This window comes from Pararhizobium sp. IMCC3301 (assembly GCF_030758315.1).
Lineage (GTDB): Bacteria > Pseudomonadota > Alphaproteobacteria > Rhizobiales.
Genome location: NZ_CP132336.1, coordinates 4142942 through 4258284, shown reverse-complemented (window position 1 = coordinate 4258284; position 115343 = coordinate 4142942). Strand labels below are relative to the sequence as shown.

The 115343-nt window shown below is 55.8% G+C and carries 87 protein-coding genes, 1 pseudogene and 1 riboswitch (2 of these 89 running past the window's edge); of the genes and pseudogenes, 36 read left to right on the top strand and 52 right to left on the bottom strand.

Translation table 11 applies throughout. From position 1 onward, the window contains the following. Positions 1 to 43 carry the 5' end (the start) of a bifunctional proline dehydrogenase/L-glutamate gamma-semialdehyde dehydrogenase PutA gene (putA, locus tag RAL88_RS20215; protein ID WP_306265969.1) on the bottom strand. Its footprint begins 3521 nt before the window's first position, so only the first 43 of its 3564 coding nucleotides appear in the window; the start codon lies at positions 41 to 43; its stop codon lies off the left edge, out of view. Positions 44 to 212: 169 nt separating this feature from the next. On the opposite strand from putA, the gene RAL88_RS20210 reads away from it, so the two are divergent. Then, a complete protein-coding gene (locus tag RAL88_RS20210; RefSeq protein WP_306265968.1) occupies positions 213 to 686 on the top strand; it encodes an Lrp/AsnC ligand binding domain-containing protein in 474 nt (157 codons plus the stop codon). Here RAL88_RS20210 and RAL88_RS20205 read toward each other — a convergent pair. The 7 genes and pseudogenes from RAL88_RS20205 to RAL88_RS21760 form a co-directional block, all read right to left on the bottom strand. Further along, positions 683 to 1321, bottom strand: a complete 639-nt coding sequence (locus RAL88_RS20205; protein ID WP_306265966.1) for an aldolase — start codon at positions 1319 to 1321, stop codon at positions 683 to 685. The two genes, RAL88_RS20210 and RAL88_RS20205, sit on opposite strands and share 4 nt — an antisense overlap. Next, a complete protein-coding gene (otnK, locus tag RAL88_RS20200; protein WP_306265964.1) occupies positions 1318 to 2592 on the bottom strand; it encodes a 3-oxo-tetronate kinase in 1275 nt (424 codons plus the stop codon). The genes RAL88_RS20205 and otnK overlap by 4 nt, the downstream gene beginning before the upstream one ends. After that, positions 2589 to 3404: an N-acyl homoserine lactonase family protein gene (locus RAL88_RS20195; RefSeq protein ID WP_306265963.1), complete on the bottom strand. Its 816-nt coding sequence runs from the start codon at positions 3402 to 3404 to the stop codon at positions 2589 to 2591. The genes otnK and RAL88_RS20195 overlap by 4 nt, the downstream gene beginning before the upstream one ends. A gap of 9 nt (positions 3405 to 3413) precedes the next feature. Further along, a complete protein-coding gene (locus RAL88_RS20190) occupies positions 3414 to 4091 on the bottom strand; it encodes a GntR family transcriptional regulator (protein ID WP_306265961.1) in 678 nt (225 codons plus the stop codon). Beyond that, on the bottom strand, positions 4088 to 5140 hold the full coding sequence (locus RAL88_RS20185; RefSeq protein ID WP_306265959.1) for a Gfo/Idh/MocA family protein: 1053 nt from the start codon (positions 5138 to 5140) through the stop codon (positions 4088 to 4090). The genes RAL88_RS20190 and RAL88_RS20185 overlap by 4 nt, the downstream gene beginning before the upstream one ends. Positions 5141 to 5143: 3 nt before the next feature. Continuing rightward, the gene (locus RAL88_RS20180) at positions 5144 to 6280 is read right to left on the bottom strand and encodes an isocitrate/isopropylmalate dehydrogenase family protein (protein ID WP_306265957.1); all 1137 of its coding nucleotides are present in this window, start codon (positions 6278 to 6280) and stop codon (positions 5144 to 5146) included. 247 nt (positions 6281 to 6527) lie between these two features. Continuing rightward, positions 6528 to 6905: pseudogene (locus RAL88_RS21760) on the bottom strand (transposase); the annotation flags it as partial. A gap of 142 nt (positions 6906 to 7047) precedes the next feature. On the opposite strand from RAL88_RS21760, the gene RAL88_RS20170 reads away from it, so the two are divergent. The 3 genes from RAL88_RS20170 (at position 7048) to RAL88_RS20160 (ending at position 9166) form a co-directional block, all read left to right on the top strand. Continuing rightward, positions 7048 to 7710, top strand: coding sequence for a DUF1007 family protein (locus tag RAL88_RS20170; protein WP_306265953.1), 663 nt, complete (start codon positions 7048 to 7050; stop codon positions 7708 to 7710). After that, the gene (locus tag RAL88_RS20165) at positions 7701 to 8717 is read left to right on the top strand and encodes a nickel/cobalt transporter (protein ID WP_306265952.1); all 1017 of its coding nucleotides are present in this window, start codon (positions 7701 to 7703) and stop codon (positions 8715 to 8717) included. Before RAL88_RS20170 ends, RAL88_RS20165 begins: the two co-directional genes overlap by 10 nt. Before the next feature lie 167 nt (positions 8718 to 8884). Then, positions 8885 to 9166, top strand: coding sequence for an HD domain-containing phosphohydrolase (locus RAL88_RS20160; RefSeq protein WP_371932197.1), 282 nt, complete (start codon positions 8885 to 8887; stop codon positions 9164 to 9166). Positions 9167 to 9433: 267 nt separating this feature from the next. On the opposite strand, the gene RAL88_RS20155 is transcribed toward RAL88_RS20160, so the two are convergent. Continuing rightward, entirely contained in the window at positions 9434 to 9565 is a 132-nt protein-coding gene (locus RAL88_RS20155) for a hypothetical protein (RefSeq protein WP_306265949.1), read from the bottom strand. A 106-nt stretch (positions 9566 to 9671) separates the two neighbouring features. Then, a complete protein-coding gene (locus RAL88_RS20150) occupies positions 9672 to 9971 on the bottom strand; it encodes a hypothetical protein (RefSeq protein WP_306265320.1) in 300 nt (99 codons plus the stop codon). 82 nt (positions 9972 to 10053) lie between these two features. Here RAL88_RS20150 and RAL88_RS20145 point away from each other — a divergent pair, with 82 nt between their 5' ends. The 7 genes from RAL88_RS20145 to RAL88_RS20115 all read left to right on the top strand — a co-directional run bounded on the left by RAL88_RS20145 (position 10054) and on the right by RAL88_RS20115 (position 17699). Further along, positions 10054 to 11439, top strand: coding sequence for a transposase (locus RAL88_RS20145; protein ID WP_306265319.1), 1386 nt, complete (start codon positions 10054 to 10056; stop codon positions 11437 to 11439). Between the two features lie 509 nt (positions 11440 to 11948). Next, complete coding sequence (locus tag RAL88_RS20140; RefSeq protein WP_306265948.1) at positions 11949 to 13043, top strand: TRAP transporter substrate-binding protein; 1095 nt, start codon at positions 11949 to 11951, stop codon at positions 13041 to 13043. Positions 13044 to 13122: 79 nt separating this feature from the next. Continuing rightward, complete coding sequence (locus tag RAL88_RS20135; protein WP_306265946.1) at positions 13123 to 13695, top strand: TRAP transporter small permease subunit; 573 nt, start codon at positions 13123 to 13125, stop codon at positions 13693 to 13695. Positions 13696 to 13722: 27 nt separating this feature from the next. Continuing rightward, positions 13723 to 15087 (top strand): TRAP transporter large permease subunit, encoded by a 1365-nt coding sequence (locus tag RAL88_RS20130; protein WP_306265945.1) that lies wholly within the window; start codon positions 13723 to 13725, stop codon positions 15085 to 15087. Beyond that, the gene (locus tag RAL88_RS20125; protein ID WP_306265943.1) at positions 15084 to 16424 is read left to right on the top strand and encodes an amidase; all 1341 of its coding nucleotides are present in this window, start codon (positions 15084 to 15086) and stop codon (positions 16422 to 16424) included. Before RAL88_RS20130 ends, RAL88_RS20125 begins: the two co-directional genes overlap by 4 nt. Positions 16425 to 16446: 22 nt before the next feature. Beyond that, positions 16447 to 16647 carry a hypothetical protein gene (locus RAL88_RS20120; protein ID WP_306265941.1) on the top strand — a complete coding sequence of 67 codons (201 nt, stop codon included), beginning with the start codon at positions 16447 to 16449 and terminating at the stop codon, positions 16645 to 16647. Positions 16648 to 16766: 119 nt separating this feature from the next. Further along, entirely contained in the window at positions 16767 to 17699 is a 933-nt protein-coding gene (locus RAL88_RS20115) for an AEC family transporter (RefSeq protein ID WP_306265940.1), read from the top strand. 19 nt (positions 17700 to 17718) lie between these two features. Here the strand turns inward: RAL88_RS20115 and fdhF are convergent, their stop codons facing one another. Together fdhF and RAL88_RS20105 are read right to left on the bottom strand one after the other, a co-directional pair. Beyond that, positions 17719 to 20490: a formate dehydrogenase subunit alpha gene (gene fdhF, locus RAL88_RS20110; RefSeq protein ID WP_306265939.1), complete on the bottom strand. Its 2772-nt coding sequence runs from the start codon at positions 20488 to 20490 to the stop codon at positions 17719 to 17721. Beyond that, the gene (locus RAL88_RS20105) at positions 20487 to 22223 is read right to left on the bottom strand and encodes an NAD(P)H-dependent oxidoreductase subunit E (RefSeq protein WP_306265937.1); all 1737 of its coding nucleotides are present in this window, start codon (positions 22221 to 22223) and stop codon (positions 20487 to 20489) included. Before RAL88_RS20105 ends, fdhF begins: the two co-directional genes overlap by 4 nt. A gap of 261 nt (positions 22224 to 22484) precedes the next feature. Between RAL88_RS20105 and recQ the strand changes: the two genes are divergently transcribed. Both recQ and RAL88_RS20095 read left to right on the top strand, forming a co-directional pair. Next, positions 22485 to 24269 (top strand): DNA helicase RecQ, encoded by a 1785-nt coding sequence (recQ, locus tag RAL88_RS20100; protein ID WP_306265934.1) that lies wholly within the window; start codon positions 22485 to 22487, stop codon positions 24267 to 24269. A gap of 230 nt (positions 24270 to 24499) precedes the next feature. After that, a complete protein-coding gene (locus RAL88_RS20095; RefSeq protein ID WP_306265932.1) occupies positions 24500 to 25285 on the top strand; it encodes a thioredoxin family protein in 786 nt (261 codons plus the stop codon). Positions 25286 to 25291: 6 nt separating this feature from the next. On the opposite strand, the gene rsgA is transcribed toward RAL88_RS20095, so the two are convergent. Then, positions 25292 to 26353, bottom strand: a complete 1062-nt coding sequence (gene rsgA, locus RAL88_RS20090) for a ribosome small subunit-dependent GTPase A (protein ID WP_306265930.1) — start codon at positions 26351 to 26353, stop codon at positions 25292 to 25294. Positions 26354 to 26452: 99 nt separating this feature from the next. Beyond that, positions 26453 to 28132, bottom strand: coding sequence for an electron transfer flavoprotein-ubiquinone oxidoreductase (locus RAL88_RS20085; protein ID WP_306265929.1), 1680 nt, complete (start codon positions 28130 to 28132; stop codon positions 26453 to 26455). A 229-nt stretch (positions 28133 to 28361) separates the two neighbouring features. Here RAL88_RS20085 and RAL88_RS20080 point away from each other — a divergent pair, with 229 nt between their 5' ends. The 4 genes from RAL88_RS20080 to RAL88_RS20065 all read left to right on the top strand — a co-directional run bounded on the left by RAL88_RS20080 (position 28362) and on the right by RAL88_RS20065 (position 31805). Next, complete coding sequence (locus RAL88_RS20080) at positions 28362 to 29186, top strand: uracil-DNA glycosylase family protein (RefSeq protein WP_306265928.1); 825 nt, start codon at positions 28362 to 28364, stop codon at positions 29184 to 29186. Between the two features lie 15 nt (positions 29187 to 29201). After that, positions 29202 to 29759 (top strand): molybdenum cofactor biosynthesis protein B, encoded by a 558-nt coding sequence (moaB, locus tag RAL88_RS20075; protein WP_306265926.1) that lies wholly within the window; start codon positions 29202 to 29204, stop codon positions 29757 to 29759. Positions 29760 to 29839: 80 nt separating this feature from the next. Then, on the top strand, positions 29840 to 30976 hold the full coding sequence (locus RAL88_RS20070) for a PA0069 family radical SAM protein (RefSeq protein WP_306265925.1): 1137 nt from the start codon (positions 29840 to 29842) through the stop codon (positions 30974 to 30976). Between the two features lie 154 nt (positions 30977 to 31130). Continuing rightward, a complete protein-coding gene (locus RAL88_RS20065) occupies positions 31131 to 31805 on the top strand; it encodes a ribonuclease HII (protein ID WP_306265924.1) in 675 nt (224 codons plus the stop codon). Positions 31806 to 31872: 67 nt separating this feature from the next. Here RAL88_RS20065 and RAL88_RS20060 read toward each other — a convergent pair whose 3' ends face one another. From RAL88_RS20060 to RAL88_RS20025, 8 genes are all read right to left on the bottom strand, one after another. Continuing rightward, entirely contained in the window at positions 31873 to 32355 is a 483-nt protein-coding gene (locus tag RAL88_RS20060) for a F0F1 ATP synthase subunit B (RefSeq protein WP_306265922.1), read from the bottom strand. Positions 32356 to 32366: 11 nt separating this feature from the next. Continuing rightward, positions 32367 to 32897 carry a F0F1 ATP synthase subunit B gene (locus RAL88_RS20055; protein WP_306265920.1) on the bottom strand — a complete coding sequence of 177 codons (531 nt, stop codon included), beginning with the start codon at positions 32895 to 32897 and terminating at the stop codon, positions 32367 to 32369. A 62-nt stretch (positions 32898 to 32959) separates the two neighbouring features. Then, positions 32960 to 33184, bottom strand: a complete 225-nt coding sequence (locus tag RAL88_RS20050; RefSeq protein WP_306265918.1) for a F0F1 ATP synthase subunit C — start codon at positions 33182 to 33184, stop codon at positions 32960 to 32962. A gap of 68 nt (positions 33185 to 33252) precedes the next feature. Continuing rightward, entirely contained in the window at positions 33253 to 34005 is a 753-nt protein-coding gene (locus RAL88_RS20045) for a F0F1 ATP synthase subunit A (protein WP_306265916.1), read from the bottom strand. Positions 34006 to 34050: 45 nt separating this feature from the next. Continuing rightward, on the bottom strand, positions 34051 to 34410 hold the full coding sequence (locus RAL88_RS20040) for an AtpZ/AtpI family protein (RefSeq protein ID WP_306265914.1): 360 nt from the start codon (positions 34408 to 34410) through the stop codon (positions 34051 to 34053). 315 nt (positions 34411 to 34725) lie between these two features. Further along, positions 34726 to 38193, bottom strand: a complete 3468-nt coding sequence (gene smc / locus RAL88_RS20035; RefSeq protein ID WP_306265912.1) for a chromosome segregation protein SMC — start codon at positions 38191 to 38193, stop codon at positions 34726 to 34728. Between the two features lie 105 nt (positions 38194 to 38298). Then, positions 38299 to 38943: a DsbA family protein gene (locus RAL88_RS20030; protein WP_306265910.1), complete on the bottom strand. Its 645-nt coding sequence runs from the start codon at positions 38941 to 38943 to the stop codon at positions 38299 to 38301. 121 nt (positions 38944 to 39064) lie between these two features. After that, the gene (locus tag RAL88_RS20025) at positions 39065 to 39613 is read right to left on the bottom strand and encodes a DUF721 domain-containing protein (RefSeq protein WP_306265908.1); all 549 of its coding nucleotides are present in this window, start codon (positions 39611 to 39613) and stop codon (positions 39065 to 39067) included. Between the two features lie 27 nt (positions 39614 to 39640). On the opposite strand from RAL88_RS20025, the gene mutY reads away from it, so the two are divergent. Beyond that, positions 39641 to 40747 carry an A/G-specific adenine glycosylase gene (gene mutY / locus RAL88_RS20020; RefSeq protein WP_306265906.1) on the top strand — a complete coding sequence of 369 codons (1107 nt, stop codon included), beginning with the start codon at positions 39641 to 39643 and terminating at the stop codon, positions 40745 to 40747. Positions 40748 to 40798: 51 nt separating this feature from the next. Continuing rightward, on the top strand, positions 40799 to 42061 hold the full coding sequence (locus tag RAL88_RS20015; RefSeq protein ID WP_306265904.1) for an MFS transporter: 1263 nt from the start codon (positions 40799 to 40801) through the stop codon (positions 42059 to 42061). Between the two features lie 41 nt (positions 42062 to 42102). Here the strand turns inward: RAL88_RS20015 and RAL88_RS20010 are convergent, their stop codons facing one another. Beyond that, positions 42103 to 42933, bottom strand: coding sequence for a helix-turn-helix domain-containing protein (locus RAL88_RS20010; RefSeq protein WP_306265902.1), 831 nt, complete (start codon positions 42931 to 42933; stop codon positions 42103 to 42105). A gap of 96 nt (positions 42934 to 43029) precedes the next feature. On the opposite strand from RAL88_RS20010, the gene RAL88_RS20005 reads away from it, so the two are divergent. After that, positions 43030 to 44304 (top strand): MFS transporter, encoded by a 1275-nt coding sequence (locus RAL88_RS20005; protein WP_306265900.1) that lies wholly within the window; start codon positions 43030 to 43032, stop codon positions 44302 to 44304. A gap of 33 nt (positions 44305 to 44337) precedes the next feature. Here the strand turns inward: RAL88_RS20005 and RAL88_RS20000 are convergent, their stop codons facing one another. Both RAL88_RS20000 and RAL88_RS19995 read right to left on the bottom strand, forming a co-directional pair. After that, positions 44338 to 45363 (bottom strand): NAD(P)/FAD-dependent oxidoreductase, encoded by a 1026-nt coding sequence (locus tag RAL88_RS20000; RefSeq protein ID WP_306265898.1) that lies wholly within the window; start codon positions 45361 to 45363, stop codon positions 44338 to 44340. An 86-nt stretch (positions 45364 to 45449) separates the two neighbouring features. Then, positions 45450 to 45770 (bottom strand): 2Fe-2S iron-sulfur cluster-binding protein, encoded by a 321-nt coding sequence (locus RAL88_RS19995; RefSeq protein WP_306265896.1) that lies wholly within the window; start codon positions 45768 to 45770, stop codon positions 45450 to 45452. 927 nt (positions 45771 to 46697) lie between these two features. Between RAL88_RS19995 and RAL88_RS19990 the strand changes: the two genes are divergently transcribed. Then, complete coding sequence (locus RAL88_RS19990) at positions 46698 to 52304, top strand: hypothetical protein (RefSeq protein ID WP_306265895.1); 5607 nt, start codon at positions 46698 to 46700, stop codon at positions 52302 to 52304. Positions 52305 to 52526: 222 nt separating this feature from the next. On the opposite strand, the gene RAL88_RS19985 is transcribed toward RAL88_RS19990, so the two are convergent. Genes RAL88_RS19985 through RAL88_RS19975 form a run of 3 tightly spaced genes read right to left on the bottom strand, consistent with a single transcriptional unit; the run spans position 52527 to position 56961 of the window. Further along, positions 52527 to 55640, bottom strand: a complete 3114-nt coding sequence (locus tag RAL88_RS19985) for an efflux RND transporter permease subunit (protein ID WP_306265893.1) — start codon at positions 55638 to 55640, stop codon at positions 52527 to 52529. Then, positions 55637 to 56836, bottom strand: a complete 1200-nt coding sequence (locus RAL88_RS19980; protein ID WP_306265892.1) for an efflux RND transporter periplasmic adaptor subunit — start codon at positions 56834 to 56836, stop codon at positions 55637 to 55639. The genes RAL88_RS19985 and RAL88_RS19980 overlap by 4 nt, the downstream gene beginning before the upstream one ends. Beyond that, entirely contained in the window at positions 56833 to 56961 is a 129-nt protein-coding gene (locus tag RAL88_RS19975) for a hypothetical protein (protein WP_306265890.1), read from the bottom strand. Before RAL88_RS19975 ends, RAL88_RS19980 begins: the two co-directional genes overlap by 4 nt. Before the next feature lie 217 nt (positions 56962 to 57178). On the opposite strand from RAL88_RS19975, the gene RAL88_RS19970 reads away from it, so the two are divergent. Further along, positions 57179 to 57664: a MarR family winged helix-turn-helix transcriptional regulator gene (locus RAL88_RS19970; protein WP_306265888.1), complete on the top strand. Its 486-nt coding sequence runs from the start codon at positions 57179 to 57181 to the stop codon at positions 57662 to 57664. Between the two features lie 91 nt (positions 57665 to 57755). On the opposite strand, the gene RAL88_RS19965 is transcribed toward RAL88_RS19970, so the two are convergent. The 4 genes from RAL88_RS19965 to RAL88_RS19950 all read right to left on the bottom strand — a co-directional run bounded on the left by RAL88_RS19965 (position 57756) and on the right by RAL88_RS19950 (position 62340). Further along, on the bottom strand, positions 57756 to 58409 hold the full coding sequence (locus RAL88_RS19965) for an ABC-type transport auxiliary lipoprotein family protein (RefSeq protein WP_306265886.1): 654 nt from the start codon (positions 58407 to 58409) through the stop codon (positions 57756 to 57758). Positions 58410 to 58536: 127 nt separating this feature from the next. Next, complete coding sequence (locus RAL88_RS19960; protein ID WP_306265884.1) at positions 58537 to 59937, bottom strand: MlaD family protein; 1401 nt, start codon at positions 59935 to 59937, stop codon at positions 58537 to 58539. Between the two features lie 135 nt (positions 59938 to 60072). Continuing rightward, complete coding sequence (locus RAL88_RS19955) at positions 60073 to 60903, bottom strand: ABC transporter ATP-binding protein (RefSeq protein ID WP_306265882.1); 831 nt, start codon at positions 60901 to 60903, stop codon at positions 60073 to 60075. 288 nt (positions 60904 to 61191) lie between these two features. Next, complete coding sequence (locus tag RAL88_RS19950; RefSeq protein WP_306265880.1) at positions 61192 to 62340, bottom strand: ABC transporter permease; 1149 nt, start codon at positions 62338 to 62340, stop codon at positions 61192 to 61194. Between the two features lie 299 nt (positions 62341 to 62639). Between RAL88_RS19950 and dgcN the strand changes: the two genes are divergently transcribed. Both dgcN and dgcA read left to right on the top strand, forming a co-directional pair. Further along, a complete protein-coding gene (dgcN, locus tag RAL88_RS19945) occupies positions 62640 to 63650 on the top strand; it encodes an N-acetyltransferase DgcN (RefSeq protein WP_306265878.1) in 1011 nt (336 codons plus the stop codon). After that, positions 63647 to 64630, top strand: coding sequence for an N-acetyl-D-Glu racemase DgcA (gene dgcA, locus RAL88_RS19940; RefSeq protein ID WP_306265877.1), 984 nt, complete (start codon positions 63647 to 63649; stop codon positions 64628 to 64630). The genes dgcN and dgcA overlap by 4 nt, the downstream gene beginning before the upstream one ends. Here the strand turns inward: dgcA and RAL88_RS19935 are convergent. After that, positions 64619 to 65821 (bottom strand): MFS transporter, encoded by a 1203-nt coding sequence (locus RAL88_RS19935; RefSeq protein WP_306265874.1) that lies wholly within the window; start codon positions 65819 to 65821, stop codon positions 64619 to 64621. The genes dgcA and RAL88_RS19935 overlap by 12 nt on opposite strands. A 151-nt stretch (positions 65822 to 65972) precedes the next feature. Here RAL88_RS19935 and RAL88_RS19930 point away from each other — a divergent pair, with 151 nt between their 5' ends. Further along, positions 65973 to 66911, top strand: coding sequence for a hypothetical protein (locus RAL88_RS19930; RefSeq protein ID WP_306265873.1), 939 nt, complete (start codon positions 65973 to 65975; stop codon positions 66909 to 66911). A gap of 375 nt (positions 66912 to 67286) precedes the next feature. Then, positions 67287 to 69926, top strand: coding sequence for an EAL domain-containing protein (locus RAL88_RS19925; RefSeq protein WP_306265872.1), 2640 nt, complete (start codon positions 67287 to 67289; stop codon positions 69924 to 69926). Between the two features lie 141 nt (positions 69927 to 70067). Here the strand turns inward: RAL88_RS19925 and RAL88_RS19920 are convergent, their stop codons facing one another. Further along, positions 70068 to 71066, bottom strand: a complete 999-nt coding sequence (locus tag RAL88_RS19920; protein ID WP_306265870.1) for a threonine/serine dehydratase — start codon at positions 71064 to 71066, stop codon at positions 70068 to 70070. A 160-nt stretch (positions 71067 to 71226) separates the two neighbouring features. On the opposite strand from RAL88_RS19920, the gene RAL88_RS19915 reads away from it, so the two are divergent. Next, positions 71227 to 72006: an SDR family oxidoreductase gene (locus tag RAL88_RS19915; protein WP_306265869.1), complete on the top strand. Its 780-nt coding sequence runs from the start codon at positions 71227 to 71229 to the stop codon at positions 72004 to 72006. A gap of 78 nt (positions 72007 to 72084) precedes the next feature. On the opposite strand, the gene RAL88_RS19910 is transcribed toward RAL88_RS19915, so the two are convergent. The 5 genes from RAL88_RS19910 to RAL88_RS19890 form a co-directional block, all read right to left on the bottom strand. Next, positions 72085 to 73182, bottom strand: a complete 1098-nt coding sequence (locus RAL88_RS19910) for a TRAP transporter substrate-binding protein (protein ID WP_306265868.1) — start codon at positions 73180 to 73182, stop codon at positions 72085 to 72087. 17 nt (positions 73183 to 73199) lie between these two features. Beyond that, positions 73200 to 74015, bottom strand: a complete 816-nt coding sequence (gene thiD, locus RAL88_RS19905; RefSeq protein WP_306265867.1) for a bifunctional hydroxymethylpyrimidine kinase/phosphomethylpyrimidine kinase — start codon at positions 74013 to 74015, stop codon at positions 73200 to 73202. Further along, a complete protein-coding gene (gene thiE / locus RAL88_RS19900; RefSeq protein WP_306265865.1) occupies positions 74015 to 74662 on the bottom strand; it encodes a thiamine phosphate synthase in 648 nt (215 codons plus the stop codon). Before thiE ends, thiD begins: the two co-directional genes overlap by 1 nt. Beyond that, positions 74659 to 75402 carry a hydroxyethylthiazole kinase gene (locus RAL88_RS19895; protein ID WP_306265863.1) on the bottom strand — a complete coding sequence of 248 codons (744 nt, stop codon included), beginning with the start codon at positions 75400 to 75402 and terminating at the stop codon, positions 74659 to 74661. Before RAL88_RS19895 ends, thiE begins: the two co-directional genes overlap by 4 nt. Continuing rightward, positions 75393 to 75505: riboswitch (TPP riboswitch) on the bottom strand. Its footprint overlaps the gene before it by 10 nt. 132 nt (positions 75506 to 75637) lie before the next feature. Continuing rightward, positions 75638 to 77950 (bottom strand): xanthine dehydrogenase family protein molybdopterin-binding subunit, encoded by a 2313-nt coding sequence (locus RAL88_RS19890; RefSeq protein ID WP_306265862.1) that lies wholly within the window; start codon positions 77948 to 77950, stop codon positions 75638 to 75640. 95 nt (positions 77951 to 78045) lie between these two features. Between RAL88_RS19890 and RAL88_RS19885 the strand changes: the two genes are divergently transcribed. Further along, positions 78046 to 78285, top strand: coding sequence for a hypothetical protein (locus RAL88_RS19885; RefSeq protein ID WP_306265861.1), 240 nt, complete (start codon positions 78046 to 78048; stop codon positions 78283 to 78285). Between the two features lie 57 nt (positions 78286 to 78342). Beyond that, a complete protein-coding gene (locus RAL88_RS19880) occupies positions 78343 to 79320 on the top strand; it encodes a DMT family transporter (protein ID WP_306265859.1) in 978 nt (325 codons plus the stop codon). A gap of 34 nt (positions 79321 to 79354) precedes the next feature. Here the strand turns inward: RAL88_RS19880 and RAL88_RS19875 are convergent, their stop codons facing one another. The 4 genes from RAL88_RS19875 to RAL88_RS19860 form a co-directional block, all read right to left on the bottom strand. Next, positions 79355 to 80557, bottom strand: a complete 1203-nt coding sequence (locus RAL88_RS19875; protein WP_306265857.1) for a TolC family protein — start codon at positions 80555 to 80557, stop codon at positions 79355 to 79357. A gap of 185 nt (positions 80558 to 80742) precedes the next feature. Then, positions 80743 to 82062, bottom strand: coding sequence for an HlyD family type I secretion periplasmic adaptor subunit (locus RAL88_RS19870; protein WP_306265856.1), 1320 nt, complete (start codon positions 82060 to 82062; stop codon positions 80743 to 80745). 39 nt (positions 82063 to 82101) lie between these two features. Beyond that, positions 82102 to 84303, bottom strand: a complete 2202-nt coding sequence (locus RAL88_RS19865) for a peptidase domain-containing ABC transporter (protein ID WP_306265854.1) — start codon at positions 84301 to 84303, stop codon at positions 82102 to 82104. Beyond that, entirely contained in the window at positions 84300 to 86048 is a 1749-nt protein-coding gene (locus tag RAL88_RS19860; RefSeq protein WP_306265853.1) for an ATP-binding cassette domain-containing protein, read from the bottom strand. Before RAL88_RS19860 ends, RAL88_RS19865 begins: the two co-directional genes overlap by 4 nt. 265 nt (positions 86049 to 86313) lie before the next feature. Here RAL88_RS19860 and RAL88_RS19855 point away from each other — a divergent pair, with 265 nt between their 5' ends. After that, positions 86314 to 98025: a cadherin-like domain-containing protein gene (locus RAL88_RS19855; protein WP_306265851.1), complete on the top strand. Its 11712-nt coding sequence runs from the start codon at positions 86314 to 86316 to the stop codon at positions 98023 to 98025. A 55-nt stretch (positions 98026 to 98080) separates the two neighbouring features. On the opposite strand, the gene RAL88_RS19850 is transcribed toward RAL88_RS19855, so the two are convergent. After that, complete coding sequence (locus tag RAL88_RS19850) at positions 98081 to 99670, bottom strand: 2-isopropylmalate synthase (protein ID WP_306269771.1); 1590 nt, start codon at positions 99668 to 99670, stop codon at positions 98081 to 98083. A gap of 412 nt (positions 99671 to 100082) precedes the next feature. On the opposite strand from RAL88_RS19850, the gene RAL88_RS19845 reads away from it, so the two are divergent. From RAL88_RS19845 to RAL88_RS19830, 4 genes are all read left to right on the top strand, one after another. After that, a complete protein-coding gene (locus RAL88_RS19845; RefSeq protein ID WP_306265850.1) occupies positions 100083 to 100739 on the top strand; it encodes an ABC transporter ATP-binding protein in 657 nt (218 codons plus the stop codon). After that, positions 100736 to 103228: an ABC transporter permease gene (locus RAL88_RS19840; RefSeq protein ID WP_306265847.1), complete on the top strand. Its 2493-nt coding sequence runs from the start codon at positions 100736 to 100738 to the stop codon at positions 103226 to 103228. Before RAL88_RS19845 ends, RAL88_RS19840 begins: the two co-directional genes overlap by 4 nt. Continuing rightward, positions 103218 to 104381: a lipocalin-like domain-containing protein gene (locus tag RAL88_RS19835; protein ID WP_306265845.1), complete on the top strand. Its 1164-nt coding sequence runs from the start codon at positions 103218 to 103220 to the stop codon at positions 104379 to 104381. Before RAL88_RS19840 ends, RAL88_RS19835 begins: the two co-directional genes overlap by 11 nt. Before the next feature lie 181 nt (positions 104382 to 104562). Beyond that, positions 104563 to 105714: a DNA cytosine methyltransferase gene (locus RAL88_RS19830; RefSeq protein ID WP_306265844.1), complete on the top strand. Its 1152-nt coding sequence runs from the start codon at positions 104563 to 104565 to the stop codon at positions 105712 to 105714. Between the two features lies 1 nt (position 105715). On the opposite strand, the gene RAL88_RS19825 is transcribed toward RAL88_RS19830, so the two are convergent. The 4 genes from RAL88_RS19825 to RAL88_RS19810 form a co-directional block, all read right to left on the bottom strand. Continuing rightward, entirely contained in the window at positions 105716 to 108328 is a 2613-nt protein-coding gene (locus RAL88_RS19825; RefSeq protein ID WP_306265843.1) for a hypothetical protein, read from the bottom strand. A gap of 47 nt (positions 108329 to 108375) precedes the next feature. After that, on the bottom strand, positions 108376 to 109152 hold the full coding sequence (locus tag RAL88_RS19820; RefSeq protein WP_306265842.1) for a hypothetical protein: 777 nt from the start codon (positions 109150 to 109152) through the stop codon (positions 108376 to 108378). Positions 109153 to 109159: 7 nt separating this feature from the next. Next, on the bottom strand, positions 109160 to 109984 hold the full coding sequence (locus RAL88_RS19815) for a hypothetical protein (protein ID WP_306265840.1): 825 nt from the start codon (positions 109982 to 109984) through the stop codon (positions 109160 to 109162). 401 nt (positions 109985 to 110385) lie between these two features. After that, a complete protein-coding gene (locus tag RAL88_RS19810; RefSeq protein WP_306265838.1) occupies positions 110386 to 110928 on the bottom strand; it encodes a flavodoxin domain-containing protein in 543 nt (180 codons plus the stop codon). Between the two features lie 270 nt (positions 110929 to 111198). On the opposite strand from RAL88_RS19810, the gene RAL88_RS19805 reads away from it, so the two are divergent. Further along, entirely contained in the window at positions 111199 to 111864 is a 666-nt protein-coding gene (locus RAL88_RS19805) for an FAD-binding oxidoreductase (protein WP_306265836.1), read from the top strand. A 94-nt stretch (positions 111865 to 111958) separates the two neighbouring features. After that, positions 111959 to 113116 carry an alkene reductase gene (locus tag RAL88_RS19800; protein ID WP_306265834.1) on the top strand — a complete coding sequence of 386 codons (1158 nt, stop codon included), beginning with the start codon at positions 111959 to 111961 and terminating at the stop codon, positions 113114 to 113116. A gap of 99 nt (positions 113117 to 113215) precedes the next feature. Here the strand turns inward: RAL88_RS19800 and pcaD are convergent, their stop codons facing one another. From pcaD to RAL88_RS19780, 4 genes are all read right to left on the bottom strand, one after another. Further along, positions 113216 to 114022 carry a 3-oxoadipate enol-lactonase gene (gene pcaD, locus RAL88_RS19795; protein ID WP_306265832.1) on the bottom strand — a complete coding sequence of 269 codons (807 nt, stop codon included), beginning with the start codon at positions 114020 to 114022 and terminating at the stop codon, positions 113216 to 113218. Positions 114023 to 114095: 73 nt separating this feature from the next. Beyond that, positions 114096 to 114947: a universal stress protein gene (locus RAL88_RS19790; protein WP_306265830.1), complete on the bottom strand. Its 852-nt coding sequence runs from the start codon at positions 114945 to 114947 to the stop codon at positions 114096 to 114098. A gap of 34 nt (positions 114948 to 114981) precedes the next feature. Beyond that, positions 114982 to 115305, bottom strand: a complete 324-nt coding sequence (locus tag RAL88_RS19785) for a TraR/DksA family transcriptional regulator (RefSeq protein WP_306265828.1) — start codon at positions 115303 to 115305, stop codon at positions 114982 to 114984. Between the two features lie 17 nt (positions 115306 to 115322). Beyond that, positions 115323 to 115343 carry the end of a universal stress protein gene (locus tag RAL88_RS19780; RefSeq protein ID WP_306265826.1) on the bottom strand. It continues 390 nt past the right edge of the window, so 21 of the gene's 411 nt are visible here — the last part of the coding sequence; its start codon lies beyond the right edge, outside the window — the gene reads right to left on this strand; the stop codon is at positions 115323 to 115325.

Below are 115343 nucleotides of genomic sequence, written 5' to 3'. Positions count from 1 at the left end.
TCAAGCGGGAGAGATCTTCAGCGATGGCATCAGGAGTGGGCATCTGTCGGTCCAATATTTCAAGGTCACATCCGGGTGTGTAGCATGCCCGAGAAGGACACATGACCCGATCAGGTGTATATTATCCGTCTCCTGCTATATTGTTCTCTCTTTTTTGCATGAGTGGAGCTAGTATGTCCTGATAAAAGACGTTTACACAGGAAAATTTCCTTATGACGGACAAAACGCATGGAACGGATGGTCTTGACGCTTTTGACGAAAAGATTCTCAAAGTGCTGGCGCAGAACGGCCGCATCACGGTGACAGAATTGGCCGAGACCATCGGTCTGTCAAAATCGCCCTGCCAGGTGCGGCTGAAACGGCTGGAATCGGAAGGCTATATTCTGGGCTACCGTGCCGTCCTGAATGCGCAGAAGCTCGACCGCGCCCATATCGCCTTTGTGGAAGTCAAGCTGAAAGACACCCGTGAGGCTGCGCTCAGGGCCTTCAATACGGCGGCCCGGTCGGTTGTGGAAATTGAAGAATGTCACATGATTGCAGGCAGTTTCGACTATCTGCTGAAAGTGCGCACCAAGCATATTTCCGACTACCGCCGGGTTCTGGGAGAAACCATTTCCGGCCTGCCGCATGTGGCCCATACCAGCACCCATGTGGCGATGGAATCTGTCAAGGATCGCGGCGCTTAACGGCCCAGGCTGATGGCATCGAGTTCGGCCAATTCCGGATCAGTCAGAAAATTCAGATCCATGCCACGGGTCAAAAGGAAAATCCGCGCGGCTTCTTCCAGTTCCTCCATGGCAAACACACTGTCGCGAATGGATTGTGCCCCAACTACAGGGCCATGGTTGCGGATGATGATACCGGAATGTTTTGCCGCCAGCTTTTCAATTTCCGGTCCAAGCGACTTGTCTCCGGGGCGTTTGTACGGCGCAGCTGCGACCGGGCCGACGCGCATGTGAACATAGGGCGTTATGGCCGGCACCATATTGGTTTCATCCACCTCTTTCAGACATGACAGGCAGACACAATAGGTCGAATGCAGATGGGTGATGGCTTTGGTATCGGGCCGTCCGCGATACATGGCAAGATGGAGAAAATCCTCCTTAGTGGGCTTGTCACCTGATACATGGCGACCGTCATCATCGAGTTTTGACAGGGTTTCAGCCTGCAGAAACCCGAAGCTTGAATTTGTCGGTGTCATCAGGAAGCCGCCGGCTTCCAAACGGCATGACAGATTGCCGCTTGATCCGGGTGTCAGGCCGCGCTCGAACATCGAGCGGGCAAGCAGCACCATTTCATCACGCTGAGCCGATTCGTTCATTGCTGCAATACTTCCAGAGCCTGTTCAAAGAAGGTTTCATCGCCAAAATTGCCCGATTTTAGCGCAAGCGCAATGTCGAATTTTCCGGTTCTGGCAAAGGTCCAGGGCACACCGGGCGCGATTTCCTTGCCAATCCGCAACTGATCGACGGCCAGCGCCTTTGTCACCGCACCTGAGCTTTCGCCCCCGGCGACGACGAAACGGCGGTGACCGGTCTGCAAAGCGGTCTGGGCCAGTTCCGCAAGCGCGTCTTCAACGAGTTGTCCTGCCTTGTCCCGGCCCAATTGAGATTGCGCCTGCTTCACTTCATCCGGCTCGGCTGTGGCGTAAATCATTTTGGCGCTGCCGGGCGGCTGTGAGCCAAGCCAGTGTTTTGCCTGTTGCAGAGCCGCCCCGTCTTTCGCCAGGTCCAGAGGGTTGAGTTGCAGGGCGGCATGGCTGGCTGCAAAACGGGCAACCTGTCTGCGGGTCATGGCCGAACAGCTGCCACTCAGAATCAGCGGCGTATTGTCGATTGGAGCATTGTCATCTGTCTGGCGACGGCTGCCGGTGGCGCCGGACAGCGCGCGCACCAAAGGCAGGGCAATCGCGCTGCCGCCAGTAATCAGCTTCAACGAGGCGATAGCAGCGCCCAGCACATTCAAATCATCATCATTGATGGCGTCCAGAATGATGTGCTGGCAGCCGTCATTCTTGAGCTGCCGCAACTGCTCCTGAACCTCAGCGATACCGCTGGATACAGTGCGCCGGTTGACAAGGCCGACAGGTTTCGTCACCTGCGGTGCCAACAGCCGCAGCAGGCTGGAATCGGTCATTGGTGTCAGCGGATGGTTGCGCATCGGGCTGTCGCTCAACAAGTCCTCGCCCACAAACATGTGGCCCTGAAAGACGGTGCGGCCGTTTTCCGGAAAGGACGGGCAATACACGGTCTGGTCACAGTTCAACTGCGCCATCATCGCTTCTGCCACCGGGCCGATATTGCCCGTCGCGGTGGAATCGAAGGTCGAGCAATATTTCCAGAAAAACGTGCCGGCACCGATTGCCTGAAGCCAGTCGAGCGCTGCCTGGGCCTCGGTAACCGCCTGCTTCACCGGTTCGGTTCTGATTTTAAGCGCGACCACCTCGCAATCCGCATCTGATACCGGATCGCCTTTGGGTACGCCTATGCGCAAGGACACCGACAGGCCGGCGCGTGCCATCAGTGCGGCAAGATCGGTGGCGCCGGTAAAATCATCTGCCACTGCGCCTAGCAGGACTGGTCTGTCACTCATAAAATTCCGCCTTTTGGAGCCACATGCAGTGCGACAATGCTGTCATCGCCGGAATGAACCGGCTGGTAGATTGAACGCACTATCGGATCATGCCCCGGTATAATGTGGCTGTCGCTTTCTGCAAGCTGCTTAAGTGTCTGAAATCCGGTCAGCATATCCTCAACGTCTACAACAATCGGAAAGGGTTTTCCAAGGCGGTAATTCTCATAATAATGGCTCGCATCCGAAGCAAGCACGACCCATCCGCGCGCGGTTTTCACGCGCACACATTGCAATCCGCGGCTGTGCCCGCCAATGAGATGGGTTTCCACGCCCTCGGCAATGGTTTTGCTGCCGGACGAGAAATGCACGCGGCCTGCAAAAAGCGCCCTCACCATGTCGCAGATATGTTCGCCGGTGAATGGCGCGCGCAGATGATCGTGGCACATGCATGGCCCGGTTGCATAACTCATTTCCAGGGCCTGAACATGAAGATCGGCATTTGGAAAGGCTTTCAGTGACCCGGCATGATCATAATGCAGATGCGTGAGGATGATTGTGTCGATTGCTTCGGGAGAAATCCCGAACTGGCGCAACTTTTCGGCTGGATGGATTTGTATTTCCCGGCATCTGGCAACGCCTTCTTCGGTGTCATATCCGGTGTCGACCAGAATAACCCGCGATCTCTGGCGCGATTCTTGCCGCAACACCCAGACGTAATAATCCATCTCATGGGGCAGATCATGATGCGGATCGGCAATAAACGAATCGGCGCGGGTGCGATTGCCGCGTTCGGCATATTTCAGCGCAAAAATCTCCCACAGATCACTCACATAGGTCTCCTATAAATGGTTGAGATTGTGATGGGTGATGAGGTCGACCAGCATGTTCTTGGCATTTTCCCGGTGGTCTCGATGCAGCTTGCGCGCCGCCTCCCAGTCGCCCGCTGCCAGATAGTCAACCAGACGCCGGTGATCTTCATTGGAGCGCACTGGTCTTGGTCGCAGAGTTAGCGTCGCCATGCGGGCGCGGTGCACCTGATCCCAGAATGTGGCGACCATTCGCGACAGGCGCTGATTGCCGGCGAGCCGCACCAGAGCCATGTGAAAGGCCTCATCGGCTTTGGCCCAGGCCACCAGATCGTCGGTGTCCAGTGCCGTTTCCATGGCGCTGACATGGGACATCAGCAAATCGCGGCCACTGTCGGACAAGCCGGCACGCGCCAGCCTTTCAGCAGCATAAGGTTCCAGCTCGGTCAGAAGTTCATAAATATCCTGCATATCCTCGATGGAAATCGGCAAGATGGTAATGCCGTGGCGCGGGCGGATACTTAAAAACCCTTCGCTTTCGAGTTGAAGTGCCGCCTCGCGCACCGGTGTCCGGCTCATCCCGAGCATGTCGGCCAACTCGGTTTCCAGATAGGAGGCGGACGGTTTCAGCGCATTGTCCATCAACAGGCTCTTCAATCTCTGATAGGCCTGCCGGGTTCGCGTGTCGGTTTTTCGCGCCGCCTTTGTCACTGCCTGTCCCTCACCTCGTTCAGCGCCAATCTTTCGCCTTCATGCGACGACCGGTAAATCAGGTCCTGGATTGCCAGATTTTTGAGATAGTCCGAGGCGGTGTTTTCCAGCGGCGCTGCGCTGGATAAATGATCCAGCACATGGCGCTGAAACAGGTAGACGCAATCGCCGCCAAAATCCCGGTCTTCGAAAGAATAGGGATGTTGCTGCCAGATGTCGCTGCCAAAATCACGTATCTCGATGATCCCATCACCGGACAGAAGCAAGCTGGCGCTGGTGCCTTCGATCAGGAATTCGCCCATCGTCAGCCGCCGGTTTCTGGCGGCATGGTCAAGGGCGCGGTTGCCGTCAAATGTAATGCGGGCGCCGTCGGGCATCTGGAAGGTGAAGCTACCGCTGTCTTCACCGGCGATCGCCGGATTGGTGCGAAATAGATCCGCACTGAGTGCCACCGGTTCGCCAAACAGAAAGCGAAACACATCAACCCAGTGGATGCCGGTTTCGCGGATGAGAAATTGTTTCATATCTCTGAAATAGGGTTGCCGCCTCAGATAGGCGTCAGGACCTGCCCCGTCTCCCGGACGAAAGCAGAACCGGGCCTGAATGACACGACCGAGCCGTCCCGCCTGCAACAATTGCCGGATTTCGCGATACCATGGCTGAAAACGGAAATTCTCGTGAACGATCAGCAGCGTAGAGCTGTCTTTTGCAGCCTCTGCCAGGGCCTGCGCCTGTGGCAACGAATCGCAAAACGGCTTCTGGCAGATTACCGCGCAGACCTGTCCGAGGACCGGCCGGATCAACTCCAGATGAGTAGATGGCGGTGTGGCAACATCCAGTATGTCGACCGAGCCAGCCGTTAGCATGTCTTCGACCGTGTCGTACACGTCCAGCTCCGGCGCATCGCGTCGGGCCTCGGCGCGGCGTTGCGGATCGGTCTCGGCCAAAGCCACCAGCGATGCGTTCTGAAGCCGCCGCCAGGCATTCAAATGAAACTTTGCAAAGTAGCCATAGCCGACCATTCCGACACGAAAAGCAGGCTCTGCCATCAGTCAGGCAACCTTGTCGGAGTAGCTGTCAGACCCCGCCAGCCGTTGTATCGCTGCAATCACCGCATCAGCACAGTCCAAGGTGGATGATGTTCCGCCAAGATCACCTGTGAGATTGCACTTTGCCACCACGTTTTCACCAACTGCAGCATCGATCAGACGGGCGGCCTGCGCCAGCGCTGTATCATCATGTTCAACGGCGAGCCATTCCAGCATCATGGCAGCTGATAGAATCATCGCCAGAGGATTGGCGATGCCCTGGCCGGCGATATCGGGCGCGGTCCCGTGGCAAGGCTGAAACACAGCAGAATCATCACCGATATCAGCGGACGGCGCCAGTCCCAGCGTGCCCATGATGCCTGCCCCCAGATCGGACAGAATGTCGCCGAACATGTTTTCTGTTACCAGCACGTCAAATTCCCAGGGCCTCTGCACCATCCACATGGCCATGGCATCGACATAGGCGGCATCGGCGTCAATATCGGGAAATGCCTTGGCACGTTCCAGAAAGATTGTGCGGAAGAACCAGAAAGCGCGGAACACATTGGCTTTATCAACGCAGGTGACGCGGCCCTTGCGGCCCCGTTTTTCGGCGCGCTGCGTTGCCAGGCGAAAGGCGAAATCAAACAGTTTTTCGCTGATTTTTCTGGTAATCCGCAAGGTTTCCGTTGCTTCACTGTCGCCATGAATCTGGCCTTCATGCATATGCGCAAACAGGCCTTCGGTGGATTCTCTGATGAGGACGAAATCAATTTGTTCCGCACGCGGATCAGACAGCGGTGTGGATTGGCCCGGATAGACCCGCACCGGCCGCACCCCGGCATACAGGCCCAGTTCAAACCGCAAATCAATCTGTGGCGTGATCTCGGTGCCGTCGGGTTTGCGGATCGAGGGCAGCCCCATGGCTGACAGGAGCACCGCATCTGCGGCGCGGGCTGCATCAATCGAGGCTTTGGGCAGCGCTTCACCGGTTTCGCTGAAATGAGTGGCGCCTGCAGGAAGATGGATGAACTCAAACGAAAAACCACCCAGCAGGCCTGCAGTGTTTTCCAGAAGCTTCAGGGTTGGAGCCATGATCTCCGGGCCGATGCCGTCACCATCGAAAACCGCGATGGTGTAAACATTCGAATTCTGAACCATATTTTTTCCTGCTTCTGCCATCGCGATTGCACCGTCATTCAGCCGCTCTTCCGCAGAGCCGATTGATGATAGAACCCGTGGCTTTTTTCCTGCCATACAGGCTCAACAAGTATCCGGGGCGTTGACGCTGACTGAATTTAATGCATACATTAATTAATGCGCACGCGCAAGCTTTGCCGTCGGGCTCAGGAGGCAACGTTGAAACTGTGGTAATGTGTTCCAGAAGGGGGGAACCTGGCTTAGTGTCTTCTGTGGTTTTGCCGCTTTGGCTATCAATGACCCCGGCACCTGGGCATGGCTCCTTGCCATCAAACTCTCGCGCCATTTGCACGAGCGCGAAGTTCAGTACTGAAAGCGTGCCGTCATTGCGCCAGCGGTAGAAATAGCCCCCCACAGTGGAGACCGGCGGAACGTCTTTTGGCAACATGCGCCAAGCAATCCCGCCGCCTGCGGTGTACATGATCGCATTCAAAACAACGCGCATATCGGTTGTTCGGCGGCGGCTTCCTGGACGTGCGGGTGGCACAAAAGGGCGGACAATAGCCCGTTCGGCATCCGTCAAATCGCTTGGATAGCGGTTGGAACTGCGGTTCTGCTCAGCACGGGTGATATCAGTCCATAGCATCGTGGCCTCCATCGAATCTTTGACAATCCGACGGAATCACATCCTACTGAGTCCCATTCCTGCCATTATGAAATTGGAAACAGAATCCTGGTCTGACGGCTGGTACAGATGCAACGATTTTTGATTTTAGGTGGTGGGTGACATGGAAAGCGGAAGAATTGCCCGGTATTGGCTGATCTTCGTGTCGATTTTGGTTTCGGCATTTGTCCCTGTTCAATCGGCTCTTGCTCATCCGCATGAATTTGTCGAAATGAAAGTGGCGGTGCACTTCGACAAGGCTGGCAAGGCATCGTCCGTTAAATATTCATGGCTGTTTGATGAATTTTTCTCTGCGTATCTCATTGAACCGGCCGACACAGACGGCGATGGCAAACCGGAACAGGAAGGGCTTGATGCCTTGTTCATCGAGATTCTGGGGAATATCGAGGAAATCAATTATTTCACCAAGTTTGAGAAGGACAGTCTGGACGTCGAATTTGGCAAACCGAAGCCGCTTGTGGCCTCAATGAAAAAGCGCCAATTGTATCTGGAGTTCGAGCTTCCGTTTAAAATGGCACTCGATCTGCAAACCGGAAATCTCGAATATGCGATTTATGACGATGAATTCTACATTGCGATGAATCATTCCACCGATGCAGATGCGGTAAAACTCGTTGGCGCACCGATGGGGTGCGAGTGGACTCTTTTGCCGCCCAATCCCAGTGAAGACGTAGCTGCCTTTGCAAAATCTCTCGACAAAACCGAGTCTGGTGGCTCGGGCCTTGGCGCAAATTTTGCCGAGCGGGTGACGATCAAATGCACATAATCAAAAACCGGACGGCGTTCATCTTGATGGTGATTGTGCCGGCTCTTGTGATCGCCGTTTTGATTTCCCAGGGGCCGGTGCGGGCAGCCTATGGCGATCTGATATTCTGGATTTACGATCAGCAACGGGCCTTTCATAAGATGATGACCGGTTCGCTCAGCGCGCTGGCAGACAATATAGGTGTTTCTACAACTCTGACGGTTGTTTCGGGCAGTTTCCTATATGGTGTATTTCATGCCGCCGGACCGGGCCACGGCAAGGTGGTTCTGTCGACCTATCTCGTAACCCGGCCTGAACGCATTCCGCGAAGCGTGATGATGGCGGTGTCGGCGGCCTTCTTGCAGGGCGCAGTGGCGATCACCCTCGTTTATGGGCTCTATTTCCTTTTCGGGATGGTCGGCCGGGATACGCGTGTTGTTGTGCTTTGGAGTGAGCGGCTCAGCTATTTACTGATAATCTCCCTTGGCGCCTGGCTGTTGTGGCGCGCATTAAGCGGGCTCGCCAATTTGAGACGCCGTAAACAAGCGCATGCCGGTGAATCACTATCCACTGCCCAGGCCCATGATCATGATCATGATCATGAACATACATACCATCAGGGGCATGACTCCTGCTCGCAGTGCGGTCACGCTCATTTGCCAACCAACGAACAGCTTTCCGCCGCGTCGGATATGCGCACAATTCTCGCCGTTATTTTTTCGATCGGAATTCGGCCGTGTTCAGGCTCGGTATTGGTTTTGATATTTGCGAAATTTGCCGGGATACCCCTTGCCGGAATATTGTCAGTTGCAGCAATATCTCTGGGCACGGCCATTACGGTGGCAGGCCTTGCCTTGTTCACGGTTCAAATGCGTAAAATGGCATTGAAAACTGTCGGATCACGGTTTGATCAACTGTCCTATGCGAGCCATTTTATCACCTGTGCCGCAGGAGCGTTCCTCGTACTCGTGGGATACGGATTGTTTGTGGGATCCTATTCCGCACCGGTTCGCTCACTGGGGGTTTGATACAACGCCGCAACCCGCTTGTGGAACGCGCAGCTTCGGTAGAGGCAATTTGTCTGGCGAACACTCTGCATTTCCCAAATGGTAAGCAGAGCATAATTTGATCGAACGTTTGGCGATTCGCGGGGTTAAACAGATACTGAGGATGACTAAGACTTCAGCCCCACAAACTGAAGGGCAGGGAAATCAGTAAGTTGGCGCAAATTCTGACCGTCTGCGACATTTTCGGTGCCCTTGCGGAAAAGCGTTCGTATAGAAAACCGCAAACGCCGGAGCAGGCCATTCAGATTTTGATGGGCATGGCCCAATTCGGAAAAGTCAATTATGGTGTGCTATGTACGCTTGCCCGCGCCGTCGGTGTCGAAAATTCAGACAAGCGGTCAGGCGCACCCGTGTCGTCGGAGCATTCCCTGATGGTCAGTCGTGCCTCAACCTGGCCGCTGCTCGTTTGAGGCATATCGTGGCCGGCAAATGGGCCACACGAAGGTACATGGACACTACCATGATCCCGGCACTTGCACACGGTTCGCTGCCTACAAGTTCGCTTGCTTCCTGAACCAGGGCATAGTTCTTCAAGGCCAGGGTTCCATCGCTGCGGCAATTGTAGAAATAACCATGGACGGTCGATACAGGCGGGGAATTCTTGGCAACATCCGCCATGGAATGCCGCCACCGGCCATTTAGGGAATGGCGTTCAGCACCTCGCGAATATCACTGGCTCATGGGTAGCCTCCCGGGCGAGATGCTGGAACAAGTGGTGCGACCACTTCCCATTCAGCATCGGTCAGATCGCTTGGATAGCGGGCAAACTTGCGGTTATATTTGGCCAGGGTGATATCATTCCAGAGCATCGCGGTCTCCATCGAATCTTCATCGATCCGATGGAATCACATCCCTCTGTTATCACTTGATAACTTTTAAATCAGGCTCTTAGCTCGACTTTGTACGTTTTTGTGGTCAGGTCCAGAGCCAGAAGATGCCCTCGTTCGCTATGAACTCGAGCGCCTCGTCGAGGGGTATGACGACGCCGCCGATGTCATCGACATCCTCCCATTTGCGCCGGTGTGACCAGTATCCGAGCCGGACTTCGTTGCCGTTGCCGGTCGGCTTCAGCCGGGCAATCGGCGCCTCCGTCTCCAGCAGGTAGAGATGGTAGGCACCCTTGTCTTTGTAAAAACCGACGCCACCACCATTGGCGTCGTCGAAGGCTTCGATGCGAACGGCGATTTCGTCATGCTGCATGTGCCGATCATACATAGGAACACCTCAGGGCACGTGATTCACTTTGCCGCAGGTTTGCCTGCTTGCATGGTCAGCGACAAGGGATTCGAAACATGGGATGAAACATCATGCCCCCTTCTTGCCGCCGTCTCCGGGCGATCCCGTTCCCCAGATCCTGCGCGATTGGCTGCAGGCGCTGCGCCCGTGCTTCACGGCGCCCAGTTGGGAGCACATGCTCGTCCTGGTCATGGGGGCCGTGCTGGCCCCGGGCAAGCGCACCGTCAGCGCCTGCCTGCGGATGACCGGGCGCGCCGAGGCGAAAAACTTTTCGAGCTACCATCAGCTCCTTAACCGCGCCCGCTGGGAGTCTCGCGATATGTCTCGGCGCCTGCTGGCCATGATCATCGACCGCCTCGTGCCGGAGGGTCCCGTGGTCATCGGGATGGACGATACAATCGAGCGCCGATGGGGGCGCAAAATCACTGCGCGCGGCATCTATCGCGATCCTGTCCGCTCCAGCCATGGCCACTTCGTCAAAGCCAGCGGGCTGCGCTGGTTGAGCTTCATGGTGCTGACGCCGGTCCCTTGGGCAGGTGTTGTGAAGGCCCTCCCGGTGCTCACCCTGTTGGCCCCCTCGGAGCGCTCCGACCACCAGCGCGGACGCAGGCACAAGCTGCTGACCGACTGGGCCCGCCAAGGGGCGCTCCAGCTCTGTCGCTGGATGCCAGAGCGCGACATCGTCTTCGTGGGCGATAGCGGCTTCGCTGTCCATGAACTGGCGTACGCCATCGGCGGCCGAGCAACCCTCATCAGCCGACTGCGGCTCGACGCCAATCTCTACGCGGCCCCTCCAAAACGTGACGGCCACACCCTCGGACGCCCGGCGCAGAAGGGGCCACCCTTGCCCAAGCTGAAAACGCTGCTTTCAAACCCGACCACGCCCTGGAAAAGGATCACCGCGTCCTCCTGGTATGGGCGCAAGCACCATAAGGCACTCGAAATTACCTCGAGCACCGCATTGTGGTACCGACCTGGTACGCCGCCCAAGCCAATTCGCTGGGTCCTCGTCAGGGATCCTGACGGCCGGCGCGCTCCGCAAGCTTTCTTCAGCACCGATACAACGCTCGATCCTGCCGACATCATCGCCCTGTTCGTCCGCCGCTGGCAGGTCGAGGTCACCTTCGCCGAAACCCGCGCCCATCTTGGCGTCGAAACCCAACGGCAATGGTCCGACAAAGCTATCGCCCGCACCACGCCGGCGCTGCTTGGTCTCTACAGCCTTATCTCTTTGTGGGCGTGCGATCTGTTGTCCAAGTCGAGCATTCCTTATGCCGCAGCCTGGTATCGTAAGACCCATCTCACCTTCACCGATGCCATCGGCGCCGTAAGGCTCGCCTTATGGGTCGGAGACATTTATCAACACTCCCCGCCGCACCGGGAAAGACACAAAATCCCTCCCGACCGTCTCGTGCGTATGGCAGAGGCTCTCTGCTTCGCCGCATAATGTACAAAGTCGAGCTTAGTCATTGTGATAATGGACAGCAATTCTCGTTCTATCGTATGATAGTTCAAAGGCAGCGTAGTTTCGGTCAACAGAGCCGCTGCCATCTGCATTGAATGCAACCGGGGTGAAACTTTCTAGCAGAACAAATCAAAAGTCTTGGAGGAAACAGTCTGGGAGGACTCCATCAACAAGCTCACGACATTGGCCTGAACAACCATCAGTGTTTTCGGCCTTATGGCAGCGCCGGCGAAGGCGAATAAGTCAACATGAAGGTGGTATTTCCTATCCCTCGTCACAGCCTCTGATTGGCCCGGCTGGGGTGGTCGTGGCCGAACCTGGGGGTGGCTGAATTTGCGGAATGTCGGCGTCAAAGCTTTCGAATGTCATGATCAATCATCTGTGTTGTCGTTGACGCTTTAGCAATAATCTGGCCACACTAGAGTGAGCCGTCCAACACGAAGATCGAATTGAAACGGCAAGAAACAGTCTTAATTTCCGTGGGAGGAAACATGTCAAACGCACTTAATCGCAGAAAATTTCTGCGCGGTTCAGCCATCGCTGGTGCCGCAGTTCTCGCAACACCGGCAATCGCTCAGAATGCCACCACGACATTGAAGATGCAGGCTGCCTGGGGGGGCGGTATCTTCCTTGAAAACGCCCAATCCTATGTCGACCGGGTTCATGCCATGGCCGGCAGTGCACTGAAGATCGACCTGCTTTCCGTCGATTCCGTTGTCAAGACAAGCCAGATGCAGGACGCTGTCCACCGCGGTGTTCTCGACGCGGCACACTACGTGCCAGCCTATTGGTACTCCAAATCCAAGACTGCCTCGCTCTTTGGCACCGGCCCCTGCTTCGGCTGGTCCAGTCAGGAAGTGCTGGGCTGGGTCTATTATGGTGGCGGACAGGAATTGTTCGATGAATTGATGGGCTCGCTTGACCTCAACATCGTCTCGTTCTTCAACTCGCCCATGCCGGCCCAGCCACTCGGCTGGTTCAAGGAAGAGATCAAGAGCGTCGACCAGATGAAGGGCCTGAAATACCGCACCGTCGGTCTGGCTGCCGACGTTCTTCTGGAAATGGGCATGTCCGTGGTTCAGCTTCCCGGCGGTGAAATCCAGCCGGCGATGAAATCCGGTCTGATCGATGCTGCGGAATTCAACAACCCGACCTCCGACCGCGATTTCGGCATGCAGGACGTGTCGAAATTCTACCACCTGGCCTCGTTCCACCAGAGCCAGGAATTCTTCGAAGTTACCTTTAACAAGAAGAAATATGAGGCACTGCCGGCCGAGCTTCAGGCTATTCTGCGATACGCGTCCGAGGCCGAGAACTCCAATTTCTATTGGAACAACACCAAGCGTTATGCTGACGATCTCAACACCTTGCGGGACGAACAGGGTGTCAATGTTTTCCGCACGCCGGACGACATAATGGCGGCTCAACTTGCTGCCTGGGATGTGGTCGTCGACAGGATCTCGGGCGAGGATGCGTTCTTCGCGAAGGTGATCGACAGCCAGAAAGCCTATGCCAAGAATGTCATGGGCTATCTCAATCTGAACCAGCCCGACTACAAGCTGGCCTACAACCATTATTTCGGTTGATTCCGAATTGATCTGAAGTCATCGCCTGGTGGCCCGCGAAGGGCCGCCAGGCATGGTTCTGTCTAGCGGAGGCCGCGCAATGGTCAAATTCGTTCATGCAATTGAAGGCTTGAGCCTTTGGGTGGGTCGCGCCTTCGGCTGGTGCATCCTGCTGCTGACGCTGTCGATATCCTATGAAGTATTTGTGCGTTATGTGCTGAACGCGCCGACGGTCTGGGCCTTCGATATGATGGTGCAAATGTATGGTGCCCTATTCCTGATGTCCGGCGCCTATGCGCTGGCCCAGGACACCCATGTCCGCGCCGATGTGCTCTACCGGTTGTTCCCGGTACGGATTCAGGCGGCGCTGGATTTTGTGCTGTATTTCCTGTTCTTCTTCCCCGGCATTATCGCCTTGTTCTGGTTTGGCTGGGAGATCGCGGCCGACAGCTGGCGGTATCAGGAAGTTAGCTGGAACAGCCCGGCCCGCATTCAGATCTATTTTTTCAAGACATTGATTCCGGTCGCCGGCGGATTGCTGCTGTTGCAGGGCAGCGCCGAAGTCATGCGCTGCGTCCTGGCGATCAGGTACGGCCGCTGGCTCGACCGGCTCGAGGACGTGCGCGAAACCGAGGACATGCTCATGCACATGTCCGAAGTCAAACGTCCCTGATTCAGCTGAACACCTAGGAAATTTTGAATGTCAAATCCTGAAGTCGCACTGTTCATGCTGGGCCTGTTTATTGTCCTGGTGCTGTTGGGTTTTCCGATCGCTTTCACGCTTTTGGCCATGGGCGTGGGCTTCGGCTACTACGCCTATTATCAGGGCGGCGCGGAAACTTTTGCCGATATCTTCAACAACAATATTTTCTATCTGTTGAATCAGAACACCTATTCGGTGATGGAAAACCCGACACTTGTGGCCATCCCGTTATTCCTGTTCATGGGATATGTCGTTGAGCGGGCTAACATCATCGACAAGCTGTTCTTTTCCCTCTACATGGCAGCCCGCAACCTGCCCGGTTCACTGGCCGTTGCCGCGCTTCTGACCTGCGCGATCTTTTCTACCGCGTCGGGCATTGTCGGCGCCGTGGTCACCTTAATGGGCCTGTTGGCATTTCCCGCCATGGCCAACGCCAACTACAACAAGAGCTTTGCATCAGGCGTGATTTGCGCCGGCGGCACGCTGGGCATCCTGATTCCGCCATCGATCATGCTGATCGTCTATGCAGCGATCGCCGATCTGTCACCGCTCAGACTCTATGCGGCGGCGGTGTTTCCCGGATTGCTTCTTGCGGGGCTTTACATCGTTTACGTGATTGCCCGGGTCTGGATCACGCCTTCGCTGGCGCCCAAACCGGATCTGAAGGATGTGCCGCCTCCACGCGAGATCTATCGCGATCTGCTGGTTTCCTTTGTGCCATTGACAGTTCTGATCGGGCTGGTGCTGGGCTCGATTCTCGGTGGACTGGCAACGCCCGCGGAAGCTGCAGCCATGGGCGCTCTCGGCGGGCTCGTTCTGGCTATGCTTTACCGGTCTCTGACCTGGCAAAAGCTCAAGGAAAGCGTGTTCCTGACGGCCAAGGCGACCGCCATGGTGTGCTGGTTATTTGTCGGCTCATGGACGTTTGCTTCGGTGTTTTCCTATCTGGGCGGCCATGATCTGATCTCCGATTGGGTTGTCGGCATGGACCTGGCTCCCTGGCAGTTCCTGGTGCTGGCGCAAATTATCATCTTCCTTCTTGGATGGCCGCTGGAATGGTCGGAAATCCTGATCATCTTCGTTCCGATTTTCCTGCCGATGCTCGATACGTTCGGTGTCAATCCTTATTTCTTCGCCATGCTTGTGGCGCTCAACCTGCAGACCTCATTCCTTACTCCGCCGATGGCGATGTCGGCCTATTATCTCAAGGGCGTGCTAAAAAATCAGATCGAGCTGATGGAAATATTCAAGGGCATCATGCCCTATCTCAGCATCGTCATCCTGACCATGGTGCTGCTCTATCAATTCAAGGGAATCGCTCTTTGGCTGCCTGACTATCTGTTCGGCGTCTACGTCCCATGAATGAGGGTCCATCGTCACTCAGCGCCGTCGACACCGCCCGCCAGATCAGGGAGGGCCGTCTCAGTTCGGTCGATCTGGTCAAATCCTGCCTGGCCCGGATCGCTCAGACCGATCCCACAATACAGGCATGGGCACATTTGGACCCGGACCAGGCGCTGAGCCAGGCTGCCGAGATGGACCGTATTCGCCGTGCCGGGCTAAGCTTGGGAGCGCTGCATGGCGTACCGGTCGGGCTCAAGGACATTATCGACACGTCCGACATGCCAACACAGCTCGGCAGTCCGGCATTCGAAGCTCGTCAGCCTGATCGGGATGCCGCGATCGTTGACCGGCTGCGCGACGCCGGAGCGGTCATCATGGGCAAGACGGTGACAACCGAATTCGCCTTCCTCAATCCGAGCCGCACCCGCAACCCGCATGATCCGGCGCGAACCCCAGGCGGATCTTCCAGTGGTTCAGCGGCCGCCGTTGCCGCCCATCATGTACCGCTCGCCATAGGCACCCAGACCAATGGGTCGGTCATCCGGCCGGCGTCGTTTTGCGGCGTATACGGCTTCAAGCCAAGCCGGGGCGTCATTTCCCGACGCGGCGTGTTGCAGACCTCGGTCTCGCTTGATCAGGTCGGCGTCTTCGCCCGCACACTGCCCGACGCTGCGCTCCTGGCTGAGGCGCTGGCTGGCCATGATTCCATCGATCCGGCGAGCCTGCCGCGGCCCCGCCCGGCGATGACCAAGGGGGTCGCAGAGGAGGTTCCGGTTGAGCCGGACCTGGCATTTTTCGAACTGCCGTTTCATGACCGGCTGACCACCGACGGCCGTGAAGGACTTGATACAGTCATTGATGCGCTTGGCGAACGGGTGCTCAGGCTGCGTCCCGCTGATGCGATGGCCAATCTGGTCGCCGTGCAGGCTACCATTCACGAATTTGAACTCTGCCTCCATTTGGCGGAGACTTTCGATGCGCATTGGGACAAAGTCAGCCCGTTGCTGCAAGGCGTTGTCGCGCGCGGCCGCAAAATCAGCCAGGACCAGTATCAGGACGCACTCGGGGTCAAAGCTTCGGCTGAAGTTTTTTTCGCCGACTTTTTTACCGAGTTCGACGCCATCATCGCGCCCTGCGCCACCGGCGAAGCGCCAGCGATTGACGATGGCACCGGAGATCCGATATTCTGCACCCTGTGGACGCTTGCAGGTCTGCCGTCGCTGAGCCTGCCGCTTCTTGTGGGCGAGAACCAAATGCCGATTGGCGTGCAACTGATCGGACCGGCCGAAAAAGACGATCGGCTGCTCAGATCCGCCACCTGGCTGCAAGCCAAACTTGCGGCCGACGCCGCGTAACACGAATGCTGGAGACAAGATCATGTCCTATACGGTCAAACTGATTATGGGCTTTATCGGCACCGCTCTGCTGGTGACTTTTGTGGTGGGACTTTCGCATAGCATCTCGACCGGTTTCGCAGGGTTCTGGGGCGGCTTTCCGTTCATGGTGATCACCATTGTGGTGCTGTCATTGGCGATTTATGATTTCTGGGATGAATGCGTGCGCCGGAAAACCAATTGAGCGCCAGGCCTAAGATGTGCTGCCGGACGGTTCTGCCCATTCTCAGAAATCACCGCCCAAACCGAGGCGATGGTTGACACCAAAAGTGTAAAACTGTTTCACCGGCTTGAAAGCGCGCAATGATCACCTTTTTTGGCATACTTGAGCTGACGCTGCCGTTTTTTGCTGTGGTCGGCCTTGGCTACGGCGCCGCCCGCACCAAGGTGATCGATCCGAAAAGCGCAGGATCAATCAATGTATTTGTGTTCTACTTCGCCATGCCCGCCCTCGTTATCGGGGCTTTGGCGCGCCAGGAGATCAGTGCCATTCTGGACTGGCGGTTTCTTGGTGCCTGGCTTGCCGGAACGCTGATATTATTTGCTCTTGGAATGGTGCTCTCCAGAGTGTTGTTCAACGCCTCGCGCAAGGAAATGGCGCTGTTCGGCCAGGGCTCGGCAATCGCGAATATCGGCTTTCTGGCAATCCCGATTGTCGGAGCCACATTCGGCCCCGAAGGCGTTCGCCTGTCCGCCGCGGCTCTGATTATCGATCTGATGATCATGATCCCATTATCGATCATGATTATTGAATCGGCGGGCGGCGGCACGCCCGCGGCCTCGGTCAGACGCGCCCTCACCGGTGCCATACGCAATCCGTTTGCGGTCGCTATTCTGGTCGGCGTCGCCTTGTCGGCCAGCGGCATCGGATTGCCGGGAGCTGCCGGAACCTTCAGCAATTTTCTCGGCGGCGCTGCTGCGCCCACGGCCCTGTTTGCGCTTGGCATGTCGCTGTCACAACGCAGCGTCGGCGAGGATCTGGCTTCGGTTGCTGTCCTCAGTGTGTTGAAATTGCTGGTCCATCCGGCAGTGGCTGCGGTGATGCTGTATCTGCTGGGTCTGCCGCCGGCCATCATTGTAATCGGAACCGTGATCGCTGCCATGCCGGTGGCGCAGAATGTCTATGTCCTGTCTGAACATTATGGCGTCATGGTGCGGCGCAGTTCAGCTGCGATACTGATTTCCACCATCGCTGCCGTTTTCACGATTACCGTGTTGCTGTATCTGCTGGCCTGATTGCCCTGCAAGAAGGGCTTCATTCCGCTGCTTCCTGAACCACCGCTTCTACCCTGACCGCGCAGAATTTGAATTCCGGAATTTTGCCGATTGGATCCAATTGCGGGTTGGTCAGAGCATTGGCTGGTGCCTCGGCGTAACAGAACGGAATAAACACCAGACCTTGCGGCAATTCCCAGTCTTCACGCAGTTTCAGCCTGATGCTGCCTCTGCGCGTCGTCACCTGCACCATGTTTCCAGGTGTCAGTGCCATGCGGCGGATATCGCTGCCATTCATGCTGACAACAGCTTCAGGCTCAAGGGCGTCCAGAATTTTTGAGCGGCGGGTCATCGAGCCGGTGTGCCAGTGTTCCAGAAGCCGGCCCGTGGTCAGCACCATCGGATAGGTGTCGTCCGGCAATTCATCCGGCGGCACCAGATCAGCCGGCACGATCCGTGCCCTGCCGCTGGCGGTGGGGAACCTGTCGCTAAATACAATGTCCTGGCCGGCTTCATCGGGCGCTTCACAGGGATAGGTCACACTGCCTTCGGTCTGTAGGCGATCCCAGGTGATGTTGTTCAGCGATGGCATGATCTGCGCCATTTCCGCAAACACCTCACTGACCGACTTGTAGTTCCAGCCGAGGCCCAGCGCATTTGCCAGATCCACGATGATGTTCCAGTCCTGCCGCGCTTCTCCCGGAGGTGTCACGGCAGGGCGGCCGATCTGAACCTGGCGGTTGGTGTTGGTGAAAGTGCCTTCCTTTTCAGCGTGGGCGCTGGCCGGGAATATGACATCTGCAAACCAGGCGGTTTCAGTGAGGAAAATATCCTGCACAACCATATGTTCGAGCATTGCCAGAGCGGAGCGCGTATGATGCTGGTCAGGATCGGACATGGCCGGATTTTCGCCCATCACATACATGCCCTTGATGCCGTCTGCGTGGATATCATTGACGATTTCCACCACGGTGAGGCCGCGTTCTGCGCTCAGCTCAGTGCCCCAGAACTGTTGCATCCGGGCTCTGGTTTCGGCATTTTCCACGGAAATATAATCCGGGTAGAACATCGGAATCAGCCCGGCATCGGACGCGCCCTGAACATTGTTCTGCCCGCGCAATGGATGCAGACCGGTTCCGGGGCGGCCGATCTGGCCGGTCAGCAGCGCCAGCGCGATCAGGCATCTGGCGTTGTCGGTGCCGTGGACGTGCTGGGAAATTCCCATGCCCCAGAAAATGATTGAGCGCGGTGAGGTTGCATAGGCCCGCGCCGTTTCGCGGATGTCTTCGGCAGAAATTCCGCAAATTTCCTGCATGTTTTCAGGGCTGTATTCACTGATGCGGGCCCGCAATTCATCAAACCCTTCGGTCATCGACTGCACATATTGCCGGTCGTAGAGATCTTCCTCGATAATCACATGCAGCATTGCGTTCAGCAGCGCCACATCTCGGCCCGGCTTGAAGGCAAGGTGCTTCCAGGCCAGACGGCTCATCTCATTGCGGCGCGGATCCATGATGACAAGCTTCGCGCCGCGCTTTGCCGCTGCCTTGAAATAGGTGGCGGCAACCGGGTGATTGACTGTCGGCCGGGCCCCGATAATGATGATGCAATCCGCTTCATTGGCGGCGTTGAACGGTGCGGAGACCGCGCCCGAGCCGACCCCTTCCAGCAGGGCGGCAACTGAGGAGGCGTGGCAAAGCCGTGTGCAATGGTCAACATTATTGGTGCCAAATCCGGTGCGGACCAGCTTTTGCACCAGATAGGCTTCTTCATTTGAGCCTTTTGCAGAGCCAAATCCGCAGGTTGCGTCGGCACCGTCGCGGTTGAGAATATCGCGAAAGCCCGTGGCCGCCTTTTCAAGCGCCTCATCCCAGCTCGCCGGGCGGAAAAAGGCGTCGATCTGATCCGGTGCGATCTGCAAATCGACATGTTTGGGGGCGTCCTCACGGCGGATCAAAGGCTGGGTCAGACGCCCGTCATGATGGATGTAATCATAGCCGAAGCGGCCCTTGACGCACAGGCGGCTTTCATTGGCCGGCCCGTCGCGCCCGTCGACATGCAAAATCAAATTGTCCTTGACGTGAACATCGGTCTGGCAGCCGACGCCGCAGAATGGACACAGGGTTTCCACAGTGGTGTCGGCATATTCGGTGCGCACACCATCTGAATTGACCAGGCTTTTCTCGATCAACGCCCCCGTTGGGCAAATCTGAACGCACTCGCCGCAAGCGACACAGGTGCTGTCGCCCATGGGATCGTCGAAATCAAAAACGATCTGAGAGCCATGGCCGCGATAGGCCATGCCGATGACGTCATTGCTCTGCACTTCCCGGCAAGCGCGCACACAAAGATTGCAATTGATACAGGCATCAAGATTGACGTGAATGGCACTGTGGCTGATATCGCGCGGCACGTCCTTCAGCTTCGGCATGCGGCCCGCTTCAGCGCCGACCGCGTCGGTCCATTTCCAGAAAACGGACTCCGGGTCGGGATGGACCTCGCGCGATGGCTGATCGGCGGCCAGCAGCTCAAACACCAGCTTGCGGGACTTTTGCGCCCGCGCGGTGGCGGTGTTGACGACCATGCCCTCATTCGGAGCGCGCACACAGGAGGCGGCAAGCGTGCGTTCACCTTCGACCTCGACCATGCAGGCGCGGCAATTACCGTCTGAACGGTAGCCCTTCTGCTCGCTGTAACACAGATGCGGAATACTGGTTCCAAGCCGTTTGGCAACCTGCCAGATGCTCTCGCCTTCCAGCGCAGTAACCTTTGTTCCATCCAGCACAAAACTGACGGTTTTGACGTTTTTCATGGCGCCAGCACCTCCTCCGGAAAATGCTTCAACACGGATAATAGCGGATTTGGTGCGGCCTGCCCCAGCCCGCAAATCGAGGCATCCATCATTACCTGCGACAAATCCTGCAAGATCTCGGCATCCCAGTGGTCTTCCTGCATCAGCCTGACAGCCATCGACGTGCCATTGCGGCAGGGTGTGCACTGGCCGCAGCTTTCATCTTCAAAAAACTTCATCAGATTTATTGCAACACCGCGCATATCGGTTCGGTCTGACAGAACCACGATTGCGGCGGAACCAATGAAGCAGTCATGCGCCTGCAGCGTATCGAAATCCAGTGGAACATCGGCCAGCGAGGCGGGCAGGATGCCGCCCGAGGCCCCGCCGGGCAGATAGGCCTTCAGCCGGTGGCCCTCCAGCATGCCGCCGCAATATTCATCGATCAGCTCCGTCAGGGTAATGCCGGCCGGTGCCAGCTTGACGCCGGGTTGCCGGACATGGCCGGAGACGGAGAAGGAGCGCAATCCTGTTCTGCCATTGCGGCCATGAGAGGTGAACCAGTCAGCGCCCTTTTCAAAGATTTCCCGGATCCAGTAAACTGTCTCGACGTTGTGAACCAGGGTCGGGCGGCCAAACACGCCGTTTTGCGCCACATAGGGCGGGCGATGCCGGGGCAAACCCCGTTTGCCTTCAACGGATTCAATCAGCGCGGATTCCTCGCCGCAAATATAGGCGCCTGCGCCGCGGCGCACCTCCAATTGGCCCGGTGCGACAATCCCTTCCTGCTGCAGCCGGTTGACCTCGGCCCGCAGCATATCCACCAGCGCCGGATATTCATCGCGCATATAGATGTAACACCGCTCGGCACCGACTGCTTCCATGGCCACAAGTGTGCCTTCCAGAAAGCGGTGCGGGTCCTTGTCGAGATAGTATTTGTCCTTGAACGTACCCGGTTCGCCTTCATCGCCATTGATGCACATCAGCCGGGGTGCAGGTCCGGCACGGACAAACCCCCATTTCTTGGCAGCCGGAAATCCGGCCCCGCCGAGCCCGCGCAAACCGGATTGTTCGATGACACCGGCAAGGTTTTCATACGTGACTTCGCCGCTTCGCACAGCCTGCAACAGGCGGTAGCCGTTCTCCGCCTTGTAGGCGTCAAAGGTTATGATGCCGGGCGCGGCAGCATGAGTCTCGCCAGCATCCAGCATGGCAGCAATATTATCCGGCGTTGCCTGCACCGCATGATTGTGTCCGACCTCGACCACAGGCGCGACGTCACAACGGCCCATGCAGGGCGCACGCAGCACGCGAACAGTATTGCCGGCATCCTGGCCAAAGCGGTCCGAAAGGTCCTCCAACAGCTCCTCCGCGCCGAACAAAGCACAGGTCAGGCTGTCACAGACCCTCAGCGTGATTTCGGGAAGCGGTGCCTCGTCATCCTCAAGAACGGTAAAATGGGCATAGAAGGTAGCGACTTCGTAGATTTCCGCCATCGACAGACGCATCCACTCGGCCAGAGCCCGCAAATGCCGGGCGTGAAGACAGCCAAAACTGTCCTGAATGGCATGGAGATATTCAATCAGCATGTCGCGCTGCGGCGCATGCTGAAAAAGGCTTGTCACCTCTTCAAACGCGACCGGGTCAAGCTGGCGGCCCTTATTGTAGATGTGGGCCTTGCGGCGTCCTGACCCGGGATGAATGCGGTTTTCACCGGCGCTTCCAGCCGAATTTCCAATCAACGTAACCGTCATAACACGATCCCAGGTTCCTTTGATGCTGCAAGGCTAACAGAGTTTTTCCGCGCCTCCATCGCTTGTCCGACAATCATATGCGGAAAATGCGACGGATGAGATGGGGCCAAAGCACAAATCGCTTCAAGGCAGTTGGTGCCGAGATTACCGAAACGATGCACCTGTATGAGCGAATTATCCTCAAGCCGTCAAGGCAGCTTCTATGTCACTGGCAAATGCTCTATCCACTAGGAAAACAGCCCAAGCGATTCCCTGATCCTCATGCAGCAAGCCCGTCATCTGCTCAAGACCGTATTCGGCCACGATAGCTTCCGGCCCGGCCAGGAGGAAATTGTCGCAAGTGTGCTGGCCGGAGAAGATGTGCTGGCGATTATGCCTACAGGCGGCGGCAAGTCGTTGTGCTACCAGTTGCCGGCGCTGTGCAAAGAGGGTGTTACCCTTGTGGTGTCTCCGCTGGTGGCACTGATGAACGACCAGGTTGCCCAATTACGGCAAAGTGGTGTGGAAGCCGGGGCGCTGACGTCCAACAATGATGCGGCGGAGAACGAGCGGGTGTTCAGCGCCTTGGATAACGACTCGCTGAAACTTCTGTATATGGCCCCGGAACGGATCGCCACCTCACCTGGACTGCTGAACCGGCTGAAGATCAATATGCTGGCCGTCGATGAAGCACATTGTGTCAGTCAGTGGGGTCATGATTTCCGGCCCGATTATCTGGAGATCGGGCGCCTGCGGGAGGCGTTGGGCGGTGTTCAGATTGCAGCTTTCACTGCGACGGCCGATGAAGAAACCCGCAGTGAAATCATCTCCAAACTGTTCGCAGCCGAACCAAGACAGTTTCTGCGCGGTTTTGACCGGCCGAACCTGTTTCTGGCGTTTGAGCCGAAGAACAATCCGAAACGGCAGATATCCGAATTCGTCGCTGCCAGAGCGGAACAGTCCGGCATCATCTATTGCTCGTCGCGGCGCAAGACAGAAGATATGGCCGAGCATCTGCGCGGCAGGGGCGTCAATGCGCTGGCCTATCATGCCGGTATGGACGCAGCGCAGCGGCACATCAACCAGGCGCGATTTTCTCAGGAAGATGCCGTGGTGATGGCCGCAACCATCGCTTTTGGCATGGGTGTTGACAAGCCGGATGTCCGCTTTGTGGTCCATGCAGACCTGCCCAAAACCATGGAAAGTTATTATCAGGAAATTGGCCGCGCCGGTCGCGACGGCCTGCCGGCCGATACGCTGTGCCTTTACGGGGTCGAGGACATCAAGCTGCGTCGGCGTCAGATCGATGAGGGTGAAGCACCTGAGGCGCGCAAGCGGGCCGATCACCAGCGCTTCAATGCCCTTCTGACCCTTGCCGAAGCGGCATTGTGCCGCCGTCAGACCCTGCTGGGCTATTTTGATGAAATCGCCCTGCCCTGCGGCCATTGCGATCTGTGCAAAAATCCCAGGCAGCTATTTGATGCCTCAGAGGCAGCGCAAAAGGCGCTGTCAGCAATGCTGCGAACCGGTCAGATTTACGGGTTGGAACATCTGGTCAGTGTGCTGGTCGGCGAGGAGACCAGCCGCATTACCGAACAACGCCATAATCTGCTGCCGACTTTCGGCGTCGGCACGGAGTTTGACAAATCGCAATGGCGCAGCATCTTCCGCCAGCTTTATGCTGCGGGCTACGCCAATGTCACCATTGCCCAGGGCTCGTGGCAGGTCTGTGAAAAGGCCCGCCCGGTGCTGCGCGGCGAGATGAAGCTGGATTTGCGATTTCCTGAAAAGCAGGCCGAACGCAAACGCAGCAGTGCACGAACGGCCCCGATTGAACTGAGCGACGCCGGTGATCAGGAATTGCTGAAGGCGCTGAAAACATGCCGCACGGATTTCGCGCAAAGTCAGAACGTGCCGGCCTATGTGATTTTCCCCGACCGCACACTGATCGAAATGGCGCAATCGCGCCCCGGCACCATGGCTGGCCTGATGCAGATCAACGGGGTCGGAGCAAAGAAGCTGGAGCGCTATGGAAACGCGTTTTTACGAGTCATTTCAAACCATTAGATCATTACATGGTTAAATTGATTCAATTGCGTCCGCGCGAGTGCGTGGCAATCATGGTTTTCATACTCAGATCAATTGGTTAGACATTTTTGGAAACCGGCCGAAAAGTCCTTTGCAGAGTATCGTTCAGCACTCTGTCACCAGCGGTGGCCGCGTCTCACCGAGAAGTGACTGGAGCGTGAAATGGATTATAGCTACATGATTGGGTGAGAAGACAAAGGAACTGACGAATGGTCTCGCGTGTAACGTTTTTGCTTTCTTTCATCCTTGGTTCCAGCCTGATGGGCTCTCTGCCCCTGGCGGTACAGCCCGCCTATGCTGAAATCAACGGAAAGCCGAAAGCGGTCGTGGAGCTGTTTACCAGTCAGGGCTGCTCCTCCTGCCCGCCCGCCGACAAGGTTATTTCTGAGCTGGTCGCTGAGGGCGAGGTTCTGGCGCTGACGATGCCTGTGGATTACTGGGATTACCTTGGCTGGCGCGATACGCTAGGCAAGCCGGAGCATTCCGAACGCCAACGCGCCTATGCTGCAGGTCGCAGCGACCGCGATGTTTATACACCGCAGGCGGTGATCAATGGTCAGGTGCATGTGGTTGGCAGCCGCCGGGAAAGTATTGATGCCACGATTGCAAAATTGCAAAAGGCCAGTTCCGACCCGTCATCCTCCCTGCCTCTGGAGGTCAGGCTGACGAAAACAGCTGAAGCTTTGACGATCAGCGTGGACGGCACCGAAGAACTTGGCGAGAACACCACCATCTGGCTGGTGTTTTACGATGATGTTCACACCGTGGATATTGAGCGCGGCGAGAACCGCGGCCGGCAGGTCGAATATCATAATGTTGTCCGCGAAATGCGCCCAATTGGAATGTGGAAAGGCAAACGAACCGAAATGATTTTGCCGCTGAGCGAACTTGCCAAAAGCGGCTATGATAATTGCGCCGTGCTGGTGCAGTCGACCATTAACGGTAATCCCGGTCCCATCCTGGGGGCTGCGACGCTGACCGGCCTGTCAAGCTGATCCAATTTAATCCAACTCACCCATTTTCTTGTGTTTGGTCGCGCGTTTCACCATTTTGCTGAAGGCCTTGTTTCTGGTGTGGCGCTCTGACAGGCTGGCATTGTTGTGAAGCTCTTCCGCTGCCAGTTTCCGCCAGTTTTTCAGTCGGGAGAGCGGCAAAACTCCATCCGCGATGGCGGCCTGAATCTGACACCCCGGCTCGCCCTCATGGCTGCAATCATTGAAACGGCAGCCTGCAGCCAGTTCCACAATGTCGGCAAAGACCTCCTCCAGTCCCTCCCTCACATCGGCCAGTTGCAATTCCCGGATGCCCGGCGTGTCGATCAGCCAGCCGCCGCTTGGCAGTTGATGAAAGGTCCTGCCGGAGGTTGTGTGGCGGCCCTTGTCATCGCCTTGCCTTATGTCGCCGATGGCCGCCCGGTCGGTTCCGGACAGAGTATTGACCAGAGTTGATTTTCCAACTCCGGACGATCCAACCAGCGCCACGGTCTGGCCCGGACCGCACCATCGGGCAAGACCGGCAAGGCTGCTGGCATTGCGCGCATCGACAATCTCGACCTGCAGATCATCAGCCAGGCTGGCGGCGGCCATCAGACACTGTTCCGGTTGCGGGGCCAGATCAGCCTTGGTCAGAATGATGACCGGCCGCACGTCAGCATCCCGGGCGAGTGCCAGGTAGCGCTCAAGCCGTGCTGTGTTGAAGTCCTGATTACAGGATGTGACGATGAACAGTGTATCGATATTAGCCGCGATCAATTGCAGCTTGCGCGCCTTTCCCGGAGCGCGGCGCTGAAACAGGCTGCGCCGCTGCAACAGACATTTCGGTTTTTTTGTTTGGGCGTCCAGAAGCAGCCAATCGCCCACCGTCGCCACGGTCTCTTCATCGTCAGTCATGGTGCTGAAGCGCTGAATATGTTCGTCAATCTGCGGGCCAACCACCCTGATGCCGCTGCGATGAACTTCCACCACACGAACGGGAATGGCATCCCGGTCGTCTGCCCACTGATCGTCAAAAAAGCTGTTCCAGCCCCAATTTTCTAGATTTGAGGTCGAGGACTTTATAGACATGAAAACGACACGTGAGGGCGCGCAGGGGAAGTGGTCTGACACCGCATTTTCGCGCTGCCCTGCCCCCTGGAACCGCCTGCCATCGGCGAGCGGCCGGCGCTACATGTTCGGGTAAACCGGGCCACCGCCACCCTCCGGCACTGTCCAGTTGATGTTCTGGTTGGGATCCTTGATATCGCAGGTCTTGCAGTGCACACAATTCTGCGCGTTGATGACGAAGGTCGGCTCACCGCCCTGTTCCACCCATTCATAGACACCGGCAGGGCAGTATCTGGCGGACGGGCCGGCAAAGACATCATGCTCGCTGGATTTCTGCAAAGCCGGATTGAGCACCTGCAGATGCACCGGCTGGTCTTCCTCGTGATTGGTATTGGACAGGAACACCGACGACAGGCGGTCAAAGCTGAGAACCCCATCGGGTTTCGGATAGTCAATTTTGCTGTGCCGGGAGGCTGGCTCCAGCGTTGCGTGATCCGGCTTGCCGTGGCTGCGGGTGCCGAACAGGGAAAAGCCGAACGTGTTGGTCCACATATCAAATCCGCCCAGCGCAATGCCAAGCAGCGTGCCGAAACGCGACCACAACGGTTTGACATTGCGGACCTTTTTCAGGTCATTGCCAATTTCGCTGCCGCGCCAGGCCGCCTCATAACCGGACAGCTCGTCCTGGGAGCGGCCTTCAGCAATCGCCGCAAAGGCGTGTTCTGCAGCCAGCTTGCCCGACAGAACCGCATTGTGCGAGCCCTTGATGCGGGCAACATTGACGAATCCGGCCGAGCAGCCGATAAGGGCGCCGCCGGGGAAGCATAATTTCGGCACGCTCTGCCAGCCACCCTCGGAAATGGCACGGGCGCCGTAGGACAGGCGCTTGCCGCCCTCAAACACCGGGGCAATTGCCGGATGCGTTTTGAAACGCTGAAACTCTTCAAAGGGCGACAGATACGGGTTCTTGTAATTGAGGTGGACCACGAAGCCGACCGCCACCTGATTGTCCTCCAGATGGTAGAGAAAGGACCCACCGCCGGTGCGGTTGTCGAGCGGCCAGCCAAAGCTGTGCTGCACCAGACCCGGCTTGTGATTTTCCGGCTTCACTTCCCATAATTCTTTCAGGCCGATGCCGAATTTCTGCGGCTCCCTGCCTGCGTCCAGTTCGAATTTTGCGATCAGCTGCTTTGCCAGCGAGCCGCGCACGCCTTCTCCTATCAGGACGTATTTGCCGAGCAGTTCCATGCCGCGTTCATGGGCGGGTTTCGGCGCACCGTCTTTGCCGATGCCCATATCTCCCGTAGCCACTCCGCGCACCGCGCCATTATCATCGTAGAGCAGTTCCGAGACTGCAAATCCGGGATAGATCTCGACGCCCAGTGCTTCCGCTTTTTCCGCCATCCAGCGTGCCACATTGCCCAGCGAGACGACATAATTGCCATGATTGTTCATCAGCGGCGGCATCAGAAAATTCGGCAGGCGGAGAGAGCCGGAAGGCCCCAGAAACAGAAAGCGGTCTTCGGTAACCGGTGTCTTCAAAGGCGTTTCCTGTTTGCGCCATTCCGGCAAAAGAGCGTCCAGACCAATTGGGTCCACCACCGCGCCGGAGAGGATATGAGCGCCGACCTCAGCACCCTTTTCCAGCACAACCACCGAAAAATCGTCCCGTCCCGCTTCAGCAGCCAGTTGCTGCAGCCGGATCGCAGCCGACAGGCCGGCCGGCCCGGCACCGACAATCACCACATCAAATTCCATGCTTTCGCGCGGCTCTGCCGCAACCTGTGTGTTGTCAGTCATTCATGCTGCCTTTCAAAATGCCGGTTTTGAAACCATTTCGGACACCTGTCAGGTCCAGAGCCTGACCATTGCTGAGTCCGGAACCGGCCCTTTGGTTCGCCGATAGTGCACCATCTAGCCAGAATATGCGTCAAGTTCCAGCATCATCTGCCTGCAAGCCAAAGACATGCGGTTTGTATTGCTTTAAAGGATTGCGCAGATGTGTTGACCGAACTCTGGAAACCGGCAGATGGAACAGACTGAAACTCTGAAGGATGTGCTGCAGTTTTATGTCGATGCGGGCGTTGATATTGCGCTCGACGAGATGCCGCATGATCGTCTGGCGGTGCCACCACAGGAGAGCCGGGCCGGCGGCGGTGCGGCAACAGCGCAACCTGCCGCTGTGCGCAGCTCTGCTTCAGCTCCCACCCCGGGATTTTCTGAAACCAAGCCCCATGAAGTCAACGTCCAGGAAGCCAGAGACCGCGCGGCTTCCGCAAATTCGCTTGATGAATTGATGGCGTTACTGATGTCCTATGAGGGTTGCGGGCTGAAGCGGACAGCGACCCACACCGTGTTTGAGGACGGCAACAGAGATGCCAAAATCATGCTGGTTGGTGAAGCGCCAGGACGCGATGAGGATCTGCAGGGAAAGCCGTTTGTCGGCCGATCCGGACAGTTTCTGGACCGGATGCTGAAGGCCGCCGGCTTTGACCGCAGCCATGTTTACATCGGCAACATTGTGGCCTGGCGTCCGCCGGGCAACCGTGCTCCGACGACTGCGGAAATGGAATTGTGCAAGCCTTTCATCACACGGCAGATTGAACTTATGAAGCCGGAATTGCTGGTTTTTCTGGGCGCTTCATCTGCCAAGAATATGTTGCAGAGCAGCGATGGAATATTAAAGTTGCGCGGCAAATGGCGCACCTATTCCAAGGCTGAAATTCCTGTACTGCCGATGCTTCATCCCGCCTATCTGCTGCGTCAGCCTGCCCAGAAACGACTGGCGTGGCGCGACTTGCTAAGCCTGCGGAAAGCCGCCATCGAAAAAGCCATCCTGTCGCCAGACGCTTAACAAACAGGAAGTCTGATGCCCCGTCTTGATATGACCAAACAGTTCATTCCCCTGAAGATTGCCGTGCTGACACTGTCGGACACACGCTCGCTGGATGAGGACCGGTCCGGAGCTGTGCTGGTGGAACGGCTGCAGAAAGCCGGCCACAGTCTGGCGGACAGAGCGCTGTGCAAGGATGACATCGGTCAGATCCGAGAGCAGGTCTCGCAATGGATTGCAGACAGAAATGTGGATGTGGTGATTACCACCGGCGGTACCGGCTTTACCGGACATGATGTGACGCCGGAAGCGCTGACACCGCTGTTTGAAAAACACATGGACGGATTTTCGCAGATCTTTCACCGCATCAGTTTTGAAAAAATCGGCACATCTACCATTCAGTCACGGGCGCTGGCTGGGGTTGCAAACAGCACCTATATTTTCGCCCTGCCCGGTTCTCCGGGGGCCTGCAAGGATGCCTGGGACGAAATCCTGCTGCATCAACTGGATTATCGGCATCAGCCCTGCAATTTTGTCGAAATCCTGCCGCGGCTCGGCGAACACCTGAAACGCGGAAAACTGCAAGGCAGCTGATTCTCAAGGGCTTTTCACTCTGTCAGGCCATAATTGTATTATGTTCTTGTTTTGTTCTTGTTTTGCATTATTCTATTGGTATGGAGAACAAAACACAGATCATTGGTTTTGACAGTCATCGCGTCGGCGTGCAGTTCGACCCGCGCAAAGGCCGCGGTGCGGTCAGTAATGCCAGCGGCCGGTTTGAGCCGGTCAGACGCGAGACTTTCGATGATGGCTGGGATGTTGAGAGCGGGCTTGAAACCGGGCCGGAAAAGCTGAAGACCGAGGTTCAGGTCGAACATCCAAAGCGGATTATCACGCGCAATCAGTCGCCCGATATTTCATTCGACCGCTCAATTAACCCCTATCGTGGTTGTGAGCATGGCTGTTCATATTGTTTTGCCCGCCCCAGCCACGCCTATATGGGGTTGTCGCCGGGTCAGGATTTTGAATCGCGGCTGTTCGCAAAGCCGGATGCGGCCGCTTTGCTGGAAAAGGAACTGGCTGATGCCAGATATGTGCCAAAGGTCATAGCCATGGGCACCAATACCGATCCTTACCAGCCGATCGAGAAAACATGGCGCATCACCCGCTCGATACTGGAAGTGCTGGAGCGGACCAATCACCCGGTGGGGATTGTCACCAAATCCGCGATGATTCAGCGCGACATCGATATTCTGGCACGGATGGCGGAAAAGGGCCTGGTCAAAGTGGCGCTGTCGGTCACGACGCTGGACCCGAAACTGGCGCGCAGCATGGAGCCAAGGGCTGCCAGCCCGGCAAAGCGCCTGGAAACCCTGCAGGCCCTGCATGACGCCGGAATTCCAACGGCAATGATGGTGGCGCCGATTATTCCGGCGCTGAATGACAGTGAAATTGAACGCATTCTGGAAGCTGGCAAAGCCGTTGGTATCAATCAGGCCGGCTATGTGATGCTGCGCCTGCCTCTGGAAGTGCGCGATATTTTCCGGCAGTGGTTGCTGACGCATTATCCGGACCGCTACAGGCATGTGATGTCGTTGGTAAAATCGATGCGCGATGGCAAGGACTACGATGCCACCTGGGGCCGGCGGATGCGTGGCAGCGGCCCCTATGCCTGGATGATCGGCCGGCGCTTTGAAAAGGCCTGCGAGCGGTTGAAAATCGGCACAAATCGCGCCGAGTTGCGCACGGATCTGTTTACCGCTCCGGCGAAGCAGAATGATCAGATGTCACTGTTCGATCTGGCCTGCTGAGACAGTGGACCGGATTGGTTTCACATAGACAATCTTGCAGGAAGCGGGCTTGCAGGAAGCGGGGTTTTTCAGCACTGTTGCTGGCATGTCGTCTCAACTTTTCGATTCCCCATACCGGGCACCGGCAGACCGCACGCATTCCTGCATGCCAGACATGGCTGTGGAGTCTTTGGCCTGTGCGCGGCTGCTGGCGCTGCAGCGAAACGGCCAGACAGCCGCTTTGCCATTGTTCAGGCAGATTTCCAAACGTGATTTAAATTCAGCCCGGAAACTGTTTGCCATTGCCGGTGTGGACGAAGCCGGACGCGGGCCTCTTGCCGGCCCGGTTGTGACCGCAGCGGTTATCCTTGATCCGCGCCACATTCCCGATGGGCTGAACGATTCCAAAAAACTGTCTGCCGGACAGCGTGCGGAGTTGTTTGACAAGTTGATTGCCCGACACAGCGTCGCAATTGCCTGGGCAACTGCGCAGCGCATAGACCGGATGAACATCCGCGCAGCGACGCTGTGGGCCATGACGCAGGCCGTTGCCGCCCTGCCCGCGCAGCCCGATGGTGTGCTGATCGACGGGCGCGACATACCGGCCGGTCTGCCCTGTCCCGGCGGTGCCGTGATCAAGGGCGACAATCTGTCTCAGTCGATTGCTGCCGCATCAATTATTGCCAAGGTGACGCGCGACCGGATGATGCAGATATGCGGCAGGGATGCCCCGGGCTATGGACTTGAGAAGCATATGGGCTACGGCACGCAGTTCCACCGTGCGGCCATCCTCAGCAAAGGTGGAACGCGGCATCACCGGCTCAGCTTCCGGCCTTTGCGGGATTTATAAATGACGCATACGAAAAGGCCGGGAACTACCCGGCCTTGCGTGATTGAGACTATGCTGATGAGAGGTGTCAGTTGAGCTTGGAGGCCACATCCTTGATGCTTTTACCGATGAGATCGTCAGCAAGCTTGCCGCTGACCTTTTCTGCCATGATCGCCTGAGCTGCCTGAATGGCGACGTCCACCGAACGCGATCGGACATCCTGGATTGCCTGGGATTCGGCCTGGGCGATTTTCTCTTCGGCCTGCTTCTGCCGCCGCACGACATAGGCTTCCAGTTTTTTTCCAGCTTCAACCGCCATCGCCTTGGCTTCGCGCTGGGCCTGGCTGATGATATCTTCCGCCTCGCGCTCCGCCTCACGCTGCTTGCGCTGATATTCAGCCAGCAAGGCCTGCGCTTCTTCACGCAGGCGGCGGGCTTCTTCAAGCTCGGAGCGAATCTTATTCCCGCGATTGTCCAGCCCTTCAGCCAGCTTGCCTGGAACTTTGAGGTAAACGATCAGAACCAGAAACAGCACAAAGGCGACAAAGGCCCAGAATGTTGCGTCAAGCATTGTGTCCGCTCCTATGCTGCTTTTTCAGCCGCAGTAACGGCCTTTTTCAAAGCCGCTTTGGTTGGCTTTGTTCCAATGAGAGCAATGACCAGCTCCGAGGCGGTATCTTCAGCGATGGAGGATACTTCAGCCATGGCCTGCTTTCGCGTATCAGCGATACTGGCTTCGGCTTCCGCCATTTTGACACCGACGTCGGCATCAACCCTGGCCTGCTCCGCATCGACTTCGGCCTGCGCCTTGTCGCGGGCGACATGAGCAATATCCTGCGCTTTCCGGCGCGCTGTGGCCAGAGCCTGTTCGTAAGAGGCAATCGCCTCTTCAGACTCATCCTTCAGCCTTTGCGCTTCATCAAGATCGCTCAGTATCCGGTCACGGCGCACCTCCAGAATGTCGCTCAGCTGCGGTAATGCAACTTTCGACATCAGCCAGTAAAGCACACCAAATGTGATCGCCAGCCAGAGCAACTGCGATGCAAAGGTTGATGGATCAAAAGGGGGAAACGATCCTGCCGCTTCTGCACCATTTTCTGGTGTTGTGGCCACGGTCTTCTACTCCTAAAAAGCTCGGACGCGGCGGGCGAACCCGCCGCATTGCATGTCTTGGCTTACGCGAAGAGCAGCAGCAGAGCGACCAGCAGAGAGAAAATGCCGAGGGCTTCTGTCACCGCGAAACCAAAAATCAGACGGCCGAACTGACCATCGGCGGCTGATGGATTGCGAAGTGCGCCGGACAGATAATTACCAAAAATCTGACCAAGACCAATAGCCGCGCCGCCCATTCCCAGGCATGCGATGCCAGCGCCGATTGCTTGTGCTGCTGCAAGTTCCATTTTGATGCTCCTTAAGCTTCATAAAGTTAACCAGCGGTCATGTCTGACCACTGGAATTGGGTTGATATTCAGTGACCAGGATGAACCGCGTCGTTGAGGTACATGCAGGTCAAAACAGTGAAAACATAGGCCTGGAGAAAGGCCACAAGAAATTCCAGACCAGTCAGAGCGACGGTCATGATAAGTGGCAGGATAGATCCGGCGATGCCGATGGCACCCAAAGCCGACATGCTGGTGACAAAACCGGCAAAGACTTTCACGGTGATATGCCCGGCCAGCATATTGGCAAACAGACGCACTGACAGGCTGATCGGACGCGAGAGGAAGGAGATGACCTCAATCGCAACAACCAGCGGCATCAGAACGACCGGAATTCCACTGGGAACGAACAGTTTCAGAAAGCTGAATCCGTGACGCAGAAATCCATAGATCACCACGGTCATGATCACCAGCATGGCCAAAGCAAAGGTCACGATTATGTGGCTGGTTACGGTAAAGAAATATGGGAACATGCCAAACAGATTGGCGAATAGAACAAACACAAACAGGGAGAATACAAGCGGGAAAAACCGCATGCCCTCAGACCCCGCCGCATCGCGCAGCGTCTTGGCAACAAATTCATAAGTCAATTCCGTCATCGACTGCCAGCGACCGGGCACCAGCGAACGGCTGCTCGAACCCATCAGCAGAAAGGCTGTCACAGCAGCCACCGTGGCAATCATGAAGATTGCGGAATTCGTCAATGCGAATTCAACACCGCCGACTTCGCCCAAAGGCGCAAACTTCGAGATTCGAAACTGATCAATAGGATTGGTCGCCACAGATTTCTGCCCTTACTTATCTAATCCCAGGATCGCTCAATGTCTCTACTTCAAGTCATCACGCGGTTTTTCAAACGGCTTTTCCACCTTCCCGACTGAACGCAGAACGTTCAATACACCGGCAGCAAACCCGAGCAGCAAAAATATAATGAGACCGAAGGGAGAGCTGTCCAGCCAGCCATCAATCACATATCCAAGCCCGGCTCCCACCAGAATACCAGATGCAAACTCCGCACCCAGCTTCAAGCCTTGCGCCAACTCCAAGTTACCGGAACCGGAACGCTCGACTTTCTGGCTTGCTTTGCTGTCCTCACGATGAAGTCGCGATTTCAACTGATCCAACCGGGCATCGAGTTCAGCATTCTGACGCTCACCCGGCTCTTCAGGGTGATTTTGCGTGGTCATACTGTTCCCGCAGATTTTCTGCCAAATTCGAGCGCAACATAGTTGTGCCTCCATTCAGTGTCAAGCATTGGTGAAAGCGCCTTAAGGTATTGAAAAATATTCATTTTTACTTTTTTTTTGGAACAAATGCGACGAATAACCCGCCGGGACCGGGACCCCGGTGCCCTATTCATAACGTTTTTTGGTCAATTTCGAGCACATTTTATGCATGCTGCCTCCTATGAATCGGATTTAGAAGCCAGCAACATGAAAAGCGTTCCCACAGGCGGCACGCACACAAACCCGGTCATATGATTCCAAGTGCCGTTAAATGATCTAGCTTGCTTCAAGATACTCTTCGGCGGTCTGCAAATCCACTGAAACCAGCTGGGATACTCCGCGTTCCGCCATTGTAACCCCGAACAGCCGGTCCATACGGGCCATTGTGATGGGATTATGGGTAACGATGACGAATCGCGTGTCAGTCTGACGGTTCATTTCGTCGACCAGACTGCAGAATCGTTCTACATTGGCATCGTCCAGCGGAGCATCAACTTCGTCGAGCACGCAGATCGGTGCCGGATTGGTCAGAAACACAGCAAAGATCAGCGACATCGCTGTCAGCGCTTGTTCGCCGCCGGACAGCAGGGTCATGGTCTGCGGCTTCTTGCCGGGCGGTCTGGCGATGATTTCCAGACCGGCTTCCAGAGGATCATCGGACTCCGTCAGTTTCAACTCGGCCTGCCCACCGCCAAACAAATGCGAGAACAGATGCTGGAAATGGCCGTTGACCACTTCAAAAGCAGCCAGAAGGCGCTCCCGCCCTTCGCGGTTGAGGCTTTGAATGCCCAGCCTCAACCGGCGAATGGCCTCGATCAGATCGTCGCGTTCAGCGATCAGCCCTTCAAGCTGTGCGCTGACTTCGCCAGCTTCTTCCTCGGCGCGCAGATTGACGCCGCCAAGCCGTTCGCGCTCTGCCTTCAGGCGGTCGAGCCGCTTGTCAATCGAATCAACATCAGGAAGGCGGGCCTCGGCCACAAGTCCGGTCTTGTCGTGCAACTGCGATGGCTTGCACTCAATCACGTCATCTATGCGCGCCTCAATATCGGCGAGGCGCTGCTTTGCCGATTCAGTGCGCTCTTCGGCCCGCACCTGCGTCTCGCGCGCTGTGTTTAAAGCTGCCAGCGCCTGTTTGGCAAGGTGATCCGACTTGCGCAATTCACTGTCACCGACAGATCTTGCATCGGACGTGCTGGCCCGGTCCGTTTCCGCTTTTGCTATCTGAGACAACAGGGATTGGCGACGATGCAGAAACGTGTCAGGCGCTTCATCGAGAACCGTCTTTTCGCGGACGTGCTCACCAAGGCGGCTCTGCAACCTGTCGATCTGCTGTCCTGCCTCCGCCATGCGCCGCTGCCAGTTGGTCCGCTCATTGGCGATGGCCTGGAGGCGCTGGGTGCGACGCGCCGCCTCCCTTTCCTGTCCCTGAAGAGCCGCGCGCGCTTCCGCCGCAGCGCTGCGCGCTTCGGCAATCTTCACTCGCAACCTGCCAACCTGCTCTTCATCGCTGTTATCGGCCGGCAACGCCTGCAACTGCGTGCCCGCCTCGTGCAACTGTGTCTGAGTCTCGGCCAAGGTTGACTCAAGACGTTTGAGCGCCTCTTCCAGCGCCGCTTTGCGATTGGTAATGCGGCTGCGCTGCTGTTCTGCCTGGGCCAGATCTTCCTGCGCCCGTGCCTGTGCCAGCCGCAGCTGTTTCAGTTTCTGGCGCAAGGCCTGATCTGTCTCTTCGGCGTGACGCAATGCCGTGACGACTTCTTGCCAGTCCGTATTGAGCCGCTGCACGGCGCGTTCGGTATCCTCGGCACCGGATTCCAGTTCTGCCAGACGGTTTCTGTTTTCAAGCCGGAGAGCGGCAGCGCTGGGCGCTTCACTGGCCATGACAAAGCCATCCCAACGCCACAGATCGCCTTCCCGCGAGACAAGCCGTTGCCCCGGTTTCAGCAATTTCTGCAGTTCCGCACCATCTGCCTTATCGACCAGGCCGATCTGGCTGAGGCGGCGGGCCAGCAGATCCGGACCTTTGATATGCTGCAAGAGCGGAATTGAATTTTCCGGCAGGGCTGCGTCCCCGCTCACAGGGCCGGCTGGCTCCAGCGCGCGCCAATGAGTTGGCGCATTTGCGTCAAACGGCACATCGATATCATCGCCAAGCGCGGCCCCCAGTGCCGTTTCAAGGCCAGGAGCAACCGTCAGCGCATCCACCAGAGGCGGCCATAGATCAGCCTCATCGAGCTGGAGAATACGGGCGAGCGTTTTAGCCTCGGTTTGCAGAGCCCGTAAATCCTGTTCCGCCTGACGCAATGGTTTGCGGGCGTCGGCATCCTGCTGGCGTAAAGCACGCAGAGCGGTTTCGGCCTGCTCAAGAGCCGCTTCCATATCAGCGACATCGCGCAGCCGGTCACTGACCGCGGATTGCAGGTCCGTCAGGACTGCGTCTGTTCCCAATTGCAGTTCAATGGCTTCCAGTTCCCGCGCCACAGAGTGTTTTTGTGTTGTGTTTTGCGAAAGCGCGCGTTCCGCGCCGGCAATAACCCGCTGCAACTGAGTGCGTTCAGCGGCAGTGGCTGCCTGGACGCGGTTGAGTTCGGCGAGTTCCTGTTCCAGCACCTGAAGAGTCTTTTCGCGAGCCTGAAGGTCCGTTTTCAATCCGGCAACCTGATCTGACTGGTGATCACCGTCATCCTTCAGTTCGGCATCTTCAGCCGCCAGCTTGGCGAGATTGTCATCATTGTCTTTGGTGAGTTGCTGCTCGCGGTCCAGATCCTGCTGCAGCTGTTCGATCCGGCCTGCCAGTTCGGTTTGCCGGCTCTTTGAGCGTGCCTCATCGGCCTCCAGCGCATCGCGCGCAACGATCAGGGTCTGAAGCACGGCACTGGCTCGGGCCTCGGCATCAAGCAATTTTGGCAGTTGTTCGCGCAACACCGCCTCATCGCGGGCGGTTTCGGCCTGAATTTTCGTCCGGGTCGCCATTTCAAGTGTGACACTTTTCAGAGCTTCCCCTGCCGCTTCGACAGCATTGCGGGCCGCGATCCATTGCAGATAGAGCAAGGTTGCCTCCGCCTTGCGAATTTCACCGGACAGGTTCTTGTAACGGCTGGCCTGCCGGGACTGGCGCTTCAGACCATCCAGCTGAGCCTGAATCTGGGTCAGGACATCGTCCAGGCGGTCGAGATTGGTTTCGGCGGCCCTGAGGCGCAATTCAGCTTCATGACGGCGCGAATAGAGGCCGGAAATACCGGCCGCCTCTTCCAGGATTGCGCGGCGCGATGTTGGCTTGGCGCTGATCAGTTCGCCGATCTGGCCCTGACGCACCAGAGCAGGCGAACGCGACCCGGTCGAGGCGTCCGCAAACAGCAATTGCACATCGCGTGCCCGCACATCCTTGCCATTGATCTTGTAAACCGATCCGGCTTCGCGCTCGATACGGCGGGTCACCTCCAGCACATCGCTGTCGTTGAACGCAGCGGGTGCCGTGCGGTCTGCATTATCGACAAATAAGGTGACTTCCGCGGTGTTCCGCGACGGGCGGTTCAGCGAACCGGAGAAAATGACGTCATCCATGCCGGATGCACGCATATTCTTGTAGGAGCTTTCACCCATCACCCAACGCAGAGCTTCCACCAGATTGGATTTGCCGCAGCCATTTGGCCCGACAATGCCGGTCTGTCCGTCCTTGATGTGAAATTCTATCGGGTCAACGAATGATTTGAAGCCCAGAATTCTGAGCCTGGTAAACATCATCGGACGCACTCCGCAGCAGCTGCAGATGCTGCTGCGATAAATTTACGATTCAGGGATTTTCGGCACGCGGGAGCCGGTCCCGCGCACCGCATTGGCGAGTGGCTGTCAAAGCATTGGCTGAATGACCGCGTCCACTTCCTCAATCGTCATAGATCCTATCTGACGGGCACCATTGAAAAAGAAGGTTGGTGTTGAGGAAACCTTGAATTCCTGATCGGCCCGTTTTCTGACCCAGTTTACACCGTCAAGAAGCTCCTGATTAGTCAAGCATTCCTTGAATGTCTCCTGTGTAAAACCCAGCTGGAACGCTATTTTCTGCAGTTCAGCCACAACATTCTCACTGGAAGCCCATTCCCGCTGGCGTTCAAAGAATATTTCAACGGTGTCAAAAAACTTACCTTCAGGCGCACAGCGGGCCAACATGGCAACAGCCGTAGCCACCGGATCCAGCGGAAATTCGCGGAAAATGAAATAGACCTGCCCGGTCTCAATGTATTTTTCCTTGAACGGCGTGTAAGTGTTGTTATGGAAATTGGCGCAGTGGCCGCAGGTCATACTGGCATATTCGACCACCGTTACCGGCGCGTCGGGGTCACCCAGCGCTTGCTCACCCAGCGGCCCTGCCACCTTCAGCTTTTCGATATCAGCATTGCCAGCCTGAGCCCAGGCGGCACCGCCAAGCAGCGGTGTGAGGCCGGCAGCGGCGACAAGACCGGCGCTGTTTTGAATCATGGTTCTGCGGGAAATCATTAACAGGTATCCTCCTGTGGAAAATCGGCAATGCAGACTGCCGGTTGAATAAGGTCTCGAGGGATATAGGGCATAACGAACGCAAATAAAATTCGTTGCCGCATATTGAACGAAAAAGGCATCATTTTCCTGTCAGAATGGCAGCACCCAGACGCTTTAACGATGATTGCAGATCCGCCTCGCCGATATCCGCCAGGCGGGCTTCCAGATTTTCCGCTTCCGCTTCCGTCAGAGGCCTGTTCTGCGCTCTGGCCTTTGGCCGGGCAAGTGTGAACTGACCTTGAATGATGCGCACCCGGCCAATGGCCTGATATCCCAGAAACTGATTGACCCGCTCCAGAACCTGCGGAATTTCATGCTGAAAAAACAGTGCCTGGGACGGCAGCACGCGGACGGTTAACACTGCAGGAGCCGCATCAGCGCCGCGCTGGTCGTGGCGTTTGGGCCAGTGCACGGATTCCGGATAAGTCGAGGATTCGTAATCCGGGCCGACAATATCGGGCCACCAGGACAACAGCGAAGCGGAGCCGAATCCGCGCCGAGCGCAAATCGGATCCAGCGTCGCACCGATCAGATCGGCGAGCGGACGGACGCCCTTTCGCGGCTTTTTCCTTGAAGATTTTCCAGTGTCATTGACCATCGACACAGGATCAACGATATCTGCCGCCACTGCAACATTTTCATCCGGAATTCGGCGTTGAAAGACAAAATTCTGTCCCCGTCAACTGCAAGCCTGCTGTTGAACTGGTATGACCGCCACGGGCGCCAACTGCCATGGCGCGAGCGCCCGCAAGACGGGCGGCAGATGGCGGCAGATCCTTACCGCGTCTGGCTTTCGGAAATCATGCTGCAGCAGACCACTGTGACGGCCGTCAGGCCATATTATGAGAAGTTTCTGGCGCTGTGGCCGTCAATCGCTCAACTGGCAGCGGCTGATGAGGAGGCGGTGATGGTGGCCTGGGCCGGCCTTGGCTATTATTCGCGTGCCCGTAATCTGCTTAAATGCGCCCGGCTGGTGGCGACACAGTTAAACGGTGAATTTCCGCGTACAGCGGCGCAATTGCAGGCGCTGCCTGGGATCGGTCCCTATACCGCGGCCGCTGTCGCCGCTATCGCATTTCGCGATCCGGCTGCGGTGGTCGACGGCAATGTGGAGCGCGTGGTGACGCGGTTGCTGGCCATAACCACCCCTCTTCCGGCCGCAAAGCAACTGGTGCGAGAAGCCCTGCTGCCGATTATCCCGGTTGAACGTCCCGGCGATCTGGCGCAGGCCTTGATGGATCTGGGGGCCACATTGTGCGCGCCGAAACGGCCGGCCTGCAGCCTGTGTCCGCTGCAAAACCAGTGTCACGCCTTTGCTGCCGGAACGCAGGAAGCCTATCCGGTCAAACTGCCAAAGGCGCAAAAGCCGACTAGGGTAGGCGCAGCGTTTCTGCTGATTCGGCAGGATCAGCAGATCTGGCTGCAAAAACGTGCTGACCGTGGCCTGCTTGCCGGTATGACAGAAGTGCCGACCAGCAACTGGACCTCCCGCCAGGACGGCGTCACCACAAGCGATGCCGCACCGCTGGTTGCAAATTGGCAAACCGCCGGCAAGGTGCGTCATACTTTCACCCATTTTCATCTGGTACTGACGGTTTATAAAGCGGATTATAAAGCGGAGATTGCGGCTGATACGACCGCTGCACACAGACCGAATTCGCTGCCGGAAAATGGCTGGTGGCGCGATCTGGCTTCGCTGCAGGATGAAGCGCTTCCAAATCTGATGCGCAAGGTCATTGCACAGGGGCTGACACCTTGTTGAAATGCAGCTTGCAATAGTTGGTTTACGGCGTATTGATCGCTGGAAATTGTTATGCCGCCTGTGTTAAAGCGCCCCATGATCAGACAGATCCTTCCCATATTTACCCTTATTCTCGGCAGTGCGTTTCTGATGGCCGCCGGAGGCATCAACGGGTTGATTTTGCCGCTGCGCGGATCAGCGGAGGGCTTTTCAGCTTTTTCGCTGGGTATGCTGGGTACGGGCTGGGCGATCGGCTATGTTCTTGGATGTGTGCTTGTTCCGGGGGTTGTGACGCGGGTCGGACATGTGCGTTCGTTCAGCGTGATGGCGGGGGTTGCCGTTATTTCCGTGCTTTTGTCGCTGCTGATCATTCATCCAGCCGCCTGGATTCCATTGCGGGCACTGGCCGGATTCAGCTTTGCCGGCGGTGCCATGATCGTGGAAAGCTGGATGAATGAACGCACTGATCCATCCTTCCGCGGCCGGGTTTTTGCAACTTACACAATGGTCAATCTGGCGGCAACGACATTCGGCCAGCTGCTGCTGATCAGCGGCGATCCCAGCGGCTATTTTTTCTTTGTCCTGGCTGCAGTGTTCTATGCCTGTTCGCTGTTTCCCACAGCGCTCTCCACCTCCAGCGCACCACAACCCCTGGTGCGTCCGAAGCTGGATATCAAGACGCTCTGGCTGAATTCGCCGATTGCCGTTGTGGCGGTGTTTCTGGTTGGTGTCTCCAACAGTTCATACGGCACGCTGGCAGCGGTTTATGGCCAACAGATCGGACTCGACATTGCCTCGATCGCGCTGCTCGTCAGCATCACTATTCTCGCAGGCGCCGTGTTTCAGCTTCCCGTCGGCTGGCTGTCCGACCGCACCGACCGGCGTGCCGTCCTGATCGGACTGGCATCGATTGCCGGTGTTGTGGATCTGTTTTTTCTGATCTTTCAACCCCGGGACGTGACCACAGTGCTGGTTGCTTCAGCCATTTTCGGGGCCATGGTATATGCCATGTATCCGGTGATTGTCGCCCATGCAAATGACCATGCTGACAAGAATTCTTTCCTCAGGATCAGTTCCGGACTGCTGCTGGTTTTTGGTGCAGGCAGCATTCTCGGCCCGCTTCTGGGCGGTGGCATGATGGCGCTTTTGGGACCCGATACACTGTTCGGAACCACATTGCTGGCCCATGTCATTATCGTGGGCTTTGCCGGATGGCGGATGTCCAAACGGGCACCGGTTGAAGATGATATGAAGGGGGACTTTGTTACCATCTCGACCGTGCGCATGAATACGTCGGAAACGGCCACGCTGGATCCCAGGACGGACGAGGATTGACGAGCGCCTTGCTGCAAAATTGGAGCCAGAGCGGGTCAAATCTATAAACGGCTCTGGAAAACCGTTCCGTCAGTTGCAAAATATTTCCCCGGCGTGTGTCCGGTGGCCTTTTTGAACATGGCAACGAAGGCACTTGACCCCTCATAGCCCAGTGCGTGGGCTACATCGCCAACCCGAATGCCGTTCGATAATTGAGAGATTGCCTCCATGAGTCGGGCCTGGGACACCCATTTGCGCCATGTCAGGCCTGTCTCACGCAGAAAATGCCGTTCAAAACTGCGAACACTCAGACCGGCATTTGCGGCCAGCCCCGCCAGCTTCGGCGGTGCCGCCAGATTGGCGATCAAATCCGCCGTGGCTGCACGGAGCCTGAGACTTTCAGGTTCGGGCAAATGCAACGGCATCACCTGAACCATTCTCAGCTCATTGACCATAATGGCCAGCAAATGCGGCGCACTGCCCTGCTCATCATAGAGTCGCGGCAGGGTCAGGAAGGATAACAGGCATTCGCGCATCAGTGCTGTCATGTGAATGACTGTGACATTGTCCGGCAACCCTTTGTCTGGCAAGCCTTTGTCTGGCAAGCCTTTGAAAATATCAGGGTCGAGATAGAGAAACCTGGCTCTGGCCTGGGTTACCGCCTTCACCGCGTGCTCCATGCCAGACGGCATCCAGACAGCCCTTTCCGGGGGCACGATCCATGTCCCCGCTTCAGACACCACCTTCAGGGAGCCGGATGTCGCATAAATCAACTGTCCGCGCCAATGGCTGTGTGGCTTGTTCATAAAGCCTTTTTCCCATTCGCAGGCAAAGCCCAATGCGGCACGCGAAATATCATGATCCGTGGGAAGATACATATCGGGATGAAACATGCTGAACCTGGCGTGTAGACGATATATTTTGTCAAAATAGCGCTAACTCACCAAAACTGCAACGCGTTATAGGCTGTGCAACAAAGGATATGCGTTATGCGTCGCAACGAAGACAGTTCACCAACCAGTCGGGCAGACAGAGCTGAGCGGCCGGGCGTCGATAGCAGCATCTATGCCAGCTTTACTGGACTGCGCAGCCCGTTTGTCCTGCTTGCGCTGATGTCCGCCGCGATGTGGTTGTCTTATTCAAGCTGGTGGGTTTTGATCAAGAATTTTGCGGTCGAGGATGTCGGCATGACCGGCCGCGAAATCGGCTTTCTGGAATCCATCCGCGAAATTCCCGGTTTTCTGGCGTTTCTCGCGATTTACGTGGTGCTCTATATCAGGGAACAAAGCTTTGCCATTGTCTCGCTGCTGCTGCTCGGACTTGGCGTTGCTGCAACAGGGTATTTTCCGTCTGTTCTCGGCATGTTTATAACCACTTTCGTGATGTCGGTCGGATTTCATTATTACGAAACCATGAACCAGTCCCTGACGCTGCAATGGCTGCCAAAAGACCAGGCACCGCATCTGATGGGTCGCCTGGTCGCGATCGGCGCCGGAGCCCAATTGGCCGCCTATGCCATTATTCTGGCAAGCTGGAAGCTGTTCGATCTGTCTTTTCAGACAGCGTTTCTGATTGGCGGCGCAATAACGCTGGCCATTGCTCTGCTTGCCTGGCAGCAATTTCCGCGCTTTCCGCAGAAAACTGTCCAGCAGAAGCAAATCGTGCTGCGCAAGCGCTACTGGCTGTTTTACGCGCTGACCTTCATGAGTGGTGCCAGACGCCAGATATTCACGGTTTTTGCCAGCTTTATGATGGTCGAGAAATTCGGCTATGATGTCGAGAGCATCGCCGGTCTGTTCCTGATCAACTGTCTGATAAATATGGCCTTTGCCGGCCGTATTGGTAAACTTATCGGGATTGTCGGCGAAAAACGTGCCCTGACATTTGAATATATCGGGCTGATCGGTGTTTTTGTTACCTATGCCTATGTGACTTCTGCCAATCTTGCGGCCGCTTTATACGTGATTGATCACGCTTTTTTTGCCTTCGCCATCGCCATCAAGACCTATTTTCAGAAGATCGCTGATCCAGCTGAAATTGCACCGTCGACCAGTGTGTCCTTCACCATCAATCACATCGCAGCAGTGGGTATTCCGGCAGCATTCGGCTTGCTCTGGCTGGTCTCGCCAAAGGCGGTTTTTCTGGCCGGGGCAGCGATGGCCGCAGTGTCACTGATCCTGAGCAGATTTGTGCCCGATGATCCGCAACAGGGCAACGAAACCATATTCTCGCCAAAAACAGCAAAACTGGCTGCGGCAGAATAAATCTGGTCAAAAATAAATATATTTGTGATATTTTTAAATAATTCCAAGCTTTTTCTGGAGGCTTGAAGAAGATGTTGTGTATTGGAAAATGACCCGCTCATCCGGGTTTGCGGCCTTTTTTGCCGCATGGGCAGCCAGCGCTGCTTCATGAAAACCGGACAGAATGAGCTTCAGTTTTCCAGGATATGTATTGATATCACCGATGGCATAAATGCCGGGTTCAGAACTCTGAAATGTCTCGGTGTCAACCGGGATCAGATTCTCATCCAGATTCAGGCCCCATTCGGCAACCGGTCCAAGTTTCATGGTAAGCCCGAAAAAAGGCAGAAGCCTGGTGCAGTTTATCTGTTCCATGCCTTCTGCGGTTTTCACTTCAATCCGGTCAAGCTGACCATCCTGCCCACTCAGGGCAGAGACCTGGCCGATTCGCAGATCCATGGCACCAGCTTCCACCAGCGCACGCATCTTGTTGACGCTGTCGAGTGACCCTCTGAAGGCGTCGCGGCGGTGGATCAAAGTCAGACGGGCGGCAATCGGCTGCAGATTGAGCGTCCAGTCAAGCGCCGAATCGCCGCCGCCGACAATGACAATGTCATGACCGCGAAAATCATCCATACGCCGGACCGAATAAAACACCGACTGTTTTTCATAGGCTTCGATGCCGGGTATCGGTGGTCTTTTGGGCTGAAAGGAGCCGCCACCAGCTGCAATAAACACCATAGTGCAGAGAAACCGGGTTCCAACATCGGTTTCCACCAGAAAGCGGCCATCGTCCTGCCGCTCCACCCCGGTCACCATCTGACTCAAATGGAACTGCGCCCCGAACGGCGCTATCTGTTGCATCAGGTTTTCAACCAGTTTCTGACCGCTGATTGTGGCAAATCCAGGGATATCGTAAATCGGCTTTTCTGGATATAATTCAGCGCATTGGCCACCGACCTTGTCAAGAATATCGATGACGTGACACTTCAGATCCCAGAGGCCAAGTTCAAACACGGCAAACAGGCCTACCGGGCCGGCGCCAATGATTACCACATCCGTTTCCACCGGCCGTGTCATGACTGTATTCCTTGTTGAATCAGCATCGCATTCCATCAATTTTTCGCAGTTGCGGCGTCCCGGAAGGAGCGCCGCAGTTTGTCCGATCAGCCCTGCCGCTCCGGCACTTCAACTTTCAGGCCATCAAGATCGGGTGACACACGGATCTGACAGGAAAGCCGGCTGGTCGGTCGCACATCATAGGCAAAATCCAGCATGTCTTCTTCCATCGGCTCAGGCGCGCCAACCTTATCCATCCACTCCTGCGCCACATAAACGTGGCACGTTGCGCAGGCGCAAGCACCGCCGCATTCCGCTTCGATCCCGGGGACGGCATTCTTGATGGCCGTCTCCATCACTGTGGAACCTTCCTCGCCCTCCACTTCGAAGGTCTGATCGTCATGCGTAGTGTATGTGATTTTGGCCATAAGGGTCGATTCTCATCTACAGGAATTTGTCTGGGTTACAGGGTAAGTTGCTGGCTGGGTTGCTGGAGTGTGGCTGGCGCGGGGAGCGCATGAAACTGGTCGATGGGTTGTTGTTTAGTGTCGTATCACCGCGCTTTCAAGGGACGAGGTGTATAATCCCGGCAACGCGAGAGAATCGGCAGGATTCCGGGCGCGCGCGGAACAAATCGGGAATCTTATTGGCTTTTGTTAACCATAATCCCAATTTCCCAAACAATCACTTTGAGTCCAAGTTGGTGCGGCTTTGAATCGAGTCCGAGTCAAAACACGCCGAAATCTGCCAATTGTCTGCAGATTTATTTCAATTTGCTGTGAATACACCATGCCCGGAATGAGTCTTGGCGTTAACAAAGGCTGCTAATTGCTTATTTTTTTTGTTGTCTTGCCATTTCAAACCGATACGATACTGCAGCGGCAAGAAGTTATGGATTCCTAGAAAAGCTCGATTGTTAAAATTTGACAGAATTTAAAGCGATCGTCCTGTTGCAACCCCCGCAGATCGGGGAACCTGCCGGAAAGCCGGGATTTAAGCCCGTGCTGCCCTAAAGGCGACAAAGTAATAGGTATAAGGGTCTGTAGAGTGCGGTGTTGCTGACGGAATGCGCCGGAAGTCCCAAAATGGAAGTTCCGGCGAGACAAGTCAGCTTATGTTTTTTTGCATTTCTTCCGCGGGGCATGGGACTTTTGCCTGTCCGGGCGGCCTGGTGACATCCATTGTCGGGCTCTCGTATGACAGGTTCCGAATTGCGACAGATACCTGAATTCAGACATGTGCCAGTTGCACCTATGTCTTTCAGGATCAGGTCTTCGGGAAATTTGCCGGTTGGGCAGAGGTCTGAAACTGCGCCGCAGGCGAGAATGTTATGAGTACGGATGCGAGGCAAGACGATGGCTAAGAATTCTCCAAAGTCAAAAGGATCGAATGATCCGGCTGTATCGGCGGTGGAAGAAGCTCTGAAAATTGATTTCGGGGCAGAAGACGCCAAGAGCGATGGACAATCCCGTCGCCGGCTGCGTCGCTCGCGCCGGGACGAAGAGCCAACAGGGTCGGAAACCGAGCGCACGCGGCCCGGTCGCAATACCGGCGCAGGGTCTAGGGCAGCGGACGCAGCGGCCAATGATGCCGCGCCGCGCCGGGAACGCTCGGCTTCACGCGGGCGGGCGCAACGTCCGGCCAATGATGACCGCCAGTCAGTTGGCAATATGCTGTACAGCATCAATCGCCGTCCTTCGCTGATGCCATTCTGGGGCGCCCTCGCCGCTTCGGCACTCTGGTTGCTGTTCGGCGGCATTGTCGGCAATGCCGCATTTGGCGATGATCTGGCAAATCTCAATGGTCTGGCAAGCCTCAGCCAGGCGCCGCATCTGTTTGCCTATTTCGTCAGTCTCATTCTGCCGGTGGTGTTCTTCTGGGTGTTTGCGCTGATGATCTGGCGTTCTCAGGAAATGCGCATCGTTGCCAATGGCATGACCGAAGTTGCGCTTCGACTGTCGGAACCGGAAGATATTGCAAAAGATTCCGTCCTCAGTGTTGGCCAGGCCATTCGCCGCGAAGTCGCGGCCATGGGAGACGGCATTGAACGCGCGCTTGCACGGGCCAGCGAACTTGAAGTGATGGTTCACACGGAAGTCGCGGCACTGGAACGCGCCTATTCCACCAATGAAAGCCGGATTCGCTCCGTCGTCGACGAATTGGTGTCTCAGAGAGAGGCGATTGTCCACAATTCAGAGCGTTTGCGCACAGCCATTGGCGGTGCCCGCGAAACCCTGTCTGAAGAACTTGCCAAAACCAGTGATGCAATCGCCGACCGGGTTTCAGAATCCGGCCAGCGTGTGATCGCGTCGCTGGGCCAGAAAGGCGAACAGATTACGATTGCTCTGGGAACCGCCGGCGAAACCATGATTTCGACCCTGTCGACCCGAGGTCAGGAACTGGTGCAGAACCTGTCCAATACAGGACAGGAAGTGACCGCATCGCTGCAGGAAACCGGCCTTCAGGTTTCCGATACCATATTGAAATCAAAAGATAATCTGACTGCAACTCTGTTGGAGCGCTCGCTGGAAGTCAGTGGTTCGCTCGATCTTGCTGTTGAAAATGTGGTGATGCAGTTCTCCGACCAGGGCAACAAGATTGCCGAGCGTATCGATTCGACCGGCAAGATCGCAGGCGAGCAGATTTTTGCCCGTGGCACTCACCTTGCTGACCGTCTTGAAACCGCAACATCGCGCCTCTCCAAGGCAATTGATGGTCAGGGTGAGGAAGTCACCCAGCGTCTGACATCGACCAGTGATCGTCTTTCAGAACACCTCGATACAAAAACGAATGAATTCAGGACCACCCTTGAACATGGCGCGCAGACGGTTCGTGATGCGCTGAATGTCAATGGAACCCAACTTGCCACCCAGATCGCGACGGTCGGAACGGAAGTCGCAAAGGCTATCTCCACACGTGGCAAGCATCTGATGAGTGAGGTCCTGAACCTCAATGATCAGATCAACATCACGCTCAACGACAGGGGCAAGGAGCTCAGCGAAGCCCTGGATGGCCGCCTGAAAGCCCTTGATACGACCATAAATGAAAACGGCTCTGCCCTGACGGCAGCGTTGGGCAACCGCTCGAGTGAAATTGAACAGCTGTTCAGCTCGCGGATTGCTGATCTGGACAATTCGATTTCCAAACACAGCGCAGCGATGCAGTCGACTATGGCTGACCATCTTGATAATTTCACAACGTCCGTCAGCGCGGCCACCGAGAAGGTGGGCGATACGCTTGCAGAACGCACCGGCGTGCTGGAAGACGTGCTGGCCGGCCGCCTCAATACATTTGAAGACAGCGTCGGTGTGCGTCTCGACAGTGCCGCGAATTCAATCGGCAGCAAGGCGGATGCACTTGCCGAGACACTTGAGCAGCGCGCCAGCATGGTCAGCGAAGCTCTCGACATGCGCACTTCCGAAATGAACGAAACGCTGATCGAGCGCACGCGTGAAATCGCCCGTGCTTTCGGTGAAGGTCAGAACGAGATCACGGCGACCCTTGAAGGACGCTTCCAGGAAGTCAACGAAGCGCTGTCCAGCAAGACCCGCGAAATGTCGGCAGTCGTCTCTGAACGCATTGCCGAAATCAATATGGCACTGGGTACCAAAGTGTTCGAGGTTGCGGAAAACCTCGAAGAGCGCACCAGCGCGTTGCAGCAGTCGCTTTCGGCCAGCATGGAAGCCATTGGCACAGAATTGTATGAACAGGGCGAGAAAGCCAACTCCAACTTCTCGTTCAATGTTGAGCAGGCAAATAACATGTTCCGCTCGACCATAACTGATGCCAGCGCAAGCCTGCTCAGTAACCTGGAACGGGCCTCAACAGGCATCGCCGGCCTCACCCAGGACCTTGATGAGAACCTCGTCAGCCGCGTCACGGTCGCGACCGAGAAATTGTCCACCTCGACACTGCAGTTGAACGAAACACTGGGTGCAAGAACCGCCGAACTGACTGAAATTCTTGACAATAGCGGTGGTTCGCTGGTTTCTGCCTTGCAGGAAAAGGCGTTGGATCTGTCCACTCAACTGCGCTCTGCAGGCTCGACCATTGTCGATACGTTCTCGCAACAGGGCGAAGATATTGCCGCGGCCATTGCTGCCTCCAGCGAAAATGCAAGAATACGCCTGCTGGACAGCAATCAGGAATTGATCGCGAATATCGAGACCCAGAGTTCAAACGCTGTCGAACGTTTGACGGAAGGTGGAAAATCCATCCTGAGCCTCAGCGAACAGGCTGCAGAACGTCTTGCCAATGTGAACCACGACTTCCTGTCGACGATACAGACACTCAGTGATCGTGCCGTCGAACGTCTCAACGAAAGCAGCCTGTCTGCAGTCGAACAGAGTGAAATCGCCCGCGCCCGCATCGAAGAGGCTAATCAGGAACTGGTCTCGGCGCTTGCCTCGCAGGGAGACAACACCATTGTCCGGCTTGACGAGAGCGGCCGGGCAATTGCGCAACTGGCCGAAGAGGCGCGTTCGCGTCTGCTCGATAGTAATGATGATTTGATCGGCGCTCTGTCCTCGCATAGCAGCGAAGCAGTCGGGCGGTTTGAAGAAAGCGGCCGCGCCATGGCGCAATTGGCTGAAGAGGCCCGCTCACGGATGCTGGAAGGCAACGAACAGCTGGTCGGTGCCATGTCCTCGCAAAGCAACGAAGCAATTGAACGGTTTGAAGAAAGTGGCCGCGCCATGTCGCAACTGGCTGAAGAAGCCCGTGTGCGCATCCTGGAAAGCAATCAACAATTGGTTGGCACAATCTCCTCGCAGACAGATGAAGCCGTTGGCCGCTTGGAAGAAACCACAAAAGCTGTTGCACAAATGGCAGAAGAGTCCCGCTCGCGGATGGTGGAAAGCAATGAGCTTCTGGTTGGCGCGCTTGCCACGCAAAGTGATGATGCGGTCGGAAAACTGGAAGAAACAGGACGCGCCATTTCGCAGCTTGCCGAAGAAGCCCGGACCCGGATGCTGGAGAGCAATGAAGAACTGGTTGCAACCCTTAAAACCCATGCTCATATGGCAACCGAACAGTTCGATGAAGGCAATCGCACGATCGCTGAACGGCTTGACGAAACCAGCCGTGGCTTGCTGGATGCCTTCGAATCACGCGGCCGCGAAATTGCCGAGATCATGACTGGCGCGACCTCTGACTTCATGTCGAAAATGACCGCCCAGTCGGATCAGGCAGCCTCCCTGCTCAGCGAAAGCAGCCATAATGTTCTGGCCGCTCTGGATACGCAAAGCAGCGAAGCAGTCGAACGTCTGCTGGCAGCGAGCCAGAACACTGTGGCAAATCTTGAGCAGAGCTCAATGGAAGCAGCAGAGCGGGTGTTCAATAACAGCGAGTCGATGGCCACTACTCTGACCGAGCGCAGCCGTGAAATCGCTGAAACAATTTCAGCGTCCTCCACGTCTCTGGTCGAACTGCTCGACAGCCGCAGCAGCGAAGCGATCAGTCTGCTGAGCAAGGCCAATGAAAGCCTCCGCGATGACGTGGAATCCATGGTATCGCGCCTGGAGAACGCCAATTCAGGCTTGCAGCAGGTTTTGGCCTCAGCGCATGAACAACTGGGGTCGGTTGAAGACGGTCTGGGCGCGCGGGCAGAAGAATTCCGCCAGACCCTCGCCAAAGCCCTGGAAGAGAGCCAGTCATCAACCGAGGCGATCTCAAGTCAGGTCGGTGTCCTGCAGGATGTGTCGACAAATGTACTTGGCAATATGGGCGGACTGGCCGAGAAAATTGAAATCCAGATCAAGTCGCTTGCCGAAGTGTCGGACCGCCTCGACAACAGCAACAACACGATCGAGGATACTTTCCAGTCGCGTTATGCGGTCCTGGAACAGGTTGCTCAGGGAATCATGCAGAAGTCGGATGATGTGGAAACCCGGATGCGTGCCTTCTCAAGCCTGATCGCTGAAACTCTGGCAGGTGCGGAAGACCGCGCTGAACAGATCGGCATTAATCTGAGCCGGAACGCCGAAAAAGCGACCCGCGGTGTGGTTGAACAACTGGCCGCAATGAGCAATGCAGCCGGCGCTGAGGGTGACAAAGCCTCTGAAGCTGTACGGCATGCGCAGGCGGAACTGACCGAAGGCATCGCCAACGCAATTGCCGACGCGACTGGTCGCTTCAAGGATGCGACTGTTGAGATGCGGGCGACCGCTGAAACCATGCAGGCGGAGTTGAACGCGGTCCGCTCTGATCTGAAAAAAGCGACGATCGAACTGCCGGAAGAAACCCGCGAAAACATGGCAACCATGCGCCGTGTTGTCGCCGAGCAGATACAGGCATTGTCCGATCTTTCAGAAATCGTTTCCCAGCACGCTCGTCCAAGTGCATCGGGAACGCCGGCTGCAATTGCAGGTGCCATAAACCGCCCTGCTGTGGCTGACAGGCCTGCCGCCAAGACAGCCCCGGCGTCGCCGCAGGCTCCATCAAAATCGGGAATGCAAAATGCCTTCAGTGGCAAAGAAGGTGACCGGAAAAATGCCGGTTGGGTGAGCAGTCTGCTGGAACGTGCCTCAACCGATGATCAGCGTGACATGGGCGAACAGCTTGGCAAACGTGACGAACGCCAGGAGCCCAAGGCTGAACAAGTCACCCGGTCCGAGCCGGAAATGGTTGAATCCCTGAATTCGCTGTCTGCGGATATTGCCAGGGCCATTGATCATTCCACCTCTGTGGAATTGTGGGATCGGTACAACCGCGGTGAACGCAACGTCTTCACCCGCCGCCTCTACACGATCCAGGGTCAGAAAACCTTCGATGAAATCCGTCGAAAATTCCAGAATGACGGTGAATTCCGCGCTGCGGTCAACCAATATATCGAAGATTTTGAGCGGCTTATGGGCGAGGTCACGGAAAAGCATGGTGATGCGGAACTGACCGAAAAGTATCTCACTTCGGATACCGGCAAAGTTTACACGATGCTGGCCCATGCCAGTGGAAAACTGAGCTGACACCACATTCTGTCAGCCGACCATGAAAATGCCCGCTGAACCATCAGCGGGCATTTTCATTCTCACCTCGATCACAGCCCCGCATTGATGGTGCCACCGGGACATACGTTTTCCTGCATGTGCCGGGGAATGAGTGGACTGGAACGTTGCGATGGACTGAAACGCGCGCCCATTTCGTTTTCGCGCAAGCACTCACGGTGACCGGCTTGCAGTCAATACCGCTCAGTTTGAGGGGGCTGGTGTGCCAGGCGCGACCGGCAGGCCTTCCATGGCCAGTTTTCGGGACGATGATCCCGGAACACTTCCCAACGGCGCGATCAGTCGATAGAAGACCGGCGTCAAAAACAGTGTGAATACGGTGGCAAAACCTAGTCCGCCAACCACGACCCAGCCAACTGCAATGCGTGCTTCGGCACCGGCGTCAGAGGCGAAGACCAGCGGCAGGCCGCCAAAAACAGTTGATATCATGGTCATTATGACAGGTCTGAAACGCAACCGCACTGCGTCTCGAATGGCGCTGTCGACATCTTGGCCCCGTTCACGCAGTTGATTGGCAAATTCGACAATCAGAATACCGTTCTTGGCCATGATGCCTATCAGCATCACAAGACCGATCTGACTGTAATAATTCAAAGACCCTCCGGTCAGTGATATGGCAAGCACTGCGGCGGCCAGGCCGAAAGGCACGGTCAGCATAATGATGATGGCGCTGCCAAAACTTTCAAACTGCGCTGCCAGCACGAGAAAAACAATCAACAGCGCGATGCCAAAAACAAGCAGCGTACTGCTCTGGCTTTCATCAAGCGCAGCAGCTTCCGCAAGAAAGGTAATGCCCATACCAGCGGGCAAAATATCGCGAGCAAGGGCCTCGGCGCGTTTGGCGGCCGAGCTTAAATCGACACCGGTGGCGAGATTTGCCTGTACCGGCACTGCGCGCTGACCCTTCTCGCGCGAGAGGGTTGAAGCTCCTGCCGTCTGGGTCAGTGTGACGGCGGTGGAAAGCGGCACATAATTGCCCGCTGCGGTTTCGACGAATATCCGCTCCAGGTCGCCCGGATCATTGATCGGCGGTCCCGCTGGAACTATGCGAATATCATATTCCTCGCCCGAAACAATGACGGTTGCTGCAGTGGTGCCTTCGCTCATGGCATTGATGATTGAGGTAATCGTCTTGACCGTTAGCCCCAATCTTGTTGCAAGTTCCCGGTCTATGGAGACAGAGACCAGCGGTTGGCTGGTGTCATACCCCAATTGAGGGTTCACAAATGTATCCGTTTCCTGCGCCATGGCGGCGACAAGCGCGTCGCCAGCCTGCACGATGGCATCGTAGTCCTTGCCGGTCACAGCAAACTGCAATCCACGCCCGGCGCCCCGTATCCCCAGACTGTTGGGCGTCCGGATGGCCGGGGTCAGTCCGGTGATCCGCCGCAGTTTCTGATTTACTTCCTGGGCAATTTCCTGCTGGCTGCGCGTGCGTTGATCCCAATCCTGCAGCCTGACAATCACAAATGCTGAGGACGATGATCCACGCCCGATAAGCGACAGCACTGCAGCTATTTCACCACTTTCAAGATAAGGCTGCAGGACGGCCTCGACCTGGCGGACCTGGTTGTTGGTGAAGCTCAGACTGGCCCCGGAGGGCGCCCGCGAGGCGATGAGAAAGAAGCCCCGGTCTTCACGCGGTGTCAATTCAGAAGGCAGGGAAAAGAAGCTGCTTGCGGCAAAGATGGCGAAAGCGATCGCGATCCCAATGACAATAATCGGGATTCGCAGGGAAAAGTCCACAATCGAACCGTAGGCCCGCGCAAAGACGCTTTCGCGTTTTTCGGCCTGCGTGCCGCTGCGACCGCCCGGGTCAAGGATTGCGGCCATGGCCGGCACCAGTGTCAGCGCAACAATTGATGACAGCGTGACGCAGAAAGCCAGCACGAAGCCAAATTCGGCAAATATACCGCCTGCCTGCCCCGGCAGGAAGGAAATAGGGATGAAAACGGCGGCGAGCGTTGCAGTGGTGGATATGACGGCAAAAAACACTTCGTTGGTGCCTGCAGCTGCGGCAGCGCGCGGCCCCAGACCGGACTGGCGCTTGCGCACAATATTTTCCATCACCACAATGGCATCATCGACAACCATACCGGTGGCCAGAACCAGGGCCAAAAGGGATATCGTGTTGATGGAAAAGCCAGCGGCCCAGATCGCGGCCAGCGTCCCGGTCAATGCCACGGGAATGGCAATTGCCGGGATCAGAGTCGCGCTGACTGAGCGCAGAAAAACAAAAATCACACCAATGACAATGATCACAGCCATGCCAATGGAAAAAACCACTTCCTTGATCGACTGTTCAATGAAGGTTCCGTCGTCCGAATTGATAATCAGTCTGATACCGTCCGGCAGTTCGGATTGCAATTCAACCACGGCGGCGCGCACCGCTTTTGAGATGGCAAGGGTGTTGCCGACTGACTGGCGGACAATGTTCAGTCCAACGGAACTTTCCCCGTTCACACGGGTCAGGGTTGTGCGTTCGCTTGCTGTCAGCTGGACAAAGGCGACATCCCCGACGCGGGTTGTGGCATTGATCAATATATTGCTGATGGCAGATGCATCGATCACGGGATCCGAGTTGCGCATCACGACGGATTGGGATTCAGAGTCAATGTCGCCTAACGGATCAGTCGAGCGCAGCGTGGAAAGTGCGTCTTCCAGATCATTCAGCGTCAAGCCCCGTCCGGTCAGGGAGATCATATTGACATGAACCTGAAATTCATTGACCTGATCGCCGACCACTTCGACCTCGGATATGCCCTCGATTGTGGACACACGGTCAGAAATGACACCTTCAGCCAGTTCAGTCAGCGCATCCATGCTGGTGCCGCCCAACAAGGCAAGGCGCATAACCGGATCGGCATCAGAATCATTTTTGGTGACTATCGGATCATTGATATTATCAGGCAATTGCCGCACCGTGCGCGCAACGATTTCCCGCGCTTCATTGGCTATATCGCTGATCGCCACTGTATCGGAAAATTCCAGATTGATGCGGCTCCGGCCGTAGCTTGATGTTGATGAAATGCTTTGCAGCCCCTCCAGAGCCGAGAGGGCGCTTTCAAGTGGTGTGGTAATTTCCGTATCAACTGTTTCAGGTGCTGCACCCTCATAAGTGGTGGAAATCGACAGAACCGGCTGATCGACATTCGGCAGTTCACGCACGTCAACCGCCGAAAAGGCTGCAACTCCTGCCACTGCAATCAGAAGATTGATGACGAGGGCGAGAATTGGCCTTGAAATAAACAGTTCCGCAAAACCTGTTCTCGAATTTGGTTTCGCCATGTCACTCATGACCCGGCTTCCGCCGGACGACGACGGCGCTCACCTTGGGCTGGTTGCTGGCCTGGGCTGCCGCCTTCGCTCTCAGCAGATCTCTGATTGAGCTGATCGAGTGTGATGATCTGCGAGCCTTCGCGCAATTTCTGAACACCTTCTGTTACGATCTGGTCGCCATCCTGCAAAGCTGCATCCAGCCAAACAGTATCGTCCTGCCGTGAGCGCACAATGACCGGTACTTGCCGCACCTTGCCATCTGTTGAGACCCATACCGACGCGCCGTCCCGACTCCAGGTCAGCGCCGAGACCGGGATGCTTGGCAAAGGCTCATTGGTATTTGTGACAAGCACATTGACGATGGCACCTGGCTGGAGTGCGCCTGCTGCGTTGGCGAATCGTGCCTTCACTCCGATCAGCCGGGTTTGCGGATCTATTTCGTTGTCATATGCGGTGATTTCGCCTTCCAGAACAGCACCGGGCCGCGAGGGAGAAGTGACCCGGACCGGGTAGCCGGTCCTCAGCAGATCAACGGCACGATCCGGCAGGGAAAATTCGACGACCAGATTATCCGTGTTGGTGAGTGTTACGATTTGTGTGCCGGTGTTCAAATAAGCGCCAAGCTGAATATCGGTCAGGCCGGGGGTGCCGGCAATGGGTGCAACAATGCTGCGTTGACCCAGCTCATAATTGGCTTTGTCCAGAGCCGCCTGGGCAATCTCAACGGCAACCTGCGCGTCGGCAAGCGATGTGTTGGTCAGCGTGCCGCTGGTTGCCAGTTTCTGGTAGCGCACCAGGGTTTCCTGGGATTGTTGCAGTTGAATCCCGGCTGTTCTGACGGCGATTTTTTCGATTTCATCATTCAGGGAAACCAGAAGTGCACCGGCTTCCACCTTGATATTCGGCGTCACGGGAACGGCCGTAACGCGCCCGCTGGTTTCACTGAGAACCCTGACACGCGCATCGGCCTGGACTGTGCCAAGGGCGCTGAACAGATCGGTGAATGGCACTACATTGACGGCCGCCAATGTGACGACTGCTGCCTGATTGCCGCCTGCGCCGCCGCCCCTGCCTCGTCCCGCTTCCGCGCCCCCTCCCCCTGGCATGGTTGCGCTCGCCGGTGCTGGCGAGCCGCTGACATCGTAGACAAAGGTCCAGACATATATACCGCCAACCAAGACAGCTGCGACAAGAACAGAGAGAAAATTCTTCATATTATCTCACCGCGAAGCCATAAAAACAGAGCATTATCTGCCGTTTTCTGACGCGCATCAAGTTCGTACTCTAGCGAAGCAGTTGCAAGACCTGCTGCCCCTGGTGAAGCAATACCTAAAATCATCGGATACGTCTTTCAGTCGTCGGTTGAACACAGTTTCAAAGCAGTCTTTATGACGCCGTGCACATACAAAGATCGAATAAACCCACCTGCCAGTGTTGGCTGGAACATAGACAACAACACGACAAGTATGCGACGTGTTGTCGGGGTCATCTCTTATCAAAACAGCAATTCAAAAACCGGAACATGGTTTGGCTAAATCAATGTTAACATTCTAACAATGGCTGCGAAAACACAAGGCTTTTTGCTTCATCCCCTGTTACATTCCTGTAATCTGCTGGAAGAGCGTTTGCGCATCCGGCTGGCACCCCATGGGATTCAACCGCGACAGGCCCGGATTCTTGCTGCCCTGAACCGAATGGGATCAGCTTCGCAGGTTGAACTTGCACGCGAATTTCATATTTCACCGGCGAGCATGAGCACCATGAGTTCACGCCTGATCTCTGCCGGGCTGATCTCAAGACGGCCAAACCAGCAAACTGCGCGCTGCAATATTCTGACCCTGACGGGCAAGGGCCGCGAAATGCTACTCGCCATTCATGAAGCCTGGCACGATATGGATCGGCTTATTGAAGATTCGTTAGGTGTTGAAAAAGCGCGGATGCTGGCTGAGGCGGCACGCGAATTGCGAAACGCGCTGGGTGGTCATCCACCGGGAGCAAAGCGCAAAGGTGGCGACGGTGCCAAGGATATCAAATCAGATTGAGATGCATTGCGTCTATAACCGGATTTTTGGCCGGACTCAAGATTGAGCTTTCCCAAAACGCCAAAACAGATTTTCGTGACTGCCGGACTTGCTATGTCCGCAGCAGTGTCCAGCGCACAATTTCCACAATCACCTGATCCATGGCGAGATCGAGAGCAAAGACCGCGTCTTCCAGAGCATCAGATGCCGCCGTAACGCTTGAGTTGAATTCCCGGGTCCCCACGACGCGGCCTGAACGGTCATTGACGATCTTGATTGAAATGTCGACTTTTGCAGCTTGTTCGATTGCGTGAAATTCAAATGACCGCAGATTTGACAATATCTGATAATCGATGACGAGACCGTCACCAGGCTTGCCGACAGCCCTTGCCCGGCCAGTGGCTTCAAAGGATTCCAGAATTTTTGCCTGCAACAGCTTTGGCAGATTATCCGCCCATTGTGCTTTCGGATAATAATTCAGCTCTGATGCGGTGGGGCGCACGACAATTCCGCTACCAGCCAGCGCCTGCAGGGCGCTCGGCTCGACAATCAGCAACTGACCGGCTCTTCCACTGACTTTTGAAATCGCGGTCGGGGCAGTCAGATCAAATGTGCGCGAAGGCGGCGGTGTCAGAAGAATGCAACCGGACAGAGCCAGAGTCAGAACTGCCAACGCAAGAATGTTGGCCCGTCCCCTGGGAACAGGCCTTATTCCGCCGAACGGGAGACTTCCATTGTTGCGTTTTTTGCCAAAGGCCAATTCCAACTCACTATCCCTGCACGATTCTTGTAAAAACACTGCTTTGCTTGTGTACAGAGATTCTGCAGAAATCAAGCGGGCACACCCATTTCAACCGCAAGTGTTGCAAGAATCACCCGCACGCCAAGTTGCGTCAGCGCCGTGGTCTGCCATTGTATTCCGGAACACCGCCGCTGCCTGAGATGAATTGTCGCGGATTGTTTTCCAACTGCTGCAAGACACGGTCCAGCCGGTTGACGGCACGCCTGCCATCGGCAATGAGGCCATCAAGATTCCTCAGACCGGCACCGGAAAACCGGGACACACCGTTTGATATTTCGCCAATCCGCAGTTCAAATACCGCTGCAGCGCTACGGAAACTCAGCAGTGTCTTTTGTGCTTCCGCCATCAGACTTGCGGACCCCTCGGAGCTCAACACGCCGTCCAACCCGTCAAACAGACCTTCAATCCGGCCAGCTGCGGACCGAAGCGTCTCGGTGAGTGACGCGGCGTTCGTGGTAATCTGACTGATGCGATCGCCCTCGCCTTCCAAGCGGGTGGCAAGATTGCGGAAGCTCTCGCTGCCCTGTTCGGCATTTTCAATAATGCCGGCGATCTCGCCGCTTTTTGCCGCCAGACTGTCGACAAAGGTTCGCACACTACCAAAAATCCCGGTTAAATCCTCAGGCGGAATGGCTGACACGATATTGTCAATCTGCAGCAGAGTGGTGTTCAGAGAGGATCCGAACGTGTTGAAGGACACCATCGTGCGTTTGGCTTCCGCAACCAGTTCTTCCAGCGTTCCGGCAGTGTTGTCGAGATTCGCCGTAAAACTCTCAATGTTGGCAACGGACCGGCTGATCTGCTGTGGATCAATCGCATCGACCAGCGATTCGGCCTTTACTGTCAGACTGTCGAGGCGCGTCGCCAGAGAGCCGATTTTCTCGGCAGCGTCAGATGTTGCCGCAAGGAACCGGTCGATTCCCGGCGCATTGTCAGCCAGAGCATCTGAAAATGTGGCTGCATTCTGAAGGGTTCTCTCGATATCGCCGCTGCCGGATTTGACCACTTCATCCACACGGCGCACCATTTGATCCACGCGGGTCATCGTGTCCCGCGCCGATTGCAGCAGATCATCCATAGAGGACCCATCGGCCTGCAATCGCGGAATGTTTTCCTGCGTCAGCACATTCGGCTGATCTTTCGAGCCGGCGCGAAGGTCGACATAGGATGCACCGGTCAATCCGGTTGTTCCCAGCGTGATTCTGGTATCCGATTTCAGCGGCGTTTTTTCGGATATGTCCGCATCCACCAGCACAGCTTCGGGATTGTCCGGATCAAGCTCCAATTTGCGGACCGTTCCAACACGGATGCCATTGAAATTCACCGGGCTGCCGGGAACAAGGCCGGACACCGGGCCGGGAAATGAAATCTGCACGGATTTCGCCTCGCCAGCCTGGTCAAGCCTTCCAACCCAGTAGATCATGAACACTGCAATGGCGATAACCAGCAGCGTAAACAGTCCGATCAGCCCGTAATTGGCCTTGGTTTCCATCGTCTAAAGACCCGTTTTCATGGCGCTGCGTTGATTGCAGTCGCAACATAAGTTCAATTCCACCGGTCCTGCATGGTTTGCCAGCCATGCGGTCCCAGTCACCCTGCTTTTTCCGGCAGCACGCCTCAAATGCAACTACGCTTCAACTGGCAACAATCCGCCGTCTTCGAGCGCATCGTTCAACCTGCGGGCGCGTTTCCCGCGGAAGTAATCCTGCACCCACGGATCGTCAAATGCCAGCATATCCGGCAAACCGCCTTCGACCATCACCTTTTTATTGCCGATTACGGCAATTCTGTCACAGGCAGCATACAGACTGTCCAGATCATGGGTCACCATAAAGGCGCTCAATGCCAAAGTGGTGCAGAGTTTCTTCAACAGATCGTCAAATTCGGCAGCACTGATCGGATCAAGACCAGAGGTCGGCTCATCCAGAAACACAATATCCGGGTCCAGTGCCAGCGCTCTGGCCAGGCTCGCCCGCTTGATCATGCCGCCGGACAGTTCGGATGGATATTTATCTGCCGCATCCGGCCGCAAGCCAACCATCTCAATCTTGATACGCGCCAGCTCGTCCATCAGATCTTCCGGCAGGTCCAGATGCTCACGCATCGGCAATTGCACATTCTGCTTGACGGTCAGCGCTGAAAACAGCGCGCCATTTTGAAACAACACACCCCAGCGGCGATCAACGGCTTCGCGCACCGCGCGATCCGAGGAGTCATAGTTCAGTCCGTAGACTTCCACAGTTCCGGCCCTGCGCGGCAGCAGGCCGACAATCGAGCGCAACAGAACTGATTTTCCGGTTCCCGAAGCTCCCACCACACCCAGCACTTCACCGGCTTTCAGATCGATATCCAGATCGTCAAGGACAAGCGTGTCGCCAAAACCGACAGTGATGCCGCGGGCCCGCAGAATGACTTCGCCACGCTTGACAGGCGGAAATGTAATGGTTGGTTTTGTCATGCTCGCAGTCAGACCGGTTGGGGTTGTTTGTAAACCTTATGCTGGATTGGAGTTTCGATTGCAATGAGAGCTATTTTGCGGCGCGCCCGATAGTTTGACGGGGCGTTATGTCGCATTATCCGCGTTGCTGCGTCCCGCCAGCTTGGTCTGAAACGCTGCTGGCCAATGGGGAAATTGCCGAATCCTGGTGCAGTGCTGGTTTCAGCCCATGACGAGATGGCCCGCTCAGATATCCCCGTCGATCCCGATCCGGATTGCTGTATAATCAGACCCCAGCATAAATGCGCTCTAATAACCGATTGCGGCAAAGAACATGGCGAAAATTCCGTCCATGACGATAACCGTGAAAATCGATTTGACAACGGATGCTGTGGTGCGGCGGCCGAGGGATTCAGCGCTGCCTTTCACTGCAAACCCTTCGGAACAGGCTATGACTGCAATCACCAGTGCCATGAACGGTGCCTTTATGAAACCAACCAGCAGTGTGGAGAGCCAGACTGCTTCGCGCAGCCTTGTAATGAACTCTGTTGGCGGTATATCGGCATAGACCCACGCAACTACACCGCCACCAAAGATGGCGAAAACATTGCTGAGAACAGTCAACAATGGCACCGCGAGAACCAGGGCCAGAACTCTTGGCAGAACCAGCACTTCGGTTACCGACAGGCCGATTACGTGGAGGGCATCTATCTCCTCGCGCATTTTCATCGAGCCAATTTCGGCGGTAAAGGCACTTCCCGAACGGCCTGCGACCATAATCGCCGTCAACAGAACCCCGAGTTCCCGCAGCACCAGAATGCCGACAAGATCCACCGTGAACACTTCAGCACCGAAATAGCGCAGCTGATAGGCGGATTGCTGGGCGATAATGGCACCGATGACGAAAGACATCAGCGCAATAATCGGCACCGCCCGCAATCCGGCCTGATCGAGATGATGCACGATGGAGATCGCCCGCAGCCGGGATGGCGACCGCAAAACTGCAAACATGCCAAACATGACGCGGCCCAGCATATTTGTTTTCACCGCCAGATCGGTCCCGGTGGCGGCGACAGTTCTGCCAAGCAGGTTCAACGGCTGCCAGCGCGACTTCGGGGCGGCTTCCGCGTCAATCGCAGAGGCGCTTTCCAAGACCTCATCCAGCAGAATTTCCCGGTCAGGGGTCATGCCCTCAAATGACATGTCACCATTATGCTCGGTCAGCCGCTTGCGCAGCCGCATCAGCAGCCACGCCCCTGAAGTATCCATCTTTTCGATTGCGGCAATATCAGCAATCAGCGCCTTGACACCAGTGTCATTGATACGCGCCTCAATATCATCCAGCAGGCCGGACAGAAGTGTAGCATTTTCCAGCGTCCAATTGCCGGATGCGGCCAAGCGGAGCCCCTCGGGCCCATCTTGCAGATTAATCAGTTCCGACCCGGTTGTGGCGTCCACATCATTTCCATTGCAAAGTGTTGAATTCTGCACAGACTATCGGAGTTCCGGTGCAGTTGAAATGCTGAAAGCCGGGCTGTGGCTTCTTTATGCCTGTTGTGCCGGTGGCCCCGGCTCTGCAAGGCATCAACCGGGCACACCGGCATGGATGGTTTCCAATAGACACGTTGTCGCAGAAAGCGGTATCCGACAGGATTGATCGATCGTCACCTGGCACACCAAATTTTTCTTGCAAGTGCTGGATATTTGGTGTGCCCTTTCAGAACCCGAAACGGGTCCTCATCCTACACAGGTGGTTTATGCAGTTGAAACGTCCCTATCTCTTGTTTTTGGGCGATGTGCCCGATGCATTGGCGGCTAAAACGGCTATTGGCATCGTCGACTGGCGCAAAGACTGGTGTGTGGGACAAATGCGCCTGCCGGGATGCAAAGCCGACACCGGACTGCCGGATATGGAATTGCAGCAGGCGAGAAAAGCAGGTGCCCAAACGTTTGTGATCGGGGTCGTGAATGCCGGCGGCGTGCTGCCCGGCCACTGGCTTGACAGTGTTGTTGCCGCGCTTGACGCCGGTATGGATGTGGCCAGCGGGCTGCATTTGCGGCTGGAGGATATCCCGGAAATTGCAGAGGCTGCACAACGCAATGGCCGGGCGCTGCATAATGTGCGCCAGTCCAGCCAGAAATTCACAACCGGCCAGGGTACAAAACGCCAAGGCATGCGGCTGCTGACAGTGGGAACTGACTGTTCGGTCGGCAAAAAATATACGGCGCTGGCACTGGAACAGGGCATGCGTGACGCCGGCCTGGACGCACATTTCCGGGCGACCGGTCAGACCGGGGTGTTTATTTCTGGTCGCGGCGTTTCGATTGATGCCGTTGTCGCTGATTTCATATCCGGTGCAGCGGAATGGGTGTCGCCGGATACTGATGCCGATGTCTGGCAGGTCGTTGAGGGCCAGGGATCATTATTCCATCCCTCATTCGCCGGTGTCACACTTGGTTTGCTGCATGGCTCGCAACCCGATGCCTTCGTCGTCTGCCATGAAACGACCAGGACCCATATGCGCAATGTCGAGCAGCCGCTTCCCAGCATTCAAGACGTGATTGATCTGACGATCAGGTGCGGTAAGCTTACAAACCCGGACATCCGCTGTGTCGGCATTGCGGTCAATACCCAAGCCCTCGATGCGGAAACCGCAACCAGGACTGTCGATGAAATTGCGCTGGCCCATGGGTTGCCGGCGGTCGATCCGATTCGTCACGGGGTTGCTGCCATCGTGACCCGTCTGAAGCAGGAGTTTGATCTTTGACGCGCCTTGTCGAAATTGCCGCAGACGTGTTTCCGCTGTTGCAGGCCTTCACGATTTCGCGCGGATCGCGATCGGAGGCGCATGTCCTGACTGTTACGATCAAGCAGGATGGCTGCTGCGGGCGGGGCGAATGCGTCCCCTATGCCCGGTATGGCGAAAGCATGGAAAGTGTGACCGAACAAATTCGGTCTATCCTTTCTGAGATTGCCGCAGGTCTTGATACGGACGGTTTGCAGAGCGCCCTTCCCGCCGGTGCCGCCCGTAATGCTGTGGATTGCGCACTGTGGGATCTGAGAGCCAAACAGGAGGGCGTCAGCGTCGCCCATTTATGGAATATTTCGCCTCTGCATGGCATCGAGACCGCTTACACGCTCAGCCTCGATACCGCTGAGCGAATGGGCCAGGCGGCACATGCCGCAAGCGGTCATCCAATCCTGAAAATCAAGCTGGGCGGCCCTGGAGACGCCGGTCGCATACGCGCTGTGCATTCCGCAGCGCCGCATTGCAAGATCATTGTCGATGCCAATGAAGCCTGGACAACGGAAACTCTGGTTGAAAACATGCTGATCTGCGCCGATGTCGGCGTCTCACTGATTGAGCAGCCCTTGCCGGCAGATCAGGATGAGGCCCTGGCGCATGTACCTCACCCTGTTCCGGTATGCGCTGATGAAAGCGCGCATACTAGTGAGACAGTTGCAGAGCTGAAAGCACGCTATGATTTCATCAACGTAAAACTCGACAAGACTGGTGGACTGACTGAAGCGATGAAGCTTGTCGAACGCTCGAAGTCGGAAGGTTTCGGTGTCATGATCGGGTGTATGGTTGGTTCATCTCTGGCCATGGCTCCAGCAATCCTGCCGGCACAGCTTGCGACCTTCGTTGATCTTGATGCGCCCCTGCTGCTGGCACGGGACCGGCCACACGCGCTGCGCTATGCCAACAGCGTCATTGCGCCGCCCCACCCCGACTTATGGGGATAGCTCGGCGCGTCTGCTCAAGCTCCGCATCAAGGCCCATAACACCAGTCCCAGCACACCGAAGAGTGCCATAAAGGCGAAACCGCCCACGCCGTAGCGCACAAATATCTGGCCGGAAATTGCAGTCACAAATGCCATCAGAATTCCCGAGATGAAAAAATAAGTGGCTTGCGCCCGTCCGGTTTGCGCATCCGGTACAGCTCTGGAAATGGTGTGCATGACACCCAGATGGGCAGCGCCGAATGTTGCGCCATGCAAAATCTGCAACACAAAGTAACCTGCAAACGACCAGTGGACCGGGAACAGAACCCAGCGCAGCACCACTGCCACAGACCCCGCAGCGAGCAATCCGGAAGGGCCGAAACGCCGCAGTACCGGTTTGGAAACAGCGAACAAAACCACTTCAGCCAAAACACCGGCGGCCCACAGAACGCCAATTTCAAGCCCTGAAAATCCTGCCTGCTGCCAATACAGACTGCCAAAGCCATAAATCATGGCGTGACTGGCCTGGGACAGGGCGCCAATAGCGAGTGACAGCAACAAGACCGGATGACGGAAGGCATAGGCCGACAGGCCGGATTTCGCGCCGGCAGGTGTTGCGGGCGTATCAGCGTCAGTTGCCTCGGTATTTATCTTGCTGGCCGGCAGCAACAAGCTGGATACGACAACACAGCCATAGGCGAGGAACAGGACGGGCAAAACGACAGATCCGGTCAAGGCGCTGACCAGCGCGCCTGCAACAATGTTGGCTGCTACGAATGCGACAGATCCCCAGAGCCGAATCTGCCCGTAATCCATGCCGAATTTGCGCACTCCCGACAGGGCAATCGCGTCTCCCAGCGGTATCAGCGCATCCCAGAAAACAGCCACAACGACGACAACAGCCAAAATCTGCCAAAAGCCACTTGCCAGGAATAAAAGCCCCAGCAGGACAAATGCCGACGCCGCATAGCGTACAGTGATCCCTCTGCGGTCCCTGGCCCGGTCGCCCATGGTAACCATGAAAGGCGTAATCAGAGCTCGCACTGCCATTGGAACTGCCAGAACAATGCCGATCTGAGTGGGTGTCAGAGCGCGTGTTTCCAGCCACAAAGGAAAGAAAGGCAGATAAATCCCGACGACCGAAAACACGGCAACATAAAACAGCGCTATACGTGGCGCAAATGAAGTCGGTCCGGTGAGGCGAGCGATCACGTTGAATTATCCAGCTGCGGGAACGCTTAGGAAAAGCTGAAAACCGGCATCTTCTTGTTAAGAAACACGATGTAGTCTGAAGGCGAATCGAGAGTTGTCCACCAGATTGGACAGTACCAGAAAACCTCAATGACACCACACTGAGAGCATTATGGCGCAACACAAAAATACGCCCGCAGAGCCCACCGAAATTATGGCTTTGGAAGAATATGACGCCATTGAATCGGCCGTGATGGAAACCGCAAGAGGACGCTGGTTTCTGACAGAGTTTGCGCAACGTCACCGTGTCGCCGATACGGAAACTCTGCTGAATGCCATTGCAAAGCTTGATAACAGCATTGGCGAAAAAGCTGATCGGGCCGTTTCGGCATCGACTGCTGCTTCGACCTGGCACGAGGGAAATCAAGACATTGCCAGCAAGGCGATGGTTCAAAAAATCCGCATGGCAGTCTCAGACTTGTCTGCAGCAATCCAACTCACCCGGCAGGAAATCGACGAAGTCGCCACAAAGCAAATTGCCGATGGCCGATGTGAACCGGGGATTCAAGACCTGAGTGAAATTTCCAGTCAGGCCGAGCAGGCCACTTCGGCCATCCTCGTGGCGGCAGAAGCCATACAGGCTTCGGCGTCGTCGCTGCGGGAACGGGACGTGAATCCGGATATCTGTGAGGCGCTGGATCAGCACGCTATTGAAATATATGCGGCCTGCACAATTCAGGATGTCAGCACACAGAGGATTTCCAAGCTGATTTCACTGGTGGGTTTTCTGGAGGACGAAGTACACTCTATCCTCAATCTCTGGGAGCCCGGAGATGCAGGAGCGGACCTGGAATCATCGCCGGTGCCCGAGGATGGAGAGTTCAATGGCGCAGAAGCTGATGCACGGCCTTCCGACGTGTTTGAAGTTGTAGCAGATGCTGCGGCAAACAATGACCCTGAACCTGACGTCGATGCTGACCATGGCGAACACGAGACTCCTGACGATGATGACGCTGGCACCAGCCGAGCATCCGCCACAATGGACCCGTTTGCCGGTCAGGATGCATTTGAGTCCAACGCTGACATCCTGAAATGGGCAAACAAGTCCTGAATGATCTGCCCTGATTCATTCGCACTGTTCCGGGTTCCAGGGGCCGACAAACCAGCTCGGGAGCCGGGCAAAGCCACGTAGACCACGGTTGAACCGTCTGTGTCACAGCCTCCCGGCTGGCCGGCGCTGGGGGCATCGCGGCTGCGGACAGGGGTTATGATCTGCGGCGGCATTCACCGGAGCAACTTTTAACCAAACTATCTATCCGGAAAATTCAAAAATCCAGAAACCGTAGCCATCGTTAACCATTGGCGACATGGATGTTGTTAACTTTTGCAGTGGTAAAACTAATGAGTGCGTTCAATACATGCGCACGTAATAGTTGCTTTGTACCTGTCAAAGAACTGTATTCGGAATTTTGGGTTGGGCAGAAATATGAACGTTGACAGATTCGCATTGATAAATCCCGCCCCGATTCCTGACTGTGAAGCCGAGCGTATCGCAACTCTGCAACGCTACGCTATTCTCGACACAGAAAAGGAAAGCGCATTTGACAGAATAACGCACTTTGCCGCCCGGCAATTCAACGCTCCCATTGCCCTGGTTTCACTGATCGACACGGACAGGCAATGGTTCAAAGCAGCCTCTGGCCTGACGGTGGACGAAATGCCCCGTGACCTGGCGTTCTGTGGCTATACGATACTTGGCGACGAAGTTCTTTGCATTGCCGATGCGACCAAAGACGCGCGCGTGCGGGACAACCCGCTGGTCACCGGCGAGATGAACATCAGATTCTACTGCGGCGCGCCCCTCATTGCTGAAAATGGCCACAGATTGGGAACCCTGTGCGTGATCGACACAGAACCAAGACTGGATTTTTCTGAAAGCAAGCAGCAGGAACTTGCGGATCTTGCCGCGATCATCGTTGATCAGATGGAAATGCGCATTGCAACCGGCAATGTATTGCAAGAAATCGAACACCGGCATGAAGTTCAGCACAGGGCAGCAGCGACGGACCGCCAGATGAGGGCGCTGATCGATAATGTTCCGGTTGGAATTGCCCTGATTGACCGGAACGGACATTACCTTGCCACCAGCAACAGCTGGCGGACCTTCATTTTATCACTGGATACGTCGCTTTCCCATGACAATATTCTGCAGCTGAAATCCAGCCGTCCGGACTGGTGCCTGGCTTTCCAGGCCGCACTTGACGGGAACACCACGCGCAACCCTGACGATGCGATACAACTCTCCAATGGAAACATGGAATATGTGCGGTGGGAAGCACGTCCCTGGGCATTGGACAATGGCGAAGTCGAAGGCGTCATCGTGTCAGCAGTGCGGATCACCCGACAGGTTGAAACACGCAAGGATCTGGAGCGCAAGACCGAGTTGTTGAACGCTGTTCTGGAGAACGTGAAAGACGGGATCGTGGCCTGTGATGCCGACGGCAACTACACGCTCTGCAACCATTCCAGCCGAATTATGCATGGTGTGGACTGTGTATCGCAGCCTCTTGCAGACTATAGTGAGTTTTATGCTCTGTACGAGGCGGATGGAACCACTCCGCTGGCAAGTGACGGCGGCCCGCTCTCTTATGCAATGACAGGCACCGCTGTGGTCGACCAGGAACTGATAATTGTTCCCAAAGGCCAGCCAAAACGCCACATTATTGCGCAGGCAGCACCATTATTAAGCACCGATGGTTCATTGATGGGAGCTGTGGCATCAATGGCTGATGTGACGGCCGCCAGACTTGCTGAGCAAAAGCTCAAGGCCAGCGAGGCCCACGCAAATTATGTCGCCTTCCACGATACATTGACCGGGCTGCCAAACCGCGCCCACTTCCGCCGCATGATCGAAGACAAGCGATATGCTCTGAAACACCGGAAAACTGCCGCTTTCTTCCTGGACCTCAATCAGTTCAAAGCAGTAAATGATCTGTCAGGCCACGAGATTGGTGACGATTTGCTGAAACGAACAGCCCATATCCTGCAGCAGATCGCAGGAAAGGATGCTTTCGTGAGCCGCTTGGGCGGTGATGAATTCATCATATTCAAGCCTGTCAAATGCAGCGATGAAGCTCTGCATTTGGGCCATCGTATGGTCTACGAGATTGGCAAACCCATGGTCATCGGAGGCCACACTGTTATCACTGGTGTTTCAGTGGGAATCGCACTGTATCCCGAGCATGGCGACAGTCATGAAGACCTGATGCGGCGTGCCGATCTGGCAATGTACAAGTCGAAAGCGCTGGACAATGACGAGCCGGTTATCTTTGATCCAGTGTTTGAATTGGAAATAGTCAGGCAACGTGCCCTGCAGGTCGAACTCGAGCAGGCGATAAAAAACAAGGAACTGGAGGTCTACCTTCAGCCAATCGTTGATGGTCAAACACAGGCTATCATTGGTGCGGAGGCACTTGCCCGCTGGAATCATCCGGTTCGCGGTCAAATTTCTCCCGAAGAATTTATTCCAGTTGCCGAGGAATCCGGCTTTATCATCGAATTGGGAGACTGGGTGATGCGAACGGCCATGGAGGCCATGACACCCTGGCCCGAGCTGTTTTTGTCGGTCAATCTGTCACCGGTGCAATTCAAGGATGCTCTGCTCGTAAACCGGGTATTGAGTGTTCTGGAAGACACCGGCTTTGATCCGGCACGTCTTGAACTGGAGGTGACGGAAGGGCTGCTTATTTACGACACCGTCGTTGCCCGGCGTACAATCGAAACCTTTAAAACGATGGGAATCCGAATTGCTCTGGATGACTTTGGTACCGGTTATTCGAGCCTTAGCTATATCCAGAGTTTCCCGTTCGACAAAGTCAAGATCGACCGGTCATTTGTGTCAGATATCGACAAAAACCCTCAATCTGCCGCTGTTGTGCAATGTGTCGTAAACCTCGCGACTTCGCTTGGAATGGTGGTTACAGCGGAGGGGATCGAGACCGAAAACCACGAAATGCTTCTGAAGTTCATCGGTTGCAATTCGCTGCAGGGCTTTAAATACGGGCGGCCCATGCCTGCCGAAGAGTTTGATCTGTCGCTCATCGGGCCGCAGCAGATGATGGCGTGACGAACCGCCTCAACAGTGCGGGAGGTCGCGCTGGATGGTTTTGGAACAGGCTTTTCCGGGCCCGGCTTTATTCAGAATTTCCTGTTCGACAAACATGAAACGCCATTGAGATCCTTCGGCTGTCAAACAGTCCTGTGAAGTTCAAAAAGGCGTGACGTCGAGAGCCCGAAGAAGAATTGTGCGATCTATGTTGCCACCTGAAATGGTCGCGACAATGGTTTTGCCTGCAAGAGAACCGATCCGCTCTTCCAGTTTTCCACTGAGGATGGCGGCAAGCGCTACAGCACCGCCGGGTTCGGCGACAACGCGGTGGTGGTCAAAACAAAACCGGACCGCCTGCAACGCCTCCTCATCGCTGACAGAGAGCCCATCGGTCAGGCGCGGACTGGTAATTTCAAATCCGATTGCGCCGGGAGCTGGTGTCAGGATGGCGTCGCAGATCGAACCCGTCGTGGCCTCATTTGCAACAATCCGCCCAGCGTCAAGCGAGCGCCGGTAATCGTCAAATCCATCTGGTTCGACCGAGAAAATCTGCAGCTCCGGAAAGCTGGTCTTGCAAGCCAGTGCCAGACCGGCCGTAAAGCCGCCGCCACCCGTGCAGGCCAACAGCACATCCGGTTTTTCATTCCGGGTCTGAAGTTCATCCGCAATCTCCAGTCCGGCCGTACCCTGACCGGCTATGACATCAGCATTGTCAAACGGGTGAATGAAAACAGCGCCGGTTTTTTCCACAAGCTGTCTGGTAATTGTGTCCCTGTCGTCGCTGGCACGATCGTAGAATATGACCTTGGCGCCACTCGCTCTCGTTCGCGCTATTTTCACTTCTGGTGCATCAGACGGCATGATGATGATGGCCTGGAAACCTAGAAGGCGAGCCGCTTCGGCAATCCCCTGTGCGTGATTGCCAGACGAAATTGCCAAAACACCTTTGGGCTTATCAGCGTCAGGGATACGGGAGAGTGCATTATACGCGCCGCGAAATTTAAAGGACCCGGTGCGTTGCAGGTTCTCCGCCTTCAGATATATCTGTGCGCCGAAATGCTCCGAGAGCACCGGCGAGGGCAATAGCGGTGTGCGGATGGCAACGTCTTTGAGCCGTTCCGCAGCTGACAGGATATCGTCAAATTCAGGTATGATCATGGCTCTGTTCTGATCAGCAATAATGGGTCTGTCAAGACGTTCCGGCCGGCTGTGGTCTGCGGGCGATGCCGCCTTCATTCGGGATGTGAGCCGGTTTTCGCTTTGTCCCTGTTGCGCGGCGTCTTATGCTGGCACTGAAACATCATCAGGAGAACACTTCATGGAACTTGGTCTTTCGGGAAAAACCGCAATTATCTGTGCCTCGAGCAAGGGGCTTGGCAAGGGCTGCGCCATGGCGCTGGCTGAAGCCGGCTGCACTATCACGATCAATGGGCGGACCGAAGATATCCTGCAGGCGACAGCCGAAGAAATCCGTCAGGCAACCGGCGTTAAGGTTACGGCTGTTGCTGCCGATGTCTCCACCGCCGAAGGCCAGCGCGAGCTTTTGCGGGCCTGCCCTCAGCCCGATATTCTGATCAACAATAATGGCGGTCCTCCCCGGAAAGACTACACACTGCTTGACCGGGAGGCGATGATTGAAGGTGTGATCCAGAACATGATCACGCCGATTGAACTGATCAAGGCTGTAACGCCGTCGATGAAAGACAAGAATTTCGGACGCATCGTCAACATCACATCACTCTCGGTTCTCAGCCCGATTGAGGGCCTTGACCTGTCTTCCGGCGCACGTGCAGGCCTGACATCGTTCCTGGCAGGCGTGACGCGCCAATTGGCCCCCTATGGCATCACCATCAACAATATACTGCCTGGCAAGATGGACACTGACCGATTGCGCGGCGGGCTGCGCGCAGCGGCCAAAAATGCCGACATCACCGAAGATGAAGCCGCCGGCCTGCAACAGGCGGAAATTCCTGTGCGGCGGTTCGGCCATCCGGAAGAATTCGGCAATGCCTGTGCGTTTCTGTGTTCAAAACACGCCGGTTACATCACCGGCCAGAACCTGTTGATGGATGGTGGCCTGTTCGCTTCGGCTTTTTAGGACGTTTCATCGAACGCAGCGACGAGATCGCTTCATGGTTACATTGAACCACGAAGCGATCTGACTCTCAGGCCGGCGTCAGTCTGTTTGCCGCCGGGCATTGAAGAATGCCGCCTGAGACACTGTGGACCAGGGTCCCAGCCGTTCAATAGCACTGTTCATCGACGCATAGATCCGTGCGGACAAATCATCTTTGGTTTCAAATTCGGCCATGACCAGTTTCGTGGCATTTCTGGCGGCCTCCAGAATGGCTTCAGGATAAGGCCGGACATTGACCTGAAACTCGTCTACCAGCTGTTTCAGAGCCGAAGCGTTCTGCCATTCCGCCTCTGCCAGCGCAAACGCGTTTTCGGCACGGCAGGCATTTTCGACAATCGCCTGCAGGTCACTGTCCAGATCATCCCAGGCGGATTTTGAAATCAGCGCTTCCCCGGTACCGTTCGGCTCGTGGAAACCGGGCCAGTAATAATGTTTTACGGCCCGGTGAAAGCCCATTGCCATATCGGAAAATGGCCCCAGAAACTCCGTCGCATCAATGACACCGGACTGCAGCGCCGGCAGAATTTCACCCGGCGCAAGGGTGACGGGGCTGGCACCCATCCGTTCAAGAACCTGACCACCGAGCCCCGGCATGCGGATTTTCAAGCCTTTGAAATCCTCTACCGTATTCACCGGACGGCGATACCAGCCGCCCATCTGAAAGCCGGTATTCCCCGCCATCAGCGGCTTCAGTCCGAAGGGGGCGTACAATTCATCCCACAATGCCTGACCGCCGCCATGTTCAATCCAGGAAATGTGCTCCATTGGGGCAAGACCGAAGGGAACGGCTGTAAAAAACGGTGCCGCCGCAACCCTGCCCTGCCAGAACAGTGACGCTGTGTGGGCGATTTCGGCAACGCCGTTTGACACTGCGTCAAACACTTCCAGCGCCGGCACCAGTTCGCTGGCAGCAAACAGCCGCAATGTCAGCCGACCGTCGGACATGGCATCAATCCGTTCGGCCAGACGGCGCGCCGTCACGCCGGGACCAGGCAGGTTTTTCGGCCACGACGTGACGAAGCGCCACTCGATATGGCCTGAGGCGATGGCCGGAGCTGACAAGGTAGCAGCTGAAACCGCACCGGCAGTGGAAACCGACACGAATTGCCGGCGTGATATGCTTTTGTGGTTGTCCATGACGATTCCTCCAGCGATCAGCTGTTCCAGGTTGCGTAAAAATGATGGACCGGTCCCGGCCCCTGCCCGATAGTCAGATCATCGGCATGAGCGATGGCCTGAGATAGGTAAAGCTTTGCAGTTTCGATTGAGGCGGCCATGCTGTTGCCCCTGGCAAGCCCGGCTGCGATGGCAGATGACAGCGTGCATCCAGTACCATGGGTGTTGCGCGTGGGGACTCTGGGGGCTGAAAACCATTTGCCCTCATCTGAACTGAGATACAGATCATCAGCGCTCGGCTCGTCAAAATGCCCGCCTTTCAGCAACACCGCTCTGGCTCCCAAAGCCAGCAGTTGTTTGGCCTGGCTTTCCATCTCGCTGCGGCTGACTGCCAGATCTGCGCCCAGCAGGACGGCAGCTTCATGCAAATTCGGGGTGATGATATCCGCTACAGGAAGCAGATCGCATTTCAGACTTTCAACGGCATTTTCCGAAAGCAACAAATCCCCCGAGGTGGTGACCATCACCGGATCGAGAACAATTTTTTGCGCGCCATGGTGCGCCAGCCCGGCAGCTACAATCCTGATGATGGGCGCTTGCGACAACATGCCGATCTTGGTCGCCGCAACGTTGAAATCGGAATAAACCGAATCCATCTGGGCGGCGATAAACGCCTCTGGAACGTCATGAATTGCCGACACGCCAATGGTGTTTTGCGCGGTTAACGCCGTCAGGACGCTGGCGCCATAGACTCCGAGGGCGGAAAAAGTTTTCAAATCCGCCTGAATTCCAGCTCCGCCACCGGAATCCGAACCGGCAATGGTGACAGCAATCGGTGTGTTTATCGTGCTCATCAGGACCGTGCCCGCTGAATTGTGTCGCGAAAGGCCGCAGCTGCGCCCCGAACATCATCTTCCATGAACAGCGCAGAAATAAGCGCCACGCCATCGGCTCCCGCTTTTACCAACTCAAACGCGCTATTGCGGTCGATGCCGGCAATCGCGCCAACAGGGATCGGCTCTGCCATTGTGGTTCGGCACAGGGCGGCCAGTTCAACCCATCCGTCGATGCCGATACTAGTTGGATTGTCCTTGGACCGGGTCTCAAATACACCACCAATGCAAACATAGCTCAAATCCTGGCGGGGGAGCTGCATTGCCTGCTGCCTGGTTTTCACCGACAGGCCGATTATGGCACCGGGGCCCATTAGCCTGCGCGCCTCGGCCACCGGCATATCGTCCTGGCCGAGATGAACCCCGTCCGCCCCGATTGCCAGAGCGACATCCACCCTGTCATTGATCAGGAATGGCACCCGGCCGGCAATGGCGGATTTGATGGCCTTGGCATGAGACAGCATGTCCCGCGTTGAACCGAGTTTGTCGCGCAGTTGCAGCAGGGTGCAGCCCCCGGCAATTGCAGCATCAGCCAGAGTGTCCAGATCGCGCCCCAGGCTGCGCTGCGGGTCGAGAATGCCATAAAGTGTCAGATCAACGGGCCTCATGACAAATGTCCGAATTTTTCAATATCCGCAGGTGTAAGCCGGTACAGTTGGTCCAGAAAGGCCGGGACAAAACTGCCCGGACCCTGTGCTTCAGCGGCGGCCAGTTGCCCGGCAACGGCAAAGCTGACAAGAGCCGCGACAACGGCCAGATAAGGCTCTTCGCTGGTTGCCAGAAAGGCTGCCATCACCGCACCCAGTGCACAACCGGCCCCGGTCGTTTTCGCCATCAACGGATCGCCATTGTGTAAAGCGATGATGCGGTTGCGAAAGCGGATTGTGTCAGTCTCTCCGGTTTGCGCCACAATGGTGACGTCATCATCAGCATTCAGTCCCGAGACTTCCTCTGCATTGCCGCGCATCGCGGTTGGCCCCAAGCTCAATAGTGTGTTTGCCAGCGCCTTTCGCGAGGCTGATCGATGGGCAAAAACGGGGTCAAGAACAAAGGGACGGCCAAGTCCAAGCGCTGTTTCCGCGGCAATGCGTGCCGCTTTGCTGCGCTCCGCATCCAGTGTGCCCAGATTGATCAGAACGGCATCGGCGGCGCTGACAAAGCCACCGGTCTCCTGCGGAGCAATGGTCATTGAGGGTTCGGCACCCAGCGCCAACAGTACATTAGCGGTCAATGTCTGGGCCACGGAATTGGTGATGCAATGCACGCGCGGCTGCCTGCTGCGCACCCTGTCCAGCAGGATTGCGGCTTGCGTCTTCAAACAATCGGGAGATAAGCCTTTATCGAGCAAACCTCATTCCCTCCGCCAGCATGATCTGGATCAGGTTGTCAGGGTTGGTCACATGCCTCTCAGCCGACCGCCACCGTGGCAATCGGCACCCCTATGAGTGAAAAATCATTTACCATATTTCAGCAATTAAGCAATGCACAGCTTCAGGTGACGCTGCGCCAACCGTTTGAGCCGATAATCGGGCCGAAGCATGGCAGGCACCAGAGCGGAGCATATCCGCTCCCGGATGAAACCATCATGCGATTTTCTGCAAGGCCTCCCAGACACGCGACGGAGTGGCCGGCATATCGATATGGGTCAGTCCCGCGCCGTGGCTGAGTGCGTCGACAACCGCGTTCATGACAGCCGGACAGGAGCCGATCGAGCCGGCTTCCCCTGCCCCCTTGATGCCAAGAGCATTAGTCTTGGAGGGGACATTCCGGGTCTGGAAATTAAAATCCATAATATCATCGGCGCGCGGCATGCAATAATCCAGAAAACTGGCTGACAGGAGCTGGCCATCCTTGTCGTACACAGTGTGTTCAAGCAATGCCTGCCCGATCCCCTGGGCCACACCGCCATGGACCTGACCCGCCAGCAACATCGGATTTACGGTGACACCGAAATCATCGACAATGGTATAATTGAGAAGTGTCGTAACTCCGGTCTGCGGATCAATTTCCAATTCCACCGCGTGCGTGCCATTGGGATAAGTCGCCTCGTTCTGCCTGAATTCTTCCAAAGCAAATAGCTGTTCGCCGCTTTTCTCACTGCTTTTTTGGGCGATTTCTGCAAGGCTGATCTGCCGGTCGGTGCCGACCACTCTGACAACACCCTCGCTCAGTTCCAGATCCCGGGGTGCCGCTTCCAGCTCGTCAGACGCTTTTTCCTTGATCTTTTCGGCAAGCGACTTTGCCGCCCATTCCACTGACACAGCGCCGAGGGGAATCGACCGGGAACCACCGGTTCCCTTGCCCTTGCGAACCCGGTCGGTATCGCCCTGAACCACATTGATCCGATCATAATCCAGCCCGAGATGTCCGGCGATGAATTGCGCATAAGCTGTCTGATGGCCCTGCCCGTTTGACTGGGTTCCGATCAGCAGCGTGACGCTGCCATCATCGTTCAATTCAATGCGGGCCTCTTCCGATCCCGCGAATGCACAGGCTTCAACATAAGTGGCAAATCCAAAACCGCGATATTTGCCATTTGCCGCGCTCTGCGCGCGGCGCGCTGCGAACCCGGCGACATCGGCATTGTCCAGGGCAGCTTGCATCTGACCAGCGAAATCGCCGGTATCATACATCCGGCCACCCGGGGTGTGATACGGCATCTGCTCCGGCCGGATGAAATTGCGCCGCCGGATTTCAGCGGGATCAAGCCCGGATATCCGGGCAGCTTCATTCACCAGACGTTCAATATGATAGGCTGCTTCGGGGCGGCCCGCGCCCCGGTAGGCGTCCACAGGAACAGTATTCGTGTAAACGCATTTCACAGTGTAATCCATCACCGGAATATCATAGCAACCGGTGGCCATGGTGAGCCCGAGATAGGGAATAAATGGTGCATATTGCGACAGATAGGCACCCATATTTGCTGTCAGATCGACCCGCATGGCGAGAAACCGCCCGTCTGCATCCATGGCCAGTTCGGCGGTCAGAACATTGTCCCGGCCATGGGCATCCTGAAGAAAATGCTCCGAGCGGTCGCACACCCATTTGACCGGCGCGGCAAGCGCCTCGCTGGCCTTTATAACCAGCGGATATTCCTGATATACAAAGGCCTTGGGGCCAAATCCTCCACCCACATCCGGCGTGATGATCCGCATGCGTGCCGGTTCAATCCTGAGGATGTTTTCGCATATGATATCGCGCATGCCATGACCACCCTGAGTGCCCAAGGTTACCGTGAACCGGCCGCTCTCGGCATCGTATTCAGACAGGCAGGCGCGCGTCTCCATGTAGTTGCAGACCAGGCGATTGTTGATGATATCCAGCTTCGCGATTTTATCGGCTGCGGCGAAGGCAGCCTCGGTTTTCTCCGTATCACCACGATGGATCAGATTGGCCATATTGGACCCAAGTTCCGGCCAGACCAGCGCTGCGTCCTCATCAAGAGCGGCAGCGGTGTCCACAATCACATCCAGTGGATCGTAATCGATATCCAGCAATTCGGCTGCGGCCTGGGCCTGTTCGAGCGTTTCGGCAACGATGAAAGCAACCGCGTCTCCGACATGCCGGACAATCTGCTTTGCTAAAACCGCATGCTCTGTCGCCGCTGGCATCGTGCCGTCCGGCTGGCGTTCCATACCTTCACATGGCAGGGGCCCAAGATCGTCAACATCGGCTGCCGTCCAGACCAGCTTAACACCCTGGTACCCTCTTGCCTGCTCCTTGCCGGTAATGCTAATCGTTGCATGTGCCATGGCAGATCGGACAATGAAGCCATACAGGCATCCTGGCGGTGTGAAATCACTCGTATAGGCACCTTTCCCCTGAATGAGGGCATCATCTTCCTTGCGGCGCACGGCCGCGCCGGTACCGAATTTTACTGGTGCCATCTGATTCATATCTGATTCCGTCTCATGTCTGGTGGGCGGTCAGGCCGCTTGGATCGGTGTCGCCTTTGTCTTCATTAGGGTCTGAACTCAATTAGGAGATTGAATTGGCGCTGCCAGAAAAGCCCAAATGCTATGAACGGATTGCAGGTAAGGCTGGTTGCCTTTCCAAAATCTGTGAAACGGCAGTTGGGCTGTTCTGGCAGCGTCGCTTTGCGATGAGCTTGCTTTTGGCCAAGATGTCGTCGCAAAGGCTTGAAAACCAGATGGTTTCCTGCGCCTTCGCTCCTAACTCTGACCAAAATCAAACTCACCAATTCAACCTCCTAATTGAGTCCAGACCCTAGGCACTTCATGCAGTCCTGTCTATTCTGACTTTACCTTCAGCAGGGAAATGATCCGAGATGCCCAACAGCCCGCGAATTGCCGCCCGATTGTCGGGACACGTAAAACGGTGGGCGCAACCTTTCAGCAATTGGTGGCTGTCCAAACCCGGCAATGTAAGGGGGGCGTTCTGGATTTTGCTGGCCGCGCTGTTCTTCTCCATCGGCGTCGTCTTCATCAAGGATATGGGTCAGCGCATCCATATTACCCAGATTCTTTTTGTCCGCCAAATGGTGATGTTGGTGACGGTCATGCCGATTCTCATCAGCGGATTTCCAACTATATTGAAAACCAACCATTTTCCCATTCACATGGCCCGGGTGTTTCTGGCGCTGATCGCCATGCTGACGGGATTTTCGGCGGTCATTCACATCCCTCTGGCGCAAGCAACGGCAATCAGCTTTGCCAAGACGTTCTTTGTCACTTTGTTTGCCATATGGATTTTGAAGGAAAAAGTCGGTGTGCGCCGATGGTCGGCTGCCCTGGTCGGGTTTGTCGGCATTCTGATCATGGTCCGGCCGGATTCTGGCGGGCTCAATGGCTGGGCCATGGGCGCAGTCGTTGGAGCAGCCGCCGCCGGAATGGTGATGATCATTCTGCGTTATCTGTCACGTTTTGAAAGGCCGATCACGATTCTGTCCTATCAGGCCATTTGTATTGGCATTCTGGTGCTGCCGCCGGCACTGTATTACTGGAAAACGCCAACTGCAGAAGAATGGGTGATGCTGCTTCTGGTTGGGCTGACGTCCCTACTGGGGCAATGGTTCAACATCCGGGCGTTCCGGGTGGGAGAAGCAACTGCAATTGCTTCGCTGGATTATACGAGACTGCTTTATGCAACGCTGTTCGGTGCCATGTTTTTCAGTGAATGGCCCACTACCGAGACATTTGTAGGGGCCGGTATCATTATCGCTGCTTCACTGTATACCGTGCTGCGCGAAGCTCAGCTTGGCAAAAAACTTGCCCGCTCAGCAGAAGGCCGCGGTTATAATAATTAGAGATGTTTTGTTTGTCGGGCGCTCGATACGAGCCTTACTGCAGCAATGCCGTTTCCCGGGTGCTTAATTCGCCAATGGTTGCCAGCAACACATAGGCTGCATAGAACCGATCATAATTGGCAATTGCCAGATCAATTTCCGCGCTGACCACGCGGTCACGGGCATCGAGCAAATCGGGTACATCTCTGGCTCCGGCGTCAAATTCCCTGCGGATACCAAACTCGGCTTCCAGCGCCGCTTTCCTGCGCGATTGCAGGAATTCAAGGCGCTCTTTTGCGGTCAGATAATCTCCCCACGCCATATCGGCCGCAAATTGCACGCCGATTGCCGCATCCTGCGCTTCAAAGGCCCGTTGCCGACTGAGCGCCCTGCTCTTGCGAATACCCGCATAGGTCTGGGGCGCAAATAACGGAACTGAAACCGATACACCAATGTAGCCGTTTTCTTCCAGATCAGTGCCATTGACCTGATCATGTTCCCAATCATAACTGGCGACAAGGTCGACGCTCGGCAGAGCCTCACCGAACTTTGCCTTTGCAGCCAGACGGGCCGCATCGGAGCGTGCCTGTGCGATCTTGACTTTCGGATTCATGCGCGCGGCACGTTCCCGCACTTCCGCTGCTGATGCCGGCATCAGATGAGCAAAAGGTTCGGGAGACATCAGAGACGCTGCCCGACTGCCGGTCAGCCGCTCGTATGACAGTTCGCTGTTACGCAGCTGACCTTCCGCGCGGCGGCTTTGCGAACGTGACAATTCCAATTGCATCCGGGCCAATGCAATGTCCGTACGCGTGGCTTCTCCCAGCCGGAAGCGCACCTCCTGGCTGTTGCGAATGGCCTGCAAATTCTGCAGGTTCTGGTGCCTCAGAGCCATGATCTGACGATCACGAATGACACCGAGATAGGCATCAACAGTTTCCAGGGAAATCTCCTGCTCCTTGTCAATGCGTTCCAGTGTGACTGCTTTTGCTTCAAACTTCGCCGATTTCAGACCATGGACATATTGTCCGCCCCGAAACACTGGAAGAGTCGCAGAAAGCCCATAGGAATAGGAATTTGCCGAGCGGTCGATACTGCCGCCGCCGCCACGTGTGCGAAAACTGCTGTTGCCATATGAAAATTTGGCTGCAAGTGAGGGAAGAAATGCCGCCCGGGCTTGATCAACGGCCGCCGCGGCACCTTCTTCCCGGGCACCGTATGCATCTATCTGCGCGTTGTTGTCCAAGGCCTGCGACATGATGCCGCTGATCTCGTCTGCCTGCAGCGGCCGCATCAATGACACAACACAGACGAGTGAAAGCCCGCACATCAATAAGCGTTGGTGCAAACACCAGTGTCCGGTGTGTGAAGGGGCTGACATAAAGACCTGACGGTGAACGTATTAATCCTGCCGCATCATCGGAATTTATGTTTAATTTTCGCTTAACTTTCTGAAAAAGCGATCTCCAGCGAGCGATAGACCGGACGCAGGAAATAGCGCAGCATTGTCCGCTTTTCGGTCTGAATCCGGGCCTGTAGTTCCATCCCAGGACGCAGCAGCGATAAATCTGCTGTACGACGGCCTTCGACACTCTGCAAAGCGACATCCACTTCGTAGTAAACATTTCCGTCATCATCTGAAGCGGTGGTGGGGGAAATTTTGGAAACTACCCCCTGAACCTCACCAAAAGCGTCTGGGTTAAAAGCAGTCAGTGTGACCAGAGCCCGGTCATGCAGGGAGACCGAAGCGACATCTTTCGGCTTCAACCGGACCGTTGCATAAAGCGGACTGTCTTTCGGAACGATCTCTCCGATCTGCTCACCGGCGCGGACGACTTCCCCCGCAGCCTTTGGCAACAGGTTCTGGATCCAGCCGTCAAATGGCGCCCGAATTGCAAGCCGGTCGTATCTGTCGCGTTGCTGTCTGGATTGTTCCTTCAGGTCTTCCAGTTCCGCTGCCACTGTGCTGAGTTCGGCAGACCATTTGGCGTTGTTTTCCGTCTCAAGCTGTTCGCTGGTCACCCGCGCTTCCTGCAGGGCCTTGCCGGACGTATCAATCTGGCCGAGGGCGCGGGCGATCTGGCCTTCCGTTTTCGCCAGTTCGGCCGCAGCCTCAAGCAATGACCGGCGCGTCCCATATCCTTCAGCAGCGAGGTTCTTCCTCATTTCGACGAGAGCGGCATTATTCAGTTTTTCGTTTTCCAGGCTGTCCATCTGGTTTTCAGCAGCCGTCAGTTCCGCTTTACGCTGCGCCATTGTTGCGGCCAGAACTTCCTCATTTTTTCGCACCGCCCTGCGTTCCTGGAAGAAGGACAGCTCATGGCGTATGAGCAAGCTCGGATCAGCATCGGGAAACACAGGTTCCAAGCCGTTAATCAATCCCTCAAGACGCGCAATTGTCAGTTTGGCATTCGAGATGCGAACATCCAGCTGACCCTGCTGACGTTCGTTCTGAAATTCCCGCAACTGAATGATTATCTCGCCCTTCCTTACCTCGCTACCGGGGCTGACAAATATGCTGTCGACCACACCGCCCTCTTCATGCTGGATTGCAGATGGCCGTTGGGTTGAGGTGATCTGACCGCTGGTGATGGCGACCTCGTTGATTGGCGCGACTGCCGACAGCAAAATAAGGCTGAGCACAAACAACGACAGAGCGACGGCGAAACTGCGAAACAGGCCGTTCCAGCGTTCGCCCTCTATTTCCAGCGGTGAGGTGAGCCGCTTGGGGTCGGCGGCCCAGTTCGTTCCCTTGTCAGGCATCGCGGTTTCCTAATGAATGGTGATTGTGAGTGGACTGTGTCATGCGATCAATTTCAGAACATCTTCCGGTGGGCCGTCAGCCACCACCGCGCCCTTGTGCAGATGGATCAAACGGTCGCAGGCTCGCATCAGTCCGGGCCGGCTGGAAATCAGGATGACAGTTGCCTTGCCTCTCAGACGGTTCAGATGGCGGATCAGGTGTGCATCCCCATCGAAATCGAGATAGGCGCCTGGATCATCGAGCAAATAAAGACTGCTGCGTTTCAGATAAGCCCGCGCCATGCAGACTTCCATGCGCAATCCATCGCTGAGATAGGCGCCGCCGTCGCGGATAATTGTATCAAGTCCTCTGGGAAATTCGGGGCCCGCAATATCAATTCCGGCATCCAGTAGTGCGTTGGTCAGCCGGTCATCATCCGCTTCAGGCATGGCGAGCGTCAGATTTTGCCGCAAAGAGCCATAAAACAATTGTGGCGTCTGGGGAACATAGCCCATCCCGGTCCGTATTTCTCCGACATCCAGTTGCCGCAGATTAAGTCCATCCAGCAATATCACTCCCGCTTGAGGTTGATAAAAACCAGCCACCAGTTTTGACAATGTCGTTTTACCGGCTCCGGTACTCCCGGAGATACAGACCAGCTCACCTGGTCCTATCTCCAGAGTGAGATTTCTGATGGCCGGTTCAGCTGCACCGGGGTAGCGGAAACTCACCCCCTGCAAGGAGAGGCCTCCGGTCAGAGGCGCATGCAGACGATTACGCACGGCAATCTTGCGCTCTACCGGCAGACGCATCAGCATATTGATTTGATGAACGGTTTCACCAAATTGCGCCATTCTGTTCAAGGACAGAAAGATGGTCTGAATTGGAGATAGAATACGCCAGACAACCATCATAATGGCAATCAACGCACCAATGGATAACTCTCCGGCAATAACCTGAAGCGCACCCAGCCCGAGCGTCGCTACACCGGCAATAGATACCAGGCTTTGGGACAGGGTATGCATGGTGCCGTCGAAAAACCGGGCCTTAAACCTTAAAATCGTATCGTCACTGACGAAACCGGTGAAGCGATTATGCCAAAGCGTTTCCGCCTGAAGTTGTCTGATCGCAGAAATCTTTTCCAGTGTTTCGTCGATGAAACTGTTCGACCGGGCACTGGCACGTCCGCCCTCTGCGACATTGTTGCGAGTTTTGGGGACAGAAAAGACCGCGATACAAATAAAGATCACACTCAGCGCCAGCGGAACGTAACCGAGAGCCCCACCGATCCAGAAAACCAGTGCCAGAAAAATCAGCATAAACGGCAAATCCAGAACCGCTGACACGATATGTCCGGTAAAAAACGATCTGATGGTTTCGAACTGCCGGAAACGGGTTAACTGAGCCGATACACTGGAATTTTCCAGCATCGGAACCGGGAGCCCCAAAATCTGTTTGAGCGCATGATTGCTCAAAACATTGTGGAACCGTGCGCCGACATAAGCAATCAGATTGCTGCGTTTGTGCCGGAGGAACATTTCAAAACTGATCGTCAAAACGATAATTGCCAAAAACGAGAAAAGGGTTTCTGTCGCCTTGGCACCGACTACCCGGTCATAGACCGACATCACATAAATGGGTGTGGCCAGTGACAGAATATTTGCGAACAGGGTCAGAATGAACACGCCGAGGATCGGTTTCAGAAATTGGTACATTGCCCGGCGGAACCAATTTTCCTGCACCCCGGGTGGGGACACGTTGTTACGGGCCGGCTCAACAAAACAAACTTCAACGGGCGCCTTCTTTGCCTGGATAATGCGCTGCTCACGCCGTTCGCCGTCAAACACTTCAAGGTGGTTTGCGTCACTGAAGCGCAATAGAACAAAAGGCAAATCGTCGATGACCGCTATGCAAGGCAGTGCATTCGGATCCAGATTCTGAAGTCGAATCCGGTGCAACGCCGTCAGGAAATCGAGACGGGACAGCACCGCCCTCATTTCATCGAGATCCGCTATTTCCAGCAAATGAGGACTGGCCTCGATGATTCTGCGCTCTGTACCGGGCCAGTTCCTGGCGTCGAGAAGCTTTCTCAGACAGCCCTCCCAACGGTGCTTCTGCTGTGCAAACAGATTGGCGTTCGGATGGCGGTTGGACGCAAATTCGTGGCCAAGTGCCTCCAGATTTTCGTGTACCCGGTTTGTGCCACTGCTGGCATTGATATTTTCGCTGTCGGGCAGTTGCGAGGTGGGTTTCATATTCATGCCGCCGACCCCACCCGCTTTGCAGCCGGAGTTGCTGGCGCACTTTGACCTTCAATCAGCCGACCGCCCTCGACTTTGAAATGGATGTCTACGAGACGCAGATAGGACGGACGGTTCGTTGCAAGCACGACGGTCATGCTGCCCATAAGTTGTTTCAGGCCGGACAGCACATCACGGTCTGCTTCATTGTCGAGAAATGCCTGAGGCTCATCCAGAATAAGCAGACCGGGCCGCTGCGCCAAAGCGCGCGCGAGAATCAGTCTCTGCATAAATCCGCTGGCAAGAGCCATGGCTGCGGTGTTGCCGACAGCGGTGTCGAAACCGAGGGGCAAGGAATCAATCGAGGGCCGCATTCCCAAAAGATCGACGGCCCAACAGGCATCCTCGATTGTTGCACCTGCACCGAACAGAGTGAGATTATCGAGAATCGTACCATTGAACAGTCCCTGCCCTGTACTTGCAAAGGCTATCCGGTGTGCGTGACGAACGGCTCCATCCATTGGAGTGTCATTGAAAAGCACTGTGCCGGATTTTGGTGGTACATCTCCGCTGAGAACACGCATGAGAGTGGATTTTCCGTCGCCATCAGGACCTTCAATTCCCATGAAACAGCCGGGTTGAAGAGCAAAATTGATATTCTCAATCAGCACGCGACCGCCACGTTCCACCACCAGATCACGGGCTTCCAATCGCAGCGGTTCGAAATGGTCATGCGCGGCCGATGCCGCATCGGGCGCAGGCAAATCGGCGGACACAGCACCCGAAAAAAGTTCCTTGATATCCTGCAAGGCGATGGCGGTTCTCTGCAATTCGTTCCAGATGCCCGCCACTCGGACAACCGGTTGAATGGTGCGCCCTGCAAGCATGGTACAAGCAGCAAGCGTGCCGACCGAAAGATCGCTGGTGGCCGCCAGCCAACCGCCAGTCGTGACCATGGAAATTATCGTGACGTTGCCAAACAATCCCATCAGCGTCTGGCTGTGCGCAGCGACCTCAACTGACCGGAAATCGGTTATGCTGCCGATACGTTGCAAACGTTCAAACCGTCGCAACATCTGTGGTTCCATCGCGGCACCCTTGATGGTGTTGATGCCACCAAGCACTTCGGCGATAAAATCATAAATCTTGGTGTCCTGTAGCTTGCGATCTTCAAGAACCTGGCGGAAGCGACCGGACAGGAGCATGATAACAACAGAAAAAATGCCTATGACCACAATTGGTACCAGCGCAAGCCAGCCCCCGATCAGCGCCATCACGGTGATGAACAGGGCGACATAGGGCAAGTCAATTATCGCAAGCCTGGACTGGCTGCCCATGAAGTCGGCGTAGCGCGTAACGGCTTTCAGGCGCTCCGCCTGACGGACAGGCGGCACAGATGTCAAGGACGAGTAGTCCGCAGTCAGAATCCTGTTCAGCGCCTGGAGAGTTGTCCGCAATTCAAATTTCGCAGCCGACCAGCCCAGCATATAGGCTCGGCAGACCCGCAACCCAGCTTCGATGACAGCAAAGCCGATCAGTATCAAAACAAGCAGCAAAAGGGATTCGTAAGATGCGTTCGGCACAATACGATCATAAACAATCAGTATTGATAGTGGCAGCATCATACCGAGGATATTGATTACGGTCGATATCAGAACCACTGCGGGGCTGACGCGAAGATACCGTCCTGCGGCGAGCCCGAATTTATCAATCCGCCCCGACCACAAGACTGAATATGACCTTGGATTAGTCTGAGACCTCGCCATTACCTGCTGCTTTACTCTATACAATTGCGCCACAGTCTACAGCGGGAGCGCCGTTTCATGACTTGACAAGTCTGCGCATTTTAACCTTAAGGAAGCGTGAAACTATCGCATTTTGTGACAAGGATTTGGTTACCAAGTTGGCAGGATTCTCCCCTGATTCCGCGTCTGCGTTGGATTCTAACGTGTCCATTAACGCGCCATTATGGATCAACGCTCTCTATGCTTGAGACAAACTGCGTATCGGTCGCGGTAGTCGGAGCAAAGCATGAGCAAATTAGAGTCGAAATCTTCCAGACCGCAGTTACTTGCCAAGGAAGGCGCAGCCTCATCCAGCGGCCAGGGTACAAACCGGCTAAGCGATGATGCGCATGACTTCATTTTGAAAGACAGCCCGGTTGATTTCGGGAACGAAAATCTGGGCAACGGACATGAAGCCTTCCTGCCCGACAGCATGTTGGATTCGACCACGATTTTCACGCCTTTCGCTTTTGATGATCAGGCGTTGGCGACGTTATCCGATCAGGAAGACAGCTCCACTTCCGATGGCGCCACTAATCAGAAGACAGTGTCCTTGGCCCCGGAAAGCAGATCAACGAGCGGAATTGCATCCGATGAGGCGGCAGCTTTGCCTGGCACGGACATCAACCCGGCTGGCCCTGACGCATTCAATCCGGCAAATTCTCCGGCACCTGACACTTTCAGCCTGGCCGTTTCACCGACACCGGCCGGTAGCACTTCAGACTTCAGCGCCGGCACCGACGACGCACCTAACAGAGCACCGGTAGAGCTGGACCTGTTTGCAACCAGCACCGCAGAAGATACATCCAGGCTGATTACGCAGGACATGCTGCTTGCCAATTTCAAGGATGCGGACGGAGATGCTCTGACCGCCGGCACCCTCTCGGTCAGCGGCGGCACACTGATAGACAATCTGGACGGAACATGGATTTTCACGCCGGATGCCGATTTCAACGGACAGATTGATCTCACTTTTCTTGTCAGTGACGGTGAGACCTCCATCCCCGGCAGCGGAATTATCACGGTCACTCCAGTCAATGACGGACCGGTCGCCGGCAATGTCGATCTGGGTGCAACCCAGGAAGACACAAGCTTTGTCATCACTGAAGCGGATCTGCTGGCAAATGCCTCAGACATCGATGGCGATACGCTCAGTGTCACATCGGTATCCGTCGCTGCCAACTACGGCACCCTGACCGACAATCTGGACGGGACCTGGACCTTTGCGCCAGTGGCTGATCTCAATGCCAATGATGTTCCGTTTGCGTTTACTGTCTCTGACGGCACCACAACAGACACTGCAACAGCCATACTGGACATCACAGCAGTCAATGACGGACCAGTGGCTGGCAATGTCGATCTGGGTGCAACCCAGGAAGATACCAGCTTTGTCATTACCGAAGCCAATCTGCTCGCCAGTTCTTCTGATATCGATGGCGATGCACTCAGTGTCACATCTGTCTCGGTTTCCGCTGACTACGGCACCCTGACCGATAATCTGGACGGCACATGGACCTTTGCGCCGGTGGCCGATCTCAATGCCAATGATGTTCCGTTTGCGTTTACTGTGTCAGATGGCACGACGACCGATAACGCCACAGCCATTCTCGACATCACAGCAGTCAATGACGGACCAGTGGCTGGCAATGTCGATCTGGGTGCCACCCCGGAAGATACCAGCTTTGTCATTACCGAAGCGGACCTGTTGGCGAGTTCTTCTGATATCGACGGCGATGCACTGTCGGTGACATCCGTCACAGTCTCAGCTGACTATGGCACCCTCACCGATAATCTGGATGGTACCTGGACCTTTGCGCCGGTGGCTGATCTCAATGCCAATGATGTACCTTTTGCTTTTACTGTGTCAGATGGCACGACGACAGACACTGCAACAGCGGTGCTGGACATCACAGCAGTCAATGACGGGCCGGTCGCCGGCAATGTCGATCTCGGAGCCACCCCGGAAGATACGTCATTCATCATCACTGAAGCGGATCTGCTGGCCAGTTCTTCTGACATCGATGGAGATACACTGTCGGTGACCTCCGTCACGGTGGCTGCCAACTACGGCACCCTCACCGACAATCTCGATGGCACATGGACCTTTGCGCCAGTGGCTGATCTCAACGCCAATGATGTGCCGTTTGCGTTTACTGTCTCCGACGGCACGACGACAGACGATGCGACAGCCGTGCTGGATATTGCGCCAGTCAATGACGGTCCTGTCGCTGGCAATGTTGATCTGGGAGCAACCCCGGAAGATACCAGCTTTGTCATTACCGAAGCCGATCTGCTGGCCAGTTCAACCGACATCGATGGCGACGCACTGTCGGTGACATCCGTCACAGTCTCTGCCAATTATGGCACGCTGACCGACAATGGCGACGGCACCTGGACCTTTGCGCCGGTGGCTGATCTCAATGCCAATGATGTACCGTTTGCGTTTACTGTGTCAGATGGCACGACGACCGATAACGCCACGGCCGTGCTGGACATCACGCCAGTCAATGACGGTCCTGTCGCTGGCAATGTTGATCTCGGGGCTACCCCGGAAGATACCAGCTTTGTCATCACTGAAGCTGATCTGCTCGCCAGTTCCTCAGACATCGACGGCGATACACTATCAGTGACATCCGTCACAGTCTCAGCTGACTATGGCACCCTCACCGATAATCTGGATGGTACCTGGACCTTTGCGCCGGTGGCTGATCTCAATGCCAATGATGTACCGTTTGCATTCACTGTGTCAGATGGCACCACAACCGATAACGCCACGGCCGTGCTGGACATCACTCCCGTTAATGACGGACCAGTCGCTGGCAATGTCGATCTCGGAGCCACCCCGGAAGATACGTCATTCATCATCACTGAAGCGGATCTGCTGGCCAGTTCTTCTGACATCGACGGCGATGCACTGTCGGTGACATCCGTCACGGTGGCTGCCAACTACGGCACCCTCACCGACAATCTCGATGGCACATGGACCTTTGCGCCAGTGGCTGATCTCAACGCCAATGATGTGCCGTTTGCGTTTACTGTCTCCGACGGCACGACGACAGACGATGCGACAGCCGTGCTGGATATTGCGCCAGTCAATGACGGCCCTGTCGCTGGCAATGTTGATCTGGGTGCAACCCCGGAAGATACGTCATTCACGATTACAGAAGCTGATCTGCTGGCCAGTTCTTCTGATATCGATGGCGATACACTCAGTGTCACATCGGTATCCGTCGCTGCCAACTACGGCACCCTGACCGACAATCTGGACGGCACCTGGACCTTTGCGCCGGTGGCTGATCTCAATGCCATTGATGTACCTTTTGCTTTTACTGTCTCTGACGGCACCACAACAGACACTGCAACAGCCATACTGGACATTACACCAGTCAATGATGGCCCTGTTGCCGGCAATGTTGATCTCGGAGCCACCCCGGAAGATACGTCATTCATCATCACTGAAGCGGATCTGCTGGCCAGTTCTTCTGACATCGACGGCGATGCACTGTCGGTGACATCCGTCACGGTGGCTGCCAACTACGGCACCCTCACCGACAATCTCGATGGCACATGGACCTTTGCGCCAGTGGCTGATCTCAACGCCAATGATGTGCCGTTTGCGTTTACTGTCTCCGACGGCACGACGACAGACGATGCGACAGCCGTGCTGGATATTGCGCCAGTCAATGACGGTCCTGTCGCTGGCAATGTTGATCTGGGAGCAACCCCGGAAGATACCAGCTTTGTCATTACCGAAGCCGATCTGCTGGCCAGTTCAACCGACATCGATGGCGACGCACTGTCGGTGACATCCGTCACAGTCTCTGCCAATTATGGCACGCTGACCGACAATGGCGACGGCACCTGGACCTTTGCGCCGGTGGCTGATCTCAATGCCAATGATGTACCGTTTGCGTTTACTGTGTCAGATGGCACGACGACCGATAACGCCACGGCCGTGCTGGACATCACGCCAGTCAATGACGGTCCTGTCGCTGGCAATGTTGATCTCGGGGCTACCCCGGAAGATACCAGCTTTGTCATCACTGAAGCTGATCTGCTCGCCAGTTCCTCAGACATCGACGGCGATACACTATCAGTGACATCCGTCACAGTCTCAGCTGACTATGGCACCCTCACCGATAATCTGGATGGTACCTGGACCTTTGCGCCGGTGGCTGATCTCAATGCCAATGATGTACCGTTTGCATTCACTGTGTCAGATGGCACCACAACCGATAACGCCACGGCCGTGCTGGACATCACTCCCGTTAATGACGGACCAGTCGCTGGCAATGTCGATCTCGGAGCCACCCCGGAAGATACGTCATTCATCATCACTGAAGCGGATCTGCTGGCCAGTTCTTCTGACATCGACGGCGATGCACTGTCGGTGACATCCGTCACGGTGGCTGCCAACTACGGCACCCTCACCGACAATCTCGATGGCACATGGACCTTTGCGCCAGTGGCTGATCTCAACGCCAATGATGTGCCGTTTGCGTTTACTGTCTCCGACGGCACGACGACAGACGATGCGACAGCCGTGCTGGATATTGCGCCAGTCAATGACGGCCCTGTCGCTGGCAATGTTGATCTGGGTGCAACCCCGGAAGATACGTCATTCACGATTACAGAAGCTGATCTGCTGGCCAGTTCTTCTGATATCGATGGCGATACACTCAGTGTCACATCGGTATCCGTCGCTGCCAACTACGGCACCCTGACCGACAATCTGGACGGCACCTGGACCTTTGCGCCGGTGGCTGATCTCAATGCCATTGATGTACCTTTTGCTTTTACTGTCTCTGACGGCACCACAACAGACACTGCAACAGCCATACTGGACATTACACCAGTCAATGATGGCCCTGTTGCCGGCAATGTTGATCTCGGAGCCACCCCGGAAGATACGTCATTCATCATCACTGAAGCGGATCTGCTGGCCAGTTCTTCTGACATCGACGGCGATGCACTGTCGGTGACATCCGTCACGGTGGCTGCCAACTACGGCACCCTCACCGACAATCTCGATGGCACATGGACCTTTGCGCCAGTGGCTGATCTCAACGCCAATGATGTGCCGTTTGCGTTTACTGTCTCCGACGGCACGACGACAGACGATGCGACAGCCGTGCTGGATATTGCGCCAGTCAATGACGGCCCTGTCGCCGGCAATGTTGATCTGGGTGCAACCCCAGAAGATACTTCATTCAGGATTACCGAAGCTGACCTCTTGGCGAGTTCTTCTGACATTGACGGCGATACACTCAGTGTCACATCGGTATCCGTCTCTGCCAACTACGGCACCCTCACCGACAATCTCGATGGCACCTGGACCTTTGCGCCAGTGGCTGATCTCAATGCCAATGATGTACCGTTTGCATTCACCGTGTCAGACGGCACTACAACGGACACTGCGACAGCCGTGCTGGATATCACTGCTGTGAATGACGGCCCTGTCGCCGGCAATGTCGATCTCGGGGCAACCCAGGAAGATACCTCATTCATCATCACTGAAGCGGATCTGCTGGCCAGCTCAACTGATATCGATGGCGATACACTCAGTGTCACATCTGTTTCCGTGTCAGCCGACTACGGCACGCTGACAGACAATCTGGATGGCACCTGGACCTTTGCGCCAGTGGCTGATCTCAACGCCAATGATGTACCGTTTGCGTTTACCGTGTCAGATGGCACGACAACCGATAACGCCACAGCCATTCTCGACATCACTCCAGTCAATGATGGTCCTGTTGCCGGCAATGTTGATCTGGGTGCAACCCCGGAAGACACAAGCTTTGTCATCACTGAAGCCGACCTGCTGGCCAGCTCAACTGATATCGATGGCGATACACTCAGTGTCACATCGGTATCCGTCTCAGCTGATTACGGTACCCTCACCGATAATCTCGACGGCACATGGACCTTTGCGCCGGTGGCTGATCTCAACGCCAATGATGTACCGTTTGCGTTTACCGTCTCTGACGGCACTACGACAGACACTGCAACAGCGGTGCTGGACATCACAGCAGTCAATGACGGACCGGTCGCTGGCAATGTTGATCTGGGCGCAACACAGGAAGATACAAGCTTTGTTATTACCGAAGCGGATCTGCTGGCGAGCTCCACTGACATCGATGGAGATATTCTATCTGTCACATCCGTCACGGTGTCAGCCGATTACGGTACCCTCACCGATAATCTCGACGGCACCTGGACCTTTGCACCGGTAGCTGATCTCAACGCCAATGATGTACCGTTTGCGTTTACCGTGTCAGATGGCACGACAACGGACACTGCAACAGCCATTCTCGACATCACTCCAGTCAATGACGGTCCTGTCGCTGGCAATGTTGATCTGGGTGCAACCCCGGAAGATACGTCATTCACGATCACCGAAGCCGACTTGCTGGCGCAATCCACTGACATTGATGGCGACGCTCTATCTGTCACATCCGTCACGGTGGCTGCCAACTACGGCACCCTCACCGATAATCTCGACGGTACCTGGACCTTTGCGCCAGTGGCTGATCTCAATGCCAATGATGTACCGTTTGCGTTTACTGTCTCTGACGGCACTACAACGGACACTGCGACAGCCGTGCTGGATATCACTCCCGTCAATGACGGACCGGTCGCCGGCAATGTTGAACTCGGGGCAACTCAGGAAGATACGTCATTCATCATCACTGAAGCGGATCTGCTGGCACAATCCACTGACATTGATGGCGACGCTCTATCTGTCACATCGGTATCCGTCTCAGCTGATTACGGCACCCTGACAGACAATCTGGATGGCACCTGGACCTTTGCACCGGTAGCTGATCTCAATGCCAATGATGTTCCGTTTGCGTTTACTGTGTCAGATGGCACGACAACGGACACTGCAACTGCGGTGCTGGATATCACGCCGGTCAATGATGGCCCTGTCGCTGGCAATGTTGATCTCGGTGCAACCCCGGAAGATACGTCATTCATCATCACTGAAGCGGATCTGCTGGCCAGTTCGTCTGACATCGATGGAGATACACTGTCGGTGACATCCGTCACAGTCTCTGCCAATTATGGCACGCTGACCGACAATGGCGACGGCACATGGACCTTTGCGCCGGTGGCTGATCTCAATGCTGACGATGTGCCGTTTGCGTTTACCGTGTCAGACGGCACCACAACAGACACTGCAACTGCCATTCTCGACATCACTCCAGTCAATGACGGTCCTGTCGCAGGCAATGTCGATCTGGGTGCCACTCCGGAAGATACCAGCTTTGTCATTACCGAAGCGGACCTGTTGGCGAGTTCTTCTGATATCGACGGCGACGCTCTATCTGTGACATCGGTATCCGTCTCAGCTGATTACGGCACCCTGACCGACAATCTGGACGGCACATGGACCTTTGCGCCGGTGGCTGATCTCAATGCTAATGATGTGCCGTTTGCATTTACCGTCTCTGATGGCACGACAACCGACACTGCAACTGCGGTGCTGGATATTACAGCGGTCAATGACGGACCTGTCGCTGGCAATGTCGATCTGGGTACAACCCCGGAAGATACCAGCTTTGTCATTACAGAAGCGGATCTGCTGGCCAGTTCAACCGACATCGATGGCGACGCACTGTCGGTGACATCCGTCACAGTCTCTGCCAATTATGGCACGCTGACCGACAATGGCGACGGCACCTGGACCTTTGCGCCGGTGGCTGATCTCAATGCCGATGATGTGCCGTTTGCGTTTACCGTGTCAGATGGCACGACAACCGACACGGCCACTGCCATTCTCGATATCACGCCGGTTAATGACGGCCCTGTCGCAGGCAATGTCGATCTCGGGGCAACTCAGGAAGATACGTCATTCACCATCACCGAAGCCAATCTGCTGGCCAGTTCTTCGGACATTGATGGCGATACACTCAGTGTCACATCGGTATCCGTCTCTGCCGACTATGGTACCCTCACCGATAATGGCGACGGCACCTGGACCTTTGCGCCAGTGGCGGATCTCAATGCCAATGATGTGCCGTTTGCGTTTACCGTCTCTGACGGCACAACGACCGATAACGCCACAGCCGTGCTGGATATTACACCAGTCAATGACGGACCTGTGGCCGGTGATGTCGATCTAGGTGCTACCCAGGAAGATACTTCATTCACGATTACCGAAGCTGACCTCTTGGCGAGTTCTTCTGATATCGACGGCGATGCGCTCAGTGTCACATCTGTCTCAGTCTCTGCCGACTACGGTACCCTCACCGACAATCTGGATGGCACCTGGACGTTTGCGCCGGTGGCCGATCTCAACGCCAATGATGTGCCGTTTGCGTTTACTGTCTCCGACGGCACGACAACGGACACTGCCACTGCGGTGCTGGATATCACGCCGGTCAATGATGGACCGGTCGCCGGCAATGTTGATCTGGGTGCTACCCAGGAAGATACTTCATTCACGATTACCGAAGCTGACCTCTTGGCGAGTTCTTCTGATATCGACGGCGATGCGCTCAGTGTCACATCTGTCTCAGTCTCTGCCGACTACGGTACCCTCACCGACAATCTGGATGGCACCTGGACGTTTGCGCCGGTGGCTGATCTCAATGCCAATGATGTACCGTTTGCGTTTACTGTGTCAGATGGCACCACAACAGACACGGCAACAGCGGTGCTGGATATCACAGCGGTCAATGACGGACCTGTGGCCGGTGATGTCGATCTAGGTGCTACCCAGGAAGATGCGTCCTTCACGATTACCGAAGCTGACCTCTTGGCGAGTTCTTCTGACATTGACGGCGATACACTCAGTGTCACATCGGTATCCGTCTCTGCCGACTATGGTACCCTCACCGATAATGGCGACGGTACCTGGACGTTTGCGCCGGTAGCCGATCTCAACGCCAATGATGTGCCGTTCGCGTTTACCGTCTCTGACGGCACGACGACCGATAACGCCACAGCCATTCTCGATATCACAGCAGTCAATGACGGACCGGTCGCCGGCAATGTTGATCTGGGTGCAACCCAGGAAGATACAAGCTTTGTCATTACCGAAGCTGACCTGTTGGCCAGTTCAACCGACATTGATGGCGATGCGCTTTCGGTGACATCCGTCACAGTCTCGGCGGACTACGGCACCCTGACCGACAATGGCGACGGCACCTGGACCTTTGCGCCGGTGGCTGATCTCAATGCCAATGATGTGCCGTTTGCGTTTACTGTCTCTGACGGCACCACAACGGATGATGCAACGGCGGTGCTGGATATCACTGCGGTCAATGACGGGCCGGTCGCCGGTGATGTTGATCTGGGAGCCACCCCGGAAGATACGTCATTCACGATCACCGAAGCAGATCTGCTGGCGAGTGCCTCAGACATTGACGGCGATACGCTGTCGGTGACTTCCGTCACGGTAGCTGCCGACTACGGCACGCTGACCGACAATCTCGATGGCACCTGGACGTTTGCGCCAGTGGCGGATCTCAATGCCAATGATGTGCCGTTTGCGTTTACCGTCTCCGACGGCACCACAACAGACACGGCCACGGCGGTGCTGGATATTACACCAGTTAATGATGGACCTGTCGCTGGAGATGTTGATCTGGGCGCAACCCCGGAAGATACGTCATTCACCATTACCGAAGCAGATCTGTTGGCACAATCCACTGACATTGATGGCGATACGCTGTCGGTGACATCCGTCACAGTCTCGGCGGACTACGGCACCCTCACCGATAATCTCGACGGCACCTGGACCTTTGCGCCGGTGGCTGATCTCAACGCCAATGATGTACCGTTTGCGTTTACCGTGTCAGATGGCACGACGACCGATAACGCCACAGCCATACTCGACATCACAGCGGTCAATGACGGACCGGTCGCAGGCAATGTTGATCTGGGTGCTACCCCCGAAGATACCAGCTTTGTCATCACTGAAGCTGATCTGCTGGCGAGTTCAACTGATATCGATGGCGATACGCTGTCGGTGACATCCGTCACGGTAGCTGCCGACTACGGCACGCTGACCGACAATGGCGACGGCACCTGGACCTTTGCGCCGGTGGCCGATCTCAACGCCAATGATGTACCGTTTGCGTTTACTGTGTCAGATGGCACGACAACGGACACTGCAACAGCGGTGCTGGATATTACGCCCGTCAATGATGCGCCAACTGACATTCAGTTCCTGACCTCCCAGACGCTGACGACCAGCAACGTTGGAACTCTTTCCGGCGTGACGATAACCGCGCGGAATATCAATCCCGATGGAACTCTGACGGCGGAATCAGCTGAAAACGTTTCGATCACTGCGAGCGGGCTCGGAGCCAATGGCGACGCCGGCGATGTGGCCAGCCAGATTGAATTCAACGCGGCGCAGAATATTTCCGAACAGCTGATATTTGATTTTGATGCCAACCAGACCAGTGTCGCAGTTGATGTCGACCGGCTTTATGGATCGGAAGGCAATGGCGGAGAAGAGGGTATCTGGACGGCCTATCGTGATGGTGTCGAAGTTGGCAGCGGACTGATTGACAATGCGCCCGGCGAGATCACCGCTTCACTTCAGGTCAGCGCCAGTGATGGCGGCAGCTTTGACCGGATCGTGTTTACGGCGAAGGAATTCCCCGGTGGTCAGGTCAACACTTCCGGCTCCAGTGACTATTATGTCAGTGCAGTGACCTTCTTAAATGAAGGAACCGCTTCAGTCAGAGAAAACAGCACCTCCGGAACGGTTGCCACTCTGACTGCGACCGACAAGGAAGGCGGCGTCTTCACATATGATCTCGTGGACGACAATGGAAACGTGGTGACTGATCCGCATTTTATCATCGTTGGAAATGAGATCCAGATTCGCGCGGATGCGAATATCGACTACGAGGACAGCACTGTACATCAGTTGAATGTCCGGGTCACCGACGATGGCGGAGCGACATATACTGAAACGCTGACTGTTGATGTTATTGATGTCTATGAGCCGGACATTAAATTTGCGCCAAACTCAGCGTTGAAGTCGAATTTCACTGGCAAAAACGTGGTGGCTACTGCGAATTTCAATGCGCATCCGGGAAGTACATCCCATAGTTTCACGCTGATAAATGATAGTTCGAATAAATTCAAAATTGATCCCGCAACTGGTCAGCTCACTTATGACGGCAGAATGGGTCAGGGCAACACCGTTGGTCCGATGACAATCAGGGCCACAGACAATAATGGACGGGTCTACGAAGAAGAGGTCACGTTCTATTTCGGCCGGGCGCAGGACGATGTCGTTTCTGTCACCGGTTCAGGCGGCCGTGTGGTTTACGGTTTTGAAGGAAATGACACCCTTCAGGGCGGCACCGGAGGCGACACGATCATGGGGGGCACCGGCAATGATGTGATCATTCTCAGCGATGGTCCCGACATTCTCGACGGCGGTGCCGGGACGGACACTCTGGAAGTTCAGTCGAGCGCCGATATTACCATCAATCTCGCTGCAGGCACGGCCCGGGGCGGCGGGTCCAATGGCACCACAGTGTCCGGCTTCGAAAAAGTTCAAGGCGGCAGTGGCAATGATACGATCATTGGCTCCAATGCGGCCGAAACCCTGTCTGGCGGTGCCGGAAACGATATCATCTCCGGCGGCGGCGGCGCTGATACGATTTACGGCGAAGACGGCAATGACACTCTGACCGGCGGCACCGGCAATGATTTTCTGTCCGGTGGTGCGGGAGATGACATCTTCATCTATGAGCTGGGAGACGGCAATGATACCATTGTGGGTGGTGCCGGCTGGACGGATGTCCTTGAATTGCAGGGTTTTGACAGCGCCTCTTACGGAACCGGCTGGACACTGACGCTGACCAGCGGATCGATTGAAGGACAGACCGGAGACAGTCTCGATCTGTCTGCCGATGCAGCCGGAACCGTGACCTTTGATGACGGGGCGCAGATCAACTTCGATCAGCTGGAGCAGATCAACTGGTGAGCTGGAGGCGCTCCCGAAGGGGCGCCTCTCACACTTTCAATTCACATCTTTGAATTCAGACAGCCTGCATGGTCTGGGCGTGGGTGCGCCCGCGGCGGGCGAGTAATTTGTTCATCGCCGAGACATAGGCTTTCGCCGAAGCCACCATTGTGTCGGTTTCCGCACCGCGCCCGGTGACCATGATCTCATCATCTTCAAGCCGCACCGACACTTCGGCCTGGGCGTCAGTTCCTTCAGTGACCGCGCTGACCTGATAGAGCAGCAATTTGGCCTCATGCGGCACGATCATGCGGATCGCGTTGAAGGTGGCATCAACAGGCCCGTCGCCGGTAGCCTCCTTGGTGATGTGCTGTCCGGCGACATCCAGGGTCATGGTGGCCTTTTGCGGGCCACTGGTGCCGGCAATCACGGTCAGGGCGACGACCTTGATACTCTCTCCGGCAATTGTCGCCTCATCGCTGACCAGTGCCTCGATGTCCTCGTCATAGACATGCTTCTTCTTGTCAGCCAGATCCTTGAAGCGTTTGAAAGCATCCTGAAACGCATTGTCGCCCAGTTCAAAGCCCAGTTCGATCAGCTTTTCGCGGAAGGCATGGCGACCGGAATGCTTGCCCATCACCAGTGAGGTTGCCTTCACGCCGACGTCTTCGGGGCGCATGATCTCGTAGGTCTCGGCGTTTTTCAGCATGCCGTCCTGGTGAATCCCGGATTCATGGGAAAACGCATTGGCACCGACAATCGCCTTGTTGAACTGAACCGTGAAACCGGACACCGTCGAAACCATTTTGGAAGCCCGCAACAGCGCCGTGGTTTCAACACCGGTGCAGTAGGGCAGAATATCGCTTCGGGTGCGGATCGCCATCACGATCTCTTCCAGAGCGGCATTTCCGGCGCGCTCGCCAAGCCCGTTAATGGTGCATTCGACCTGACGCGCGCCAGCGCGCACGCCGGCGATTGAATTGGCCACGGCACAACCCAGATCATCATGACAATGGGTCGAGAAAATCGCCTTGTCGGCATTCGGCACCCGGTTCATCAATGCGGCGAACATGTCGTAATATTCATCGGCCACCATGTAGCCCACCGTATCGGGAATGTTGATGGTTGTGGCACCGGCGGCGATGGCGGCTTCCACCGCCCGGCACAGATAGTCGATCGGCGTGCGAGTTGCATCCATGCCGGACCATTCGACATCGTCAACCAGATTGCGGGCCTGGGTCACCGTTTTGGTGATGATTTCCAGAACCTCCTCCTGGGTTTTCTTCATCTGATTGGCCAGATGAATCGGCGAGGTTGAGACAAAGGTGTGGATGCGCCCTCTTCTGGCGTGTTTGACGGCCTCGCCAGCGCGCTCGATATCGCCAGGAATAGCGCGCGCCAGACCGGCGATCACTGCATGTTCGGAGCGGCGGGCAATTTCCGCAACTGCTTCAAAATCGCCATTTGAGGCAATCGGAAAACCGGCTTCGATAATATCGACGCCCATTTCATCGAGCTGTTTTGCGACCATGAGTTTTTCCTCATGGGTCATCGATGCGCCGGGCGACTGTTCGCCGTCGCGCAAGGTGGTATCAAAAATCAGAACCTGGTCCTGGTCCGGCGCAATATTGCCATGTCTGGCGGTGCTGGCCCGCGCTGCAATCATCTGGTTCATGCTATCTGTCTCCTCAGCGTCATACGCTAGATCTGCGCCTGTTCCGGGCGCGTTATCTGTTTGTCCTGGTGATTTTGCAAGTCCCCTGAGAGCGCGCCGGACAAAGCCGGCTGGCCACGCTCAGGGGTTGATAAGGAGAAGAGGAAGCAGCGCAAGGCTACGGAGCTGCGCAGGCAAATGCGCATCCGGTCCGGCTGTCAAAGCTGATTTTTTCAAACGCAGCAGGGTCATGTCTCTGTGATCTTATAAAAAGCACTGCAAAAGTCTCACAGACATTGGCAATTTGCAAGCCCGGTTTTGGTGCATCGGCCGGCAACCGGAAGGGTCAGCGGAAATCTCTGCTGGACGCGGCGCTGCCAGTTCCTAACTATGCACAACAGAAGCGTCATCCCAAGGCTGCCCCATGCTTGAAGTCCGTCACCTGCGCAAATCCTACAGCACGCCTCAGGGCACCAGCTGCGTTCTGGAAGATGTCAGCCTCGATCTGGCGGGCGGCGGCAGTCTGGCGCTGATGGGCGAATCGGGCAGCGGCAAAAGCACCTTGATGCATCTGATCGGCGGTCTCGATACGCCCGACGGCGGCGAGATTCTGTTCAACGGCACCAATGTCGCCGCCCTGTCCGATGCCGGGCGGGCGGATTTGCGGCGCAACCGGCTGGGCGTGGTGTTTCAGCAGTTCAACCTCATTCCCAGCCTGAATACCGGCGATAATCTGGCGTTTCAGGCGCGCATTGCCGGCCGGGCGGATACGTCATGGCTGAGCCATCTGGCGGACAGGCTGGGCCTGCAGAGCGTGCTCGGCCATTATCCGGAGCAATTATCCGGTGGCCAGCAGCAGCGCGTCGCCATAGGCCGCACCCTCGCGGCCAAGCCGGAGCTGATGCTGGCCGATGAGCCGACCGGCAATCTGGACGAGGCCACCGGAGATGCGGTGCTGGAGCTGACGCTGGCGCTGGTCCGCGATCTGGGCACCAGCCTGCTGATGGTCACCCATAATGCCCGCCTTGCCGCCCGTCTGGACCGCACCGTCCGGCTCAGCGGAGGGCGCATCGCGCTTTGACACAGATCACCACCTTTTTCTGGACCTTTCGCGTGCTGTTGAGTTTCTGGCGGCGCAACCGTCTGTCCTTCATCACGCTGATTGTCGGGCTGGGGGTTGCGACCGCGTTGTGGAGCGGCGTGCAGGCGATCAATGCGGAAGCACGGGCAAGCTACAGAAGCGCTGCCGCCACGCTTGGCGGCGATCAGTTCCGATCTTTGCTGCCAGTGGCCGGCAACAGCGTTTCCGAAGGTCTGTTTGTCACCCTGCGCCGCGCCGGATGGCGGGTCTCGCCGGTGGTCGAGGGCACGGTGCGGATCAACGGCGCCCATATCCGACTGATCGGCATTGACCCGGTCTCGCTGCCAAATGCGGAGGTCTCGCAGAACCGGTGGCTGATGGCGTTCGCCAACCGCAATGCCGATCTTGAGGCGTTTCTGACGCCGCCCTTCAAAGCCTTCGCCCATCCTGCCACTTTAGCCAGTCTCGACCCGGATAAGTCCGGCAGCGTTACGATTGAGGGGGCCGGAGCGCTGCCGCCGCTCGCCGCGCTTGAGAGCCTGCCGCCCGGAACCATCATGACGGATATCGGCGTTGCCCAGCGCCTGCTGGGATTGCAGGGCCGCATCAGCCGGCTGATTGTGGATGACCGGCAAAAGGCCGACGAAAAAACGCTTGGCCCGCTCATTGAAGGGCAGTTGCGGCTGGAACAACCCGCCGCCAGCTCGGCGCTGGAAAGCCTGACCGACAGCTTTCATCTGAACCTCACCGCCTTCGGCTTTCTGTCCTTTGTGGTCGGCCTGTTCATTGTCAATTCGGCGGTGGGTCTGGCGTTTGAAAGCCGCCGCCATATGGTGCGCACCCTGCGCGCCTGCGGCGTCCCGGCGCGGCTTCTGGCGCTGGCGCTGATGCTGGAACTGGCGCTGCTGTCGTTTCTCGCCGGGGCGCTGGGCGTGGTTGCCGGCTATCTGATTGCCTCAGCGCTGCTGCCCGACGTCTCGGCCAGCCTTGAAGGGCTGTATGGCGCGCAAGTCTCGGGCCAATTGACGCTGCAATGGCACTGGTGGCTGAGCGGACTGGCCATCGCCATGCTGGGGGCTTTCTTTGCTGCCGGGGCGAGCCTGGCAAAGCTGGTGCGCATGCCGATCCTGGCCAATGCCCACCCGTTTGCCTGGCGCCAGGTCAATCAGCGCAAGCGCAAATGGCAATTGGCGGTGGCTGCAGGCTTTGCGCTGACGGCACTGGCCGCCTTTGCCCTTGGCGGCTCGCTGATCGCCGGATTTGTGCTGATGGGCGCGGTGCTGCTGAGCGCAGCCCTTGTGCTGCCCAGTGTGCTGGCGGCGATACTGGCGGGTTTTGAAGCCAGGGCCGACCATCCGCTGCGGCAATGGTTCTGGGCCGACAGCAACCAGCATATGTCGGGCCTGTCACTGGCGCTGATGGCGCTGCTGCTGGCACTGTCGATCAATATCGGCGTCGGCACCATGGTGCAGAGTTTTCGCACCACCTTTCTGGCCTGGCTCGACCAGCGCCTGACCGCGGAGATTTATCTCAATGCCGACACGCCGCAGCAGAGTGACGCAGTGCTCGCCTATCTGGCGGATGCGCCGGGCGTCAGCGCAATTCTGCCGATCTGGAATGTTGAAACCCGCTACAGGGACTGGCCGGTTGAGGTGTTCGGCTTTCGCGATCATCCGACCTATCGCGATAATTGGCCCCTGCTGGCGCAGACCAAGGCGGTGTGGCCGGATGTCGCCGCTGGCAAGGGCGTGCTGATCAATGAACAGATGGCGCGGAAATTCGGCCTTGGTCTGAATGATGAAGTGCAGCTTGCCAGCGAGAGCGGGCCGCTGACGACGCAGGTTCTGGGCATTTTTTCAGATTACGGCAACCCGGCCGGACAGGTGATGATGGCGGTTGAGCGGCTGGTCGAGCTGTGGCCCTCGGTGCAGAAGACCCGCTTTGGCCTCAGGGTTGCGCCGCAGCAAAAAGCCCGCATTCTGGCAGAGCTTGAGCAGCGTTTTGACTTCCGCGAAGGCGCGCTGATCGATCAGGAGGCGTTGAAAAACGTCTCGAAATCCGTCTTTGAGCGGACTTTTGCCGTCACCCTGGCGCTGAATGCCCTGACCCTTGCGGTGGCCGGCATTGCCATGCTGACCAGCCTGCTTGGCCTGTCGCAGGCGCGGCTGCCGCAACTGGCACCGATATGGGCGCTGGGCATTACGCGCCGCAAGCTTGCGCTGATCGAACTGGCCAAAACCGTGGCGCTGGCGCTGCTGACCTCGCTGCTGGCAATCCCGCTTGGGCTGCTGGTGGCGTGGATATTGCTGGCCATCATCAATGTCGAAGCTTTTGGCTGGCGGCTGCCGATGCTGCTGTTTCCGCTGGACTGGCTGCGCCTGCTGGCGCTGTCGGTCTTCACCGCGCTGCTCGCCTCGGCCTATCCGGCGGTTAAACTGCGGCGGATGCCGCCCGCAGAGCTGTTAAAGGTGTTTGCAAATGAACGCTAAAATCCGCATCGCCCTGCCATTACTGATCGTTCCCTTGTGGCTTGCGCTGCTGTGGAGCGCCGCCCCCTTTGGCCAGGCCTTCGGCCAGGGCTTTGCCGGACTTGGCGGCGACAGCGAAGGCTTTGCAGAGGTGACGCCCGGCAAGATTTTTTCATTTCCGCAGGATCATGGTGCCCACCCGGATTTCCGCATTGAATGGTGGTATGTCACCGCCAATCTGAGCGATACGGCGGGCAATCCCTATGGCATTCAGTGGACCCTGTTCCGCCGGGCGCTGACGCCCGGATCGCAGCAAAGCGGCTGGAACCGGCAGCAATTATGGCTCGGCCATGCCGCCCTGTCGGCCAAGGGCCGCCATCTCAGCGCCGAAATTGCCGCGCGTGGCGGCACCGGCCAGGCCGGAATCACCACCGCGCCGTTTGCCGCCTGGATCGATGACTGGTCGCTGACCTCCATCGCCAAACAATCACCCGCGGCAGGCGCACCCGGCCCGGATGCGTTTTCTGAAATGCGCCTGACAGCATCCGATGAGGCCTTCAGTTATGATCTGACCCTCGCCACCGACAAAAATCTGATTTTTCACGGCGAGTCCGGCTTTAGCCGCAAGTCGGATATTGGCCAATCTGAAGGGAGCCAATCTGGCGCGGATCAGGCCTCGTATTATTACAGCCAGCCGTTTTTCACTGTCTCCGGCACTGTGTCGCTCGATGGCAAAGACATAAAGGTTTCCGGTAAGGCGTGGCTTGACCGCGAATGGAGCAGCCAGCCGCTTGCTGCCAGCCAGACCGGTTGGGACTGGTTTTCGCTGCATTTCGACAGCGGCGAGAAACTGATGCTGTTCCGCCTGCGCGACAAAGAGGCCGACAATTACACCTCCGGCACCTGGATTTCCCCAGACGGCAGCGCCACTGCCCTGACGCCAGACGACATCATCATGACCCCGCTGCAAACCGCCCGCATTGCAGGCCGCGACGTACCTGTCCGCTGGCGGCTGGAAGTGCCCGGCAAAGGGGTGGAAATCGAGACCGCAGCGCTGAACGCCGACAGCTGGATGCTGACGTCGATTCCGTATTGGGAAGGGCCAGTGCAGGTCAGCGGCAGCCATGACGGTGTGGGGTATCTGGAGATGACAGGGTATGCGGTGGGGGAGTGAAGGTTGGTGCCTTGCTACACAGCACTGGAGAAGATCGATTTTGCAAGTGGCAATTTTAATCCAGCCCCCTGTTTTCACCTTAATTATCTTCGGATTGATTAAACCAATTTGAAGTGTATTAGTCTCAAGATTGAGTTAATCGTTCCACAAACACGATGCAAATGAAACTAATGGTTAGCACATGAAATCTTTAGAATTATTTTCTGGCGTAGGAGGTATGGCGCTAGGTTTAGAAGCAGCGGGCTTCAAGCATTTAGACTTAGTTGAGTCTGACGAATTTTGTGTAGCTACGTTAAATCGCAACATCAGAAAGGGGCTTTTACTTTCAAATGGAATGGCTGCCAGTTGTGTTGATATTCACGATTACGATTTTCGTCCACTCGAAGATCAATTGTGGTTACTCTCAGGAGGCCCGCCGTGCCAGCCCTTCTCACTAGGTGGAAGCCATAGAGCAGCATTAGACCCTCGCAATATGTTTCCACAAGCTCTGCGCGCAGTTCGCGAAGCAAGGCCCAAGGCATTCCTTTTTGAGAATGTTCCTGGTCTACTTCGTCCAAGATTTCGAAACTATTTTGAGTATCTGAGATTATGTCTTTCATTTCCAGAAATCTCAGAACTCGTCGGTGAAACTTGGGAAGAACATCACCGTCGACTTGAACGCTATCAGACTAGCTCGGTTGGATCGGGGTGCGGTTATCGTGTCATTTCACAACTGATCAATGTAGCTGACTTTGGTGTTCCACAGAGGAGATCAAGAGTATTCCTAGTTGGGATACGCGATGATTTGAAGATTGGCTGGAGCTTCCCATCTCCGACACACTCGCATGCAGCCCTAAATATCCATAAATTATCCGGGGAATATTACGACCGGCATAGAATAAAACCTCCAGAGATGGATGCTAATCAACTGATACGGCAGGAAAACAAATTTTTGGATCCAGAGCTTTTGCCATGGGTAACTTTGCGGGACGCACTCTCCGATTTACCAGATCCAGAAATGCCGGGCGAAAATAATCACATTGAGGGTCATGAGTTCAAACCTGGTGCGCGAATTTACAAAGGACATACAGGCAGCGATCTCGATCTGCCATCAAAAACATTGAAAGCCGGCGTAAATGGTGTTCCGGGTGGAGAAAATATGCTGGTGAAAGATTGTGGGTCGGTTCGATATCTGACTATACGGGAATGTGCTCGCGTCCAGACATTTCCAGATAACTATTCGTTTCATGAGATATGGAGTAGAGCGGTTCGCCAACTCGGAAACGCGGTCCCAATGAAAATCGCCACGATTCTGGGAATGAGTCTCAAAAAGGCTCTGATTTCTCGCACATAAATTAAAGTAGCGCTTTTTGCGCCTGAGAGAAGAAAACAAGCTGCTCTCTGCTCCAGTAAAGCGGGTTTTTTTGGGGATCGGGCATTGGTTGCCCAATCGCAGAATGTGTCTCAACGCGAAATGTGTAAGGAGTCAATATCTCTGGCTGAGCTCCCTTGAGCTCGATTGGATCCACCTCGATGCGAAAATCAGTTTTAAGCACCAGCGCATGCTTTAGTGGGTCGGATCGACTATCGTCAACACTGCGATAGGTATCAGAGCGGGTCCCAAATCTTTCAGAACTGTCGCGCGCAGACATGCGCACTGAAAGCAGAGTGTGAGTAATTATAGAGGTTAAGTTCCGAGTTCGAAGCAAGCTGAAGAGTTGTGGCCAGAACAGAGTCTGTTTTTCAATCTCAGGAAACTGTAGGAAAACATTATGTATTCCATCAATAATAATCGTTGTAAATGGATCCCCGGAAAGCAAGGAAGCCCGCAGCGTCCATTCTATTTTACTGTAGAGTGTATCTGGCTTAAGATGCCCGGGATAGAGATGCATCACTTCCATTCGGGGTTCGAACCCATCTGGTAACTCGGGATATTCCCTGTTTCTTACAACACGAAGTGTGTCCATAATATTGCGATAATACTCGTCAGGATAGAGGAATGATACAACCAAAACCTTCTCGGATGTTGAGAGGGGCCCTTCCGATTTTTCTCGATTGTATGAGGGTGCTGTTGCGATTTTCAACGCTAAACCCGCTTTTCCGCCAGAACCTTCGCCATTTAGAAAGATAATGGAACCTTGATAAAGTTCCACTCCTGCCTTTTCGTTCGGATAAAATTTCAACCCTCTTGCTGTCGTTGCACCAGAACCGACAGAAACCAGCCTCAAATCCTCTTGACGGCAAGCCAGTTGCATAACTTTTTTGAAAACTTTTTTATATGGCAGTCTTGAGTTCCAAATCGACAGACGGTCCAGTTGATAATTCATTTGCGGAGTAAATCGGACACCTTTATCGCCTGCGATTTGCAGTCCGTGTGTTCCCGGCGAACACAACTGGTGCCTAGCCTTCGAAAGCGTCAAGTATCTGTGAGGCTTTGAACCTATATCGGATTCGGTCTGGTGCGAAAGTCTGATCGCGACGTCAACCAAATAATCGAGTGACGTATCTGCTCTCCAATCAGTACCCGTTGTCAGTATGACTAGGGCCCGGAGTTTACGGCAAATCTCAATAAAACGATGAAATTCGTTCGTGACTTTTTTTGCATCCGTTTTATGTGGTTCGAAAAGCGCTTGTGTAGCTATATCATGGAGGCCGTCAAGGACCACGATTGTCGAACATGGTAATGGAACCGCAAATGGTGCATCGATATTCACATGATTTTGGTCTTTAAGTGCGACAGCAATTCTCTCAAATTCTGAACTCAACGCACTCAATTTTGACTCTTCTGTCGAATAAACAAGTTCGAACTTGCGAATTTTTAGCCATTCTTCGGAGTCGTTGGGTACGAACGGAAGGCTTCGTATTTGCGAAGGCAAAAGGCTTGCGGACCGACTTCTCAGATCGGCCTCATCTTCCTCAGCAGTTAAGAAAAGCGTCTTGATGCCAAAACCAGAGAGAGAGGCGCCTAAACCGAGGGCAAGTGCAGTTTTTCCAGAGCCTGCTCCGCCATGCAATGCACACACTAAACCACCTCTGGATGCAAAGTTTAGTCCACCTCTAAAGATGGTATCGGCACCACGTATAGGAAGCGGTACCCCCCAAAGACCGTTCACTATTTCTCCAAACTCTGTCGGAGCTTTCAGATATGCTGGTCTGGTAAACTCAAACGGAATATCCAGATCGTGGAGATTGCTTCGCTCAGACAAAAGAAATACAGTTTCGGCAGGACCTCCTTCATGATCTGGCAAGCTCTTGAATCGCAGATACATAACGCCTGTCATAGCCAGATAATGTCGTAGAATTCCTGATACTCTATCTCTAAGCCTAGTGTTCGATTTCGGCTTCAGATCGTCCAGCTTGTCTTGGCCCTTGCTGCGATACCGATCCTGCATGGACGTTAGTACGCTAGTGTAGGATGTTTCGAGATCTTGGACAGTGAACTCATCGTAGCCGTGCTTAAGCACAGTATTCGGCATCGCCTGGTATTTTTGGAACAAAACCGTTCTCATAGTGAGAAGTGCGTATGCTCTGCTACCGGGATGTTCAGGAATTGTAAGAAAATCTGCTATTAATTGGTATGGTGAAGGAAGCGTAATCGCTTCGCTGGGCTTTGTGGACTCATTAAATGTCGAGACCACTGCATTTTTGATTATACGGGAGATTCGTGTGGCGTTTTCTTGAACAAGGTAGCTGTTGGGGTCTTCAATGCTTAATCCCAGCAAGAGATTATTTTTGACATTGTCGTCCAAACCCGACACATTTCGTAGGTTTTCTTTTACAAGAGCGTGGATAGCTTCGTTAGCGCTACCAGCTCGAAGGTGTCGCACCTGATTTTCTCGAGTCGCGACGGCAATCCACGAGAAATGCCTATTGATCTGCTTGTCTGGAACCCGATCAGGATCAAGAAATGAAAACTGCTGACCGCTTACCGATACAAACTCACCAAATGATCTCAAGGTACTTGCCAAGAGCTTTTCAACTAATTCGTGGTATGGGAGTGTTCTTTTCCTTTCCATCACGCAGCAACCGGCTCAGGCAGCGCATCAACTGCCTCAGCCAACACAGGAGTATTTGTGATAAAATCGATGTCGGTGTCTTGTATTAGATGATGTCCGGCGCTTCGAATCGGAATAACCGGTTGCGGCAAAGAAAGTTGTGAACCACGCTTCGCATCGATCCATTCCAAAAATGCCTGACGTTGATCAGTATCCAGAACTTTGGCAAAAGATAAAACAAAACCATTGAATTTTTTGTTAGCCACTGCTTTTTGAAGCTTAAGGTAGCGAGATTTTAAGCTAGACCAATGAAGTGGATTATCATCATTTGTAGCAAGGTCAGACATCGCACTTAACAGCCCAGCGTCGTCTCTCGGATATGCTTCAAAAGCCAAATCAAGCCATAACTCTGGTATCTCACTGCGTAATGTTGTCAGCTGTTTTAGCTGCTGTGGTGCAAATTGGCCGCCGCATCGTATATAGAGTAAAGCAAGTTCAAATTGGCTCCGGGCTGATAACGGATCGTCCGAAGCGAATAGTTTCCGTTCCAACTCGTCGCAAAACAAAGCCCCACGACATCCGGTTTTTTCTGCGATGAGTGCTACCCCGAGGGCGAAGTCCTCCTGTTGGACATCATTCAAAGATACCAACTCTGTGAGAATCTCTTCAAATTCATCTAAATCAAATTGTGTCTCCTGGGTGATTCTTGCTAGCAAAAGTTCAAGGCGGCTGAAGCCGCTCTTGCTCGCTTCACCGCTAGCATATGCTCGAAGCGCCTCTAGAATTTCATTAAACATACCGGTTCTATGTCCTGACAACACGAATTGGCCCAGGCAAATTCCGATAGCATACTGGGTCACAGATAACTTCTGGAAGACCACCCTTGTCAACGCACCGCTGTGGGCCATATGGAATGGGCGTCGTCACACCACCAGGCTGCCAAATATCTCTTACACCTAAGTACCCACTATGGCAAAAGTTTGAGAATCTGACGTTCTCTAAGTCCTCAGATTTTACTGTAAGACAGAGATAGTCCAAGCCCAGTTCATAAACTTTTTCATCATTCAGAATATCCGGTAGGCCTAGGCGACAAGGCAAACAACTTAAATCCTGTTCCATATCATCGTTGGCATCGCAATTCCCTTCTCCAGAGCGAAAAAGCCAGCACAGAGGCGGCCTGCAAATTACGTATGGTTGGTCAGTATTTGGATCAATCGAATTTTTGAGACTTGTGAGCCAATCTTCTGCAACATCAAGTTGGCTTGGTGTCGGCACGGGAGAGCTCAAGCTATTGAGCCAAAGAAACATTTGGATCACATCGTTGGTACTCTGGTTAAGCGCTTTTGCAAGATATGTGGCCGCGCTGCGGAGATTCGTGACTCTTCCCAGTACCTCACCATCAGGAAGCACAATGGCATCACCTGTGTGTTGAAGCCGCCAAGTAAATTCTTCATACGCCTTTTCAACCGATCGAGACCCTCGACCAGAATCTTCATCTGCTTTAGTTTCGCAATCGCAGCCTGCGCAAGCCTCCAAGAACTCGTTTTTAACTCCAATATTTGAAGTATCTTGGCCCAATTTGTTGTAAAATTCTTCGGCTAGGAGAGTAGGCTTTGGCAGGAGGGTCAAATCGAATGCTCTTTAAATATTTATTCCAACATCTTTCGCCATTATGCAGTCTGCGGATCAGATTCATAGAAAAATCTGACTAATTTGAAAAAAACCAATATTTGAATTGTATTTTTGGACTGTCTGTTCAAAGGATACAGCGCAGACTGACGGCATAAGAGATGTTTAACCTTGAGCAGCCCAAGCGGGGTACGAGTGGAATTAACGTCATATCTGCGGATGGTTGACACACAATGCGAGCGGGCTACGTGATGACGTAGTCCCCGCACAGCAGAAAATCACTCTGCCCCCGAAAGCGAGCGTTTATCGGCTGCACCAACTTCAATCCTCCACGCCCCGTGCACGAGCGCCCGGGAACGCCCGCAACTACCCTACCTTTGACCCCGCAGCACGGCACCCACTCAGTCGTCAGCCGGCGCGCGCATCTTAAAAAACCCCCGTATCTCAGCGCCAAGGGCATCCCAATCGGTGAATTCGCGCACGCCATCTACCAGTTCGACATCGCGCCCGATCAACACCACCATCTGCACAATCTGGCTTTCAAAATAGCTGTAGCTGTCGGCGCGGACAGCGCCGGCAACCAGACCCTCTCTGTCGGGGGTAAACCCTGTTCGCAGTTTCATTTCGGTCAGGTAATCCTGGGCTTCTTCGATACATTCGGGAAAGGCCGCCTTGAGGCTGACCGAGAGCAGCAGCGTTGGGCGTGCCTGCAATTCATCAAGGCTTGCAGCGACCAAAACTTCAAAATTCTTCGGGTGGCGGCGTTCATGCACCGGTGCTGCCAACACGACTCCGTCGATGCCGTCAAACGACAAAGTTGCCAAACTGTCTTGTGTGTTGAACAGCCGCACCCCATGGCCGGCGGCGCTTATCTGCTGCACGGCGAAGTCGGCAATCTTGCGCGTTTGGCCTTCAACTGTCTCAAAAATAACAAGAAAATTCAAAAAACCACTCCCCTTCCTGTCGTTAGGCCCGATGAGACCACTCCCCTTTTCGGCAGGTAGACTTGGTCGCAACCCTAGGTGTCTTCGACCACGATGGCCTTGTTCCAGATCAATAGGACGGGTTTGTGATGGATGGCACGCCGTGGTGCTCGCCGCAGCACTTGATGCACCACGAGGCTGGCACCGGCGAATTGATCGGCGGTGGATGGAACGAACCTCCGAGCCGTTCGTTTCCCTTGTGAGATGCAATTTCAATCAAGAGGCCAGATCATGTCCCGGACTGTGAAAATTGTTGCCATCGAACCGGTTACCCATGATGTCGACCGTTATGTCATGGAAAAGCCGAAGGGCTATGAATTTTCGCCGGGTCAGGCCACCGAAGTGGCGATCAACAAGCCGGACTGGGCTGATGAAAAACGGCCCTTCACCTTTACCTCCCTGCCCGGTTGGGACCGGCTGGAATTCACCATCAAGCATTATAGCGATCATGATGGCGTGACCAACGCATTGCGCAGCCTGCAGGCGGGCGATGAATTGCTGATCGGCGAGCCGTGGGGCACGATTGAATATAAGGGGCCGGGCACATTTATTGCCGGGGGTGCTGGCGTAACGCCGTTCATTGCGATTTTGCGCAGCCTTGAAGCGCAGGGCAAAATTGCCGGGCACCGGCTGATCTTTGCCAATAAAACCGAAGCGGACATTATCCACCGCGCTGAATTCGACGCCATGGCGGGGCTGGAAACGGTCTATGTCCTCAGCAATGAGGAAAAGGACGGTTTTGAACACGGCCATGTCGACAAGGACCTGCTGAAACGCCATATCGACGATCTGTCGCAGCAAATTTATCTGTGCGGCCCAAGGCCGATGCAGACAGCCGTAAAAAGCGATTTGAACGATTTGGGGGCCGATCCGGATGCCCTTGTATTCGAGAAATAATCCGCTGGCCGGTCTTTAGAACCTGTCTGACCCGGCGTCTTTTCCAAATCTCTCCAACCCAAGACCAAATAAACCCGAAACGAGGAGTTTTCCCGTGCAGAGTACCCATTCCAACGTTAAACACGCAGCATTGTTCGAAACCGGCAAGGCCGGTGGCATTGTAGCCGATAACCGCATCATCATGGCACCGCTGACACGCTCGCGGGCGCAACAGCCAGGCGATGTGCCCAATGCGTTGAACGCCACCTATTACGGCCAGCGCGCCAGTGCCGGTTTCATCATCACCGAGGCCACGCAGATTTCCCGCGAGGGCAAGGGCTATGCCTGGACCCCCGGCATCTACACGCCGGAACAGGTTGTCGGCTGGAAACTGGTCACCAATGAGGTGCACAACAATGGCGGCAAGATTGTCCTGCAGCTCTGGCATGTCGGGCGCATTTCGCATCCGGTGTTTCAGAAGGATGAAGGCAAGCCGGTTGCGCCAAGCGCGATCAGGCCGGATGGTGAGGCCTTTGTCGCCGACTATCACCCGGACGGGCCGGTGGTGCCGTTTGTCGAGCCGCGCGCGCTTGAGACCAGCGAGATCCCGCGCCTGCTGCAGGATTATGTCCATGCTGCGCGATGCGCCAAGGATGCCGGATTTGACGGGGTCGAGATTCATGCGGCCAATGGCTATCTGCTCGACCAGTTTCTGCAATCCTCGACCAATCAGCGCGATGATGCCTATGGCGGCAGCACGGAAAACCGGATGCGGCTGCTCGGCGAAGTAGTCGATGCGGTGCTGAGTGTGTGGCCTGCCGACAAGGTTGGCGTGCGCCTGTCGCCGCTGGGCGGCATGAATGATGTTTCAGACGACAACCCAGCCGAGCTGTTCGCGGCGGTGGCAAGCAACCTCTCCCGTCGCGGCCTTGCCTATCTGCACATCGTGCGGGCCACCCATCAAGTGGATGGCAAAGAGCAGGTGCGCGATGAATCGGTTCAGATCATCGCCGATATGCAAAAGGCATTTGACGGCGCGATGCTGGTCTGTGGCGGATTTTCACCGCAAGAAGCCGCCAGCTGGGTGGCAGATCAGAAATGCGATTTCGCGGTGTTCGGCAAGCTGTTTCTGGCCAACCCGGATCTGCCGAAGCGTATTTCCCAGGACGGGCCCTATAACACGGTAAGGCCGAGCACATTCTATGGCGGCGGCTCTGAGGGCTATACGGATTATCCCAAGCTCTCCGACGAAGAGCGGCGCAAGGCCGCCTGAGCCGGAACCTATCCGATGCAAAAAGCCCGGTGCAAGCCGGGCTTTTTGTTGAAGTCTGAACAATTATAGCCACTTAGATTGTTTCCCGGAGAGTTTGATTCAACTCTTCGGCCAGAGCCCGGCCTCGTCGAAAAATGCCTTGATCATGTCCGATAGTATGTCCGGCTGCTCGATGCAGGGCAGATGTCCGGCATCCTTGATAATCTCGAAGCGCGAATCCGGAATGAGTTTCGACAGCTCGGCCACCAGTGCCGGCGGGGTGGCGTCGTCCTGATCGCCGACAACACACAAGGTCGGGATCTTGATGGCGGCGCAGCTTTCGGTGAAATCGGCATCGCGGATGGCGGCGCAGCTGGCGGCATAGCCGGCGTCCGGCTGGCGCGACAGCATGGTGCGGTAGCCTTGATAGGCGCTTGGATGCGCGTGCGGAAATTCCCTGGTGAACCAGCGCTGCATGATGCCATCGGCCAGGCTTTCAATGCCGCCTTGCGCCACCGCGTCAATGCGCCCGTTCCAGAGCTGCTCATCGCCAATCCTGTGGGCGGTGTCGCACAGCACCATGGCACGCACCAGATCAGGGCGTTTGGCATAGAGCCCCTGGGCGATCAGCCCGCCAATGGAGAGACCGACGACAATCGCGCCGGTCTGTTTCAGATGATCCAGCAGCGCTTCCAGATCGGCGATATGATCGTCGATCGTATAGGGCGTTTCGCCCAGATCGGACAGGCCGTGGCCGCGCTTGTCATAGGTCAGAATGGCGCATTCGCCGATGAAGCGGACAATGACATCGCGCCAGATGCGAAAATCCGTACCCAGCGAGTTGGCAAACACCAGAAGCGGCGATCCTTCCGGTGCGCCGACCACCTGATAATGAAGATTGACGCCGTTTACTGTGGAAAACTGCATGCCTGCCCTGCCCGGATTTGTTGCCACCGGACCATAAGACCGCCAGCAAAACTCTGTTATAGGCGGACGCGGTTCAGTGCGCCAGAAGAAGCGGCCGGTCCGCCGATTTCAGCATGTTGGATGTGGTGCTGCCCAAAAACCAGTCCTGCAGTCTGGAATGGCCATAACCGCCCATGACGATCAGTTCGGCATCCATATCCGTGGCATGGCGGATCAGCGTTTCAGCGTCGTTCCTGCCCTCCGTGGCCAGCGGCACAACGGTCACCGGGACGGAATGGCGTGCCAGATAGGCTGCCAGTTCGGAGCCCGGCTCATCGCCAAAGCGCTCGGTGGCGCTGTGCGGATCGGCCATGGCAATATGAACATCATCCGCATTGGCCAGCAGTTTCAGCGCATGCCGCACGGCAATGGCGGCCTGCACGCCGCCGTCCCAGGCCAGCATCACGCGTTTCAGATCGTTGAGCGGACAAGCGCGGTTATTCATGATCAGAACCGGCCGCCCGGTATCATAAAGCGCACCGCGCAAGGCCTGTTCCCAGACCAGGCTGTCAGACTGATAGGCTCCGGTGAAGACACACAGATCGCAATAGCGGACACGTCGGCTGATATCGCGCGCCAGCGTGCCGGACTGGCTGTATTCCTGGCCGACATCGAACGACACCGCATCGGCGGGCTGATGTTTTGAAATCCACTTTTCCAGGGCTTCGACCTTTTCCGTCAGATCATCGGACAGGCGGGTAAATTCGGCGCCCCATATCTCAAATGCCCCGGCGCCATAGCCGGAGGACATCGGTGGCTGCGGTGTCAGACCCACAACCACGACACTCAAATGGGCGTTCAGATCGCGACACAATGTGAGCGCCGGAGCGATTGCATCATTGTCGTCATCCATATTGTGCAGCGCGATGATGGTTCTGTATGACATGGTGTTTCCCCTTTTTACTCGGGCTTGAGGGCGGTCATGCTTTTGCGGCGGCGCAGCTGTGGCACAGCGCTGCGGTGGGAACAACTTCAAGGCGCTCGGGCGAAATCGGCTCGCCGCATTCCACGCAAATGCCGTAAGTGCCGTTTTTGATCCGCGCCAGGGCCGCCTCGATGGCTTTCAGTTCCTGCAGTCCGGACTGTCCCAGAGATTCCAGAACTTCATCGTCCTCGCGTTCCACGGAGCGTTCTTCGATATCCGCATTCATTGGCTGCTCGAGATCGCGCTCAATGGACTGCAACCGCTTGTTCAGTTCGTCCCGCCGTGTCAGCAGGCGCGTTTCATATGCTTGTGTTTGCATGATTTACCCTTGGTTAGTTACCGATCGACAAGGACCGG

Coding starts and splice junctions, on each gene's coding strand:
- RAL88_RS20210 (WP_306265968.1), top strand. CDS start 213: ATGACGGACAAAACGCATGGAACGGATGGTCTTGACGCTTTTGACGAA.
- RAL88_RS20205 (WP_306265966.1), bottom strand. CDS start 1,321: ATGAACGAATCGGCTCAGCGTGATGAAATGGTGCTGCTTGCCCGCTCG.
- otnK (WP_306265964.1), bottom strand. CDS start 2,592: ATGAGTGACAGACCAGTCCTGCTAGGCGCAGTGGCAGATGATTTTACC.
- RAL88_RS20185 (WP_306265959.1), bottom strand. CDS start 5,140: ATGGCAGAGCCTGCTTTTCGTGTCGGAATGGTCGGCTATGGCTACTTT.
- RAL88_RS20180 (WP_306265957.1), bottom strand. CDS start 6,280: ATGGTTCAGAATTCGAATGTTTACACCATCGCGGTTTTCGATGGTGAC.
- RAL88_RS20170 (WP_306265953.1), top strand. CDS start 7,048: ATGGAAAGCGGAAGAATTGCCCGGTATTGGCTGATCTTCGTGTCGATT.
- RAL88_RS20165 (WP_306265952.1), top strand. CDS start 7,701: ATGCACATAATCAAAAACCGGACGGCGTTCATCTTGATGGTGATTGTG.
- RAL88_RS20155 (WP_306265949.1), bottom strand. CDS start 9,565: ATGCTCTGGAATGATATCACCCTGGCCAAATATAACCGCAAGTTTGCC.
- RAL88_RS20150 (WP_306265320.1), bottom strand. CDS start 9,971: ATGTATGATCGGCACATGCAGCATGACGAAATCGCCGTTCGCATCGAA.
- RAL88_RS20145 (WP_306265319.1), top strand. CDS start 10,054: ATGAAACATCATGCCCCCTTCTTGCCGCCGTCTCCGGGCGATCCCGTT.
- RAL88_RS20140 (WP_306265948.1), top strand. CDS start 11,949: ATGTCAAACGCACTTAATCGCAGAAAATTTCTGCGCGGTTCAGCCATC.
- RAL88_RS20135 (WP_306265946.1), top strand. CDS start 13,123: ATGGTCAAATTCGTTCATGCAATTGAAGGCTTGAGCCTTTGGGTGGGT.
- RAL88_RS20130 (WP_306265945.1), top strand. CDS start 13,723: ATGTCAAATCCTGAAGTCGCACTGTTCATGCTGGGCCTGTTTATTGTC.
- RAL88_RS20125 (WP_306265943.1), top strand. CDS start 15,084: ATGAATGAGGGTCCATCGTCACTCAGCGCCGTCGACACCGCCCGCCAG.
- RAL88_RS20120 (WP_306265941.1), top strand. CDS start 16,447: ATGTCCTATACGGTCAAACTGATTATGGGCTTTATCGGCACCGCTCTG.
- RAL88_RS20115 (WP_306265940.1), top strand. CDS start 16,767: ATGATCACCTTTTTTGGCATACTTGAGCTGACGCTGCCGTTTTTTGCT.
- fdhF (WP_306265939.1), bottom strand. CDS start 20,490: ATGAAAAACGTCAAAACCGTCAGTTTTGTGCTGGATGGAACAAAGGTT.
- RAL88_RS20105 (WP_306265937.1), bottom strand. CDS start 22,223: ATGACGGTTACGTTGATTGGAAATTCGGCTGGAAGCGCCGGTGAAAAC.
- recQ (WP_306265934.1), top strand. CDS start 22,485: ATGCAGCAAGCCCGTCATCTGCTCAAGACCGTATTCGGCCACGATAGC.
- RAL88_RS20095 (WP_306265932.1), top strand. CDS start 24,500: ATGGTCTCGCGTGTAACGTTTTTGCTTTCTTTCATCCTTGGTTCCAGC.
- rsgA (WP_306265930.1), bottom strand. CDS start 26,353: ATGTCTATAAAGTCCTCGACCTCAAATCTAGAAAATTGGGGCTGGAAC.
- RAL88_RS20085 (WP_306265929.1), bottom strand. CDS start 28,132: ATGACTGACAACACACAGGTTGCGGCAGAGCCGCGCGAAAGCATGGAA.
- RAL88_RS20080 (WP_306265928.1), top strand. CDS start 28,362: ATGGAACAGACTGAAACTCTGAAGGATGTGCTGCAGTTTTATGTCGAT.
- moaB (WP_306265926.1), top strand. CDS start 29,202: ATGCCCCGTCTTGATATGACCAAACAGTTCATTCCCCTGAAGATTGCC.
- RAL88_RS20070 (WP_306265925.1), top strand. CDS start 29,840: ATGGAGAACAAAACACAGATCATTGGTTTTGACAGTCATCGCGTCGGC.
- RAL88_RS20065 (WP_306265924.1), top strand. CDS start 31,131: ATGGCTGTGGAGTCTTTGGCCTGTGCGCGGCTGCTGGCGCTGCAGCGA.
- RAL88_RS20060 (WP_306265922.1), bottom strand. CDS start 32,355: ATGCTTGACGCAACATTCTGGGCCTTTGTCGCCTTTGTGCTGTTTCTG.
- RAL88_RS20050 (WP_306265918.1), bottom strand. CDS start 33,184: ATGGAACTTGCAGCAGCACAAGCAATCGGCGCTGGCATCGCATGCCTG.
- RAL88_RS20040 (WP_306265914.1), bottom strand. CDS start 34,410: ATGACCACGCAAAATCACCCTGAAGAGCCGGGTGAGCGTCAGAATGCT.
- smc (WP_306265912.1), bottom strand. CDS start 38,193: ATGATGTTTACCAGGCTCAGAATTCTGGGCTTCAAATCATTCGTTGAC.
- RAL88_RS20030 (WP_306265910.1), bottom strand. CDS start 38,943: ATGATTTCCCGCAGAACCATGATTCAAAACAGCGCCGGTCTTGTCGCC.
- RAL88_RS20015 (WP_306265904.1), top strand. CDS start 40,799: ATGCCGCCTGTGTTAAAGCGCCCCATGATCAGACAGATCCTTCCCATA.
- RAL88_RS20010 (WP_306265902.1), bottom strand. CDS start 42,933: ATGTTTCATCCCGATATGTATCTTCCCACGGATCATGATATTTCGCGT.
- RAL88_RS20005 (WP_306265900.1), top strand. CDS start 43,030: ATGCGTCGCAACGAAGACAGTTCACCAACCAGTCGGGCAGACAGAGCT.
- RAL88_RS20000 (WP_306265898.1), bottom strand. CDS start 45,363: ATGACACGGCCGGTGGAAACGGATGTGGTAATCATTGGCGCCGGCCCG.
- RAL88_RS19995 (WP_306265896.1), bottom strand. CDS start 45,770: ATGGCCAAAATCACATACACTACGCATGACGATCAGACCTTCGAAGTG.
- RAL88_RS19990 (WP_306265895.1), top strand. CDS start 46,698: ATGGCTAAGAATTCTCCAAAGTCAAAAGGATCGAATGATCCGGCTGTA.
- RAL88_RS19985 (WP_306265893.1), bottom strand. CDS start 55,640: ATGAGTGACATGGCGAAACCAAATTCGAGAACAGGTTTTGCGGAACTG.
- RAL88_RS19980 (WP_306265892.1), bottom strand. CDS start 56,836: ATGAAGAATTTTCTCTCTGTTCTTGTCGCAGCTGTCTTGGTTGGCGGT.
- RAL88_RS19975 (WP_306265890.1), bottom strand. CDS start 56,961: ATGATTTTAGGTATTGCTTCACCAGGGGCAGCAGGTCTTGCAACTGCT.
- RAL88_RS19970 (WP_306265888.1), top strand. CDS start 57,179: ATGGCTGCGAAAACACAAGGCTTTTTGCTTCATCCCCTGTTACATTCC.
- RAL88_RS19960 (WP_306265884.1), bottom strand. CDS start 59,937: ATGGAAACCAAGGCCAATTACGGGCTGATCGGACTGTTTACGCTGCTG.
- RAL88_RS19955 (WP_306265882.1), bottom strand. CDS start 60,903: ATGACAAAACCAACCATTACATTTCCGCCTGTCAAGCGTGGCGAAGTC.
- dgcN (WP_306265878.1), top strand. CDS start 62,640: ATGCAGTTGAAACGTCCCTATCTCTTGTTTTTGGGCGATGTGCCCGAT.
- RAL88_RS19930 (WP_306265873.1), top strand. CDS start 65,973: ATGGCGCAACACAAAAATACGCCCGCAGAGCCCACCGAAATTATGGCT.
- RAL88_RS19925 (WP_306265872.1), top strand. CDS start 67,287: ATGAACGTTGACAGATTCGCATTGATAAATCCCGCCCCGATTCCTGAC.
- RAL88_RS19920 (WP_306265870.1), bottom strand. CDS start 71,066: ATGATCATACCTGAATTTGACGATATCCTGTCAGCTGCGGAACGGCTC.
- RAL88_RS19915 (WP_306265869.1), top strand. CDS start 71,227: ATGGAACTTGGTCTTTCGGGAAAAACCGCAATTATCTGTGCCTCGAGC.
- RAL88_RS19910 (WP_306265868.1), bottom strand. CDS start 73,182: ATGGACAACCACAAAAGCATATCACGCCGGCAATTCGTGTCGGTTTCC.
- thiD (WP_306265867.1), bottom strand. CDS start 74,015: ATGAGCACGATAAACACACCGATTGCTGTCACCATTGCCGGTTCGGAT.
- thiE (WP_306265865.1), bottom strand. CDS start 74,662: ATGAGGCCCGTTGATCTGACACTTTATGGCATTCTCGACCCGCAGCGC.
- RAL88_RS19890 (WP_306265862.1), bottom strand. CDS start 77,950: ATGAATCAGATGGCACCAGTAAAATTCGGTACCGGCGCGGCCGTGCGC.
- RAL88_RS19880 (WP_306265859.1), top strand. CDS start 78,343: ATGCCCAACAGCCCGCGAATTGCCGCCCGATTGTCGGGACACGTAAAA.
- RAL88_RS19875 (WP_306265857.1), bottom strand. CDS start 80,557: ATGTCGCAGGCCTTGGACAACAACGCGCAGATAGATGCATACGGTGCC.
- RAL88_RS19870 (WP_306265856.1), bottom strand. CDS start 82,062: ATGCCTGACAAGGGAACGAACTGGGCCGCCGACCCCAAGCGGCTCACC.
- RAL88_RS19865 (WP_306265854.1), bottom strand. CDS start 84,303: ATGAATATGAAACCCACCTCGCAACTGCCCGACAGCGAAAATATCAAT.
- RAL88_RS19860 (WP_306265853.1), bottom strand. CDS start 86,048: ATGGCGAGGTCTCAGACTAATCCAAGGTCATATTCAGTCTTGTGGTCG.
- RAL88_RS19855 (WP_306265851.1), top strand. CDS start 86,314: ATGAGCAAATTAGAGTCGAAATCTTCCAGACCGCAGTTACTTGCCAAG.
- RAL88_RS19850 (WP_306269771.1), bottom strand. CDS start 99,670: ATGATTGCAGCGCGGGCCAGCACCGCCAGACATGGCAATATTGCGCCG.
- RAL88_RS19845 (WP_306265850.1), top strand. CDS start 100,083: ATGCTTGAAGTCCGTCACCTGCGCAAATCCTACAGCACGCCTCAGGGC.
- RAL88_RS19835 (WP_306265845.1), top strand. CDS start 103,218: ATGAACGCTAAAATCCGCATCGCCCTGCCATTACTGATCGTTCCCTTG.
- RAL88_RS19830 (WP_306265844.1), top strand. CDS start 104,563: ATGAAATCTTTAGAATTATTTTCTGGCGTAGGAGGTATGGCGCTAGGT.
- RAL88_RS19820 (WP_306265842.1), bottom strand. CDS start 109,152: ATGTTTAATGAAATTCTAGAGGCGCTTCGAGCATATGCTAGCGGTGAA.
- RAL88_RS19805 (WP_306265836.1), top strand. CDS start 111,199: ATGTCCCGGACTGTGAAAATTGTTGCCATCGAACCGGTTACCCATGAT.
- pcaD (WP_306265832.1), bottom strand. CDS start 114,022: ATGCAGTTTTCCACAGTAAACGGCGTCAATCTTCATTATCAGGTGGTC.
- RAL88_RS19790 (WP_306265830.1), bottom strand. CDS start 114,947: ATGTCATACAGAACCATCATCGCGCTGCACAATATGGATGACGACAAT.
- RAL88_RS19785 (WP_306265828.1), bottom strand. CDS start 115,305: ATGCAAACACAAGCATATGAAACGCGCCTGCTGACACGGCGGGACGAA.